This window comes from Actinotalea subterranea, from assembly GCF_008364845.1.
GTDB lineage: Bacteria > Actinomycetota > Actinomycetes > Actinomycetales > Cellulomonadaceae > Actinotalea > Actinotalea subterranea.
Genome location: NZ_VTTP01000001.1, coordinates 86,827 through 200,616, shown reverse-complemented (window position 1 = coordinate 200,616; position 113,790 = coordinate 86,827). Strand labels below are relative to the sequence as shown.

General features: G+C 73.9%; 99 protein-coding genes and 6 tRNA genes (1 of these 105 only partly in view). 54 read left to right on the top strand and 51 right to left on the bottom strand.

Going from position 1 to position 113,790, the window contains the following annotated elements; translation table 11 throughout:
* From FZ988_RS00915 to FZ988_RS18380, 4 genes are all read left to right on the top strand, one after another.
* Nucleotides 1–275 carry the 3' end of a hypothetical protein gene (locus FZ988_RS00915; RefSeq protein ID WP_149202127.1) on the top strand. The gene continues 601 nt to the left of window position 1, outside the view, so 275 of the gene's 876 nt are visible here — the last part of the coding sequence; its start codon lies beyond the left edge, outside the window; the stop codon is at nt 273–275.
* Nucleotides 276–537: 262 nt separating this feature from the next.
* Nucleotides 538–927 (top strand): DUF3039 domain-containing protein, encoded by a 390-nt coding sequence (locus FZ988_RS00910; protein WP_149202126.1) that lies wholly within the window; start codon nt 538–540, stop codon nt 925–927.
* Nucleotides 928–989: 62 nt separating this feature from the next.
* A complete protein-coding gene (locus tag FZ988_RS00905) occupies nt 990–2,750 on the top strand; it encodes a DEAD/DEAH box helicase (protein WP_246169146.1) in 1,761 nt (586 codons plus the stop codon).
* Between the two features lie 305 nt (nt 2,751–3,055).
* On the top strand, nt 3,056–3,211 hold the full coding sequence (locus FZ988_RS18380) for a hypothetical protein (protein ID WP_188078920.1): 156 nt from the start codon (nt 3,056–3,058) through the stop codon (nt 3,209–3,211).
* Between the two features lie 78 nt (nt 3,212–3,289).
* On the opposite strand, the gene FZ988_RS00900 is transcribed toward FZ988_RS18380, so the two are convergent.
* Entirely contained in the window at nt 3,290–4,720 is a 1,431-nt protein-coding gene (locus tag FZ988_RS00900) for a nicotinate phosphoribosyltransferase (protein WP_149202124.1), read from the bottom strand.
* 93 nt (nt 4,721–4,813) lie between these two features.
* Here FZ988_RS00900 and clpS point away from each other — a divergent pair, with 93 nt between their 5' ends.
* The 7 genes from clpS to FZ988_RS00865 all read left to right on the top strand — a co-directional run bounded on the left by clpS (nt 4,814) and on the right by FZ988_RS00865 (nt 10,706).
* Nucleotides 4,814–5,149 carry an ATP-dependent Clp protease adapter ClpS gene (gene clpS, locus FZ988_RS00895; protein ID WP_149202123.1) on the top strand — a complete coding sequence of 112 codons (336 nt, stop codon included), beginning with the start codon at nt 4,814–4,816 and terminating at the stop codon, nt 5,147–5,149.
* Complete coding sequence (locus FZ988_RS00890) at nt 5,146–5,793, top strand: DUF2017 family protein (RefSeq protein WP_246169063.1); 648 nt, start codon at nt 5,146–5,148, stop codon at nt 5,791–5,793. The genes clpS and FZ988_RS00890 overlap by 4 nt, the downstream gene beginning before the upstream one ends.
* An 80-nt stretch (nt 5,794–5,873) precedes the next feature.
* Nucleotides 5,874–6,689, top strand: coding sequence for a glutamate racemase (murI, locus tag FZ988_RS00885; RefSeq protein ID WP_149202122.1), 816 nt, complete (start codon nt 5,874–5,876; stop codon nt 6,687–6,689).
* A 7-nt stretch (nt 6,690–6,696) separates the two neighbouring features.
* On the top strand, nt 6,697–7,500 hold the full coding sequence (locus tag FZ988_RS00880) for an MBL fold metallo-hydrolase (protein ID WP_149202121.1): 804 nt from the start codon (nt 6,697–6,699) through the stop codon (nt 7,498–7,500).
* Between the two features lie 94 nt (nt 7,501–7,594).
* Nucleotides 7,595–8,353, top strand: coding sequence for a ribonuclease PH (gene rph, locus FZ988_RS00875; RefSeq protein WP_149202120.1), 759 nt, complete (start codon nt 7,595–7,597; stop codon nt 8,351–8,353).
* Nucleotides 8,350–8,988: an RdgB/HAM1 family non-canonical purine NTP pyrophosphatase gene (rdgB, locus tag FZ988_RS00870; protein WP_149202119.1), complete on the top strand. Its 639-nt coding sequence runs from the start codon at nt 8,350–8,352 to the stop codon at nt 8,986–8,988. Before rph ends, rdgB begins: the two co-directional genes overlap by 4 nt.
* A gap of 71 nt (nt 8,989–9,059) precedes the next feature.
* Nucleotides 9,060–10,706 carry an ABC-F family ATP-binding cassette domain-containing protein gene (locus tag FZ988_RS00865; RefSeq protein ID WP_149202118.1) on the top strand — a complete coding sequence of 549 codons (1,647 nt, stop codon included), beginning with the start codon at nt 9,060–9,062 and terminating at the stop codon, nt 10,704–10,706.
* A 78-nt stretch (nt 10,707–10,784) separates the two neighbouring features.
* Here the strand turns inward: FZ988_RS00865 and FZ988_RS00860 are convergent, their stop codons facing one another.
* Nucleotides 10,785–11,336 carry an NUDIX hydrolase family protein gene (locus FZ988_RS00860; protein WP_149202117.1) on the bottom strand — a complete coding sequence of 184 codons (552 nt, stop codon included), beginning with the start codon at nt 11,334–11,336 and terminating at the stop codon, nt 10,785–10,787.
* 161 nt (nt 11,337–11,497) lie between these two features.
* On the opposite strand from FZ988_RS00860, the gene trxA reads away from it, so the two are divergent.
* Nucleotides 11,498–11,923 (top strand): thioredoxin, encoded by a 426-nt coding sequence (trxA, locus tag FZ988_RS00855; RefSeq protein WP_149202116.1) that lies wholly within the window; start codon nt 11,498–11,500, stop codon nt 11,921–11,923.
* A gap of 75 nt (nt 11,924–11,998) precedes the next feature.
* Here the strand turns inward: trxA and FZ988_RS00850 are convergent.
* Nucleotides 11,999–12,081 (bottom strand) — tRNA-Leu (locus FZ988_RS00850).
* Nucleotides 12,082–12,337: 256 nt separating this feature from the next.
* Between FZ988_RS00850 and FZ988_RS00845 the strand changes: the two genes are divergently transcribed.
* A complete protein-coding gene (locus FZ988_RS00845; protein WP_149202115.1) occupies nt 12,338–12,871 on the top strand; it encodes a CarD family transcriptional regulator in 534 nt (177 codons plus the stop codon).
* Nucleotides 12,872–12,941: 70 nt separating this feature from the next.
* Here FZ988_RS00845 and FZ988_RS00840 read toward each other — a convergent pair whose 3' ends face one another.
* On the bottom strand, nt 12,942–13,409 hold the full coding sequence (locus FZ988_RS00840) for a peroxiredoxin (RefSeq protein ID WP_149202114.1): 468 nt from the start codon (nt 13,407–13,409) through the stop codon (nt 12,942–12,944).
* Nucleotides 13,410–13,541: 132 nt separating this feature from the next.
* On the opposite strand from FZ988_RS00840, the gene FZ988_RS00835 reads away from it, so the two are divergent.
* The 3 genes from FZ988_RS00835 (at nt 13,542) to FZ988_RS00825 (ending at nt 14,492) form a co-directional block, all read left to right on the top strand.
* On the top strand, nt 13,542–13,838 hold the full coding sequence (locus FZ988_RS00835) for a GroES family chaperonin (RefSeq protein WP_149202509.1): 297 nt from the start codon (nt 13,542–13,544) through the stop codon (nt 13,836–13,838).
* A gap of 136 nt (nt 13,839–13,974) precedes the next feature.
* Nucleotides 13,975–14,259 (top strand): hypothetical protein, encoded by a 285-nt coding sequence (locus FZ988_RS00830; protein ID WP_149202113.1) that lies wholly within the window; start codon nt 13,975–13,977, stop codon nt 14,257–14,259.
* Between the two features lie 160 nt (nt 14,260–14,419).
* Nucleotides 14,420–14,492, top strand: a tRNA-Lys gene (locus FZ988_RS00825).
* A gap of 87 nt (nt 14,493–14,579) precedes the next feature.
* On the opposite strand, the gene FZ988_RS00820 is transcribed toward FZ988_RS00825, so the two are convergent.
* Entirely contained in the window at nt 14,580–14,960 is a 381-nt protein-coding gene (locus FZ988_RS00820) for an STAS domain-containing protein (RefSeq protein WP_188078919.1), read from the bottom strand.
* Nucleotides 14,961–15,209: 249 nt separating this feature from the next.
* Here FZ988_RS00820 and FZ988_RS00815 point away from each other — a divergent pair, with 249 nt between their 5' ends.
* Together FZ988_RS00815 and FZ988_RS00810 are read left to right on the top strand one after the other, a co-directional pair.
* Nucleotides 15,210–16,139 carry an ATP-grasp domain-containing protein gene (locus FZ988_RS00815; protein WP_149202111.1) on the top strand — a complete coding sequence of 310 codons (930 nt, stop codon included), beginning with the start codon at nt 15,210–15,212 and terminating at the stop codon, nt 16,137–16,139.
* A 78-nt stretch (nt 16,140–16,217) separates the two neighbouring features.
* Nucleotides 16,218–16,293 (top strand) — tRNA-His (locus FZ988_RS00810).
* A gap of 112 nt (nt 16,294–16,405) precedes the next feature.
* On the opposite strand, the gene orn is transcribed toward FZ988_RS00810, so the two are convergent.
* From orn to FZ988_RS00795, 3 genes are all read right to left on the bottom strand, one after another.
* Entirely contained in the window at nt 16,406–17,047 is a 642-nt protein-coding gene (gene orn / locus FZ988_RS00805; protein WP_149202110.1) for an oligoribonuclease, read from the bottom strand.
* 104 nt (nt 17,048–17,151) lie between these two features.
* Nucleotides 17,152–17,397, bottom strand: a complete 246-nt coding sequence (locus tag FZ988_RS00800; protein WP_149202109.1) for a hypothetical protein — start codon at nt 17,395–17,397, stop codon at nt 17,152–17,154.
* Nucleotides 17,398–17,518: 121 nt separating this feature from the next.
* The gene (locus tag FZ988_RS00795) at nt 17,519–17,815 is read right to left on the bottom strand and encodes a hypothetical protein (RefSeq protein WP_188078918.1); all 297 of its coding nucleotides are present in this window, start codon (nt 17,813–17,815) and stop codon (nt 17,519–17,521) included.
* A gap of 175 nt (nt 17,816–17,990) precedes the next feature.
* On the opposite strand from FZ988_RS00795, the gene FZ988_RS00790 reads away from it, so the two are divergent.
* Nucleotides 17,991–18,809: a phosphatase PAP2 family protein gene (locus FZ988_RS00790; protein ID WP_149202107.1), complete on the top strand. Its 819-nt coding sequence runs from the start codon at nt 17,991–17,993 to the stop codon at nt 18,807–18,809.
* Between the two features lie 7 nt (nt 18,810–18,816).
* Here the strand turns inward: FZ988_RS00790 and FZ988_RS00785 are convergent, their stop codons facing one another.
* The 7 genes from FZ988_RS00785 to FZ988_RS00755 form a co-directional block, all read right to left on the bottom strand.
* Entirely contained in the window at nt 18,817–21,102 is a 2,286-nt protein-coding gene (locus tag FZ988_RS00785) for a glycoside hydrolase family 31 protein (protein ID WP_149202106.1), read from the bottom strand.
* On the bottom strand, nt 21,099–22,262 hold the full coding sequence (locus FZ988_RS00780; protein ID WP_149202105.1) for a glycoside hydrolase family 15 protein: 1,164 nt from the start codon (nt 22,260–22,262) through the stop codon (nt 21,099–21,101). The genes FZ988_RS00785 and FZ988_RS00780 overlap by 4 nt, the downstream gene beginning before the upstream one ends.
* Before the next feature lie 95 nt (nt 22,263–22,357).
* Entirely contained in the window at nt 22,358–23,608 is a 1,251-nt protein-coding gene (locus tag FZ988_RS00775; protein ID WP_149202104.1) for an ABC transporter substrate-binding protein, read from the bottom strand.
* Nucleotides 23,609–23,694: 86 nt separating this feature from the next.
* Entirely contained in the window at nt 23,695–24,519 is an 825-nt protein-coding gene (locus tag FZ988_RS00770) for a carbohydrate ABC transporter permease (protein ID WP_149202103.1), read from the bottom strand.
* Nucleotides 24,512–25,474 carry a carbohydrate ABC transporter permease gene (locus FZ988_RS00765; RefSeq protein WP_149202102.1) on the bottom strand — a complete coding sequence of 321 codons (963 nt, stop codon included), beginning with the start codon at nt 25,472–25,474 and terminating at the stop codon, nt 24,512–24,514. Before FZ988_RS00765 ends, FZ988_RS00770 begins: the two co-directional genes overlap by 8 nt.
* A complete protein-coding gene (locus tag FZ988_RS00760) occupies nt 25,471–26,688 on the bottom strand; it encodes an ROK family transcriptional regulator (RefSeq protein ID WP_149202101.1) in 1,218 nt (405 codons plus the stop codon). Before FZ988_RS00760 ends, FZ988_RS00765 begins: the two co-directional genes overlap by 4 nt.
* A 489-nt stretch (nt 26,689–27,177) precedes the next feature.
* Nucleotides 27,178–27,250 (bottom strand) — tRNA-Arg (locus FZ988_RS00755).
* A gap of 167 nt (nt 27,251–27,417) precedes the next feature.
* Between FZ988_RS00755 and FZ988_RS00750 the strand changes: the two genes are divergently transcribed.
* The 7 genes from FZ988_RS00750 (at nt 27,418) to FZ988_RS00720 (ending at nt 37,603) form a co-directional block, all read left to right on the top strand.
* Nucleotides 27,418–29,112 (top strand): GTPase, encoded by a 1,695-nt coding sequence (locus FZ988_RS00750; RefSeq protein WP_149202100.1) that lies wholly within the window; start codon nt 27,418–27,420, stop codon nt 29,110–29,112.
* Entirely contained in the window at nt 29,109–30,785 is a 1,677-nt protein-coding gene (locus FZ988_RS00745; RefSeq protein ID WP_149202099.1) for a GTPase, read from the top strand. Before FZ988_RS00750 ends, FZ988_RS00745 begins: the two co-directional genes overlap by 4 nt.
* Nucleotides 30,786–30,870: 85 nt before the next feature.
* On the top strand, nt 30,871–31,485 hold the full coding sequence (locus tag FZ988_RS00740) for a single-stranded DNA-binding protein (protein WP_149202098.1): 615 nt from the start codon (nt 30,871–30,873) through the stop codon (nt 31,483–31,485).
* Between the two features lie 110 nt (nt 31,486–31,595).
* On the top strand, nt 31,596–33,278 hold the full coding sequence (gene ettA / locus FZ988_RS00735; RefSeq protein WP_149202097.1) for an energy-dependent translational throttle protein EttA: 1,683 nt from the start codon (nt 31,596–31,598) through the stop codon (nt 33,276–33,278).
* Nucleotides 33,279–33,528: 250 nt separating this feature from the next.
* Nucleotides 33,529–35,361 (top strand): P-loop NTPase family protein, encoded by a 1,833-nt coding sequence (locus tag FZ988_RS00730; RefSeq protein WP_149202096.1) that lies wholly within the window; start codon nt 33,529–33,531, stop codon nt 35,359–35,361.
* Complete coding sequence (locus FZ988_RS00725; protein ID WP_149202095.1) at nt 35,349–37,112, top strand: GTPase; 1,764 nt, start codon at nt 35,349–35,351, stop codon at nt 37,110–37,112. Before FZ988_RS00730 ends, FZ988_RS00725 begins: the two co-directional genes overlap by 13 nt.
* Nucleotides 37,109–37,603, top strand: coding sequence for an acyl-CoA thioesterase (locus tag FZ988_RS00720; protein WP_149202094.1), 495 nt, complete (start codon nt 37,109–37,111; stop codon nt 37,601–37,603). The genes FZ988_RS00725 and FZ988_RS00720 overlap by 4 nt, the downstream gene beginning before the upstream one ends.
* Before the next feature lie 22 nt (nt 37,604–37,625).
* On the opposite strand, the gene FZ988_RS00715 is transcribed toward FZ988_RS00720, so the two are convergent.
* On the bottom strand, nt 37,626–39,128 hold the full coding sequence (locus FZ988_RS00715) for an SDR family oxidoreductase (protein ID WP_149202093.1): 1,503 nt from the start codon (nt 39,126–39,128) through the stop codon (nt 37,626–37,628).
* 161 nt (nt 39,129–39,289) lie between these two features.
* Here FZ988_RS00715 and FZ988_RS00710 point away from each other — a divergent pair, with 161 nt between their 5' ends.
* Entirely contained in the window at nt 39,290–40,723 is a 1,434-nt protein-coding gene (locus FZ988_RS00710) for a sugar porter family MFS transporter (protein WP_149202092.1), read from the top strand.
* Nucleotides 40,724–40,807: 84 nt separating this feature from the next.
* Here FZ988_RS00710 and FZ988_RS00705 read toward each other — a convergent pair whose 3' ends face one another.
* The 3 genes from FZ988_RS00705 to FZ988_RS00695 all read right to left on the bottom strand — a co-directional run bounded on the left by FZ988_RS00705 (nt 40,808) and on the right by FZ988_RS00695 (nt 43,297).
* Nucleotides 40,808–41,785, bottom strand: a complete 978-nt coding sequence (locus FZ988_RS00705) for a DNA topoisomerase IB (RefSeq protein ID WP_149202091.1) — start codon at nt 41,783–41,785, stop codon at nt 40,808–40,810.
* A gap of 168 nt (nt 41,786–41,953) precedes the next feature.
* Complete coding sequence (locus FZ988_RS00700; protein WP_149202090.1) at nt 41,954–42,826, bottom strand: acyl-CoA thioesterase; 873 nt, start codon at nt 42,824–42,826, stop codon at nt 41,954–41,956.
* Nucleotides 42,827–42,895: 69 nt separating this feature from the next.
* On the bottom strand, nt 42,896–43,297 hold the full coding sequence (locus FZ988_RS00695) for a globin (RefSeq protein ID WP_149202089.1): 402 nt from the start codon (nt 43,295–43,297) through the stop codon (nt 42,896–42,898).
* A 120-nt stretch (nt 43,298–43,417) separates the two neighbouring features.
* Between FZ988_RS00695 and FZ988_RS00690 the strand changes: the two genes are divergently transcribed.
* The gene (locus FZ988_RS00690) at nt 43,418–43,681 is read left to right on the top strand and encodes an HPr family phosphocarrier protein (RefSeq protein ID WP_149202088.1); all 264 of its coding nucleotides are present in this window, start codon (nt 43,418–43,420) and stop codon (nt 43,679–43,681) included.
* 89 nt (nt 43,682–43,770) lie between these two features.
* Here FZ988_RS00690 and ptsP read toward each other — a convergent pair whose 3' ends face one another.
* Together ptsP and FZ988_RS00680 are read right to left on the bottom strand one after the other, a co-directional pair.
* The gene (gene ptsP / locus FZ988_RS00685; protein ID WP_149202087.1) at nt 43,771–45,492 is read right to left on the bottom strand and encodes a phosphoenolpyruvate--protein phosphotransferase; all 1,722 of its coding nucleotides are present in this window, start codon (nt 45,490–45,492) and stop codon (nt 43,771–43,773) included.
* 82 nt (nt 45,493–45,574) lie between these two features.
* A complete protein-coding gene (locus tag FZ988_RS00680) occupies nt 45,575–47,038 on the bottom strand; it encodes a PTS transporter subunit EIIC (protein ID WP_149202086.1) in 1,464 nt (487 codons plus the stop codon).
* A gap of 280 nt (nt 47,039–47,318) precedes the next feature.
* Here FZ988_RS00680 and FZ988_RS00675 point away from each other — a divergent pair, with 280 nt between their 5' ends.
* Genes FZ988_RS00675 through FZ988_RS00655 form a run of 5 tightly spaced genes read left to right on the top strand, consistent with a single transcriptional unit; the run spans nt 47,319 to nt 49,977 of the window.
* Nucleotides 47,319–48,176: a GntR family transcriptional regulator gene (locus tag FZ988_RS00675; RefSeq protein ID WP_246169062.1), complete on the top strand. Its 858-nt coding sequence runs from the start codon at nt 47,319–47,321 to the stop codon at nt 48,174–48,176.
* Between the two features lie 24 nt (nt 48,177–48,200).
* Nucleotides 48,201–48,479 carry a PTS sugar transporter subunit IIB gene (locus FZ988_RS00670; protein WP_149202085.1) on the top strand — a complete coding sequence of 93 codons (279 nt, stop codon included), beginning with the start codon at nt 48,201–48,203 and terminating at the stop codon, nt 48,477–48,479.
* A gap of 51 nt (nt 48,480–48,530) precedes the next feature.
* Entirely contained in the window at nt 48,531–48,761 is a 231-nt protein-coding gene (locus FZ988_RS00665; RefSeq protein ID WP_149202084.1) for a PTS sugar transporter subunit IIB, read from the top strand.
* Complete coding sequence (locus tag FZ988_RS00660) at nt 48,761–49,225, top strand: PTS sugar transporter subunit IIA (protein ID WP_149202083.1); 465 nt, start codon at nt 48,761–48,763, stop codon at nt 49,223–49,225. The genes FZ988_RS00665 and FZ988_RS00660 overlap by 1 nt, the downstream gene beginning before the upstream one ends.
* Nucleotides 49,216–49,977: an HAD family hydrolase gene (locus FZ988_RS00655; RefSeq protein WP_149202082.1), complete on the top strand. Its 762-nt coding sequence runs from the start codon at nt 49,216–49,218 to the stop codon at nt 49,975–49,977. The genes FZ988_RS00660 and FZ988_RS00655 overlap by 10 nt, the downstream gene beginning before the upstream one ends.
* Here FZ988_RS00655 and FZ988_RS00650 read toward each other — a convergent pair.
* Together FZ988_RS00650 and FZ988_RS00645 are read right to left on the bottom strand one after the other, a co-directional pair.
* Complete coding sequence (locus FZ988_RS00650) at nt 49,959–50,960, bottom strand: mechanosensitive ion channel family protein (RefSeq protein ID WP_149202081.1); 1,002 nt, start codon at nt 50,958–50,960, stop codon at nt 49,959–49,961. The two genes, FZ988_RS00655 and FZ988_RS00650, sit on opposite strands and share 19 nt — an antisense overlap.
* Nucleotides 50,961–50,974: 14 nt before the next feature.
* Nucleotides 50,975–53,137, bottom strand: coding sequence for a prolyl oligopeptidase family serine peptidase (locus FZ988_RS00645; protein WP_149202080.1), 2,163 nt, complete (start codon nt 53,135–53,137; stop codon nt 50,975–50,977).
* Here FZ988_RS00645 and malQ point away from each other — a divergent pair.
* Nucleotides 53,136–55,331 (top strand): 4-alpha-glucanotransferase, encoded by a 2,196-nt coding sequence (gene malQ, locus FZ988_RS00640; protein WP_149202079.1) that lies wholly within the window; start codon nt 53,136–53,138, stop codon nt 55,329–55,331. The genes FZ988_RS00645 and malQ overlap by 2 nt on opposite strands.
* A 123-nt stretch (nt 55,332–55,454) precedes the next feature.
* Here malQ and pepN read toward each other — a convergent pair whose 3' ends face one another.
* Nucleotides 55,455–58,040, bottom strand: a complete 2,586-nt coding sequence (gene pepN / locus FZ988_RS00635; protein WP_149202078.1) for an aminopeptidase N — start codon at nt 58,038–58,040, stop codon at nt 55,455–55,457.
* 247 nt (nt 58,041–58,287) lie between these two features.
* Between pepN and FZ988_RS00630 the strand changes: the two genes are divergently transcribed.
* Nucleotides 58,288–58,881 carry a hypothetical protein gene (locus FZ988_RS00630; RefSeq protein WP_149202077.1) on the top strand — a complete coding sequence of 198 codons (594 nt, stop codon included), beginning with the start codon at nt 58,288–58,290 and terminating at the stop codon, nt 58,879–58,881.
* Nucleotides 58,882–58,903: 22 nt separating this feature from the next.
* Here the strand turns inward: FZ988_RS00630 and FZ988_RS00625 are convergent, their stop codons facing one another.
* Nucleotides 58,904–60,910, bottom strand: a complete 2,007-nt coding sequence (locus FZ988_RS00625) for a M13 family metallopeptidase (RefSeq protein WP_149202076.1) — start codon at nt 60,908–60,910, stop codon at nt 58,904–58,906.
* A gap of 88 nt (nt 60,911–60,998) precedes the next feature.
* On the opposite strand from FZ988_RS00625, the gene FZ988_RS00620 reads away from it, so the two are divergent.
* Nucleotides 60,999–61,448 (top strand): ribose-5-phosphate isomerase, encoded by a 450-nt coding sequence (locus tag FZ988_RS00620; protein WP_149202075.1) that lies wholly within the window; start codon nt 60,999–61,001, stop codon nt 61,446–61,448.
* Nucleotides 61,449–61,506: 58 nt separating this feature from the next.
* Here the strand turns inward: FZ988_RS00620 and FZ988_RS00615 are convergent, their stop codons facing one another.
* Entirely contained in the window at nt 61,507–62,751 is a 1,245-nt protein-coding gene (locus tag FZ988_RS00615; protein WP_149202074.1) for a GNAT family N-acetyltransferase, read from the bottom strand.
* 98 nt (nt 62,752–62,849) lie between these two features.
* Between FZ988_RS00615 and FZ988_RS00610 the strand changes: the two genes are divergently transcribed.
* Nucleotides 62,850–63,968, top strand: coding sequence for a PP2C family protein-serine/threonine phosphatase (locus FZ988_RS00610; protein WP_149202073.1), 1,119 nt, complete (start codon nt 62,850–62,852; stop codon nt 63,966–63,968).
* Between the two features lie 6 nt (nt 63,969–63,974).
* Nucleotides 63,975–64,307: an MGMT family protein gene (locus FZ988_RS00605; protein WP_149202072.1), complete on the top strand. Its 333-nt coding sequence runs from the start codon at nt 63,975–63,977 to the stop codon at nt 64,305–64,307.
* Between the two features lie 3 nt (nt 64,308–64,310).
* Here the strand turns inward: FZ988_RS00605 and FZ988_RS00600 are convergent, their stop codons facing one another.
* From FZ988_RS00600 to cysK, 8 genes are all read right to left on the bottom strand, one after another.
* Nucleotides 64,311–64,862: a CoA-binding protein gene (locus FZ988_RS00600; RefSeq protein WP_149202071.1), complete on the bottom strand. Its 552-nt coding sequence runs from the start codon at nt 64,860–64,862 to the stop codon at nt 64,311–64,313.
* Entirely contained in the window at nt 64,859–66,244 is a 1,386-nt protein-coding gene (locus FZ988_RS00595) for an O-acetylhomoserine aminocarboxypropyltransferase/cysteine synthase family protein (RefSeq protein WP_149202507.1), read from the bottom strand. Before FZ988_RS00595 ends, FZ988_RS00600 begins: the two co-directional genes overlap by 4 nt.
* Before the next feature lie 65 nt (nt 66,245–66,309).
* On the bottom strand, nt 66,310–68,379 hold the full coding sequence (gene acs, locus FZ988_RS00590) for an acetate--CoA ligase (RefSeq protein ID WP_425457919.1): 2,070 nt from the start codon (nt 68,377–68,379) through the stop codon (nt 66,310–66,312).
* On the bottom strand, nt 68,373–69,338 hold the full coding sequence (locus tag FZ988_RS00585) for an ABC transporter permease (RefSeq protein WP_149202070.1): 966 nt from the start codon (nt 69,336–69,338) through the stop codon (nt 68,373–68,375). The genes acs and FZ988_RS00585 overlap by 7 nt, the downstream gene beginning before the upstream one ends.
* Nucleotides 69,339–69,409: 71 nt before the next feature.
* Nucleotides 69,410–70,456 (bottom strand): aliphatic sulfonate ABC transporter substrate-binding protein, encoded by a 1,047-nt coding sequence (locus FZ988_RS00580; RefSeq protein ID WP_149202069.1) that lies wholly within the window; start codon nt 70,454–70,456, stop codon nt 69,410–69,412.
* 97 nt (nt 70,457–70,553) lie between these two features.
* The gene (locus FZ988_RS00575) at nt 70,554–71,408 is read right to left on the bottom strand and encodes an ABC transporter ATP-binding protein (RefSeq protein ID WP_149202068.1); all 855 of its coding nucleotides are present in this window, start codon (nt 71,406–71,408) and stop codon (nt 70,554–70,556) included.
* 422 nt (nt 71,409–71,830) lie between these two features.
* Nucleotides 71,831–72,415, bottom strand: coding sequence for a serine O-acetyltransferase EpsC (gene epsC / locus FZ988_RS00570; RefSeq protein WP_149202067.1), 585 nt, complete (start codon nt 72,413–72,415; stop codon nt 71,831–71,833).
* 2 nt (nt 72,416–72,417) lie between these two features.
* Nucleotides 72,418–73,353, bottom strand: a complete 936-nt coding sequence (gene cysK, locus FZ988_RS00565) for a cysteine synthase A (RefSeq protein WP_149202066.1) — start codon at nt 73,351–73,353, stop codon at nt 72,418–72,420.
* Nucleotides 73,354–73,884: 531 nt separating this feature from the next.
* Here cysK and FZ988_RS00560 point away from each other — a divergent pair.
* Nucleotides 73,885–75,249, top strand: a complete 1,365-nt coding sequence (locus FZ988_RS00560; RefSeq protein WP_223144998.1) for a sensor histidine kinase — start codon at nt 73,885–73,887, stop codon at nt 75,247–75,249.
* Nucleotides 75,246–75,923 (top strand): response regulator, encoded by a 678-nt coding sequence (locus FZ988_RS00555; protein ID WP_149202064.1) that lies wholly within the window; start codon nt 75,246–75,248, stop codon nt 75,921–75,923. The genes FZ988_RS00560 and FZ988_RS00555 overlap by 4 nt, the downstream gene beginning before the upstream one ends.
* Before the next feature lie 66 nt (nt 75,924–75,989).
* Here the strand turns inward: FZ988_RS00555 and FZ988_RS00550 are convergent, their stop codons facing one another.
* Nucleotides 75,990–76,943 (bottom strand): type II CAAX endopeptidase family protein, encoded by a 954-nt coding sequence (locus FZ988_RS00550; RefSeq protein ID WP_149202063.1) that lies wholly within the window; start codon nt 76,941–76,943, stop codon nt 75,990–75,992.
* Nucleotides 76,944–77,194: 251 nt separating this feature from the next.
* Here FZ988_RS00550 and FZ988_RS00545 point away from each other — a divergent pair, with 251 nt between their 5' ends.
* Both FZ988_RS00545 and FZ988_RS00540 read left to right on the top strand, forming a co-directional pair.
* Nucleotides 77,195–77,941 carry an ABC transporter ATP-binding protein gene (locus tag FZ988_RS00545; protein ID WP_149202062.1) on the top strand — a complete coding sequence of 249 codons (747 nt, stop codon included), beginning with the start codon at nt 77,195–77,197 and terminating at the stop codon, nt 77,939–77,941.
* Nucleotides 77,942–77,945: 4 nt separating this feature from the next.
* The gene (locus FZ988_RS00540) at nt 77,946–79,841 is read left to right on the top strand and encodes an ABC transporter permease (RefSeq protein WP_149202061.1); all 1,896 of its coding nucleotides are present in this window, start codon (nt 77,946–77,948) and stop codon (nt 79,839–79,841) included.
* A gap of 65 nt (nt 79,842–79,906) precedes the next feature.
* Here the strand turns inward: FZ988_RS00540 and FZ988_RS00535 are convergent.
* The 7 genes from FZ988_RS00535 to FZ988_RS00505 form a co-directional block, all read right to left on the bottom strand.
* A tRNA-Gly gene (locus tag FZ988_RS00535) sits at nt 79,907–79,977 on the bottom strand.
* 142 nt (nt 79,978–80,119) lie between these two features.
* Nucleotides 80,120–80,746 (bottom strand): TetR/AcrR family transcriptional regulator, encoded by a 627-nt coding sequence (locus FZ988_RS00530; RefSeq protein WP_149202060.1) that lies wholly within the window; start codon nt 80,744–80,746, stop codon nt 80,120–80,122.
* 57 nt (nt 80,747–80,803) lie between these two features.
* Nucleotides 80,804–82,951 (bottom strand): YhgE/Pip domain-containing protein, encoded by a 2,148-nt coding sequence (locus tag FZ988_RS00525; RefSeq protein ID WP_149202059.1) that lies wholly within the window; start codon nt 82,949–82,951, stop codon nt 80,804–80,806.
* 16 nt (nt 82,952–82,967) lie between these two features.
* Nucleotides 82,968–83,741, bottom strand: coding sequence for an AAA family ATPase (locus FZ988_RS00520; RefSeq protein ID WP_149202058.1), 774 nt, complete (start codon nt 83,739–83,741; stop codon nt 82,968–82,970).
* Nucleotides 83,742–83,923: 182 nt separating this feature from the next.
* Nucleotides 83,924–85,312: a UDP-glucose dehydrogenase family protein gene (locus FZ988_RS00515; RefSeq protein ID WP_149202057.1), complete on the bottom strand. Its 1,389-nt coding sequence runs from the start codon at nt 85,310–85,312 to the stop codon at nt 83,924–83,926.
* 53 nt (nt 85,313–85,365) lie between these two features.
* A complete protein-coding gene (locus FZ988_RS00510; protein WP_188078917.1) occupies nt 85,366–87,285 on the bottom strand; it encodes a glycoside hydrolase family 26 protein in 1,920 nt (639 codons plus the stop codon).
* Complete coding sequence (locus FZ988_RS00505) at nt 87,278–88,912, bottom strand: glycosyltransferase (protein WP_149202056.1); 1,635 nt, start codon at nt 88,910–88,912, stop codon at nt 87,278–87,280. The genes FZ988_RS00510 and FZ988_RS00505 overlap by 8 nt, the downstream gene beginning before the upstream one ends.
* Nucleotides 88,913–89,391: 479 nt before the next feature.
* Here FZ988_RS00505 and FZ988_RS00500 point away from each other — a divergent pair.
* The 6 genes from FZ988_RS00500 to FZ988_RS00475 all read left to right on the top strand — a co-directional run bounded on the left by FZ988_RS00500 (nt 89,392) and on the right by FZ988_RS00475 (nt 95,482).
* Nucleotides 89,392–89,465: transfer RNA gene (locus FZ988_RS00500), tRNA-Pro, on the top strand.
* A gap of 203 nt (nt 89,466–89,668) precedes the next feature.
* Nucleotides 89,669–91,072 carry a trigger factor gene (gene tig / locus FZ988_RS00495; RefSeq protein WP_188078916.1) on the top strand — a complete coding sequence of 468 codons (1,404 nt, stop codon included), beginning with the start codon at nt 89,669–89,671 and terminating at the stop codon, nt 91,070–91,072.
* Nucleotides 91,073–91,373: 301 nt separating this feature from the next.
* Complete coding sequence (locus FZ988_RS00490; RefSeq protein ID WP_149202504.1) at nt 91,374–91,997, top strand: ATP-dependent Clp protease proteolytic subunit; 624 nt, start codon at nt 91,374–91,376, stop codon at nt 91,995–91,997.
* 41 nt (nt 91,998–92,038) lie between these two features.
* A complete protein-coding gene (locus tag FZ988_RS00485) occupies nt 92,039–92,734 on the top strand; it encodes an ATP-dependent Clp protease proteolytic subunit (protein ID WP_149202055.1) in 696 nt (231 codons plus the stop codon).
* Between the two features lie 143 nt (nt 92,735–92,877).
* Nucleotides 92,878–94,161 (top strand): ATP-dependent Clp protease ATP-binding subunit ClpX, encoded by a 1,284-nt coding sequence (gene clpX, locus FZ988_RS00480; RefSeq protein WP_149202054.1) that lies wholly within the window; start codon nt 92,878–92,880, stop codon nt 94,159–94,161.
* Nucleotides 94,162–94,279: 118 nt separating this feature from the next.
* Complete coding sequence (locus FZ988_RS00475) at nt 94,280–95,482, top strand: baeRF2 domain-containing protein (RefSeq protein WP_149202053.1); 1,203 nt, start codon at nt 94,280–94,282, stop codon at nt 95,480–95,482.
* 58 nt (nt 95,483–95,540) lie between these two features.
* Here the strand turns inward: FZ988_RS00475 and FZ988_RS00470 are convergent, their stop codons facing one another.
* The 5 genes from FZ988_RS00470 to valS all read right to left on the bottom strand — a co-directional run bounded on the left by FZ988_RS00470 (nt 95,541) and on the right by valS (nt 102,749).
* The gene (locus FZ988_RS00470) at nt 95,541–97,340 is read right to left on the bottom strand and encodes an AMP-dependent synthetase/ligase (RefSeq protein WP_149202052.1); all 1,800 of its coding nucleotides are present in this window, start codon (nt 97,338–97,340) and stop codon (nt 95,541–95,543) included.
* Nucleotides 97,341–97,452: 112 nt separating this feature from the next.
* On the bottom strand, nt 97,453–98,277 hold the full coding sequence (locus tag FZ988_RS00465; RefSeq protein WP_149202051.1) for an amino acid ABC transporter ATP-binding protein: 825 nt from the start codon (nt 98,275–98,277) through the stop codon (nt 97,453–97,455).
* The gene (locus tag FZ988_RS00460; protein WP_149202050.1) at nt 98,274–99,110 is read right to left on the bottom strand and encodes an amino acid ABC transporter permease; all 837 of its coding nucleotides are present in this window, start codon (nt 99,108–99,110) and stop codon (nt 98,274–98,276) included. The genes FZ988_RS00465 and FZ988_RS00460 overlap by 4 nt, the downstream gene beginning before the upstream one ends.
* Nucleotides 99,110–99,907 carry a transporter substrate-binding domain-containing protein gene (locus FZ988_RS00455; RefSeq protein ID WP_149202049.1) on the bottom strand — a complete coding sequence of 266 codons (798 nt, stop codon included), beginning with the start codon at nt 99,905–99,907 and terminating at the stop codon, nt 99,110–99,112. Before FZ988_RS00455 ends, FZ988_RS00460 begins: the two co-directional genes overlap by 1 nt.
* Nucleotides 99,908–100,025: 118 nt before the next feature.
* The gene (gene valS / locus FZ988_RS00450; RefSeq protein WP_149202048.1) at nt 100,026–102,749 is read right to left on the bottom strand and encodes a valine--tRNA ligase; all 2,724 of its coding nucleotides are present in this window, start codon (nt 102,747–102,749) and stop codon (nt 100,026–100,028) included.
* Between the two features lie 339 nt (nt 102,750–103,088).
* Between valS and FZ988_RS00445 the strand changes: the two genes are divergently transcribed.
* From FZ988_RS00445 to FZ988_RS00420, 6 genes are all read left to right on the top strand, one after another.
* Nucleotides 103,089–103,676, top strand: a complete 588-nt coding sequence (locus FZ988_RS00445; protein ID WP_149202047.1) for a hypothetical protein — start codon at nt 103,089–103,091, stop codon at nt 103,674–103,676.
* A 41-nt stretch (nt 103,677–103,717) separates the two neighbouring features.
* The gene (locus FZ988_RS00440) at nt 103,718–104,290 is read left to right on the top strand and encodes a hypothetical protein (protein WP_149202046.1); all 573 of its coding nucleotides are present in this window, start codon (nt 103,718–103,720) and stop codon (nt 104,288–104,290) included.
* A gap of 286 nt (nt 104,291–104,576) precedes the next feature.
* Nucleotides 104,577–105,374, top strand: a complete 798-nt coding sequence (locus tag FZ988_RS00435; protein WP_149202045.1) for an ABC transporter ATP-binding protein — start codon at nt 104,577–104,579, stop codon at nt 105,372–105,374.
* Entirely contained in the window at nt 105,374–107,950 is a 2,577-nt protein-coding gene (locus FZ988_RS00430; protein WP_149202044.1) for an ABC transporter permease, read from the top strand. The genes FZ988_RS00435 and FZ988_RS00430 overlap by 1 nt, the downstream gene beginning before the upstream one ends.
* A 180-nt stretch (nt 107,951–108,130) precedes the next feature.
* Complete coding sequence (locus FZ988_RS00425; RefSeq protein WP_149202043.1) at nt 108,131–109,132, top strand: TIGR03557 family F420-dependent LLM class oxidoreductase; 1,002 nt, start codon at nt 108,131–108,133, stop codon at nt 109,130–109,132.
* Complete coding sequence (locus tag FZ988_RS00420; RefSeq protein WP_149202042.1) at nt 109,129–109,926, top strand: coenzyme F420-0:L-glutamate ligase; 798 nt, start codon at nt 109,129–109,131, stop codon at nt 109,924–109,926. The genes FZ988_RS00425 and FZ988_RS00420 overlap by 4 nt, the downstream gene beginning before the upstream one ends.
* A 19-nt stretch (nt 109,927–109,945) precedes the next feature.
* Here FZ988_RS00420 and FZ988_RS00415 read toward each other — a convergent pair whose 3' ends face one another.
* The 4 genes from FZ988_RS00415 to FZ988_RS00400 all read right to left on the bottom strand — a co-directional run bounded on the left by FZ988_RS00415 (nt 109,946) and on the right by FZ988_RS00400 (nt 113,546).
* Nucleotides 109,946–110,527: an HhH-GPD-type base excision DNA repair protein gene (locus FZ988_RS00415; RefSeq protein ID WP_149202041.1), complete on the bottom strand. Its 582-nt coding sequence runs from the start codon at nt 110,525–110,527 to the stop codon at nt 109,946–109,948.
* 61 nt (nt 110,528–110,588) lie between these two features.
* Nucleotides 110,589–111,368: a putative F420-0 ABC transporter ATP-binding protein gene (locus FZ988_RS00410; protein WP_149202040.1), complete on the bottom strand. Its 780-nt coding sequence runs from the start codon at nt 111,366–111,368 to the stop codon at nt 110,589–110,591.
* Between the two features lie 10 nt (nt 111,369–111,378).
* Nucleotides 111,379–112,473 (bottom strand): putative F420-0 ABC transporter permease subunit, encoded by a 1,095-nt coding sequence (locus FZ988_RS00405; protein WP_149202039.1) that lies wholly within the window; start codon nt 112,471–112,473, stop codon nt 111,379–111,381.
* The gene (locus tag FZ988_RS00400; RefSeq protein WP_246169058.1) at nt 112,470–113,546 is read right to left on the bottom strand and encodes a putative F420-0 ABC transporter substrate-binding protein; all 1,077 of its coding nucleotides are present in this window, start codon (nt 113,544–113,546) and stop codon (nt 112,470–112,472) included. The genes FZ988_RS00405 and FZ988_RS00400 overlap by 4 nt, the downstream gene beginning before the upstream one ends.
* Between the last annotated feature and the right edge of the window lie 244 nt (nt 113,547–113,790).

The window sequence follows — 113,790 nt, the reverse complement described above, 5'->3', positions numbered from 1 at the left end:
GGCGACAGGACGCGCTAGAGGAAGCAGGGTGGATGGTCCTGCGCGTCACCTGGTCCGACCTGCGGGATCCCGACGCACTCGTGCGTCGCGTCCGGTCCGCGTGCCGCCGCGCGGCGCAGCGGCAGGGGGCTGAGTCGCTCCCCAAGCCCGGATCCCGTCCGTCCCGTCGCCCGGGCCCCTCCGAATCCCGGGACGTCGGCCTTTCGCCCGTCGCCCGGACCCGTGAGGGTCCGCGGGACCTCGGCCGTCCGTCCGTTGCCCGGACCCGCCCGTGACCCAGTCCACCGGTCCCGCCCTCCGCCTGTCGCTGAGGTCGACATCTCGCGTCGAGGTCGACACGCTGGAGTGTCGACCTCGACGCGGAATGTCGACCTCGATGATCGGGCGGCGTGCCGGGCGTGCCGGGCGTGCCGGGCGTGCCGGCGTGCCGGGCGTGCCGGGTGGCTGGGCCGACGGTGCCGGGCCGGTGGCGGGGCAGAGCGGTAAGGCTCGGGGTGCGCCGCGGGAGCGTCGGTGGGGCGACGTAGACTCGTCGGCATGAGCGAGCCGATGCCCCCAGCGACCGGTCCGGACGATCCGTACGGGTCTCCAGGTGGCGCGGGGACCTCGACGAGCGTCATCGAGCGCACCGAGCTCCGGGAGGAGATCGAGCCCGGCGACCACGAGCGGTTCGCGCACTACGTGCGCAAGGAGAAGATCCTCAGCTCGGCCCTCTCGGGCACCCCCGTCGTCGCGCTGTGCGGCAAGGTGTGGGTGCCGGGTCGAGACCCGAACAAGTTCCCCGTGTGCCCCATCTGCAAGGAGATCTACGACGGGCTGCGTGAGCCGCAGGACGGCGACGGGGCCAACGGCTCCGGAGGATCCGGCGGGCCCGGTGGCCCGGGCGGTCCCGGCGCCGGTGGTCCCGGCAGCACCGGCGGACGGTGAGCCCGCACAGCAACGCGGCACGGCAGTCGTTCACCCCGGAGGTCACCGGGGCGCACTCCGCTGTGCACGCGCCATCCCCTGCTGCCGCATCGCACCTCCCGCCGGCCTTCCCGGGGCGTGCGCCGTGGGGTACCGCCAACAAGCTGCGCGCCTGGCAGGCGGCCGCGCTCGCGACCTACGACGCACGTGAACCGCGGGACTTCCTGGCCGTCGCGACACCGGGCGCGGGCAAGACGACCTTCGCGCTGCGTGTCGCGACGGACCTGCTCGAGCGGGGCATCGTGCGGCGCGTCACGGTCGTCGCCCCCACCGAGCACCTCAAGCGCCAGTGGGCCGACGCGGCGGCACGGGTCGGGGTCCACCTCGACCCGAACTTCCGCAACAGCCAGGGCCGCCACGGCGCGGGCTTCCACGGCGTCGCACTGACCTACGCGCAGGTCGCGACCAAGCCCGCCCTGCACGCGGCTCGGACGACCGCGGCGCCCACCCTCGTCATCCTCGACGAGGTCCACCACGGAGGCGACGCGCTGTCCTGGGGCGACGCCGTGCGTGAGGCGTTCAGCGGCGCGACCCGCCGCCTCGCGCTCACGGGCACGCCATTCCGCTCCGACACGGCCCCGATCCCGTTCGTCACGTACGCGCCCGACCAGCACGGGATCCGTCGCTCGCTCGCCGACTACACGTACGGGTACGGCGACGCGCTCCGCGACGGCGTCGTGCGGCCCGTGATCTTCCTGTCCTACAGCGGTCACATGCGCTGGCGCACGCGCGCCGGCGACGAGGTCAGTGCCCGCCTCGGTGAGGCCATGACCAAGGACCTGACCGCGCAGGCGTGGCGCACGGCGCTCGACCCACAGGGCGAGTGGATCCCGTCGGTCCTCGCCGCGGCCGACCGGCGCCTGTCCGAGGTGCGCCGCTCGGTACCGGACGCGGGTGGGCTGGTGATCGCGACCGACCAGGCCGACGCGCGCGCCTACGCCGGGCACCTGCGCCGCATCACCGGGGAGTCGGCCACGATCGTGCTGTCCGACGACGACGGCGCCTCCGACCGCATCGAGTCGTTCTCGGCGGGCGACTCACGCTGGATGGTCGCCGTCCGCATGGTCTCCGAGGGCGTCGACGTACCGCGGCTCGCCGTCGGTGTGTACGCGACGTCGACCGCGACGCCCCTGTTCTTCGCGCAGGCGGTCGGGCGCTTCGTCCGGGTCCGACGCCGCGGCGAGACCGCCTCCGTGTTCCTCCCGAGCGTCCCGCAGCTCCTCGAGCTCGCCGCGACGCTCGAGCTCGAGCGCGACCACGCGCTCGACCGCCCCGCGACGGACGAGGCCGAGTACGACCCCGAGGCAGGGCTCCTCGCCGACGCGAACCGAAGCGCCGACGGGCCGGACGCCGTCGGGTCCGACGGCGTCGCAGGGACCTTCCAGGCCCTCGACGCGCAGGCCACGTTCGACCGCGTGCTGTTCGACGGCGGCGAGTTCGGCACGGGTGCGGAGGTCGGCTCCGACGAGGAGCAGGACTTCCTCGGGCTCCCCGGCCTGCTCGACGCCGATCAGGTCACGCTCCTGCTCCGCCAGCGCCAGGCCGACCAGGTGTCCAACCGGGCGGCGCGCGCCCCTGCCGTCGACCACCGCAAGCTCACGGAGCTGCGCAAGGAGCTCAACGCGCTCGTCGGCGCGTGGTCGCGACGCAGCGGGCAGCCGCACGGAACCGTCCACACGGAGCTGCGGCGTCGCTGCGGGGGACCCGAGGTCGCCCTCGCGAGCGCGGAACAGCTCGAGGCGCGTGCCGCGATGCTCCGCAACTGGTTCGTCGGACGGCGCTGACGCGCCACCGCACAGCGCTGACGTGGCCCATCGCCGTGCGCTGACGTGCCCCATCGCACGGCGCTGACGCACGCCACCGCACAGCGCCAACGGCCCCACCGCATGGCGCTGACGCGCCCCGCCGCACAGCGCTGACGCGCCCCGCCGCACGGCGCTGACCAGCCCTTCGGCATCCTCGCTTACCAGATCAGGGCCCTGTGCGCCCGTTCTCGCTCCGGATGCGCGCACCCACGAGTGCTGCCACCGTTGAGCACAAGAGACACCGTCCGGTACCCCTCCGGACGGCGCATCGGAAGGAGCCCTACATGCCTACCTGGCTGATCATCCTGCTTGTCGGCGTCGTCCTGCTGATCCTCGGCGTCGCCGTCGAGGCCGCCAAGTTCCTCATCTGGCTCGGCATCATCGTGCTCGTCGTGAGCCTCATCCTGGGCCTCGTCGGCCGCGGCAAGGCCCGCGTGTAGCGGCACCACCCCGGCGTACCGACGCCCGGGACCTGCGGACAGCTCCGCGGGCCCCGGGCGTCGTGCTGTCCGACCCCCTCAGGCCTCGAGCGCCAGCCAGGTCGTCGGGACCGCCGGGTCGCCAGCGGACAGCCGCCGCGCACCGCGAGGCAGCTCGGCGCGTGAGGCGTGGTGCCGCTCCGCCGCACGCTGGACGCCGGTGCTCCCGGTCCACCGGGTGTCGACGGCGCCGCCGACGACGAGCGGGACGTGCAGGGGCCGCAGGTCCGTGTCCGTGGGCGACCACCCGGCGACGGCCTCGTCGGCGCCGTGCACGACGACCTCCTCGACGACCCGGCCGTCGGGACCGTAGCGGCGGGCCGCCGTCTTGCGTCCGCCGCTGGTGCTCTTCTTCGCCGAGGCCTTCGCGACGGGGGCGAGCACGCCGTCGGCTCCCTCACGGGCGACGATCTTGTAGACCATGCCGCAGGTGGGTGCCCCTGAGCCGGTCACGACGGAGGTCCCGACGCCGTAGGAGTCGACGGGGGCGACCGCGAGGGCCGCGATCGCGTGCTCGTCGAGGTCGGAGCTCACGACGATCTTGGTCTCCGTGGCGCCCAGCTCGTCGAGCAGGGCCCGCACGTCGTGCGCGAGAGATGTCAGGTCGCCGGAGTCGAGACGGACCGCGCCGAGGCCCGTGCCGGCGGCGGCCACGGCGTTGCGGACGCCCTGGAGCGTGTCGTAGGTGTCCACGAGGAGCGTCGTGCCGGTGCCCTGCGCGGCGAGCTGGGAGGCGAAGGCGGACTCCTCGTCGTCGTGGAGGAGCGTGAAGGCGTGGGCCACGGTCCCGATCGTCGGCACGCCGTAGCGGCGTCCGGCCTCGAGGTTCGACGTGCCGGTGAAGCCCGCGACGACCGCGGCGCGCGACGCGGCGACGGCGGCCTCCTCGTGGGCGCGGCGCGAGCCCATCTCCAGGCACGGGCGGTCCACGGCGGCGCTCGTCATGCGTGACGCGGCGGACGCGACGGCGGAGTCGTAGTTCAGGACGGAGAGCGCCAGGGTCTCGAGGAGCACGGCCTCGGCGAACGTGCCCTCGACGACGAGCACGGGGGAGCTCGGGAAGAAGCACTCGCCCTCGGCGTACCCGGTGATGGACCCGCTGAACCGGTAGCGCTCGAGGAAGTCGATGGTCGCGCGGTCCACGACCTGGTGCCGCGACAGGTAGGAGAGCTCCTCGTCGCCGAACCGGAAGTCGGCCAACGCCTCGAGGAGGCGTCCGGTGCCCGCCAGGACCCCGTAGCGCCGGCCGGCCGGCAGCCGCCGCGTGAACACCTCGAACACGCAGTGGCGGTGGGCGGTTCCGTCCGCGAGGGAGGCCTGGAGCATGGTCAGCTCGTAGCGGTCGGTCAGGAGCGCCGTCGAGCCCTGCCGGCTCCATGACGACCGCGGCGCGTCGGGGGTGACCGGCTCGCCGGGGGCGGACGGGGAGGACGTGGGTGCCGCCGACGGCGAGGGCAGCTCTGCGCTCATGGTCACCACCGTAAGGGTGAACGGACGCGGGCAGGGTGCGGGGTCCGCGGATCGGCGTACCGGTGCTCGTGCGTGCCCTCCTAGAGTGGTGGGGTGCCTCCGTCGACCGTCGTCGTGCCCGCGCCCGACGTGTCGGCCGTGCCCGTCCAGACGCCGCGCACCACGGTGGACGCGCAGGAGGAGGGGGCGACGGCGCCCGGCTGGGTCACGATCGTGTGGAACGACCCCGTCAACCTCATGAGCTACGTCACCTACGTGTTCCGCAGCTACTTCGGCTACCCGCAGGACCGTGCGGAGACGCTGATGCGGCAGGTGCACGAGGACGGGCGTGCCACGGTCTCCCGCGGCAACCTCGAGCAGATGGAGATCGATGTGCAGGCGATGCACGGCTTCGGGTTGTGGGCGACCGTGCAGGTCGCGGGCGAGTGAGCGACGAGCCGGTGTGGTCGTTCAGCCGGGCCGGTGACGGTCCGGGGTACGTCGCGCGTCTCGACGGCGCCGGGCGGGCCGTCCTCCTCGACGTGATCGACGAGGTGCTGCGTCTGCTCGGCGACCCGCTGACGTCGCCGGACGCGACGGACGCCGAGCGGTGGTCGGCGCTGACGATCCCGGGCCCGCCCCTCGAGGTGCCCCAAGACCCGGCCGTGCGCCGGCTCCTGCCCGACGCGTCGCCGGACGCCGACGTCGCGGCCGAGTTCCGTCGCCTCACCGAGGACGACCTGCGCGCGACCAAGGCGGCGGGCCTGCGTGCCCTGCGTGCGGCGGTCGACGCCGGCCGACCCGAGGTGCTCGTCGTGCCGAGCGAGGCGGGCCGGGTCGCGGCGGCCTTGACGGACCTGCGTCTGGTCCTCTCGGAGCGGCTCGGCGTGCGCGACGACGACGACGCCGAGGCCGTGTACCGGCTCGCCGCCGAGGAGGAGCCGCCGTCACCGGCGGACTCGGTCGCGTCGATGCGGCACTTCCTCGCGGCGGTCTACGCCGTCCTGACGCTGCTGCAGGAGTCCCTCGTCGGGCTCATGCTCGAGGAGCTGCCGGGCGCGGCGCCCGGCCGGCCAGGGACTGCCCCGGCCTGACGGGTGCTGTGAGGCACGTCGCACCCTGCGCCGGTCGGACGGCGGGCTGGGCGTGGGCGGGCGCCGTTAGGCTCGGGCGCGTGAACGACGCCCCCATCGGCATCTTCGACTCGGGAGTCGGCGGGTTGACCGTGGCCCGCGCCGTCCTCGACCAGCTGCCGCACGAGTCCGTCCTGTACATCGGTGACACCGCGAACGGCCCGTACGGGCCCAAGCCCCTCGCGGCGGTCCGCGCCCACGCGCTCGAGGTCATGGACGACCTTGTCGACGCGGGCGTCAAGATGCTCGTGATCGCGTGCAACAGCGCGTCGGCGGCGGTGCTGCGGGACGCCCGCGAGCGGTACACGCAGCGGCGAGGCCTGCCCGTGGTGGAGGTGATCCTCCCGGCCGCGCGGCGAGCGGCGGCGGCGACCCGCACGGGCCGCGTGGGAGTGATCGGCACCCGGGCCACGATCGACTCCAAGGCCTACGACGACGCGTTCGCGGTCGCGGCGGACCTGCGCCTCACGTCGCAGGCGTGCCCGCGGTTCGTCGAGCTCGTGGAGGCCGGTCGCACCTCGGGGCCCGAGGTCCTCGAGGTCGCGCGCGAGTCCCTGGCGCCGATCATCGCGGCCGACGTCGACACGCTCGTCCTCGGGTGCACGCACTACCCCCTCCTCACGGGTGTCATCTCCTACGTGATGGGCGACGGCGTGACCCTCGTCTCGAGCGCCGAGGAGACGGCGAAGGACGTGTACCGGATGCTCGTGGCTCACGGCCTCGAGCGGGACGCGAGCCTCGGTGCACCCACCCACCGGTTCCTCGCGACGGGCGACGCGGACGCGTTCGCGACCCTCGCGCGCCGGTTCCTGGGCCCCGAGGTGCTCTCGGTCGAGACCGCGGCGAGCCTGAGGTGACCGCGCGATGAGGCTCACGGTCGTCGGCTGCGCGGGGTCCTTCCCGGGCCCGGACTCGGCGGCGTCGTGCTACCTCGTGCAGGCCGACGACGCGGCGGGCCGCACCTGGAACGTGCTCCTCGACCTGGGCAGCGGGGCGCTGGGTCCGCTCCAGCGCGTGTGCGACCCGGCTGCTCTGGACGCCGTCGCCCTCTCCCACCTGCACCCCGACCACATGGCCGACGTGAGCGGGCTGTACGTGTACCTGCGGTACCGGCCGGTCGTCGACGGCGTTCCCCGTCGTCGGGCACCGCTGCCCGTGCACGGCCCCTTCGGCACCGCGTCGCGTCTCGGCGAGGCTTACGGCCTCGAGCCCGGCGAGGAGCTGACGGACCAGCTCGCGGTGCACACCTGGCAGGCGGGGCGCGCGGTCCGTGTGGGCCCGCTGACGTTGACCCCGATCTCCGTCAACCACCCCGTCCCGGCCTACGGGGTGCGCGTCGAGGGGCCGGCCGAGCTGGACCCCGGCCGGACCGTCACCCTGGCGTACAGCGGGGACACGGACACGTGCGCGGGCCTCGACGAGCTGGCGCGGGGCGCAGACCTGCTGCTGTGCGAGGCGGCGTTCGTGGAGGGTCGCGACGACGCGGTCCGCGACATCCACCTCACGGGACGGCGTGCCGGCGAGGCCGCGGAGCGTGCGGGTGCGGCCCGGCTGCTCCTCACGCACGTGCCGGCGTGGAACGCCCCGGACGTCGCGCTCGCCGAGGCGCGCGAGGTGTTCGCGGGGCCGATCGACACGGCACGGCCGGGGCTCGTCGTCGCTCTCTGACGACACCACGGCGGGCCGCGCCAGGACCTGTCGCCCTCCGTGCGCGCCGCGACGAGGTCGGGCCACGTCGCTGGTTTCGCCTAGGGTTCGGGGCATGACCTCTGAGATCTCTGCGGCCGCGCTGCGCGCCGACGGCCGTCGGCCGGACGAGCTGCGCCCCGTGACCATCACCCGCAACTGGCTCGACGCGGCCGAGGGCAGCGTCCTCGTCGAGTTCGGCCGCACGCGCGTGCTGTGCGCCGCGTCCTTCACCGAGGGTGTCCCGCGCTGGAAGAAGGGCTCGGGTGCCGGCTGGGTCACCGCGGAGTACGCGATGCTCCCGCGTTCGACGAGCACGCGCTCCGACCGCGAGTCCGTCAAGGGCCGCATCGGTGGCCGCACGCACGAGATCTCGCGGCTCATCGGCCGGTCGCTGCGCGCGGTCATCGACGTGAAGGCCCTCGGGGAGAACACGATCGTGCTCGACTGCGACGTGCTCCAGGCCGACGGCGGGACCCGCACGGCGGCGATCACGGGCGCGTACGTCGCGCTCGCGGACGCGGTCGCCTGGGGCCAGCGCGAGGGCAAGATCACCGGGACCAGGCCCGTGCTGACGGACACGGTCGCGGCCGTGAGCGTCGGCATCATCGACGGCGTGCCGATGCTGGACCTGCCCTACGTCGAGGACGTGCGCGCGGAGACGGACATGAACGTGGTCGTCACGGGCAAGGGCCTGTTCGTCGAGGTCCAGGGCACGGCCGAGCAGGCGGCGTTCGACCGCCGCGAGCTCGACACGCTGCTCGACCTGGCGCTCGGTGGCACCGCCGAGCTCGCCCGGATCCAGGCGGCCGCGCTCGGGACGCCGCAGGGGTGACGTCCGTGGCCCGCCTCGTCCTCGCCACCCACAACCCGCACAAGGTCGCCGAGCTGCGGGCGATCCTCGCGCCCGTCGTCACCGGCTTGCGCCCCGAGGACGTCGTGGGCTCGGCCGACGTCGCCGCGCCCGTACCTCACGAGGACGGCGTGACGTTCGAGGAGAACGCGTTGATCAAGGCGCGGGCGCTGGCGGCCTTCACCGGGCTGCCGGCCATCGCGGACGACTCCGGGCTGTGCGTCGACGTGCTCGGCGGCGCCCCCGGGGTGTTCTCGGCACGGTGGGCCGGGCGGCACGGTGACGACGCCGCGAACCTCGCGCTCCTGCTCGAGCAGGTCGCGGACGTGCCTGACGCGCACCGGGGTGCCGGGTTCACGTGCGCCGCAGCCCTGGTCACGCCTGACGGCTACGAGCACGTCGAGACGGGCGTCATGCGCGGCACCCTCACGCGTGCGCCGCGCGGCGAGGGCGGGTTCGGCTACGACCCGATCCTCGTCCCGGACGAGCAGCCCGCGCATGCCGCGGGCCGGCTGCTGACGTCGGCCGAGCTCACGCCGCAGGAGAAGAACGCGATCTCCCACCGGGGCAAGGCCTTCCGTCTGCTCGCGCCCGTCGTCGCGGCGAGGCTCCGCTGAGCAGCACGCCGCTCGACCCCGGTCGCGCTGGCCCGGACGGACCGTCGGCGTCGGGCGGTGCCCACCTCGCCGTGCGTGACGTCGCCGTGGGGTACCCCGGTCGCGAGGTCCTCTCGGGCGTGACCTTCTCCGCGGGGCCGGGGGACCGGATCGGCCTCGTCGGTGAGAACGGCACGGGCAAGACGACGCTGCTGCGGGCACTCGCAGGGGAGATCCCCGTCCGCTCGGGGCAGGTGCGTGTGCGGGGCGACGTCGTCGCGGTCGCGCAGGAGCTCGTGGCCCCCGCCGGCGTGACGGTCCGTGACGTGGTCGACGAGGCGCTCGCGGGGGCCCGCGCCCTCGCGGCCGAGCTCGCGGCGGCCACGCACGCCGTCGACGCGCTCGCCGGGGACGCCCCGGGCGCCGAGGTCGCAGCCGCGTCGCGTCGGCTCGCCGAGGTCCTCGGGCGGGCAGAACGCCTCGGCGTGTGGGACGCGGACCGTCGGGCCGACGAGGCGCTGACGCGCTTCGGCGCGCCCCGCGACCTCGACCGGGAGCTCGCGACGCTGTCCGTCGGCGAGCGCTACCGGGTGCGCCTCGCGTGCCGGGTCGCCCAGCGTGCCGACGTTCTGCTGCTCGACGAGCCGACGAACCACCTCGACTCCGCGGGGATCGAGCACCTCACGCAGGAGCTGCGGGCCTGGCCCGGTGTCGTCGTGATCGTCACGCACGACCGCCGGCTGCTCGACGACGTGATGACGGCGATCCTCGACCTCGACCCGTCGGTCGACGGCCGTCCGACCCTGTACGGCGAGTCGAGCTACGCGACGTACCGGTTCCAGCGCGCCGCGGCGCTTCGTCGCTGGCGTGCGCGCTACGCCGCGGAGCGCAAGCGGGCCCTGGCCCTCGCCGAGCGGCTCGACGAGGCCTACGAGGGCCTCTCCGACGAGTGGCGCCCCCCGAAGGGCAGCCAGCGCCACCGCCGCGCGACGCGCGCGCGCATCCACGTGAAGGCCGCGGATCGCCTTGTCGAGCGCCTCGAGGCGCAGGCCGTCGAGGTACCCGTGCCGCCGCTGACGCTCGCGTTCCCGGACCTGCCGGCGCTCCCCGAGGGCGTGGACGGCCGGCACCCGCTCCTCGAGGTCCGCGGGGTCCACGTCCCCGGGCGCCTCGACCTGCCGGGTGTGCGCGTGGACCTGCCGGCCTGCGGGCGGCTGCTCGTGACGGGGCCCAACGGGGCCGGGAAGTCGACGCTGCTCGCCGTCCTGGCGGGTTCCCTGCCCTCGGTCCGCGGCGTCCGGCACGCCGCCCCGGGCGTCCGCTTCGGCCTCCTGGGCCAGGACGACGACGCGCGGGAGGAGCCGGCGCCCGCACCCGGTGACGAGCGCACGGGGTTCGAGGCCTACGCCGCGCACGCGCTCGCGCTGCTCGACGCCGGGCGCCTCGACCCGGCGCGCCTCGTGCCCGTCGCGGCGCTCGGTCTGCTGACCGAGGACGACCTCGACCGGCCCCTGCGTGAGCTGTCGGTGGGTCAGCGCCGTCGTTTCGAGCTCGCGAAGGCGCTGCTGGCCGCGCCGCACGTGCTCCTGCTCGACGAGCCGACCAACCACCTCTCGGTGGCGCTGGTGGACGAGCTCACCGAGGCGCTCGTGACGACGAGCGCGGCGGTCGTGGTCGCGACGCACGACCGCGCGCTGCGCCACGACCTCGCGCACTGGCCGGAGCTCGCCCTGGGCTGACCCGCCCTCGGCTGAGCATCCCCGGGCTGAGCGGACCGGTCCCGGCCGGCGCGGTGCGGACTTCGCGGACCGTCCGGGTCAGGGCAGGCGGCCGACGTACGCCATCGCCTGGCGCAGGAGGTAGCCGTGCCCGCCGGTCATCTCGACCTGCACCTGGCTCCCGCAGGCCTCCTCCGGCGTGAGCCACGCGAGGTCGAGGGCGTCCTGCTGCGGCTGGCAGTCGCCCGAGACGGGCACCACGTAGGCCATGGACACGGCGTGCTGCCGCGCGTCGTGGTACGGCGTGACACCGGGCGTCGGGAAGTACTCGGCGACGGTGAACGGCTGCGGGGCCGCAGGGATCTGGGGGAGCGCGACAGGCCCGAGGTCCTTCTCGATGTGCCGCAGGAGCGCGTCACGGATGCGCTCGTGGAACATGACCCGACCGGAGACGAGCGCGCGCGTCATCTCGCCCGCGCCGTTGACCCGCAGGAGGAGCCCGACGGCGATGACGTCCCCGCTCTCGTCGACGCGCACCGGGACGGCGTCGACGTACAGCATGGGCAGGTGCCCCCGCGCGGCGGCGAGCTCGCGCTCGGTGAGCCAGCCGTCGGGCTTCGGCTCCCGGGGGTAGTCGGCGGTGTCGGTCATGCACGCGAGCCTAAGGGTGAGCGGGGGGAGGGAATACCCGGCCCGCCGAGGCGTTGACGCACGCATGGCCCCAGGGCCGGTCCGGTGGCCGGACCGTGCGGGTCGCGGAGGGTGCAGGTGCGCCGCGCCGCCCGCGCTGACCCCGAACGAGAGGAACCAGGATGCCGACGATCGAGCTGACCGAGCAGGACTTCGAGAAGGCCGTCACGACGAACGACATCGTGCTCGTGGACTTCTGGGCCGCCTGGTGCGGTCCGTGCCGCCAGTTCGCGCCCGTGTTCGAGGAGTCGTCGGTGGAGCACCCCGACGTCGTCCACGCGAAGGTCGACACCGAGGCCGAGCAGGGCCTCGCGGCGGCGGCGAACATCACGTCCATCCCGACGCTCATGGCGTTCCGCGAGGGCGTCCTCGTGTTCGCGCAGCCGGGCGCGCTGCCCAAGCAGTCGCTCGAGCAGGTCGTGCAGGCAGTCAAGGGCCTGGACATGGACGCGGTCCGCGCGCAGATCGCGGCTCAGCGCGAGGGCGAGCCGGAGGCGCACGACCACGACCACGAGCACGACCACGCGGGTCACGGTCACCAGCACTGACGCCGCGGTGGCATGACGGCCGCGCTGCCGGGCACGCCCTGTCGGGCATCCCGCGTCGAGGTGCCGACGTCGGGGTGCGCGAGGCGGGAATCGAACCCGCACGCCCGAAGGCACCAGGACCTAAACCTGGCGCGTCTGCCTGATTTCGCCACTCGCGCTCAGGGACGAGAGTAGAGGCTCCGGGGCCGACGACCGCCTGTGAGGAACCGCACAGGCGAGCCGTCGGCCCCAGGGGTGGGACACTGGTCGGGCCGGTTCGCGGCGGACAGCACCCATCCGTATGGGCATGCCGCCTCCGCGCTCCCGCGCCGGCCACCGACCGTCCCAGGTCGGGGTCGCGCGCCGGGACGACGGCCTGCCGGGCACGCCCGGGGGCTGCCGAACGCGGTGCCGCGCCCAGAGCAGAGGCCGCACATGGAGTTCTCCGAAGGTCAGACAGTCGTCCACCCCCACCACGGCCCCACGACGGTCGTGTGCGTCTCGGACCGCAGGTTCCGGGACCGCGCACGCAGCTACGTGACCCTCCGGGTGCACGGCAGCGAGCTCGCCATCGACGTCCCCGTCGACGCAGCCGACGAGGTCGGGCTGCGCCCGGTCAGCGACGGCCGGGCGGTCGCGGCGCTGCTCGACGTGCTGCGATCGGCCACGGGCCCTCAGCAGGAGATGTGGTCACGCCGGATGAAGGAGAACACGGAGCGTCTCCGGTCCGGCGAGCTGCTCGTCATCGCCGGCGTCGTGCGTGACCTGGCCCGTCGTCAGCGCGACCACGGGATCTCAGCCGGGGAGAAGGACCTTCTCAAGCTCGCACGTCACCCACTCATCACGGAGCTCGCGCTCGCCCTCACGCTGACCCGCGAGGCCTCCGAGGCCGTGCTCGATCACGCCATCCTCGGTGACGCCGTCCTCGGTGACGCGCCCGGCGAGGCTTCCATGGCGGCGGCGTCCTGAGGGACGCGGCCACGCCTGAGCCCGCGCGGGACGGTGGCCCGACGACCGGTGGTCGTCGGGCCGTCGTGCCTCAGTCCAGCCCGAGGTCGCGGCGCAGCTTCGCCACGTGGCCCGTCGCCTTGATGTTGTAGCGCGCGAGCTCGACGGTCCCGTCGGGCGCGACCACGATCGTCGAGCGGATCACGCCCGTGACCGTCTTGCCGTACAGCTTCTTCTCGCCGTAGGCCCCGTACTCGGTCAGGACGGCCCGGTCGAGGTCCGAGGCGAGCGGGTAGGTCAGGCCCGCGGACTCGACGAACTCGGCGAGCTTCGGGACCGGGTCGGGCGAGATGCCGACGACCCGGTAGCCGGCACCCTGCAGGGCGTCCAGCGAGCTGTTGAAGTCGCAGGCCTCCGTGGTGCACCCCGGCGTCATCGCCGCGGGGAAGAAGAAGAGCACCACGTGGTCGCCGCGCATCGCGGAGAGCGTGAGGGAGCCGCCGTCGTGCGTCGGCAGCGTGAAGTCGGGGGCGAGGTCTCCGACGTCGAGGCGCGGCATGGTTCTCCTTCGGCAGGGGGCCTCCCAGCCTAGCGACCGCGGACCCGCGACCCGCCGGGTGTCGAGTACGGTCGGCGCGTGAGCCCGACAGCCCCCGTCCCCGCCGCCCCGGAGCCGCGTCCCGCCGTCCGCATGCTCAACGACCGGGTCCTGGTCAGGGTCGACTCGGAGTCCGCGGAGCGCATGTCCTCCTCGGGCATCCTCATCCCCGCGACCGCGACGATGGGCAAGCGGCTCGCCTGGGGCGCGGTCGTCGCCGTCGGGCAGCACGTGCGCCAGGTGGACCTCGGCGACAGGGTCCTCTTCGACCCGGAGGACCGCGCCGAGGTGGAGATCGGGGGCGTCGAGTACCTGCTGCTGCGTGAGCGGGACATCCACGGCGTCGCGGAGCCCGAGGCCAGCGGTGAGGGAACCGGGCTCTACCTCTGAGCGTTCGACCGTTGAGGCGTCCGACGACGCGGGCGCGGGTCCGGCACGGGGGCCGCGCGGCGCGCCAGCCGTTGCGCGCCAGGTCCGATGGTGGTGCAGTGAGACCTTCGAGCAGTGCGAGGAAGAGGTGCACGTGATGGCCCCGGAGACCACTCCCTGGCAGGACGACGACGCTCTCGTCGACCTCGAGCCCGACGCTGCCGTGACGGAAGCGGCCGAGCACGTCGAGGAGGAGGCGAGCGCCGAGGTCATGCACCTGCTCGCCGAGGGCGTCCCGCTGGCCCTCCTCGCCGACCTCGTGAGCCCCGACGGACCTGCCTCGCCCGCGATCCTCGAGGACGAGGGCCTGCCCGACGTCGCCTGGTGGGACGGCGGCGACGAGGGCCACCACGAGCGGTCCGAGCCGCAGACGGCGGGCTGACCGACAGGCCCTCGCGTTGCCGAGGGGTCGAGTCGGCGCGGCACCGAGGGCTCCTCGGCGGCCCGGGCGTGACGTGCGTCACGCCCACCGCGTCGCGTGCGTAGGCGGGTCGGATCCGGTTTCGCTTCGGCGTCGTCCCGGTGCTAATCTCGTGCACCGCGCGCCATTAGCTCAATTGGCAGAGCAGCTGACTCTTAATCAGCGGGTTCGGGGTTCGAGTCCCTGATGGCGCACAGTGAAGGCCCCTGACCAGTGGAGACACCGGTCGGGGGCCTTCGTCGTACCCGGGCACCTGGCTCGCTCCCGGCCCCCTGCGGTTCTCAGCCCTGCCCGTCGCCGGCGGCCGACGCGGGCCCGGCCGAGCTCTCGCCGTCGGCGATCGGCAGGATGCGGTCGACGCCCGTGATGGTGAGCAGCTCGCGGAGCATCCACGGCGGGTTGTGCAGCTCGACCGGGTAGCCGTTGCTCTCGGCGTCGCGTGCGAGGCGGACGAGGATCGACATGCCGGTCGAGTCGATGAACGTCACGTCGCGGGTGTCGATGACGAGGGGGAGGCCACGCTCCACGACCTCGGCGCACAGCTGCGTCGCGTCGCGTCGCACGGTCAGGTCGATCTCGCCCCAGGCACGTACCACCGAGCGGTCGGCCTCGGCCTCGAGGGACATGCCCGACTCGCCCGCCCCCGTCTTCGCTTCCTCCACGATGCCTACCTCTCCGTGCGGGACGACTGCCCCCTCCCGGCTGATCAAACCGCACCGCGGGCGGGTCGGCATCGCGGGAGGCGGCACCCGGACGTGCCCGTCACCTGGACGGGTGAGTCGGCACGGGTCCGGCGGACCCGCCATGATGCGCCCTGGGATCCCCGACCGTGATCCGCCGCGGTGGGCGTCGACCCCGCCGCTGGACGCCCGGCCCAGGTCGGGAAGGGGCTCGCCGTCTAGGGTGGTGCCGTGACTCGAATCGCGCTGGCCACCTGCACGGCCCTGCCCGACCTGGACCCCGACGACGCCCCGCTCCTGGGAGCCCTCCTGCAGCGCGGCGTCGAGGCGCAGACGGTCGTCTGGGACGACCCCGCCGTCGACTGGAGCGCGTTCGACCTCGTGGTCATCCGCTCGACGTGGGACTACGCGCAGCGTCGTGGCGAGTTCCTCGAGTGGGCGTCGCGCGTCGAGGCGGTCTCGACCCTGGCGAACCCCTACCCGGTGGTCCGGTGGAACACGGACAAGCACTACCTCGACGAGCTCGAGCGTGCGGGCGTCCCCGTGGTCCCGACGATCTGGCTCGAGCCCGAGCGGCACCTCTCCTCGCGGGCCCTGCACACGCGGTTCCCGGCGCACGGCGACTTCGTCATCAAGCCTGCCGTGTCCGCGGGCTCGGTCGACACGGGGCGCTACACGGCGATCGACGCCGGGTCACGGGGTCTGGCCATCCGCCACGCGCGGCGCCTGCTCGAGGCGGAGCGCACGGTCATGGTGCAGCGCTACCTGCGCAGCGTCGACACCGTCGGTGAGCGCGCCCACGTCTTCATCGCGGGCGAGTACTCGCACAGCGTTCTCAAGGGCGCGATGCTCGACGGGCCGGACGTCGGCGTCGACGGCGTCTACAAGGAGGAGCGCATGGAGCGCATCACGGCCTCCGAGACGGAGGTCGAGGTGGCCCGGGAGGTCATCCGCGTAGCGCGCCGGCTGCTGACCGCCTCGGCCGACGGCGTGGAGGTCCCTCCCGAGCCCTTCCTGTACGCCCGCGTGGACGTGGTGAGCGGTGACGAGGAGGAGCCTGTCCTCATGGAGCTCGAGCTCGTCGAGCCGTCCCTCTTCACGAGCCTCGGCGACGGCGCGCTGGACCGCTTCGCCGACGCGATCGTGGCGCGGGCGCGCTGACCCGAGCACCCCGGGAGACCGGGTAGACTTTCCGCCGGTCCTTGGCCGTGCCGCGAGGTGCGTGCCGAACCGGCCGTGGTGGCTATAGCTCAGTTGGTAGAGCACCTGGTTGTGGTCCAGGGGGTCGCGGGTTCAAGTCCCGTTAGCCACCCCACGAGGTCGCCGAGGCGGCCGACACGAAGAGCCGCGGGCATCGCGCCCGCGGCTCTTCGTGTCTCAGCTCGTCGCACTGATGGGCGTCCCGCCCCGCGGCGCCTGTCCTCAGCTCACGGCGCGTTGCGGCCCTGCTTGACGGAGCTCGCGAGGACCTCCGCGGCGATGCGCTTCGCGGTCGTCGAGTCCGGGCCGGGCTGCGGCACGAGCATCGCGGCGCGGTAGTAGCGCAGCTCGTCGATGCTCTCCAGGATGTCCGCGAGCGCGCGGTGGCCGCCGTTCTTCTCCGGGGAGGAGAAGTAGATGCGGGGGTACCAGCGTCGGGCGAGCTCCTTGACGGAGGACACGTCGATGACGCGGTAGTGCAGGTGGCCCACGAGCTCGGGCATGTGCCGCTCGAGGAACGCCTTGTCGGTGCCGACCGAGTTGCCCGCCAGCGGCGCCTTGCCGGCGTCGGGCACCCAGGTGCGCAGGTAGTCCAGCACCTGGGCCTGCGCCTCCTCGACGCTCACGCCGCCCGGGAGCGCCTCGAGCAGGCCGGAGGTGGTGTGCATGTTCCGGACGAAGGGGTCCATCTGCTCGAGCGCCTCGACGGGTGGTGTGATGACCACGTCGGCGCCGTCGCCGAGCACGTTGAGCTCGGAGTCGGTGACCACTGCGGCCACCTCCACGAGGACGTCGCGGTCGAGGTCGAGACCGGTCATCTCGCAGTCGATCCAGACGATGCGGTCGTTCGGGCTGCTCGCAGGGCTCACGCGGTCACTGTACGGGCTCGCGTGCACGTCGCCCGGGACGAGGGGCCGGGGTGCCGCGCCCGCGGCGGCACCAGCAGTCAGGGTCGTGGGTGACGCGGCGGCAGTCACCCGTCGCGGCGCGGAGGGGCCGGTGCGGTGCCCGCGACCCAGGCCGCGACCAGCACGACGACGGCCGCTCCGGCTGCGGCGACGGCCGCGAGCCACCACGGGTTGCCGGCCCACGAGGTGACGGCCCCGGTCGCGAGGCCGCCGATGGCCGCGAGGACCACACGGTCGCGCCAGGGGTGCGCCGGGACGTCCGCGGCGGGTGCGTCGCGCGGGAGTGCGTCGTCCGGGCCGTGCCGGCTCACCAGGCGGGGCCTGCGGCGGGGGAGGGGCCGGACATGGCGCCATGGTCGCAGAACCCGGCGGCGCCGGTGCGCGATCGCGGCGTGCGGCCCGCAGACGGGGTCACCCCGTGGCTGCCTGGCGTCAGGCGGCCACGGGGTGACGGTCGTGCAGTGCGGCGTCGGCGGCCCGGTGATCACCGGCACCCGCCGGGGCGGACCGGTGCTCACCGGCGCCCGCCCCGGCGGTCCGGGGAACGCCTGTGTCCCGCGCGGTCGCCCGGTGGACGGCCGTTGCCGACGTCGGACGGTTGCCGCGCGAGGTCGGGACGCGTGCCCCGCGCTCGCGCCGACGGAGCTGGACCTCGTGCTCGAGGGTGCGCTCCTTGAGCTGGTGCGCGCGTTCGCGCACGGACGACTCGTAGACGGTCAAGGGATGCATGGTGGTGCTCCAGGGACGTGAAGGGACTGGTTGGCAGGACGGGCCAGGTCCTTCACCGCGGTAGGACCACGGTCCCAGGCGGGTGGCTCCCCGTGCACGACATTTTCGGACACCACGGTCGTCACGCCCGACGCGTCGGCGCGCGCCCCGGGCCGGCGCCTGAGATCCTCGGTTGATGCCACGTCACGAGCCACCCGCACCCGACGGCGCACCCGTGGGCTCGATCGATCGTGCTCGCGACGAGGCCCGACGCGCGTGGTCGCGCCGTGCGTGGCTGGGTGAGCAGGTGCGTGACCGTGGACCGCAGGTCGCGATCGGCGTCGGCCTGGCGCTCGTCGTCCTCGGTGCCGCGGGCTTCGTGGGCGTGCTCGACGCGGTGCAGGAGAACGACGACCTCGCCGAGCTCGACCGGCCCGTGCTGGAGGGGCTCGCGGGTGCCCGTAGCCCCGTGCTGACCACGGTCCTGACCGCGATCACGACGGTGAGCGGCCCGCTGGTGCTCCCCGTCGTCGCGCTGGCCGCGGCGCTCGCATGGGGGCTGTGGGGACGCCAGTGGTGGCAGGCATCGCTGCTCGCGGGCTCGATGATCGCCTCGACAGTGGTCTCGCTGACCATCAAGAACCTGGTCGCGCGGCCCCGGCCGCCCGTGGACAGCCAGGCCGTCGCGGGCGTCGAGTCCACGTACTCGTTCCCCTCGGGTCACACCATCGCCACCGCGACGCTCCTGCTCGTCATCGGCTACCTCGCGTGGATCCGGCGCCCGAGTGTCCGGTCGCTCGTCCTGTGGGTCCTCGCCGTCGTGCTCGGGATCGTGGTCGTCGCGCTCAGCCGCCTCTACCTCGGCTACCACTTCGTGACCGACGTCGCCGCGTCGGTCACGCTCGCGCTCGCGGTCCTGGGTGGGGTCGTCGTGGTCGACCGACGACGGGCCGTCCGGGCGGCGCGGGTCACCGCCGCCCAGGTGGGCGACGACGACGAGCCCGCGCGGACGTGAGTCGCGCCTAGAGGCCCAGGTCCGCCCGGAGGGCCGACGCCGTCGCGCCGTCGTCGCTCGTCCGGACGTACACGGGAACGACGTCGCGTGGCACGTCGCGCTCGACCACGCGGCCGCCGTCGTGCACCTCGCCCGACCACAGGTCGGTCCATGTGCCGGCCGGGAGATAGGTGCGCCACGTCGTCGCGCCGGGCTCGGTGACGGGGTGCACCAGGAGGTCGTCGCCCAGCAGGTACTCGGCGGGCCAGTCCCACACCGCGGCGTCGTCGGGCCAGTCGAAGAAGAGGCCGCGCATGAGGGGGCGTGACGAGGCGATGGTGCCGGCGGCCTGCTCGGCGAGGTAGGGCACGAGGCGTTCGCGCAGGTGTGCGAGGCGCTTGAACTCACCCACCACTGCCGTGTCACCCGTCAGGTCGGCGACGTTCCACGGTGTGCGGTCGCGCAGCGGCGGCCGGTGGTGGTTGAACTCCGAGTGGTACTGCATGACGGGCATGAACGTGGCCGCGGCGGCGGATCGCACGTACAGCTCGGGGTCGGGTACCGGGCCGGAGAACCCACCCAGGTCCCAGCCCCAGTAGACGATGCCGCAGGACGCCGCGGTGATGCCCGCGTTGAGGGTCCAGCGGAACGCCTCCCACGTGGAGTCCTCGTCGCCCGCCCAGAACAGGCCGTGCGCCTGGGAGCCGGTGAACCCGGACCGCGAGAACGTCACAGGCGCCTTGCCGGCCGAGCGCAGCAGGTCGCCGAACGCCCGTGCGTAGTGCACCGGGTAGAGGTTGTTGCCCTCGTCGCCGCGCCGGCCGTCGGCGTAGCGCAGGTCGGCCCCCCAGGCGTGCTCGCCGCCGTCGGTCTTGAAGCCGTCGACGCCGAGGTCTTCGACGAGGTACCGGCGCTTCGCCGTCCACCAGTCGCGGGTGCGCTGCACGGAGAGGTCGGGCATGAGCGACTGCGGGAACCACCAGCCGCGGTTGCGGTACGGCGTCCCGTCGGCCTCGGTCACGCAGTGCCCGCCCTCGACCATGGCGGTGCCCTCGAGGAGCACCTGGGCGTCGTCGGGCGTCTGCGGCGGCAGGTCGTGGCGTGTCTTGAGCAGGGGGATCTGCCAGAGGATCACCTTGATGCCGCGGGCGTGGAGCGCGTCGACCATCGCCTTCGGGTCGGGCCACGCGTCGCCCCACGTGAAGTCGTCCGCGCGGAACGGCGACCCGTCGGGGCGCGGCTCGTAGGCCGCGTCCCGCCAGATCATGATCCCTTCCTCGTCGCTCCACGCCTCGATGACGACGGCGCCCACGGGGATGCCCAGCTCGGCGTGCGTCGCCATGCGCTCGGTGACCAGGGCCTGGGTGTTCCACTCGTTGCCAGACGCCCACAGCCGCAGGACCCACGCCGGCAGCTCCTCGGGGCGGCCCACCTCGGTGAGGAAGGCATCGAGGACCTCGTGCGGGGCGCCCGTGTACAGGCCCACGTCGAGCGCCTCGTCGTGCGTCCCGCCGAGGGCGACCTCGACCCGCAGCTCACTCTGGTCGGTCGCGCCGACGTCGTACCAGGAGCGACGGGACGTCCGCACGTGGAACCCCCACGGCTCGCCCCCCGAGGGCCCGGGCAGGACGTGCGCGAACGGCATGGGGAGGTAGGTGCGCCCGAACCTGCCCTGCGACTTGTACTGCTCGAACACCACGGCGTCGAGGACCCGGCCACGCTGGTCCACGGCGTCGTAGCGTTCGCCGAAGCCCACCACGTGCGCATCCGGTGCGATGCGGAGCGAGAACCGTACGCGGTGCAGCCCGTCGGCGCTCGCGAGCCAGGTCACCGAGCCCGGCACGACGCGCGGGTGCCCGTCGACGGGGATGCCGTCGACGGTGAGCGACCCGCCCTCCGGGCGCCAGGAAGCCGGGGCGACCTCGAACCAGGGCGTCTCGACGGGTGTCCCGTCGGTGGCGGTCCCGGTGAAGCGGTACCGGGCTCGCTCGTCGTCGGCGAGGCCAGGGACGTCGACCCCGTAGGCACCGGAGCTGGCGAGCTGCGCTGCCTGAGCTTCCGCGAGATGCCCCTCCCCGCCCGCGAGGGCTGCGGCGTCGGCGGTGTCGGTCGCGAGGGCGTGGGCGGGCAGGGTGGTCGCACGCGGTATGCCGTCGGCGCCGGTGACCTCCCAGGTCAGGCACACGTCGCGGACCTCGTGGGCCTCGACGCCGAGGTGGATCGGCTCTCCGACGAGGGGCAGCACAGGGGTCCGTTGGTCGGGCGAGGCCGCGTACGGGTGCTCGATGCCGGCGGGGCGGTGGCGCAGGGTCATCGGTTCTCCACGGGGGGAAGCAGGCCGAGTTCGTCGGCGAGGATCAGGTACATGCCGTGCGACCACAGCAGCGGCGTGGCGACGGGTCCCCAACGCTCGATCCACTCGGCCCGGGAGGCCGGGTGCAGCAGGTGGTCGGGCACCTGCTCGGGGAGGTCGCCCTCGGGCGTCGCGTGCGCGGCCACCCATTCGAGTCGTGCACGGGCGGAGGCGACGTCCCCCGTCGCAGCCTCGTTCCAGCCGAGCAGGCACGTCAGCAGCAGCCACTGGCCACCGCCGTAGAACACGTCGGCCGCGAAGCGGTGGACGCCCGGGGTCGCGAGGTCGGTGCGGATGGCGTCGAGGGTCCCGGTCGCGAGCGGTGACCCCGGCGCGGTGATGCCGTACGGGACGACGCAGGCGGCCAGTGAGCCGTCGACCGCGCTCGAGCCCGCCCACTTGGTCAGGTGCGGGAGCGAGGCCGTCGGTGGCTCGTCGCCGCCGGCCACGCACTCGGCGAGCATCGTGGCTCGGATCGCCGCGGCCGCGGCTGCGGCCGCCTCGGCCCTCCCCTCGTCGAGCGCGCCGGACCGGGCGATCGCCGTCAGCCCGGCGAAGTTGGCGCCGAACGTCGAGCCGTGGCGGTGGGCGACGTGCTCCTCCCACCAGTCGTAGCAGGGACGGTCCCAGAAGGCGACGAGGTAGTCCGTCGCGACGGCGAGGCCTCCGGCCCAGCGCGCGAGGTCGAGGCCGTGCCGTTCGGCGTGGGTCACCACGGACCACAGCCAGGTGCCGTAGCCGTCCGTCTGGAAGTCCCACCACGGGTCGTTGCCGTCCGCGCCGTCGAGCGTGAAGCGCGTGGGCAGCATCTCCTCGTTGCCGGGCTCGTCGCCGCGGCTCTGCCGGTCGACGAGGCCACGCACGGCATCCGCACGCGCCATCAGGATGCTCGCAGCCCAGTCGTGGAACGCGCCGGCCGACGTCACGTCGCCGTAGCGGGACATCCCCTCGGCGGTGAACGCGCCGTCCCGGTACCAGGCGTAGCCGCGGTACGCGGAGAAGGTGGGGGAGGCCGGGTAGGCGCCCGACGGCGCCTGGTGCGTGGCGATGACCTCGTGGCTGCGTCGGGCGAGGGCCACGAGACGTGCGGTCACGGGGGTCTCGGCGGTGGTGTGCGGCATGGTGCGGGGCTCCTGGGAGGGCGTGGCGCGGGTCGGTCCGGTGCGGCCGGCAGGGTGCCCGTCCGCCGACGGGCGGGCACCCTGCCGACGAGCGGTCAGCCGAGGATCGCGTCGACCTGCTCGGCCATCTGGGCGGCGGCGTCGGCGGCGCTCACGCGCCCCGCAGCCACCTCGGTGAGCAGCGCGTCGACGACGTCCTGGACCTCGGCCGCGCGCTCGCCCAGGTCAGGAGTGAGGGCGACGTTCTCGAGCGAGTCGAAGACGGCCTGCCGGTTCGCCGGGGCGCCGAGCGCGAGGTAGTCCGCGACGACCGTCTCGTCCGACGTCGGGGGCAGCTCCCACCCGGACTCGAGCCGCAGCTGCGCAGTGACGTCCGAGCCCGCGAGGAACTCGGCGAACGCCGTCGCCTCCGCCGGGTGCTCCGAGGTCGCCGAGACGGCGACGGCGTTGGAGAACATCGCCGACGCCTGCTGCGTGTTGCCGGGCTCGACGACGATGTCCCACTCGTCGGTCATGTCGGCGAAGGTGCCGAACATCCAGATGCCGCTGTGGAACATCGCGAGCTTGCCGTCGGCGAAGAGGCCGGAGTCGAAGTCCGGGGTACCCGCTCCCTGCTCGGGCGTCGGCATCACGGTGCCGGACTTCCCGGCGAGCCACTCGATGGCCTCGATGCCCCCGGGCGTGTCGAACGCGGCCTTGCCGTCGTCGCCCAGGAACGACTCACCGTTCTGCTCGAGCGCCTTGTAGAACTCGTAGTAGCTGATGGGCTGGTAGTCGCCGAAGACGCCGGCGGCCTGGTCGGTGAGGGCCTCGGCGGCCGTCTTCTCCTGCGCCCACGTCCAGTCGGCGGTCGGGTACTCGACGCCGGCGGCGTCGAACAGGGTCGTGTTGTAGAAGAGCACGACGTTCGAGAACGACGTGGGGATCGCGTACTGCGTGCCGCCGGTCTGGTACGTCTCGAGGAGGGTCGGGTCGAACGCCGCGGGGTCGTCGAGCGTGACCTCGGCCAGGACGCCGTTCGCCTGGTAGGCGCCGTACTGCCCGTACTCGATGTCGAACACGTCCGAGACGGTCCCGGCCGCGAGGTCGGTCTGGAGCGCGGTGAAGTAGTCCGCGTAGGCCATCGTCGTCACGTCGACCGTGACGCCGGGGTTCTCGTCCTCGAACGCGGCGACGATCGCGTCGAGATTCTCCTCGTTGCCGTTGTTGGAGATGAAGTTCGTGTACGTGAGCGTGACGTCCTGGGACCCACCGGCGTCGTCTCCCGTCCCGCCCGACGAGCAGGACGCGAGAGCGAGCACGGCCGCGGAGGCGGCGAGCACCATGATGGGTGACCTGCTGTTCATTGCGGTGATCTCCTTCGATCGGTGTGGGGGAGCGGGTGCCGTAAGGGCAGTGGGGAGCGAGGAACGGACGGCGCGGCGTCGTCCGGCTACTTCAGGCCCGAGGACGCGACGCCCTGGACGACGTACTTCTGGGCGAAGACGTAGAGCGCGAGCATCGGCAGGATCGAGACGACCGACCCGGCCATGACGACGTCCCACTGGGTCGTGTACTGGCCCTGCAGGGTCTGGAGCGCCACGGGAAGGGTGTGGAGCTCGGGGGAGCGCAGGATGATCAGCGGCCAGAGGAACGCGTTCCAGCTCGACATGAAGCCGAAGACGACGAGCGTCGCGACCGCGGGACGGATGTTCGGCAGGACCACCTGCGTGAAGATGCGCAGGTGCCCGGCGCCGTCGATGGTCGCGGCCTCGTCGAGCTCACGCGGCACCTGGTTCACGGCCTGGCGCAGCAGGAAGACCCCGAAGCCCGAGGCGACCGACGGGAGCAGTGCGCCGAGGTAGGTGTCGATGAGACCCAGCGCCTTCATCTCGACGAACAGGGGGACGATGAGCACCTGGAACGGGATCATCATCGTCACGAGGTAGAGCGCGAAGACTGCCCCGGAGCCCCGGAAGGGCAGGCGGCTGAACCCGTACGCGGCCATCGCGCTGGTCACGACCTGAGCGACCGTCGCGGCGACCGCGAGGCCGAGCGAGTTGAGCACCACGCGCCCGAACGGCAGGTCGGCGAAGAGCTGCTGGTAGGCGGCGATCGACGGGTCGTCCGGGAAGAGCTGCGGGGTGGCCGAGAGGCCGCTGCCGGGGCTGATCGACGTGACGACGGCCCAGACGAACGGGAAGAGCATGACGAGGGCGCCGAGCACGACGACGGCGTGCAGCGCGATCGAGCGCGGGGTGAGCAGGCGTTCACGCATAGGTGACCCACCTCCGCTGGCCACGCACCTGGATGACGGTGACGACGAGGATCACGGCGAACAGGAGCCACGAGAGCGCCGCGGCGCCCCCGGCCTCCCCGTACCGGAACGCGAGGGCGTGGACCCGGAGGACGACCGTCTCGGTCGAGCCGTCGGGCCCGCCGCCGGTCATCGCGTACACCTGGTCGAACACCTGGAAGCCGTTGATGAGCGTGATGACGACGACGAAGAAGGTCGAGGGGGAGAGCAGCGGGAGCACGATGGACCGCAGGCGCCGCCACCAGCCCGCGCCGTCGACGCGTGCGGCCTCGATGACGTCCGTCGGGATCGCCTGAAGCCCGGCGAGCAGGATGACCATGACGAACCCGAGGTCCTTCCAGGCCGAGGCCAGGATGATCGACGGCATCGCCCACGCGGGGTCGGTCCACCAGCCGGGCCCGTCGATCCCGATCAGCCCGAGGGCCCAGTTCACGACGCCGACGCTCGGGTTGAGCAGCCACCGCCACACGAGTGCGACGACGATCCAGGAGGACACGACGGGCAGGAAGTAGATGCCGCGCAGCAGCGACCGGCCCTTGAGCCTGGCGTTGAGCGCGAGCGCGAGGGCGAGGCCCCCCACGTAGACGAGCGGCATGTAGCCGACGATGTAGGCGAGCGTGTTGCCGAACGCGTTGCGGGTCGCGGGGTCGCCGAGCTGGTCGGCGAAGTTGGCGAGACCGACCCATCGCATGGGGGAGAGCAGGTTCCACTCGTGGAGGCTGATCCACGCCGCGCCGAGCATCGGGCCGATCGTGAAGGCGAGCAGCGGCAGGGCGCTGGGCAGCAGGAACAGCAGGATCCAGCCGACGCGCTTGGCCCGCGGGACGCCGCGGCCTGATCGACGGCCGGCGGGCGCCCGCTCCGGGGGGCGGGGTGCGGTGGCGGCGGTGGCGGCCGCGACGGTGGGTGCGCTCATGTGGCGTCGCCCCCCGCCACGTGCAGGCGTGCGCGGACGAGGTCGCCCTGCTCGCCGCTCACGCCCTCCGCGTCCAGCGGAGACGCGAGGACCAGCGCCGCGGCGCCGAGTGCCCAGCGGTCGTCCGCCCACGGCTCGGTCAGCACCGGGACCGTGCGCCGGCTCGGCATGAGGTGGCTGCGGAACGACTCCTCGAAGGCGCGGCGCCAGTGCGGCCAGGCGTCGATGCCCTCGCCGAGGAGCACCACGATCTCGGGGTCGACGGTGTGCACCAGGCCCGCGAGGGTCCGGCCGAAGAGCCGGCCCGCCCGGGCGAAGACCTCCCGAGCACGGTCGTCACCGGCGTCGGCCGCCGCGCGTAGGTCCCGCATGCCCTGGGCGTCGTCGAGGACGCCTGCCTCCCGGCCTTGGCGCACGAGCGCCGCCTCGCCGACGAGCGCCTCGAGGCAGCCGCGTGAGCCGCAGCGGCACAGCGGCCCGTCGGGGTCCACGGGGATGTGCCCGATCTCGCCGGCACCGCCCGAGGCACCGCGGAACACCGAGCCGTCGACGATGATGCCGCAGCCGATGCCGCGGCCGATCGTCACGACGACGTACGTCGAGTGTTCGCGTCCTGCGCCGTAGAGCGCCTCCGCGACGGCGAGGGTGTTGACGTCGTTCTCGACGAGCACGGGAACGCCGAGGGCCGCGCGCAGCACGTCGCCGACCCGGGCCTCGGACCAGCCGAGGGTGGGCGCCGAGACGACGCCGGACGCCTGCGAGTCGACCGAACCGGGGATGCCGACGCCGACGCCGAGCAGGTGGCCGCCGTGCTGGGTCACCGCCGCACCGATCTCGCGGGCGAGGAGGTCGAGGGCGTCGGGGGCGTCGGGGTCGAAGGGCCGTACCGACGACGAGGTCACGCTGCCGTCGAGCCGGGCGTCGACGATGGCGAGGTGGTCGGCGGTGACCTTCACGCCGATGGCCCCGCCCGCGGTGTGCACGAGCCCGAGGAGCCGGCCGGGGCGTCCGCCCTGGGACTTGGCGGTCTCCAGCTCGGTCACCAGGCCGCGGGCAATGAGGTCCTTGGTGATCTGGGTGATCGTGGCGGGGCTGACGCCGAGGGCGCGGGCGACGTCGGCGCGGGACGTCGGGCCGCGTGTGCCGAGCAGGCCCAGCACCGCGGAGGGGACGAGGTCCCCGCGCGAGCTGGTGGGTCGACTGGCCTGACGCATCGGACTCCTTCGTTCGTTGCTTTGTTCGGGACTAAATAAAGCACTGAACGCGGGGGCTCGGCAAGGACCGTGATCGAACCGTGATCCGGGGGGAGGGTTACCGCCTTCATGTCCATCCGGGGCCCAGCCGACCGTCCGGCTCCGGACCCGCCGGTCTGCGCCGAGCACCCGCCGGACACCGGCGCCCGGCAGACTGGGCGCATGGTCGACGCGGCAACGGCAGAGGAGGACCAGGAGCGCACGCGCGAGCTGAGCATCCTCCTCGACCGCTGGGACCCGATCGGCGTGTACACGGACCCCGGCGACGACTGCCCGGCCGGGGAGTACGCCTGCATGGTCGGGCCGCTGATGAGCATGCTCGAGCGTGGAAGTCCGGCGCCCGACATCGCCGCATGGGTGCGTCGAGAGCTGACCGAGCACTTCGGGCTGACGGTGACGCTCGGCGCCGCGGAGCTGGCAGTCGACCTGCGGACGTGGTGGGACGCAAGGCGCCCCCGGCAGGATTCGAACCTGCGACCTGCGGATTAGAAGTCCGATGCTCTATCCACTGAGCTACGGGGGCAGGGCCGGTCCAGCGTAGTGGGCCGACGTCTGGCTCGTCAGAGGTCCATGCGCCGACGCTGGTCACGATCGAGTGGGCCCCGCGTCACGCAGCCTCCGGCGCAGGCCGCTCGATCCCGTGCGGCGCGTGTGTTTGGCCTGGGCACGGCCGCACGGGAGGATTGGGTCGTGAGCTCCGACCTGGTCAACCCGCGCAGCGTGGCTGGCGGGGGCACGGGCTCCGCGGCGGCCGCACCACCCGCCGACCGGCCGCGCGCGAGCGCCTCCCTGCTCGACGCCGTCGCGGACCTGCGGCGTGACGTCGACGCGACGCGTTTCCCCCTCGAGCTGGAGGGCGTCGCGCATGCGCAGGCACGGCGCAGCCAGCTGCTCGACCAGCTCGACGACCACCTGCTCCCTCGCCTGCGTGAGCTGTCCGCCCCGGCCGTCGTCGTCGTCGCGGGCTCGACCGGCGCCGGCAAGTCGACCATCGTGAACTCGCTCCTGGGCGAGGAGGTGAGCGCCGCGGGCGTGCTGCGTCCGACGACGCGCCGCCCCGTGCTCGCCCACCACCCGGACGACGCCGAGCTGCTCGCGGAGCACCCCCTGAGTGAGGCCGTCGAGGTCGTCGCCCGCCCGGCGGTGCCGCGTGGGGTCGCACTCGTGGACGCGCCGGACCTGGACTCGCTGCTCGAGAGCAACCGCGCCATGGCCCACCGCCTCCTCGAGGCCGCCGACCTGTGGGTGTTCGTGACGACCGCGGCCCGCTACGGGGACGCCCTGCCCTGGCAGGTCCTCGACCGCGCGAGCGCACGGGGCGCCTCCATGGCGATGGTGCTCAACCGCGTCCCGTCCGACGCGCTGCTCACCGTCAGGTCCGACCTCATGCACCGCCTGCGTGAGCGCGGCATGGCAGCCGTCCCGCTCTTCCTGGTGCCCGACGTCGGGCCGCACGAGGGCCTCCTGGACCCCACGGCGGTCGCGCCGATCCGCCGCTGGCTCGCCATGGTCGCCGGGCCGGACCGTGCCCGGTCCGTGATCGCGCGCACCCAGCGCGGGGCGCTCGCCGCTCTGCGCCCCTGGGTCGACGACCTCGCGGAGGCCGTCCAGGCCCAGGTCGACGCCCGGGTCCGCCTCCAGGGCATCGCCGCCGACGCCGTCGTCGGCCCTGCCGAGCGCACCGCGCTGAGCGTCGCCGAGGGAGGGGTCGTCGACGGCCCCGTCCGCGGGACCTGGGGCTCCGTCGGCCCCGCCGGGTCCGCCTGGGGCCGGCGCTGGACCGCGCGGCGCGGAAGGACCGGGCTGGCCGCCGCGCTCACCCGCCTCGACACCGAGCTGCGCGCGGCGCTCGTCGTGACCCTCGACAGCGCCCAGGCCAGGGCGGCGCGGGCCGTCCACACGGCTCTCGCCACGAGCAAGGCGCCCGGGGCGGCGACCGTCGTCGCGGCGCTCGCCGAACGCGGGGACGCCTCCGGCGAGCACACCGCCGGACGGCCCGACGCGGCAGGCCTCGCCGGTGCGGTGGACGCGTGGGTCGCGTCGGTCGACGCAGCCGTCGAGGTGCTGCTCGGTGCCGGCGACCGCCGGGCCCAGCGACGAGCGTCGCGACTCGTCCGCGCCGTCGGCAGGCCCGGCGCCACGACCATGGTGGCCGTGGCGGCCGCCGGTCTGGGTGAGGCGCGCGACGTGCTCGCAGGCGCCCTGGGGGGCGACACCGTCGACGAGCTCCTCGCGCCGCCGACCGAGCGCCTCACCATCCTCGCCACGGAGCGGGCACGCGCGGGCCGAGCCGCCGCCTTCGACGTCCTCGACTCGGACGACCTCGCCGACGACGCCGCCTCACGGCTCCGCCTGCGCCTGGCCGTCCTCAAGGGGCTGACATGACGAGCATCCCCGGCGCCGTCATCGGCCCGCGCACGGCCGCGCTCCTCGAGCGTGTCGAACGCCTCGAGGACGCGCTCGCGCGCGGGGGAGACCGGGTGCCCGCGGGCACGGCCGACGCGGTCCGCCGCACCCTCCAGGGGGTGCGGGAACGGCTCGCGCTCGGCGTGGACCACACGGTCGTCGCGCTCGTGGGTGGCACGGGCTCGGGCAAGTCGAGCGTCTTCAACGCGCTGAGCGGCCTCGACTTCGCCGACGTGGGTGTGCGGCGTCCGACAACGTCGCAGGTCACCGCGTGCGCGTGGGCGCACGACGCCAGGCCCCTGCTCGACTGGCTCGGCGTGTCCCGCGACCGGCGCATCGAGCGGGAGAGCGAGCTCGACGGCGAGAGCCAGGCGGACCTGCGCGGCCTCGTGCTGCTCGACCTGCCTGACCACGACTCCGTCGAGCCCGAGCACCGCGCCGTCGTCGACCGCCTGCTCCCGCTCGTCGACGTCCTCGTGTGGGTCGTCGACCCGCAGAAGTACGCCGACGACGCCCTGCACACCGGGTACCTGCGGCACCTCGTGGGCCACGAGGCCGCGATGCTCGTCGTGCTCAACCAGATCGACACCGTGCCGGTGGACGCGCAGGCGAGCCTCCTGCGCGACGTGTCCCGCCTCCTGCGCGAGGACGGCCTCGTGGAGGTCGGGGTCCACAGCGTCTCGGCGCGCACCGGTGACGGCATCCCCGTGCTCCGCGGTGTGCTCGCCCGCGCCGTCGCGAGCCACGGCGTGGCGGAGGTCCGCGCGACCGCGGAGCTCGACGACGCCGCCCGCGCGCTCGGCGCCGTCGTCGGACCCCGCGAGACCACCGACGCCGATCTGCCGCGCTCCTCGGCGATCGACGGTCTCGCCGAGGCCACCGGGCTGCCCGGGACCGTCGCGTCCGTCGAGCGGGCCGTGCGCTCGGGCCGTGCCGTGTCCGCCGGGGTCGGTGCCGTCCAGCAGGACCGGGTGCGGGCGGTCCGCGGCGCGTGGCTGCACGCCGTCACACCCGATCTCCCGGCCGTGTGGAACGAGGCCCTCACCGCCGCGGTGCCCGAGGCCGAGGCACTGGCCTCGGCGGTCGACAGCAGGCTCGCCGACACACGCGTCGCCGTCCGTCCGCCGCGCGGCGCCGCCGTCGCCCGTGCCCTGGCCGCCGTCCTGGCCCTGGCCGGGCTCACGGCAGCGGGCCTCGCGATCGGCTCGTGGGCCGGCGTCGGAACCTTCACGGGCGAGGCCGTGACGCTCGCGATCGCGGCCTGCGGTGGTCTCGTCGCGGCCGTGCTGCTCCTCGTGCTCGCGCGCGGCCTGCGTCGGGCGGCCGCCCGACGGGCCGGCGCCGAGCTCGACGGACGTGCCCGCGAGGCCCTCGGGCACGTCGTCGACGAGTGCCTCGGTGCACCCACCGCGGTCGTCCTCGGAGACCACCGGGTTGTGCGCGAGGCCGCGGAGGTCAGCCCGCTGCCTGCCGCCGGCCGTGGTGACCGGCGGCACGGGTCCGCGCACGCCGTCGACGCGCCCACGGTTGCGGGGCCCGCTACCGAACCACCCGCCGTTGGCGAGCCGCCCGCCGCTGCGCCTTCCACAGACCCGGCCCCGGACGCCGGCTCCCCAGCCCCCGGGACGGACGAGCCCTCCTCCACACCCTGACGGGTCCGTCCGCGCCGGCCCCGAGCGGCCCCGCGACGCTCGTTCCCGAGGGCCGGACGAGCCGGCCTCCAGGACAGGAGGAACGATGAGCTCCAACGGGCTGATGGTGACAGTGGTCGGCTGGGCGGCATCCACGCCGCGCGAGGTCGTCGGGGACGGCGTGCCGTACACGAGCTTCCGCGTGGCCACGACGCCCCGGTGGTACGACAACCGCGTCGGCGCCTGGACCGACGGGCGCACCGAGTGGCTCACCGTCAAGGCGTTCCGGGACGTCGCGTTCAACGTCGCCGCGTCCGTGCACAAGGGCGACCCCGTCCTCGTCCACGGTCGCATGCGCTCCGAGGAGTGGGCGGGCGAGAACGGGCCGCGCTTCGGGCTCGTCCTCGAGGCGCAGGCCCTCGGCCACGACCTCACGCGCGGCCGCTCGACGTTCGCGCGGACCGTGCACGTGTCGTCCGGGCAGGGTGACGGGGAGCAGACCGGCGTCGCGCGCTCCGGGGCTGCCGACGCGGACGACCCGTGGGCGACCGACCCCGCCGGGCCGACCGACCCGGCGGACCCGGCGGACCCGTCCGGACGCGCCCGCGGCGCCGCCGGGACCGTGGCCGGGGACGACCAGGCGGTCGACGGCGCGCTCGAGGACGACGACCACGCGGACGAGGCGTCGCTCGAGCCCGTGGGCACCGGTGCCGGCGCATGACGCCGTAGGCTGACGGGTGGTCCCGCCGGGCCGGCGCCACCGCGCGCCGGCCCCGGGCTGCCGTCCGCGGCACACCGACCACCCGACGACACCCAGGAGCAGACACCCACGTGGCTGAGTTCATCTACACCATGTACAAGGCGCGCAAGGCGCACGGCGACAAGGTGATCCTCGACGACGTCACCATGAGCTTCTACCCCGGGGCGAAGATCGGCGTCGTCGGCCCCAACGGCGCCGGGAAGTCGACGATCCTGAAGATCATGGCCGGCCTCGACGAGCCGTCCAACGGCGAGGCGCGCCTCTCCCCGGGCTACACCGTCGGGATCCTGCTCCAGGAGCCGCCGCTCAACGAGGAGAAGACCGTTCTCGGCAACGTCGAGGAGGGCGTCGCCGAGATCAAGGGCAAGCTCGACCGGTTCAACGAGATCTCGGCCCTCATGGCGGAGCCCGACGCGGACTTCGACACGCTGCTCGCCGAGATGGGCGAGCTCCAGGAGGTGCTGGACCACGCCGGCGCGTGGGACCTCGACGCCCAGCTCGAGCAGGCGATGGACGCCCTGCGCTGCCCGCCGCCGGACGCCGACGTGTCGGTGCTGTCCGGTGGTGAGCGGCGTCGCGTCGCGCTGTGCAAGCTGCTCCTGGAGAAGCCCGACCTCCTGCTCCTCGACGAGCCCACGAACCACCTCGACGCCGAGAGCGTGCTGTGGCTCGAGCAGCACCTGTCCCAGTACGCCGGCGCCGTGCTCGCCGTGACCCACGACCGGTACTTCCTCGACCACGTCGCCGAGTGGATCGCCGAGGTCGACCGCGGACGCCTCTACCCGTACGAGGGCAACTACTCCACGTACCTGGAGAAGAAGCAGGCGCGGCTCGAGGTGCAGGGCAAGAAGGACGCCAAGCTCTCCAAGCGCCTCAAGGACGAGCTCGAGTGGGTGCGCTCGTCGGCGAAGGGCCGCCAGACCAAGTCGAAGGCCCGCCTCGCGCGCTACGAGGAGATGGCCGCCGAGGCGGACCGCACGCGGAAGCTGGACTTCGAGGAGATCCAGATCCCGATGGGCCCGCGCCTGGGCAGCGTGGTCATCGAGGCCAAGGACCTCACGAAGGGCTTCGACGACCGCGTGCTCATCGACGGGCTCAGCTTCACGCTGCCCCGCAACGGCATCGTCGGTGTCATCGGCCCCAACGGCGTCGGCAAGACGACGCTCTTCAAGACGATCGTCGGCCTCGAGCCGCTCGACGCCGGGTCCCTGCGTGTGGGGGAGACCGTCAAGCTCTCGTACGTCGACCAGTCCCGCGGCGGCATCGACCCGAAGAAGACCCTCTGGGAGGTCGTGTCCGACGGGCTCGACTTCATCAAGGTCGGCAACGTCGAGATGCCGTCCCGCGCGTACGTCGCTGCCTTCGGCTTCAAGGGCCCCGACCAGCAGAAGCCCGCGGGCGTCCTGTCCGGTGGCGAGCGCAACCGCCTCAACCTCGCGCTCACGCTCAAGCAGGGCGGCAACGTGCTGCTCCTCGACGAGCCCACCAACGACCTCGACGTCGAGACCCTCGGCTCGCTCGAGAACGCGCTCCTGGAGTTCCCGGGCTGCGCCGTCGTGGTCTCCCACGACCGGTGGTTCCTCGACCGGGTCGCGACCCACATCCTCGCCTACGAGGGCACCGAGGAGGACCCGTCGCGCTGGTACTGGTTCGAGGGCAACTTCGAGTCCTACGAGGCGAACAAGGTCGAGCGCCTCGGCGCCGACGCCGCCCGTCCGCACCGCGTCACGTACCGCAAGCTCACGCGCGACTGACCTCGGGCCGCGCCCGACGCACGTACGCACGCGCGGCGGGCGCCACAGCGGATACGCCCGGCAAGCACGCACGGCAAGCACGGACGGCAAGGACGCACGGCGCACACGCACCGCACCGACGACCGGTCACCCTCGGGTGGCCGGTCGTCGGCGTCTGCGCCCGTGCCCGCGCCCGTGCCCGTGCCCGTGCCGGGCATGATCGACCACGCTGCGCCAGACTGGCCGTGGACGACCACCGACGGGAGCGCGCATGAGCACCGAGCAGGACGGTGAGCGCCTCGCCGCCGCCCTCGTCGGCCTGCGCTCGGCGGTCGCCACCCTGCGGCTGCCCCTCGGCCTCCCCGGCGCGGACGCCGACCGGCGCGCAGCCGCCGCCCTCGTGGACCACCTCGACGACTACCTCGTGCCCCGCGTGCGCCAGATGGGTGCCCCGCTCCTCGCGGTCGTCGGCGGCTCGACCGGCGCGGGCAAGTCCACGCTCGTCAACAGCCTGCTCGGTGCGCGGGTCACCGCCGCGGGCGTGCTGCGGCCGACCACACGGTCACCCGTCCTGGTGCACCACCCCGACGACACGGCCTGGTTCACCACGGACCGCGTGCTCCCGCGCCTGCCCCGCGTCACGGGCACCGACGCCGAGGGCCGCGCCCTGCGCCTCGTACCCCACCCGCAGGTCCCACGCGGGCTCGCGCTCCTGGACGCGCCCGACATCGACTCGGTCGTCGTGGAGAACCGTGAGCTCGGCGAGGAGCTGCTCGGCGCCGCCGACCTCTGGGTCTTCGTCACGACGGCCGCACGGTACGCCGACGCCGTCCCGTGGGACCTGCTCGGTGCGGCAGCCCGACGTCGGGCAGCGGTCGCGATGGTCCTCAACCGCGTCGCGCCCGAGGCGACCGACGCCGTCGCGGGCCACCTGGGCGCCATGCTCACCGAGCACGGCCTCGCCGAGGCCCACCTGTTCACCGTCCCCGAGGCGACCTTGCACGACGGGCTGCTGCCCACCGTGGCGGTCGCCGACCTGTCGACGTGGCTGCGCGGGGTCGCCGGGGACGTGGTCGCGCGTGACGCGCTCGTGCGGCGGACCGTCCGCGGTGCGGTCGAGGACGTGCTCGCCCAGGCACCCGGCCTCGCGTCGGCGGCCGACGCCCAGGTCGCGCACGTCGAACGCCTGCGGTCGGTCGTGGCCACGGCGTACGACGGCGCCGCGCGCTCGCTCGAGGCCGCGACCTCCGACGGCACGATGCTGCGCGGCGAGGTGCTCGCACGGTGGCAGGAGTTCGTCGGCACGGGCGAGCTGCTGCGTGCCATCGAGGCCAAGGTCAGCACGTGGCGTGACCGCGCGTCCGCGTTCCTGCACGGCCGGCCCGCACCCGAGCCCGTCGCCGCCGCGATCGGCCACGGCCTCGTGGACCTCGTCCAGGACGCCGCCGACGGCGCCGCGGACCACGCCTACGCCTCGTGGCGCGCCGACCCGGCGGGTGCCGCGCTCGTCGACGGGCTCCGCCTCTCCCGCTCCGCGGTCGACCTGCGCGAGCGCGTCACCGCGGAGATCCGGGAGTGGCAGTCGGGTGTGCTCGACCTCGTCTCGACCGAGGGCGCCGGCCGCCGGACGACCGCCCGGGCGCTCTCCTTCGGCGTCAACGGCCTCGGCGCCGCCCTCATGGTCGCGATCTTCGCGTCCACGGGTGGCCTGACGACCGCGGAGGTCGGTGTCGCGGGCGGCACCGCTGTGCTCGCCCAGCGGCTGCTCGAGGCCGTGTTCGGCGACGACGCGGTTCGCCGCCTGACCCGCACCGCGCACGACGACCTGGTGCGCCGCATGCGCCGGCTGCTCGCCGAGGAGGCCGCACGGTTCACGACCGGCCTCGACGCGCTCGACCTGTCCGTGCGCGGCGGTGAGCAGGTGCGTGCGGCCGCGCACGCCGTCGGGCTCGCGGTGCCGGACGCCCCGGTCGTCGGACCCGCGGGCCCGGGCACCGGTGGGCCGCACGCCACCGCGGGCGCAGGCGCGCAGGCTCCCGACCGGACGACCCCCGACGAGGTCGGCGGCCTGCGTGGGTGGTGGCAGCGGCTGTGGCGACCGTGACCGTCACGGAGCGCCTGGACGCGCTCGCGCGAGCCGTCCGCGCCGGGCGGGGCGTGCTGCCGTCGAGCCTCGTCGCCGTCGCGCAGGACGTCGAGGAGCGCGCGGGCCACCGCCTGCGGCTCTCGGCCGACCACACCGTCGTCGCCCTCGGGGGCTCGACCGGGTCGGGCAAGTCCTCGCTCGTCAACGCTATCGTCGGGGCCCCGCTCGCCCAGGTCGACGTGCTGCGGCCCACCACCTCGGAGGCGCTGGCCGTGGTGCGCGGCGAGACCGGGTCGGCGGCGCTGCTCGACTGGCTCGGCGTTCGACGGCGTCACCAGCTCGGCGCCGAAGGTGCCCCCGCCGACGGCCTGATCCTGCTCGACCTCCCCGACCACGACTCGGTGCTCACGGCCCACCGGCTCGAGGCCGAGCGGCTCATGGCCCTCGTCGACCTCATGGTGTGGGTCGTGGACCCGCAGAAGTACGCCGACGCCGCCGTGCACGAGCGCTACCTGCGCGGGCTCGCCGACCATCGCGACGTCGTCCTCGTGGTGCTGAACCAGGTGGACCGCCTGAGCCCCGAGGAGCGGGCCGCGTGCCACCGGGACCTGCAGGGGCTGCTCGCCGACGACGGCCTCGGAGGCGTCCCACTGATCGACGCCTCCGCGCTCACGGGCCAGGGCATCCCCGAGCTGCGCGCCGCGCTCGACGACGCCGCCGCGCGCAGGCTCGCGGCCACGGCCCGCGTCGAGGCCGACGTCATCCACCTCGCGCGGCAGATCCTCGAGCACTGCGGCCCCGCGCCCGCCGGGGAGGGGCCGCGCCGAGGGGCGCAGGCCGAGCTGGTCGAGGCCCTCGCCGTCGCAGCCGGCGTCCCGGTGGTCGCCGAGGCGGTGCGCGCGGCGTGGTCGCTGCGCGCCTGGCGGGCGACCGGCTGGCCGCCCACGCGGTGGCTGAGCCGCTTCCGCGTCGACCCGCTGCGTCGCCTGCACCTCGCCGCGGGTGGCGGGGGTGGCACCTCACCCGGGACCGGTCGTTCCCGTGAGCGCGGGGCGGTCGACGCCGACCTGGTACGGACGTCCGTCCCGCCGCCCGGGCCCGCCGAGCACGCGCGGGCCCGCGCGGCTGTGCGGGGCTACACCGACGCCGCGACCTCGCGCGCCCCCGAGGCGTGGGTGCTCGCCGCACGGTCACGCAGCCTTGCCGACGGCGACGACGGGGCGCGTCTCCTCGACGCGCTGGACCGCGCCGTCGCCGGGACACGCGTCGTCCCCGGCCGGCGGCCGCGCTGGTGGGCCGCGACGGGTGCCCTCCAGTGGGTCCTGCTCGCCGTGATGCTCGGCGGGCTCGCGTGGCTCGGTGCGCTCGCCGGGCTCGACGCGCTACAGCTGCCCACGCCCGAGCCGCCGCGGTGGGGCGAGGTGCCCGTGCCCACGCTCGCGGCCGTCGGCGGCGCCGTCGTGGGCCTCCTCGTCGCGGGCCTCGCGCGCGTCGCCGCCCGCTGGGGGGCCGCGCGGCGAGCGCGCCGCGCGACGACCCAGCTGCGATCGACCGTCGCCGCGGTCGCCGACGAGCACGTGGTCCGGCCCGTCGACGAGGTGCTGGCCCGCTGGGCGGAGTGCCGCTCGGCAGCGGAGGCCGCGGCGACGCCAGCGCCCGCGCGTCGAGGCCGGACCGCGGGCGCCACCACGGGCGCGTCCGCCGGGTCGAGGCCTGGTGGCAGGATGCGACGCGGCCACGTCGCCCCCGACCCGGAAGGTCCCCGATGACCCGCCTGTTGGTTCCCGTCCCGCTGCGCTGGGCCGATCTCGACGCCTACGGGCACGTCAACAACGTGGCGATCATGCGGCTCCTCGAGGAGGCCCGCATCGCCGCGTTCTGGAAGCACCCGACCGCGGTCGACGAGAGCCCCTGGGAGACGGCCGTGCTCGACGCCGGGCCCACCGCGACGACGCACACGCTCGTCGCGCGCCAGGAGGTCGAGTACCTCCTGCCGCTGGGCTACCAGCGCGCACCCGTGACCGCCGAGATGTGGATCGGTCACCTGGGCGGAGCGAGCCTCGAGGTCTCCTACCAGCTCACGACCCTCGTCGACGGCCGGCGCACGGTCCACGTGCAGGCGGTCACGACGATCGTCCTGCTCGACTCGACGACCGAGCGCCCGCGCCGCATCAGCGACGAGGAACGCGCGGTGTGGGGCCCGTACGTCGAGGAACCCGTGCAGATGCGCCGCCGCGCACGCAACGGCACCGCGGTCTAGGCACCCGTCCGGTCCGCCGCAGTCAGGCGGCCGACGGGCCTTCACCCTGCGCGAGCTCCGCGGCGAGCCGCTCCGCCTCGCGCCGCATGCCCCGCTGCATCCCGCCGAACACGACGCCGTGGAAGGGCGCGACGGACCACCAGTAGAGCTGGCCGAGGAGCCCGTGCGGGTGGAACGTCGCCACCTGGCGCAGCGTCGACGTCCCCGGGTCCGCCTCCGGACGCACCGCGAGCTCGAGCCAGGCCAGCCCGGGGACCCGCATCTCGGCGCGCAGCCGCAGCATCCGGGGCGGGACGACCTCCTCGACGCGCCAGAAGTCGACGGCGTCGTCCACGAGGAGCAGCGCGGGGTGCCGACGGCCGCGCCGCAGGCCCGGGCCACCCGAGACGCGGTCGAGCAGACCGCGGACCTCCCAGGCGAGCGGCCACGAGTACCACCCGCGCTCGCCGCCCACCGTCTGGATGACGCTCCACACGACGTCGGCGGGTGCGTCGACCCGCGTGCGCCGCTCGTCCCGGTAGAGCGAGCCGCCGGCCCAGTCGGGGTCGCTCGGCAGCGGGTCGCTGGGAGCCCCCGGCACCGACGCCGAGGACCAGCGCGTCGCGACGTCGGCGTCCTGGATGCGCTGGAGGGCGAGCCGGACGGCGTCGTCGAAGCCGAGCAGACCCGTCGGCGGGTCGGGCACGTGCTCGGCGATGTCCTTCTCGTCGCACACCACCTCGTGGACCAGCGACTCGACGAGGGGGCGGGCGAGGGGACCCGGCACGGGCGTCACGAGGGACACCCAGAGGCTCGAGAGGCGCGGCGTGAGCACGGGCACACCGACGATGATGCGCCGGGGCAGGCCCGCGACGGCGGCGTAGCGCTGCATCATCTGGCGGTACGTGAGCACCTCGGGGCCGCCGATGTCGAAGGCACGGCTCACGTCGTCCGGCATGTCGGCGCTGCCCACCAGGTACCGAAGCACGTCGCGGACCGCGATCGGCTGGATGCGGTTCTCGACCCAGCGGGGCACCGTCATCGCGGGCAGCCGCTCGGTGAGGTAGCGCATCATCTCGAACGAGGCCGACCCGGAGCCGAGGATCACCGCGGCGCGCAGCACCGTCGTCGGGACGCCCGACGCGAGGAGGATCTCACCGACCTCCTTGCGGGACTCGAGGTGCGGCGAAAGGTCCTGGCCCTGCGGGAAGAGGCCACCGAGGTAGACGATGCGCCGGACGCCCGCCTCGCGCGCCGCCTGCGCGAACACGAGCGCGGTGCGCCGGTCACGCGCCTCGAAGCGACCCGTCCCGAGCGAGTGGATGAGGTAGTACGCGACGTCGACACCCTCGAGCGCCGCCCGGATCTCGTCGAGCTCGGCGGCGTCGGCACCGACCGCCTCGACCCGGTCGGCCCAGGGCCGGCCCTGCAGGCGCCCCGGGTTGCGTGCGATGGCCCGCACCCGGTACCCCGCGTCGAGGAGCTCAGGGACGAGGCGGCCGCCGACATAGCCGGTGACGCCCGTGACGGCGACGAGTCTGCTCATCACCGGAGCGTAGGCGCGGGCACGCCGCGGCGCGCGGCCGGTGCGTGCCGCAGTCCGTGCCCGTACGTCCCCGGTGTGCCGTGCGTTCCCGGGCACCCCTCCGGTGGTGGGGCCGCAGGGGTGGACGTACGGTCGAGCGGTCCACGACGAGGAGGCGCGCCATGGCTGGGACGCAGGAGACGGGTACGGGCGGGTCGGCGCCGGGGCAGGGCGCGGCTGAGGAGTACGACACCGGCCGCGCGATCCTCCTCGCGAGCGTCGCCGCCCTCGGCGGGTTCCTGTTCGGCTTCGACACCGCGGTCATCAACGGTGCCGTCTCCGCGATCCGCGACGAGTTCGCGATGGGCAGCGGCCTGACGGGCTTCGCGGTCTCCTCGGCCCTGCTCGGCTGCGTCGTCGGCGCGTGGCTCGCGGGCCGCCTCGCGGACAGGCAGGGCCGCATCCGGGTCATGCTGATCGCGTCCGTGCTGTTCACCGTCAGCGCGATCGGCTCGGGGCTCGCCCAGGGGCCGTGGGACCTCATCCTGTGGCGCGTGGTGGGAGGCCTCGGCGTCGGGGCCGCGTCCGTCATCGCTCCCGCGTACATCGCGGAGATCTCACCGGCGTCGATCCGCGGACGGCTCGGCTCGCTCCAGCAGCTCGCCATCGTCACCGGCATCTTCGTCGCCCTGCTCTCGGACTACTTCTTCGCGACCGCGGCCGGCGGTGCAGCCGAGGTGCACTGGCTCGGGCTCGAGGCGTGGCGCTGGATGTTCTTCGCCGAGGCCGTGCCGGCCGTGGCGTACGGCCTGCTGGCGCTGAGCATCCCGGAGTCGCCGCGCTACCTCGTGTCCCGGGGTGAGCACGACGACGCACGCCAGGTGCTCAGCCAGGTCCTCAAGACGGGCATCGACGAGCGCATGCGGGAGATCCGGCGCACCGTGTCCATGGACACGCGCTCCTCGTTCGCCGACCTGCGCGGCACCGCGCTCGGGCTCAGGCCGATCGTGTGGGTCGGGATCGCGCTGTCCCTGTTCCAGCAGTTCGTCGGCATCAACGTGATCTTCTACTACTCCGCGACCCTGTGGCAGAGCGTGGGCTTCAGCGAGGAGGACTCGCTCGTCCAGACCGTCATCACGTCGGTCACCAACATCGTCGTCACGATCATCGCGATCTCCGTGATCGACAAGGTGGGCCGGCGCCGGCTGCTCCTGACCGGGTCGGTCGGCATGGTCGCGAGCCTCGCGACGCTCGCGTTCGTGTTCGCGACTGCCCCTCTCGTCGACGGCGAGCCTGCGCTCTCGGACTCCGCGGGGCCCGTGGCGCTCGTCGCCGCCAACGCGTTCGTCGTGTTCTTCGGGGTCTCCTGGGGACCGGCCGTGTGGGTCCTGCTCGGGGAGATGTTCAGCAACGCGATCCGGGCGAGCGCGCTCGGCCTCGCTGCGGCGGCGCAGTGGCTCGGCAACTTCGCGATCTCGACGACGTTCCCCGCGCTCGCGGACCTGGGCCTCGGCGTCGCGTACGGCCTGTACACGGTGTTCGCCGCGCTCTCGTTCTTCTTCGTGCTCCGGCTCGTGCCCGAGACCAAGGGGCGTCAGCTCGAGGACATGGAGTAGCGACCGGCCGAGCAGCGACGGGCGCCGGCCACGCGGGGCTCGCACGCGTCGCGGGAGCTCAGGTCACGCGCCCGCCGCGGGCACTCACGTCAGGAGGGCGATGAGCGCCCTCTCCGCACCCGCTCGCGTCCGGCGCCTGCCGATGGTCCGTCCGTGCTCCCAGAGGTCGACCAGGCGCGGGTCGATGTACGACGCGCGGCACACCGCGGGGGTGTTCCCGAGCTCGTCGGCGACCTCCCGCACGACCTGGCTCACGACGCGGCTCCGGGCCCGCTCCGACGACGGCGGCGGGCCCGCCTCGGCGAGTGCGGCGGCCGCGAGGACGCTCGCGTGCCACGTCCGGAAGTCCTTGGGCCGGGCGTCGGACCCGAGGCGGTCCTTGACGTACTCCTGGATGTCCGCCGAGGTCACGTCGTGCCAGCGACCGGCGCCGTCCTGCCAGGCGAGCAGGTCGCGCAGGCGCCCGGGGCGGTCCTTGAGCTCGCGCACGAGGGCGGCGATGTCGCCGTCGTCGACGCGCGTCTCGCGGAGCTGTCCCGACTTGGCCGGGTAGCGGAAGCTCACGCCCTCGTCGTCGACGTCGACGTGCGTGCGGCGGATCGTCGCGAGGCCGAAGCTCCCGTTCGCCTTGGCGTAGGACTCTCCGCCCGCGCGGAAGTACGCCTCGTCGAGCAGCCGGAACGCGAGCGCGAGCACCTTGACCCGTGGCATGCCCGGCAGCGCGAGGTGGGTGGCGACGGTGCGCCGGGCTCCGGGAAGGCGTCGCGCCATCGCGAGCACCTGCTCGTGCTTCGCGCGGTCGCGGCGCTCGCGCCAGTGCGGGTGGTAGAGGTACTGGCGACGCCCGGCGTCGTCCGTACCCATCGCCTGGATGTGGCCGTTCTCCTGCGGGCAGATCCACACGTCGGTCCATGCGGGAGGGATGACGAGGTCCTCGCAGCGGGCGACGGCCGCGGGGTCCGTGATCCGCCGACCCTGCTCGTCGAGGTACACCGTGCCTCGGCCCTGGCGCCGCCGCGACCACCCGGCATCCTGCGTGCGGGACCGGCGCAGGCGTGGCATGCGGACAGTCTGGGGCGGCCGACGTCAGGCGGCACGTCGAACGGCGGAACCGTCGCGGTGCGGGCTGGCCGGTCCCTGCGCGGGCTGCCGGTCGCTGCGCGGGCGATCCGGTCGCTGCGCGGGCTGCCCGGTCGCTGCGCGGGCTGCCGGTCGTCGACCCGGCGGGGCTCAGTCGTCGAGCGGGAAGCGGACCATGCCCTCCTGGGCGATCGTCGCGACGAGCGCCCCGTCCTCGCGGTACACGCGCGCGGCGCCGAGGCCACGGCCGCCCTGGGCCGACGGCGCGGACTGGACGTAGAGCAGCCACTCGTCGACGCGTGCCGGTCGGTGCCACCACATCGCGTGGTCGAGGCTCGCGATCGACAGGGCCTGCGTGGACCAGCTCGCGCCGTGCCGCCGAAGGACCGGCTCGAGCATGACCTGGTCGCACGCGTAGGCGAGCAGGGCGCGGTGCAGCACCTGGTCGTCGGGCACCGGGCCGCGGGCCTTCATCCACACCATCTGCCGGTCGGTGCGCTCGCCGGCAGGCCCCGTGTAGACGGACTCCTCGACGTGGCGCAGGTCGAAGGCCGAGGCCTGCGTCCAGAACGCGGCGAGCGGGTGGTCGATAGGGCCCAGGGTCTCGAAGACGCTCGGCAGGCCCTCGGGTCGCGGAACCGTCGAGGGTGGCGTGTCCGAGTGCTCGACGCCGGGCTGCTCCACCTGGAAGGAGGTCGTCATGGCCAGGATCGGCACGCCCGCCTGGAGCGCGTGGGTGCGGCGCGCGCTGAACGACCGGCCGTCGCGCAGGCGCTCGACGGCGAACGTGATCTCCTGCTTCACGTCGCCCGGGCGCAGGAAGTACCCGTGCACGGAGTGGGGGAGCCGGTCGTGGCCGACGGTGGCCGCCGCGGCGAGCAGGGACTGCGCGAGGACCTGGCCGCCGAAGACGCGCCCGCCGGGCTTGTCGAGGCTGTCGCCCGTGAACGTGTCGGCGTCGACCGTGCGCAGCGCGAGCACGTCGAGCACGGCGCGGAGCGGGTCGGTCGTCGGGTGGGGCATCGGTCTCCTCGGGTGGGCGGCCTGCGCGGGGATCGGCGTGGGTGGTGGGTGGGCGGCGGGCCGCCCGGGTCAGTCGTCGAACGTGTTGACCATCGCGTGCGCCGCGCGTTCCAGGTAGTCCCAGAGCGTTGCGTGCTGGAGCGGCGGGAGGGCGAGCGAGTCGAGCGCGGTGCGCATGTGTGCGAGCCACCGGTCGCGCGCCGCGGGGTTGACCTTGTAGGGCGCGTGCCGCAGGCGCAGGCGTGGGTGGCCACGCTGCTCGCTGTACGTGGTGGGGCCGCCCCAGTACTGCTCGAGGAAGGTCCGCAGCCGCTCGGCGGCCGGGCCCAGGTCCTGCTCCGGGTACATGGGCCGCAGGAGGTCGTCGTCGGCCACCTGCGCGTAGAACGCCGCGACGAGCCGCTCGAAGGTCTCGGTCCCGCCGACGGCGTCGTAGAACGTGTCGCTGGGCTGGCGCTCGGCGTGGCTCACGCAGCCATTGTCGCCCACGCCCGGCGCTGCGGGAGACGTCGGGCCGGCGACCCGCTAAGGTGGTCCAGACCAGTTGGCTCGACGGTGCCCCAGGGGCCGTCCCGTATCTGCGAGGTCCCCGTGCCCGAACGCCGTGTCACCGTCGCCATCGCCGAGGGCCTGCACGCCCGCCCGGCCGCACTCTTCGTCCAGCTCGCAGGCGCCCAGCCCGCCACCGTCACCATCCGCAAGGACGACGGCGCACCGGCCCCCGCGGGCAGCATCCTCGCCGTCATGGCCCTCGGCGCGAAGGGCGGCGACGAGGTCGTGCTCGAGGCCGAGGGCGACGGGGCCGAGGCGTCGCTCGACGCGCTCGCCGATTACCTGACGACGCCCGACCACTGAGCTCGTTTGAGCACGCAGGGCACCCCGACGCTGAGCGCTCGGCCTGCCGCCCAGGCGTCTGAGCGGCCGGCCGAGCCCCCGGCGCGGCCCTACAGGCCGAGCTCGACGAGCACGGGCAGGCGGCCCCGGACGGCGTCGCGCGCACCCTGTGCCGTCTCGGCGGCGAGCGCCAGCGCGGCCAGCTCCTCGCACTCGCGACGCGTGACCGAGGCGAGCACCGCCGCGACGTCCGCGAGCGCCCGGGGCGTCATCGACAGCGACGTGACGCCAAGGCCCACCAGCACGACGGCCAGCGCCGGGTCGGCCGCGGCCTCGCCGCAGACGCCTACCGGGCGGGCCTGCTGGGCGCCGCCCCGGCAGGTCGCCGCCACCAGGTCGAGGACCGCGGGCTGCCAGGCAGTCGACAGCGGCGCGAGCTCGCCCAGCAGGCGGTCGGCCGCCATCGCGTACTGCGTCAGGTCGTTGGTGCCGATGCTCGCGAACGCCGCGCGCGCGAGGATGGGGCCCGAGCGCAGCGCCGCGGCCGGGACCTCGACCATGACGCCTGCGTGCGTCAGGCCGTGCGCCGCGCACCGGGCCACGAAGTCCTCCGTCTCCTCGACGGTCGCGACCATCGGGGCCATGACCCACACGTCGGCCTGCTCGGCGGTCGCGGCGCGTGCGATCGCGGCGAGCTGGTCGTCGAGCACCTGCGGGTCGCGACCGCTCGTGCGCAGGCCGCGCACGCCGAGCGCGGGGTTCGGCTCGTCGGCGGCGGTGAGGAAGGGCAGCGGCTTGTCCGCACCGGCGTCGAGCGTGCGGACCACCACCTTGCGGCCGGGGAACGCCGCGAGCACCGCGCGGTAGGCGGTCGTCTGCTCGTCGACGGACGGGGCCTCGGTGCGGTCCAGGAAGCAGAACTCCGTGCGGAACAGGCCGATGCCCTCCGCGCCCGCGGAGGCCGCGGCGACCGCGTCCTCGGGTCCGCCGACGTTCGCGAGCAGCGGGACGCGGACGCCGTCCGCCGTGCGGCCCTCGCCGTCGAACGTGCGGGCGCGTCCTGCGAGGGCCCGGGCACGCTCGACCTGCTCGGGGGAGGGGTCGCGCGTGACGGTGCCCGCCCCGCCGTCGACCAGCACGACGTCCGACGCCGTGAGCGCGGCCGCACCCGGCGCGGCGACCACGGCGGGGATGCCGAGGCTGCGCGCGAGGATCGCAGTGTGCGACGTGGGGCCGCCCTGGAGCGTCACGATCGCGGTGACGCGCGTCGGGTCCAGGGTCGCGGTGTCCGCCGGGGCCAGGTCGCCGGCGACCAGCACGAAGGGGTGGTCGAGGTCCGGCACGCCGGGCGCCGGGTGGCCCGTCAGGTGCGCGACGACCCGGTCGCGCACGTCCGCGACGTCGCGTGTGCGCTCGCCGAGGTACCCGCCCAGGGCCGAGAGCTGGTCGATGACGGTCCCCGCGGCCTGCCAGACCGCGCGGGCGGGTCCCGTGCCCGCCCGCACGAGCGTCTCGGCGCCCGCGAGCAGGGTCGGGTCGGTGGCCATCATCGCGGTGGTGCGCAGCACCGTGGCCGCCTCGGCGGCGGCGGGCGCCATGCCCGCCGGCGCGGCCTCCGTCCCGCGCGGGGCCTCGAGGCGCGCGGCTCGCGCCTCCAGGTCGGCGGCCACCGCTGCCGCCGCGGCCCGCACCCGGGCGACCGCGTCGTCCGCGGTCTCGGCCCCGAGCGTCGAGGTCGCATCCGGCTCGGCCACCGCCGGTGGCATCCACGCCACGGGCCCGACGCCGAGCCCCGGGCTGACGCCCACTCCGATGAGCACGTCCTGCTGCATGGCTGTCCCGTCCGGTCACGGCGCCGCCCGGGTCGTGGAGGGACCCGGGCGGCGCGCTGGTGCTGTGGTGAGGTGGTGCAGGTCAGGCGGTGGGCCTGCCGGTGCCCGGGTCCGTGGGCACGTCAGGTGCGGCGCCTGCGGTGGCCAGGGCGGGCTCGTCCTCGGGCTGGTCGACGAGGACGTTGTTCGCGTCCGCTGCGCTGCCCTCGTCCTCGCGGCCCGGTGTCTTGAGGTTGAACCTCGCGATCACGAACCGGAAGAGGAAGTAGTAGATGACCGCGTACCCGAGGCCGATGAGGATCAGGAGCAGCGGCTTCTCGGCGATCGTGAAGTTCAGCAGGTAGTCGATCGCCCCTGCGCTGAACCCGAACCCGCTGCGGATGTCGAGCGCGTTGACGAGCGCGAGGCTCGTCCCGGTGAGCACGGCGTGGATCGCGTACAGCGGGTAGGCGACGTACACGAACGCGAACTCGAGCGGCTCGGTCACACCGGTCACGAACGCGACCAGGGCGGCGGACATCATGATGCCGCCGACGACCTTGCGCTTGGACGGCTTCGCCGCGTGCGTGATGGCGAGGGCCGCGGCCGGGAGCGCGAACATCATGATCGGGAAGAACCCGGCCTGGAAGGTGCCCGCGGTGGGGTCGCCGTTGAGGAAGCGCGGGATGTCGCCGTAGACGGTCACGCCGTCGGCGTTGGTGAACTCGCCGAACTGGAACCACGGCAGGGAGTTGAGCAGGTGGTGCAGGCCGATCGGGACCAGGAGGCGGTTCGCGGTGCCGTAGACGAAGCCGCCGAGGACCGTGGAGCCCGTGACCCACTCGCCGACCGCCGTCAGACCGGCGTTGAACGCGGGGTAGATCAGCGCGCCGACGACGGCGATGAGGATCGCGGCGCCGGCCGTGACGATCGGGACGAAGCGGCGCCCGCCGAAGAAGGCCAGGTACGCGGGGAGCTTGATCCGGTAGAACCGCTGGAAGAGCAGTGCCGTGACCAGGCCGATCACGATGCCGCCGAGCACGCCGTAGTTGATGAGCTGCTGCGACGGCGCGCCGAGCGCCTCCGTCACGGCGTGCAGGACGAGGCTGTTGTAGTCGCCGCTCGACGCGGCGTCGAGGGCTGCGGGGTCGGCCGACCCCAGGACGCTGTCCGCCGTCACCTCGTCGGGCTTGCCGAGCACGTTGGGTGACAGGGCCGTCGAGACACCCTTGAAGACGAGGTAGCCGATGACGGCTGCCAGGCCGGTCGAACCGTCGGACTTGCGTGCGTAGCCGACGGCGATGCCGACCGCGAAGAGCAGCGGGAGGTTGGCGAAGAGCGCGTCGCCCGCCGAGGCCAGGACTGCGGCGACCGGCAGGAGCCAGTCGCCCCACGCACCGGCGAGGCCGTCGGCCCCGAGCATGTCCGGCTGGCCGAGGCGCAGCAGGAGTGCGGCGGCGGGCAGGGAGGCGATGGGCAGCATGAGCGAACGGCCCATGCGTTGGAGCTGGGCGAACCCGGGGATGCTTCTCTTCTCGCGGACCTGGTTGGCGGTCGTTGCGGTCATGCGGTGCACTCCTCGTCGTGTGCGGCGCCTCGCCGGCGGGTACCGGCGGGCTGCTGGGTCGGGACCGGCGCGGGGACTCGGGTCGGTCCCGCCGGGGTGTGGGAGGGGCCGCCTGAACTTGGTGCGCTAGATGTCTGGACCAGTTGCGGACCACCATGATGGAATGGCCCAGCCGGTGTCAAGGGACACCGGCGATCGGCATGGAGATCGGCATGGTTCCCCACGTTCCGGTACGTACCGGGCAGCGGACGACGACGTCAGGAAGGCGGGTGCGGCCACGGTGCGTCCCTCCGTCCTGAAGTACGTCCGGGTCCGCGACTACCTGCGCTCGCTGGTGACCCACGAGCTCGACGTGGGCGACGCCATCCCGTCCGAGCGCGTGCTGTGCGACAGGTTCGCCGTGTCCCGGATGACCGTGCGCCAGGCCGTCGACGCGCTCGTCGTCGAGGGTCTCCTCGTGCGCGAGCAGGGCCGCGGCACCTTCGTGGCGCCCACCAAGCTCGACCTCGAGGTCCGCCTCGCCTCGTTCGGCGAGGAGATGCGCCGCCGCGGCATGGAGCCGTCCTCGACCGTCCTCGCCGCCGAGGAGGTCGCCGCGTCGCACGACGTCGCCGACGCCCTCGACCTCGTGGCCGGCGAGCGCGTGCACTACCTGCACCGGGTGCGGCACGCCGCCGGGCAGCCCATGGCGCTCGAGCAGACCTGGGTCCCCACGAGCCTCGTGCCGGGCCTCCTCGCGGACGGTGCACCCGAGAGCATCTACGGCGAGCTGCGCCGTCGCGGCCTCGAGCCCGACTGGGGCGAGGACACCGTCGCCGCGTCCGAGGTCGACGCGCAGGACGCCGAGCTGCTGGGCCTGCGCCCCGGCGCGGCGGTGCTCCGCATCACGCGCCGCACGTTCGCCGGCGACGTGGCCTGCGCCTACTCGCGCTCGTCCTACCGCGCCGACCGCTACGTGCTGTGGGTCCCGCTGCGCGCGCCGCGCCGGGCGCTCACCCCGCGTGGGGACGTGTCGGCCGGGGCGGTCGCCGACCAGGCGCCCGCCGATGAGGGGCACGCCCTCGAGCCCGAGGGCCCCGACGGGCCGGACCACCGGCTCCCACCAGGGGCGCAGACCGAGGTGGCAGGTGCACGATGAGGACCACGACCCGAGCAGGACGACATGACGAAGGCCGGTGAGCACGTGACGGGAGAGGCCACAGGTCGCCCGGGCGACCAGGCGACCCGCATCCTCGCCGCGCTCGGCGGGGTCGCGAACATCGTCGAGATCGAGCCGTGCACCACGCGGCTGCGGTCCGAGGTGCGTGACGCGAGCCGCGTCGACGTCGCGGCCCTGCGGGCAGCGGGCGCGCACGGCGTGATGGTCGCGGGCAAGGTCGTCCAGGTCGTCGTCGGACCCGCCGTCGACGTCCTGGCGAGCGATCTCGAAGAGCTGATGTGACTACTGTTGACGCGCGGCATCCGGGCCGTCGTCGGGCACGAGGAGGACCCCATGAGCAAGGCTGAGCAGATCCTGGCTGCCCTCGGCGGTGACGGGAACATCGTCGACCTGGAGCCGTGCATCACGCGGCTCCGTGTCGAGCTGGAGGACCCGTCGCTCGTCGACGAGGCCGCCCTCAAGGCCACCGGCGCGTTCGGCGTCGTGCGGTCCGGCAAGGTCGTGCAGGTCGTCGTCGGGCCGGAGGCGGACACGCTCGCCTCGGACATCGAGGACCTGCGCTGATGCCGCAGCTCCTCACGGTGCTGGCGCCCGTCGCCGGCACCGCGCTCGCCCTCGCCGACGTGCCAGACCCGGTCTTCGCCGGTGCGATCGTGGGCCCCGGCCTGGGCATCGACCCCCCGCGGGACGGGACGGTCGACGTCGTCGCCCCGATCGACGGGACCATCGTCAAGCTCCACCCGCACGCGTTCGTGATCCAGGCCGACGAGGCGCGCGCGGTGCTCGTGCACCTCGGCCTGGACACCGTCCAGCTCCAGGGCGAGGGCTTCACGCTGCACGTCGCGGAGGGTGACCGCGTCCAGGGCGGCGCGCGCGTGGTGACGTGGGACCCCGCCGCGGTCGAGGCGGGCGGCCGGTCGCCGATCTGCCCCGTGGTCGCGCTCCAGGGTGACGCGGCGGCGGTCCGCGGCCTGGCCGAGCCCGGCCAGAAGGTCGAGGCGGGCCAGCCCTTCCTCGAGTGGGACTGACCCCGGCCTCGGCGCCGGGCGCCCCGGGAGCCGCCGGGCCGGTCGACGTCCCGGACGTCCTCGCGTCCGCGCTGCGTCGGCCGGGCGCGGGGCTCCTGCTCGACCTCGACGGGACGCTCGTCGACAGCGAGCCCATGCACCGGGCCGCGTTCGAGGAGTACTTCGCCGCACGCGGCTGGGACGTGCCCGACGACGTGGTGCGCGCGTTCGCCGGCCGGCGGGCCGAGGAGGTCTTCCCGGTCCTCGACGGGCCCTGGCGGGGCGAGGACCCGGCCGTGCTCACGGCCGCCGTCATCGCGACCCTGCGGGGCTCAGGGCTGCCTCCGCTCCCGGTGCCCGGCGCGGTGGCCCTGCTGCGGGCGTGCCGGGACGTCGGGCTGCCGGTCGCGGTCGTGACCTCGGCGAGCCGCGAGTGGGCCGCGGCCGTCGTCGAGGCGCTCGGCGCTCCCGACCTGCCCATGGTCACGGCTGAGGACTGCACGCGCGGCAAGCCCGACGCCGAGCCCTACCGGCGCGGCGCTGCCGCCCTCCGCCTCGACCCGGGCGTGCTCGTCGCCGTCGAGGACGCGCCCGCAGGGCTCGCCTCGGCCGACGCCGCGGGGATCGGTCTCCTGGTGGGCGTCACGACGAGCCACGGGCCGCGCGAGCTGCACCGGGCGCACCTCACGGTGCCGGACCTGCGTCCCCTGGCCGCGTGCGTCGGGGCCCGGGCTGTCGCCGGGCCGGGTGACGCTCAGGCCGAGGTGCCCTGACCGGTCGGCCCCGGCCGCTCGACGAGGACCTCGCGCCGCGGCAGCGCGAGCGGCACGCCCTGGCCGGTGAACACGTCCTTGATGCGGGCACGCAGCGCGCGCTGGACCTCCCACTGCTTCGACGGGGCGGTCTTGATCATCGCCCTGAGCATCACCGACTCGCCCGTGAGGTCCTCGAACGCCGTGACCTCGGGCTCGCCCAGCAGGAGGCCGGCCACGTCCTCGTCGCGGCTGACGTCCGCCGCTGCGCCCTGCAGCAGGCCGAGCACGCGCTCGACGTCCTCGTCCGGGCCGACCCGCACCTCGACGAGCGCGCGCGACCACCCCTGGGTCTTGTTCCCGACGCGCAGGATCTCCCCGTTGCGCACGTACCAGAGCGTGCCCTGCATGTCCCGGACCTGCGTGACGCGCAGGCCGACGGCCTCGACGGACCCGGACGCCTCACCCAGGTCCACGACGTCGCCCACGCCGTACTGGTCCTCGACGAGCATGAAGATGCCCGAGAGGAAGTCCTTCACGAGCGTCTGCGCGCCGAACCCCAGCGCGACACCCACGACCCCGGCGGACGCGAGCACCGGGCCCAGGTCCCAGCGGTTGATGTTCGCGACCGCCGTGAGCACACCGATCCCGACCGCGAAGGCGGCCGTGGACCTCAGGACCGAGCCCATGGTCTCGGCACGCTGGACCCGCCGCGCGACCATCAGCGGGCTCGAGTCGGCGACGACGGACCCGACCCGGCTGCTCGTCAGGAGGCGGCGGGCGTGCCGGCGCACGACCGTGCCACCCTCGACGACCGACCGCACGGCGCGGGTGATCGCCCAGCGCACGACGGCCAGGACGACCAGCCCGACGACGACGGCCACGACGCTCTGCAGCGGCGCGCCCAGGAGCCAGTCGAACCAGCGGGCGGAGGCCTCGAGGGCGTCCGTCTCGGCGGTCATGGGGAGCCGGGCGGCCAGGGGGAGCAGGGCGAGGTGGGGCACCCGGGCAGGGTAGTTCAGGCGAGCCCCGTCTGACGTTGCACGAAGGCGAGCTGCTCGGCGCCCAGCGCGACCGTGCGGCTCAGCGCGCGAGCGCCGTGGCCGACGTCCCGTTCCCGGCGCAGGAGCACGGGCGCCACGTCGGGCGCCGCGGACGTCGCGTCCTGGAGGGCCGCGCACATCTTGCGCGCGTGCATCGGGTCGACGCGCGTGTCGCCGTCGAACACCGTGAAGAGCACGGCGGGGTACGCCGGGCGTGCCGGCGCGTCGGCGAGCACGCGGTGGTAGGGCGAGTAGCCCAGGAGCCACGCGAGCTCGGCCGGCTCGTCGGCGTCGCCGTACTCCTCGGTCCACGTCACCCCGAGGCCCGAGCCCTGGTAGCGCACCATGTCGAGCAGGGGTGCGCTGCACACCGCCGCGGCCATGAGGTCAGGGCGCTGGCTCACGGCCGCACCGACCAGGAGGCCGCCGTTCGAGCCACCCCACACGGCGAGGCGCGCGGGCGTCGTCCAGCCCTGCTCGACGAGGTGCTCGGCGGCCGCGTGGAAGTCGTCGAAGACGTTCTGCTTGTGCTGGCGCATGCCCGCCCTGTGCCACTCCTCGCCCTCCTCGCCGCCACCGCGCAGGTTCGCGACGGCGTACACGCCCCCGGCCTCGACCCACGCGAGGGCGGTGGCCGAGTACGCGGGCTCGAGGCTCACCTGGAAGCCGCCGTAGCCGTAGAGGATGGTCGGCGCCGGGGACAGGGGCAGGCCGTCCGGGCCGAGGGCGTCGGCGCGGGCGACGACGGTCATGCGCACGGGGGTGCCGTCGAGCCCGTCATAGGTCACCTGGCGGGCGCGCACGTCAGGCACGTGTGCCGGGACGCCTGGCGGCGACGCCCAGAGGTCGACCGCACCCGTCCGCGCGTCCCAGCGGTGCACGGCGGCGGGCGTCGTGGTGTCGGTCCAGCCGAACCAGATCTCGCGGCCGCCGGCCGGCCGGCGTGTGAGCCCGGGCACCGTCCCGGGGCCGGGCAGCGGCACACGGCCACGGTCGCCGGGCAGCTGCGCGCCCGAGGCCGGGTCGTGGACCGTCACCTCGCTCACGGCGTGCCGGCGCCACAGGGCGACGAGCTCGGTCGGCACGGGTGGCCCGGGCTCGTCGCCGTCCGAGTCCCCGTCGTCGAGCAGGACGACGTCGTGCAGGACGGCCTGCGGGTCCTGCGGGAGCAGCGTCCGCCAGTGCTCGACGCCGGGCCGGGAAGGGTCCGTGACCGCGAGCCGCCCGCGCGGTGCGTCGAGGTCGGTGAGGACGTACAGGCGCCCGTCGCGTCCGACCCACGCGTGCGTCTGCGCGTCGAGCCCGACGGCGACCGGCACGAGGTCGGGCCGACTGGCCGGCGACGCGTGGAGGTCCGCGACCCACACGTCGTTGCGCGGCGCGGTGCCGGCCGCGGCGCTCACGACCAGCCAGCGGCCGTCACGGGACACCGCGACCCCGTAGTACGTGGTGCGGTCGCGGTCCGCGCCGAACACCTCGACGTCGGTGGCCGGGTCCGTCCCCACACGGTGCAGCCACACCCGGCGGTGGTACTGCTCCTCGCCGGACGGGACGAGCTCGGGGGCGAGCCGCCGTACGTAGTAGAAGGCCTCGCCGCCGGGGAGCCAGGCGACGGGCGAGTACCGCGCGCGGTCGACCGGCCCGTCGACGACCTCGCCGGTCCGCACGTCCAGGACGCGCAGGACGCTCTCCTCCGTGCCACCGGCGGACACCTGGTACGCGACCAGGTCGCCCTCGACGCTGGGCTGCCACGCGTCGAGCGTCGTCGCACCGCTCGGGTCGAGCTCCATGGGGTCGATGAGCGTGCGGCGGTCGCCCGACGCCTCGACGACGGTCACGACGGCATGCTCGGCCGCGCCCGACCGTAGGGACTCGAACCTGCGTGCACCGCGCCACACGGGTGAGCCGACCCAGCCGACGGCGAGCAGCTCGGTCAGGCGTGCCCGGAACACGTCCTCCCGGGCGCGATGGTCGGTGTCGCGGTACGCGTCGAGCAGCGCGTCCTGAGCCGCCGACCACGCGCGCGTCGCGTCGTGCGAGGGGTCCTCGAGGCCGCGGTACGGGTCCGGGACGCGGTGCCCGTGGAGGTCGTCGACGATCGCGGCTCGCGCCGCCTGGGGATAGGGCCCGAGGAACATGGGCGAAGGCTACGGTGTCCTCCGGGCAGCCCGCTGCCGCCTCTGGCAGGATCAGACGGTGCCCCAGTCCGACGTCCCCACCGGTTCCCTTCCCGAGCAGCTCCTCGCGCTCGCCGAGCGTCACGGGGTCGTCCCCGACTTCTGGGACTTCGGCGGCGGTCACCGCTACGTGCGCGAGTCGACCATCATCTCGGTGCTGCGTGCCCTGGGGGTCGACGCGTCGACCCCCGAGCGCGTCGAGGTCGCCCTCGAGGACGCCGAGGACGAGCCGTGGCGGCGCATGCTGCCGCCCGTCGTCGTGCTGCGTCGCGGCTCTGCGCTGCACGTCCCGGTGCACGTGCGGGACGGGGCGTCCCTCGAGGCGCACCTCGAGCTGGACCCCGAGGCCGGCGGGGGCACGCGGCACCTGGAGCAGGTCGACGTGTACGTCGCGCCCCGCACGGTCGACGGCCGGCTCGTGGGTCGCGCGACCCTCGAGGTCCCCGACGACCTCCCGCTGGGGTGGCACTCGCTGGTCGCCGAGAGCGACGGGGTCGACGCGCGGTGCGCCGTCGTCGTGACGCCCGAGCGCCTCGAGCTGGGCCACGGGCTCGAGGACCGCCGTGCGTGGGGCTTCATGGCCCAGCTGTACTCGGTGCGGTCCCGTCAGTCGTGGGGCATCGGTGACCTCGCCGACCTGCGCGACCTGTCGTGGCTCGCGGCCCGTCGGTGCGGCGCCGACTTCTTCATGATCAACCCGTTGCACGCGGCCGAGCCCGTACCGCCGCTCTCGCCGTCGCCGTACCTGCCCACGAGCAGGCGGTTCGTCAACCCCGTCTACCTGCGTGTCGAGGACGTCCTCGAGACCGCCTACCTGCCGGTCGCGGAGCGGTCGCTCGTCGAGTGGCAGGCCGAGGTCGCGCGGCCCCTGAGCACCGAGCCGGGCCCGATCGACCGGGACACCGTGTGGGCCGCGAAGAAGGTCGCGCTCGAGGTCGTCTTCGCCGTGCCGCGCTCCGTCGGCCGCGAGGCGGCGTTCGCGGCGTTCCGCGCCGAGCAGGGCCAGGGGCTCGAGGACTTCGCGACCTGGTGCGCGCTCGCCGAGCACTTCGAGGGCGCGCCGTGGCCCGCCGAGGCGGACGACCGAGGGTCGGAGCTCGTGCGGCGCCTGCGCACCGAGCTCGCGGAGCGCATCACGTTCCACTGCTGGCTGCAGTGGGTCGCCGACGAGCAGCTCGCGACCGCGCAGCGTGCTGCGCTCGACGGCGGGATGCGGCTCGGCATCATGCACGACCTCGCGGTCGGCGTGCACCCCGAGGGTGCGGACGCGTGGTCGATGCGCGACGTGCTCGCCCAGGCGGTGTCCGTGGGTGCGCCGCCGGACATGTACAACCAGCAGGGCCAGGACTGGTCGCAGCCGCCGTGGCGCCCGGACGGTCTCGCCCGCGCCGCGTACCGGCCCTACCGGGACATGCTGCGCACCGTGCTGCGTCACGCCGGCGCCATCCGGATCGACCACATCATCGGCCTGTTCCGCCTCTGGTGGATCCCCGAGGGCTCCGGCGCGCAGGACGGCGCGTACGTGCGCTACGACCACGAGGCCCTGATCGGGATCCTGTGCCTCGAGGCGCACCGCGCGGGCGCTGTCGTGATCGGCGAGGACCTGGGCGTCTTCGAGCCGTGGGTCCGCGACTACCTCACGGACCGCGGCATCCTCGGCACGTCGGTCCTGTGGTTCGAGCGCAAGGACGACGCCCCGCTGCCGCCCGAGCGGTACCGGCGTCTCGCGCTCGCGACGGTCACGACGCACGACCTGCCGCCCACCGCGGGGTACCTCGCGGGGGAGCACGTGGACCTGCGCGACCGGCTCGGCCTGCTCAGCGAGCCCGTCGAGCAGGTGCGCGCGGCCGCGCAGGCCGAGCGGGCGCAGATGCTCGCGCTGCTCGCGCAGCGCGGGCTCGTCGGCGCGGACCCGTCCGAACGTCAGCTCGTCGAGGCGATGCACCGCCTCGTCCTCGCGTCGCCGGCGGTGCTCGTCGGCGTCGGGCTCGTGGACGCCGTCGGTGAGCGGCGCGCCCAGAACCAGCCGGGCACCGACCAGGAGTACCCGAACTGGAAGGTGCCGCTCGCGGACTCCGCGCAGCGGCTCGTCCTCGTGGACGACCTGTTCGACAACCCGCGCCTGCGCTCCCTCGTGGCGGCGCTGCGCGGCTGACGCCCGCCGCGTCCGGCCCGCCCACGGCGGCCCGCCCGCCCACGGCGGCCGGCGGGGGCCGACGGCGTCGTCCGACCGGCCGGCCCCTCGCACCCGCGACGGGACCGGCCGGTCGGCGTGCCGTCAGTCCTTGGCGCGGTCGCGTGCCTGCGCGTCGATCGCGCGGCGGACGCCGTCACGCTCCTCGACCACGAGGCGCCGCATGGCGGGGTGACGGTCACCGAGCTGCTCGAGCCAGGCGTCCGTGCGCGCGAGGACGTCGAGGCCCGTGCCCGCGAGGAGCGTCGGGTAGAGCCCCACGACGATGTTCTGGGCCATCTCGTTGGTACGCGAGGACCAGACCCGCTCGAGCGCGTCGAAGTACCGGTCCACGAACGGCTCGAGCAGGGCGCGGTCGTGCACGCGGTTGAACCCGCCGATGGTCGACGTCTGCAGCGCGTTCGCGAGGTCCGCGCTGTCGACGACGGCCGCCCACGCGGCCTCCTTGGCCTGCGGGGTCGGCAGGGCCGCACGCGCGGCCGCCGCAGCGCGCTCGCCGGTCGCCGTGGCGTCGCTGGCGAGCTGCTGGGCGATGCGGGCCTCGTCGGCCCGACCGCCCGCGGCGAGGCTCGCGAGGAGCTCCCACCGCAGGTCCGTGTCGACGGTCAGGCCGTCGAACGGCATCGTCCCCGCGAGCAGGCCCTCGACCGCGTCGAGCTGCTCGGCCGTGGCCGCACGTGCGGCGAACGCCTTGACGAGCTGGAGCTGGGTGTCGCTGCCCGCCGCCGCCGCGCGTGCGAGGGCGAGGAGACGGTCGCCCGCGTCCGCCGACGTCGCCGCGTGGTGCTCCGGCGCGACGTAGAGGTCGATGCTCATGGCGAGCTGCCGCAGGAGGACCTGCACCACCGAGGAGTCCGTCTCGTGCGCGACGTTCGCGAGCACGAGCTCCACGAAGTCGCGGGCCGCCAGCTCCCCGTCGCGCGTCATGTCCCACGCCGCGCCCAGCACGAGGGTCCGGGGCAGGGAGTCCGTGAACGAGTGCAGGTGCTCGGTCGCGACCGCGAGGGACGCCGGGTCGAGGCGGATCTTCGCGTACGCGAGGTCGTCGTCGTTCACGAGGATCAGCGCGGGGCGCTCCCGGCCGACCATCTCGGGCACGTACGTCGAGGCGCCGTCGACATCGAGCTCGATGCGGACGGTGCGCTCCAGGCGCACCTCGCCGTCGGGCCCGTCCACGAGGTCGTAGCCCCCGATCGCGAGGCGGTGCGGGCGCTGCACGGGGTGGTCCTTGGGGGTCTCCTGACGCACCGAGAACGTGGTGACGACGCCGTGGCTGTCGAGCTCGACGACGGGCCGCAGCAGCGTGACGCCGGCCTTCTCGAGCCAGAGGGCGGACCACGGCGACAGGTCGCGGCCGCTCGTCGCCTCGAGCTCGACGAGCAGGTCGCGCAGCTCCGTGTTGCCCCAGGCGTGCTTGGCGAAGTAGGCGCGCACCCCGGCGAGGAACTGGTCCTGGCCGACCCAGGCGACGAGCTGCTTGAGCACGGACGCGCCCTTGGCGTACGTGATGCCGTCGAAGTTGACCTCGACGTCCTCGAGGTCGCGGATGTCGGCGACGATCGGGTGGGTCGAGGGGAGCTGGTCCTGGCGGTACGCCCACGACTTCTCCATCGAGGAGAACGTGGTCCACGCCTGGGTCCACTGCGTCGCCTGCGCGGTCGCGAGCGTCGAGGCGAACTCCGCGAAGGACTCGTTGAGCCACAGGTCGTCCCACCAGCGCATCGTCACGAGGTCGCCGAACCACATGTGGGCGAGCTCGTGGAGGATCGTCAGCGCGCGGCGCTCGACCGTCGCGTCGGGCACCTTGGAGCGGAACACGTAGTTCTCGAGGAACGTCACGGCGCCCGCGTTCTCCATGGCGCCGGCGTTGAACTCGGGCACGAACACCTGGTCGTACTTGGCGAACGGGTACGGCATGCCGAAGGCGTCCTCGTAGAACGCGAAGCCCGCGCGCGTGACGTCGAGGATGTTGTCGGCGTCCAGGTACTGCGCGAGCGACGCGCGGCACAGCACGCCGAGCGGGATCGTGCGGCCGTCGCTGCTCGTGAGCTCGCCCGTCTCGCGGTGGTACGGACCGGCGATGACGGCGGTGATGTAGCTCGAGATGCGGGGCGTCGGCTCGAACGACCAGCGGGCGACGGGGGTGCCGTCCGGGCCGCCGAGCAGGAGCGGCTCGGGCGTGGGGGAGTTGGAGATCACGGTCCAGTGCGCGGGGGCGGTCACCGCGAACGCGAAGGTCGCCTTGAGGTCGGGCTGCTCGAAGACGGCGAAGACGCGACGCGAGTCCGCGACCTCGAACTGCGAGTACAGGTACACCTCGGAGTCGACGGGGTCGACGAAGCGGTGCAGGCCCTCGCCCGTGTTCATGTAGGCGCAGTCGGCGACCACGCGCAGCTCGTTGGACTCCTCGAGCGCGTCGAGCGTGATGCGTGAGTCCGCGAACACCTCGTCGACGTCGAGCACGCGCCCGTTGAGCACGACCTCGTGCACGGTCGGCGCGATCAGGTCGACGAACGTGCTGGCGCCCGGGCGCGCCGTGAACCGGACGACCGTCGTGGAGGCGAACGTCTGCGGTCCCGTCGTCAGGTCCAGCGCGACGTCGTAGGACTGGACGTCCACCACCGACGCGCGGTCGCGCGCCTCGGTGCGGGTCAGGTTCTCAGCGGGCACTGTGGTGCTCCTCGGATGTCGTCGATGGGTTTCCCGGCGATCCTCCCACGCCCCTGCCCCGCGGCGGCCCCGGACCGGGACGCGCTCGCGTCACCCGTTCGGCCGTGCCATGCTGCCGTGTTGACCGAGGCCCGACGCCCGAGGCCCCCGGCGCACGCGAGCGTGCGCGGGCCGCCGCGCCGGGCGAGCACCGACCGGACCGCCTGCGCCGATCACGACGCGCGGCGGGAGAGGACGACGACTCCCGATGGCCGACCGCCCGGCACCCCCCGCTCCCGGCGGAGCGACGGGCCGCTCCGGCCTGAGCCCTGGCATGACGACGTTCCTCGTGGTCGACGTCATCCTCGTCGTGACGTTCCTCGTGCTGCTCGTCATGACCCTCGGCAACCGCGGCACGGGCGACGGCCAGGCCGCGGGCGGGCCGACGACGACGAGCCCGACGGCCGAGGAGTCGCCCGAGCAGAGCGCCCCGCCGGACCCCGAGGAGTCGCAGTCCCTGCCCGCGTTCGTGCTGCCCAGCGGCAACATCCACTGCACGATGACGCAGGACACGGCGACGTGCACGATCCTCGAGTTCAGCTACCCGGCGCCGGAGCCGCCCCAGGGGTGCACGGGCACGGCCGGCAACGTCCTGACCGTGAGCGCCGACGGCGACGCGGGCTTCGCGTGCGTCGAGGCGCCCGTGGGGCCCCCGGCCGAGGGCACCCCGGTGCTCGACTACGGCGAGGGCAGCTCGGTCGGGGAGATGACCTGCCTGAGCTCCCGCAACGGCGTCTTCTGCCGCCACGACCCGAGCGGCAAGGGCTTCTCCCTGGCGCGTGCCGGGACGCAGCTCTTCTGACGCCCCGGCCGGCCGGCGGCCCTCACCAGATGCGGACGCGGTCCTGGGGCGCGAGGTACAGCGCGTCGCCCGGCTCGACGCCGAAGGCCTCGTAGAACTCGTCGATGTTGCGCAGGGTCCCGTTGCAGCGGAACTCGTCGGGCGAGTGGGGGTCCGTCGCGAGGCGTCGGACGAGCTCCTCGTCGCGGATCTTCGAGCGCCAGACCTGCGCGAACCCGAGGAGCACGCGCTGCACGCCCGTCAGGCCGTCGAGCACGGGCGCCTGCGCGAGCGGCCGGCCGAGCGCGATGCGGTACGCCTTGAGGGCGATCGAGAGCCCGCCGAGGTCGCCGATGTTCTCGCCGATCGTCAGCGCGCCGTTGACGTGGTGCGAGCCGTCGAGCTGCGCGGGGGAGAAGGCCGAGAACTGCTCGACCAGGGCCGCCGTGCGCCGGTCGAACTCGGCACGGTCCGCGTCGGTCCACCAGTCCGCGAGGGCGCCGGTGCCGTCGTACTTCGAGCCCTGGTCGTCGAAGCCGTGCCCGATCTCGTGGCCGATGACCGCGCCGATGCCCCCGTAGCTCATCGCGTCGTCGGCCTCGGGGTCGAAGAACGGGGGCCGCAGGATCGCGGCGGGGAAGACGATCTCGTTCATGCCGGGGTTGTAGTACGCGTTCACGGTCTGCGGGGTCATGAACCACTCGTCGCGGTCCACGGGCCGCCCGATCTTGGCGAGCTCGCGGTCCTGCTCGTAGGCGTAGGAGCGGCGCACGTTGCCGACCAGGTCGTCGGGCTGCACCTCGAGGCCCTCGTAGGACTTCCAGCGGTCCGGGTAGCCGATCTTCGGGGTGAACGCCTCGAGCTTCGCGAGCGCCTTGGCACGCGTCTCCTCACCCATCCAGTCGAGACCCGAGATCGACTCCCGGTACGCGGCGACGAGGTTCGCCACGAGCTCGACCATGCGCTCCTTGTGCGAGGCGGGGAAGTGACGCTCCACGTAGACCTGACCCACGGCCTCGCCGAGCGCGCCCTGCACGAGCGACACGCCACGCTTCCATCGCTCGCGCACCTCCGTCGCCCCCGAGAGCACCCGTCCGTAGAAGTCGAAGTTCGCCTGCACGACGGCGTCGCTCAGGTAGGGCGCCCGTGCCGTGACCAGGTGGTAGCGGAGCCAGGTCTGCCACTGCGCGACGGGCGCGTCCTGCCACAGCGAGGCGAGGCCGACGACGAAGTCGGGCTCGCGGACGACGAGGTGGTCGAGGGCGCCGTCCGGTGCCCCGAGCGCGGCCGCCCACGCGCGCCAGTCGAGCTGCGGGGCGCGCTCGGCGAGCTCGGCAAGGGTCATCGGGTTGTAGGTGAGCTCCGCGTCGCGGTCCCGCACGACGTCCCAGTGGGAGCGCGCGAGCGCCGTCTCGAGCTCGAGGACGTCGTCCGCGCCCCGGGCGGCCGCGGCCTCGTCGAGCCCCGTGAGCACGAGCATGCGGGCCACGTGCGTGCGGTAGCTCTCGCGCACCGGCGCGTACTGGTCCTCGCGGTAGTACGCCTCGTCGGGCAGCCCGAGGCCGCTCTGCGCGAGGTTCACGACGTACCGCTCGGTGTCCTTCTCGTCGTTGTCGACCCAGAACGCCGTGGCCCCGGCGCCGCCGGTGCGCTGAAGCGCACCGAGCACCGTCACGAGCGCGGCAGGGGTCGTCGCGGCGTCGATCGCGGCGAGCTCGTCGCGGATCGGGTCGAGCCCCGCGCGCTCCACGGCGTCGACGTCCATGAAGCTCGCGTAGAGGGCGCCGACCTGCGCCGCCGGGGTGCCCGCGCCGCCGGCGGCCCGCGCCTGCTCGCCGAGCTCCTCGATGATCGCGCGGACCTGCGCCTCGGCCTCGTCGTGGAGCATGCGGAACGCCCCGTCGGCCGCACGGTCGGCAGGGATCTCGTGCTGCGCGATCCACCGCCCGTTGACGTGGCGGTACATGTCGTCCTGGGGGCGGACGGCGGAGTCGAGCGCGTCGAGGTCGATGCCGCTGCGCGCGGCCGTGCGGTCGTCAGGCGTGGTCATCGCCCCAGGTTAGGCGAGCGGCCGGTGTGCGGTCCGCACGGTGTCGTACGGTGCCGCACGCCGGGGTGCGGCCTGGCAGGATGGCGGCATGCGCATCCACATCGCAGCCGACCACGCCGGGTACGAGCTCAAGGTGCACCTCGTCGAGCACCTGCGGGCCGCGGGGCACGACGTCGTGGACCACGGTGCCCACGAGTACGACGCGCAGGACGACTACCCGTCGTTCTGCTTCTCGGCCGGCGAGGCGGTCGTCGCCGAGCCGGGCACCCTCGGCATCGTCATCGGGGGCTCGGGCAACGGCGAGCAGATCGCCGCGAACAAGGTCGCCGGTGTGCGTGCGGCACTCGCCTGGAGCACCGAGACCGCACGCCTGGGCCGCGCCCACAACGACGCGAACGTCGTCGCGCTGGGCGCACGGCAGCACTCGGTGGACGAGTCGACCGAGATCGTCGAGGCGTTCCTCGCGGAGCCGTTCAGCGGGGACGCGCGGCACCAGCGCCGGATCGACCAGCTCGCGGCCTACGAGGCCGCGCGCTGACCGACCCGGCGTCGCGGTGCACGACCGCCCAGGGGTCCTGGGCGGTCCTGGGTAGCTGTCAGAACACCCAGCCCGCCACGGGCGCCTGGGGCCAGCCGAACGCGGTCGACGCGCGGTGCAGCGCGCCCGTCGTGCGCTCGGCCACCAGACCCGCGCCCGCCAGGGCGGTGAGCGACCGCCCACCCAGGTAGGCGGCGCCGAGCTCGCGCACGTCGACCGTCAGGTCCGCCGCGTCATCCGTCGCCCGGACCTCGGCGCCCGCGGGCCCACCGACGAGGCGCCACCGCCCGGCGTTGGCCGGGAGCGCGGCGTCGGTCACCTCGAGCACGACGTCCACGTCCGCCGCGTACCTGCGCGCGGCGAGCGCGGCGGGCACGTCGAGCAGGCGGACCCACACGTTGTCGCCCATGCGGGGCTCGGCCGCGCGCAGGTCCACGAGCAGGTGGGTGATCGGGTCGTCGAGGGGCAGCATGCCCGCCTCGACCGTCGCCATGAGGTCGAGGTCGATCAGGACGCCCCACAGCGCGCGCGAGACGGCCGCGTCGGGCGCGACGAGCTCACGCACCTGGACGGTGCCGCGCGGGCCGGGGATCTCCCACGCCTCCTTGCGCCGGAACAGCGCGTAGCCGACCGTCGTGCCGTCGCGCTCGGCGAGGGCGACACGCAGGGACTCGGCGCCGCCCCGGTAGATCTCGGGGTCGGCGAGGCGGGCCGTGCGCAGCTCGGCGGAGTCACGCGTCACCCAGCCTGGACGCTCGACGCTGCCGTGCAGCGCCGCGATGACGGGCCCGTGGCGCTCGGCGTCGAGGCGCTCGAGCCGGATGCGGACGTCCGCGCTGCCCGCGACGTCCCGGAGCGCGGCGCCGCGCGGGATCTTCAGGTGCAGGTCCGTCGCGGCGAGCCCGTAGCCGAACCGCCCGTAGATCGCGGGCTCGGCCGCGAAGAGCGCCGAGACCGCCTCGCCGCGCGCGAGGCTGCGGGCGAAGTGCTCGCTGATCATCGACGTGAGCAGGCCGCGGCGCCGGTGGCCCGGGTGCACGCCCACCCACGTCAGGCCCGAGACGCGGGTCCGGGCGCCCGGGACAGGGAACGTCGAGAACGGGTAGGACGAGTGGCACGCGACGAGCTCGCCGTCGGCGGTCTCGATGCCGCGTGTGCGGTCCCACGTCAGGGACGACGGGACCTCGAGCGCCTTCTCGTCGCTCGTGGAGGTCGGGAAGGCCCACGAGTCGACGACCTGGAGCTCGGGGCGTCGCGTCTCGGGCACGTCGACGGGGCGGTACCCGTCAGGAAGGGAGGTCATGGCGCCATCGTGCCCTGCCCGCGGTTCGCAGGCCGAGCGCATTTCGCCCGATCTGGGACCGCATGGCCTGGGTCACACCCTCTCGGTAGCCTCAGCGCGTGACCACCGCCGTGCGGGTGCCCCGCCGGACGCGTCAGACGCGGCCCGGAGCGCCCCGACGCATGCGCTGGCTGCGCCTGCCTCGTCGGCGGCGCCTGGTGAACCGGCAGGTCGCGGCGACGACGCTCCTCGTGGCGTCGGCGCTGGTCGTCACGACAGGGATCGTCGTGGAGCCCGTCTGGGTGTCGCCCGCCGCGCTGCTGTTCATCATCCTGCTCGGCGTCTTCGTCCTACGCCTGCCCGGCATGATCCTGCTCGCTGCGACGGTGCTCGGGCTCATGGCGGCGATCGCGCTCGGTGACCGTGCGGAGCTGGAGCCGGGGCTGCTCGTCGTCCAGGTCCTCGGCGCGCTCTCGGGCGTGCTCTTCGTGCGGAACCGGAGCCGGCTCGGCCTGCAGGGCGCCGCGAGCGACCTCATGCTCGTCGACCTGCGCGACCGGCTCGTCGCGCACGGGCGCATCCCGCCCCTGCCGGAGCGCTGGCGGGTGGACAGCCTCGTGCGGTCGGCGTACGCGGAGGCGTTCTCGGGGGACTTCGTGGTCGCCTCGCGCAGCCAGCAGGGCCTTCTCCTGGAGATCGTGCTCGTCGACGTCTCCGGCAAGGGTCAGGAGGCTGGCGTGCGGTCCCTGCTCCTGTCGGGCGCGTTCGGCGGGCTGCTGGGCGCGATGCCCCGGGAGTCGTTCCTCGTCGCCGCGAACAACTACCTGCTCGCGCAGAACTGGTCGGAGGGCTTCGCGACGGCCGTGCACCTCACCGTGCGCCTCGACACCGGCCAGTTCTGGGTCTCGACCGCCGGCCACCCGCCCGCCCTGCACATGCACGCGGGCTCGGGCCGGATCGAGATGATCGACACGACGGGCGGGCCCGCGCTCGGCGTCGTGAACGCGCCGGTGTTCGGCGTGCACACGGGCCAGCTCGAGGCGGGCGACACGATCATGATGTACACGGACGGCCTCGTCGAGGCGCCCGGCGCCGACGTCGACCTCGGCATCGACCGCCTCATGGGCGAGGCGGAGCGCGTCATCTCGACCCGGACGGGAGGCGCCGACGCGGTCGTCGCCGGGGTCCGGGCGGGCGAGGGCGACGACCGCGCGCTGATCCTCGTGCACCGCGACTGAGCGCCCGTGGACGACGACTACCTCGAGGCGGTGCTGGACCTCGTGGCGACGATCCCGCCGGGACGCGTCATGACGTACGGCACCATCGCCGAGGTCCTCGCCGACCGCCTCGGACGCGGCGGCCCGCGCCAGGTCGGCCAGGTGCTCGCGCGGGCGGGCTCGGGCGTCCCGTGGTGGCGGGTCGTCAACGCGTCCGGGCACCCGCCCGTCGCGCACCGCGAGCGGGCGCTCGCGGCCCTGCGCCAGGAGGGCTGCCCGCTGTCCGACGACGGCGCGGCGGACGACACGGGGGCGCGCGTGGTCCTGCGGCGCGCGGTGTGGTGGCCCGACGAGGGGTGAGGCTCAGGCCAGCGACCTCCGTGAGCTGATCACGCCCGTGTCGAAGCCCGCGAGGTGCAGCCCGCCGTGGAACCGCGCGTGCTCGATCTTGAGGCAGCGGTCCATCACGACGGCCAGACCGGCGGCCTCGGCGGTGCGCGCGACGTCATCGTGCCACGAGCCGAGCTGGAGCCACAGCGCGGGCGAGCCCACGGCCAGGGTGTCCTGCAGGACCGCGGGGAGGTCGTCGTGCCGGCGGAACACGTCGACGAGGTCCGGCACCACCGGTAGCGCCTCGAGGGACGGGTACACGGGCCGGCCGAGGATCTCGGTCGCGCGCGGGTTGACGAAGTACACGTCGTACGGCGACGACGACAGCAGGTAGGTCGCCACGAAGTAGCTGGCGCGCGACGGGTTGGCGGACGCACCGACGATCGCGACCGACCTCGTGCGACGCAGGAGGGCGAGCCGGCGCCCGGCGTCGGGGCCCACCCAGGTCCGGGCGGCGCCCGCGGGCGCGGGTGCCGGGAGCGCGCACGCGGCGCCGGCGGCGGGCTGCGGGTCGAGGGTGCTCATGCGGTGGCCTCCGTCGCGCTCGCGCCCGTCGCGGCGACGGCCGGTCGACGGGTGTCGCTCGAGGCCGCCGGCCGCGGCCCGACGGCGGCCGTGATGGCCTGGTCGAGGTCCCACAGGATGTCCTCGACGTCCTCGAGGCCCACGCTGATCCGGACCAGGTCCTCCGGGACGCCGGCCGCCGCGAGCTGCTCGGGCGAGAGCTGCTGGTGCGTCGTCGACGCGGGGTGGATGACGAGGGTGCGCGCGTCGCCGACGTTCGCGAGGTGGCTCGCGAGCTGCAAGGACTCGATGAAGCGCCGCCCGGCCTCGCGGCCCGGGACGTCACCCGACCCGCGGAGCCCGAACGCGAACACCGCGCCGGGCCCGGCGGGCAGGTAGCGACGCGCCCGCTCGTGGTGCGCGTGCCCGGGCAGGCCCGCCCAGCTGACGTAGCCCACGCGGGGGTCCGCGTCGAGCCACTCGGCGACGGTCCTGGCGTTGGCGAGGTGCGCGTCGAGGCGCTGGGGTAGGGTCTCGACACCCTGGAGCAGGGTGAAGGCGGACTGCGCGGACAACGCCGGCCCGATGTCGCGGAGCTGCTCGGACCGCAGCTTGGTCAGGAAGCCGTACTCCCCGAAGTTCTCCCACCAGCTGACGCCGCCGTAGGACGGCACGGGCTCGGTCATCTGCGGGAACTTGCCGTTGCCCCAGTCGAAGCGCCCGCTCTCCACGACGACGCCGCCGAGAGTCGTGCCGTGCCCGCCGAGGAACTTGGTGACGGAGTGGATGACGATGTCGGCGCCGTGCTCGATGGGCCGGCACAGGTACGGGGTCGCGAGGGTCGCGTCGATGACGAGCGGGACCCCGGCCGCGTGGGCGACCTCGGCGAGGCCCGCGATGTCCGTGATCTCGCCGGACGGGTTCGCGACGACCTCGGCGTAGACGACCTTGGTCTCGGGCCGGATCGCGGCGGCGTAGTCGGCCGGGTCGGTGCCCGCCACGAACGTCGTCGCGACGCCGAAGCGGCGCAGCGTCACGTCGAGCTGCGTGACGGTGCCGCCGTACAGCGACGCCGCGGCGACCACGTGGTCGCCGGCGCCCACGAGCGCGGCGAAGGTGATGAACTCCGCGGACATGCCGGACGCCGTCGCGACCGCGCCGATGCCGCCCTCGAGCGAGGCGAGCCGCTCCTCCAGAGCGGCGACCGTGGGGTTGCCGATGCGCGAGTAGATGTTGCCGTACTTCTGCAGGGCGAAGAGGTTCGCGGCGTCGGCGGTGTCGGTGAACACGAAGCTCGTGGTCTGGTAGATCGGCACCGCTCGGGCGCCCGTCGTCGCGTCCGGGACGCCGCCCGCGTGCAGGGCGCGCGTGCGGAAGCCCCAGCGCCGGTCGCCCGTGCTCACGGGCCTGCCGTCGGTCGCACCGGTGCCTGCGGTGGTGGTGTTGCTCGCGGTCGTGGATGGATCGGTCACTGGACGGGCCCCTTCGTGTGGTCCTGGCGGGCGGCCAGCACGGCCTGGATCCGGTGCAGGACGGACGCGTCCTGCAGCGAGGTGACGTCGCCCAGGGTGCCCCCGGCGACGAGGTCGGCGAGCAGCCGTCTCATGATCTTCCCGGAGCGGGTCTTCGGGAGGTCGGGCACGACGACGACATCGCGCGGCTTGGCGATCGGGCCGATCTGCTGGGCGACGTGGGCGCGCAGCGTCTGCGTCAGCTCGAGCGCGTGGCGCACCCAGCCGGCCGGGTCGTCGGGGTGGGCGTCGGCGCGCGCGGGGATCACGAACGCGGCGATCGCCTGGCCCGTCGTCGCGTCGTGCACGCCGGTGACGCCGGCCTCGCCGACGAGCGGGTGCGCGACGAGCGCGGACTCGATCTCGATCGTGGACAGGCGGTGGCCGGAGACGTTGATGACGTCGTCGACGCGGCCAAGGAGCCAGAGGTCGCCGTCGGCGTCGCGCCGCGCGCCGTCTCCCGCGAAGAAGTAGCCGCGGTCGGCGAACCGCGACCAGTAGGCGTCGCGGTAGCGACGGGGGTCGCCCCACACGGTGCGGGCCATGGCGGGCCAGGTGCGGTCGATCACCAGGAGGCCCCCCGAGCCCGGTGGCACGTCGTCGCCCTGCTCGTCGACGACCCTCGCGGAGATGCCCGGCAGCGGGCGAGTGGCGGAGCCGGGCTTGAGCGTCGTCACGCCGGGCAGGGGCGCGATCATCGTCGCGCCGGTCTCCGACTGCCACCACGTGTCGACGACGGGTGCGCGGCCGCCCCCGACGCGCTCGTGGAACCACATCCATGCCTCGGGGTTGATGGACTCCCCGACGGTGCCGAGCAGGCGCAGGCTCGACAGGTCGTGGGACGCGGGCGGGCCGTCCGGGAACCACGTCATGAACGTGCGGATGAGGGTCGGCGCCGTGTAGTACGTCGTGACGCCGTAGCGCTCGATGATCTCCCAGTGCCGCCCGGGGTGCGGCGTGCCGGGCGTCCCCTCGTAGATGACCTGCGTGAGGCCGTTCGAGAGCGGCCCGTAGATCTCGTAGGTGTGGGCGGTGACCCAGGCGAGGTCGGCCGTGCACCAGTGCACGTCGTCGTCGCGTGCGTCGAAGTGCGCCCAGTGCGTCCACGACGCCTGCGTCAGGTACCCACCGCTCGTGTGCACGAGGCCCTTGGGGCGGCCGGTCGTGCCCGACGTGTAGATGATGAACAGCGGGGTCTCGGCGTCGAACGCCTCGGCCTCGTGCTCGTCGTCGGCCGTGTCGACGACGTCGTGCCACCACACGTCCCTGCCCGCGGTCCACGGCACCGGCGTCTGCTCACCCGTGCGGCGCACGACGAGGACGTGCTCGACGTGGTCGAGCCCCTCGACCGCCGCGTCGGCGGTCGCCTTGGTGGGGACCGCGGCGCCGCGCCGGAACTGGCCGTCGGAGGTGACGAGGAGCTTCGCGCCCGTGTCCTGGACCCGGAAGCGCACGGCCTCGGCGGAGAACCCGCCGAAGACCAGCGAGTGGATCGCGCCGATGCGCGCGATCGCCAGGGTGATGATGACCGTCTCGGCCAGCACCGGCAGGTAGACGACCACGCGGTCGCCCTTGCCGATGCCGAGCCCGGTGAGGGCGTTGGCGGCACGGCACACCTCGCGCTGGAGGTCGGCGTACGTGTAGGTCCGGCGGTCCCCGGGCTCGCCCTCGAAGTGCAGCGCGGGCTTGTCGCCGCGCCCGGCGGCCACGTGCCGGTCGACGCAGTTCACCGCGACGTTGAGGCGGCCCCCGACGAACCACTGCGCGGCCGGGACCGTGAGCTCGCCCAGGGCCTCGGGGTCGGGGACGGCAGGCGACCACGTGTGGGCCGTGTGCCAGGGCTCGGCCCAGTCCAGGCGCTCGGCGGCCCGCTCCCAGAACGCGACGTGGTCGGCGTCGGCCTCGGCGAGCAGCCGTGCGTGGTCCGCGGGGCCGACGTTCGCGGTGCGTGCGAGGTGCTCGGGTGCGTGGAAGGTGCGGTCCTCGGTCAGGAGGTGCGCGATCGTGTGCTCTCGGACGTCTACCACCGGCGCAGCAGCCTCTTCTCGGCGACGCCGATGAGGGCGTCGGTCAGCTTGCCCAGGACGGCGAGCGTCACGAGCGACAGCAGGATGCGGTCGACCCGGCCGTTGTTGGCCGAGTCGGTGAGGATGAAGCCGAGGCCCATCGACGACGCGATGAGCTCCGCGGCCACCAGGAAGAGCCAGGCCTGGGCCATGCCGAGGCGCAGCCCCGAGATGACCGACGGCGTGGCGGCGGGGAGCTGGACGCGCAGCAGCAGCGACGCGCCCCGCAGGCCGTACGCGCGCCCGGCCTCGACGAGCTGCGGGTCGACGTGGCGCAGGGCGGACGCCACGGTCGTGTACACGGGGAAGAACGCCCCGATCGCGACGAGCACCACCTTCGAGTCCTCGTTGATGCCGAGCCACAGGACGAGCAGCGGGACCCATCCGAGCGAGGGGACCGCGCGCACCGCGCCGATCGTCCCCGACAGGAGCGAGTCGGCGAGCCGGGACAGCCCCACCAGCGCGCCGACGGTGAGGCCTGCGGCGGAGCCGGCGAGGAACCCGATGAGCACGCGCTGCACGGAGATCTGGACGTGGGTCGCGAGGTTCGGGCCCTTGTCCCATGTCGCGAGCTCGACCGCAGCGTCGAGCACGGCACCGGGCGACGGCAGCTCGTACGAGGCGAACGTGCCGGTCACCGCGGTCGCCAGGTGCCACAGGGCGAGGAGCCCCACCGGGACCACGAGCGCGAGGGCGAGGTTGCGCCGCCGGCCGCGGCCCCGGGGCGACTCGACCACGGCGGTGCCGAGCTGGCTCGCCGCTATCAGCGTCGGGCCTGGTGCCGGGGCCCCGACCTCCGACCCCTCAAGGGCCGACGGCGCGTCGGGCCCGGTGCGCGGGCGGTCCGCGGCGGCACTTCCGCCGGGCGCCGTGGCACGGCGGACGGTGGCTCCGCGCGCCGGTGCGACGAGGTCGCTCATGGTGACTCCTTGCTCGGTGCTCGTCGGGTGCCCCGGGCCCACGCGTGCGCGCGGGCCCGGGGCGGGGTGCCTCAGTCGGCGATGGGCGCGGGGTCCGCGTTCTCGGCGAACTCGGTGTGGAACAGCCCGTCGAGGGCCGTGTCGATGTCCGCCTGCGAGGAGACGTCACCCGAGTCCACGAAGATCGGCCCGACGACGGACAGGACGTCGCGCTGCTCGTCGCCCGGGACGACGTCGAGGTCGATGACGGTGCGCTCGAGGATGACCTTCTGCGCGATGGCGAGGTCGATCCCCGCGGTGTCGGCGAGGATCTGGGCCGTCTCCTCGGGGTTCTCGATCGCCCACGCCCGGGCCTTCTCGTACGCGTCGAGGACGACCTGGGCGAGGTCGGGGTTCGCCGTGATGAAGTCCTGCGTGGCGTTGAGGAACCCGTACGTGTTGAAGTCGATGTTGCGGTAGATCAGGCGGGAGCCTGCGGTCGCCTCGCTCGCGGCCATGAGCGGGTCGAGGCCGGACCAGGCGTCGACCGCACCCGACTCGAGGGCGGCCTTGCCGTCCGCGTGCTGGAGGTTCTGCACCTCGACGTCGCCGAGGGCGACGCCGTGCTCCTCGAGCGACTGGAGGAGGAAGAAGTACGGGTCGGTGCCCTTGGTCGCGGCGACGGACCGGCCCGCGAGCTGCTCGACCGACGTGATGTCCGAGCCTGCGGGAACCACGATCGCGGCCCACTCGGGCTGCGTGTAGATCCCGATGGTCTGGATGGGCGAGCCGTTGGCCTTCGCGAGGAGGGCGGCGGAGCCCGCGGTCGACCCGACGTCGATCGCGCCGGCCCGCAGCGCCTCGTTGGCCTTGTTCGAGCCGGCCGACTGGACCCACGTGACCGTCACGTCGTCGAGCGTCGCCTCGAGCCAGCCCTGCTCCTTGATGATCAGGCTCAGCGGGTTGTAGGTCGCGTAGTCGAGGGTCAGGGTGTCGTCGCTCCAGCCCTCGGCGTCGGCGGACACGGCCGGCTCCGGCGCGTCCTCGACGACCGAGGACCCCTCGCCCGCCGCGCAGGCGCTGAGCATCAGGGCGGCGGCGGTCGTCGCGGTGACGGACAGTGCGGTGCGGATTCTCATGGGTTCTCCTGGGCAGGCGGGGAGGCCGGTCGGCCGCCCCGGGGGGTGGGTGGTGGAGCGCAGGGATGGTGGCGGCGGTCGCCGCGGGGTGGACGCGTCAGATCGAGTGGTGCTGGTCCGGGTCGTGCGCCTCGTGGTGGGTCGGCACGCCGAGCCCGTCGAGCAGCTGGGCGCGCAGCAGCGCGAGGCCCGCGTCGCCGCGGTCGCGCGGGCGCCGTCCGGGGACCGTCACGACGCTGCGCACGCCCGCGGGCGCGCCTGGCGGCGCACCGGCGGGGCGACCGAGCAGCACGACGCGGTCGGCCAGGTACAGGGCCTCGTCGACGTCGTGCGTGACGAGCAGGACCGTGGTCGGCTCGGCGGCGTGGACGTCCAGGAGCAGGTCCTGCATGCGCAGCCTGGTCAGGGCGTCGAGCGCCCCGAAGGGCTCGTCGAGGACGAGGACGCCGGGGTTCCGGGCGAGGGCGCGGGCGAGCGCGGCGCGTTGCGCCATGCCGCCCGACACCTGGCGTGGCCGGTAGCCCGCGCAGTCGGCGAGGCCGACGAGGTCGAGGAGCTCCGCCACACGCCGGTCGCCGGTCGCCCGGTCGGTGCCGCGGGGGAGCCCGAGCGCGACGTTCTGGGTGAGCGTGCGCCAGGGGAGCAGCCGTGGCTCCTGGAAGGCGACCGCGCACCGGGCGTCGACCCCGTCGACCGGGCGACCGTCGATGAGGATCCGGCCCGTGGTGGGTGCGTCGAGGCCGCTGACCTGGCGCAGCAGGGTCGACTTGCCGCAGCCGGACGCGCCGATGAGGGCGACGATGTCGCCCGCGGCGATCTCGAGGTCGACGTCGGCGAGCACGGCGCGGGGCTGTGCCGAGCGGTCGCGTGAGGCGAAGGTGCGCCCCACGCCTTGCACGGAGACCGGGTGTGCGGGGTGGGTGCGGACAGCGGTGGGCGTGGTGAGCGTCATGGGTCCTCGTCGGTCCAGCCTCGCGCGGCCGGGCGCCGGCCCTCGACGGGGCGGCGCGGTGCGGGCGCGGGGGAGCGGTGGGTCGGGCCGGGGTTCAGCGCTGGCGACCGAGGTCCGCCGTCGGACCGGAGCGGGCCGGCTCCGGGGGAGTCAGCGCGTCAGGCGCCAGCGCGTGGCATGCACGGACAGCAGCCACAGGAGGAGGGCATCATCGGCAGCGCCATCGACACGTCGTGGTGACGGTGCATGGCGCGGCCTCCTCTCCTCGGCGTCTCGCGGTGCGAGACAATGATTCCCGGTCCTTGGGACCTTTGACCCGAGAGTAGGGGCGCTCCACCCGTAGGGCAAGGCTGCGCCGCTCCCGTGCCACATGCCGAGACGTCGGGCGGGCTCCGCGCGTCGGCGCGCGGGCCTGGGCCCGGTCAGATGTAGATCGCGGGGTCCTCGACGAGCTCGGCAGCGGGGGAGGGCTGGGGTCGCGTGCGGACCGTAGCCGGCACGCCGACCGCGACGGAGCCGGCCGGGACGTCCTTGACGACGACGGCGTTCGCGCCGATCTGGGCGCCGTCACCGATCCACACGGGCCCGAGGATCTTCGCGCCCGCCCCGACGACCACGTGGTCGCCGAGGGTCGGGTGGCGCTTGCCACGGCGCATCGCCTTGCCGCCGAGGGTCGCGCCGTGGAACAGCACGACGTCGTCCCCGACGACGGCCGTCTCGCCGATCACCACGCCCATGCCGTGGTCGATGAAGAGCCGGCGCCCGATCTGGGCGCCCGGGTGGATCTCGATGCCCGTGGCGGACCTGGCGAGCTGGGAGAACAGACGCGCGGGCAGACGCAGGCCCGGCTCACGCCACATCCGGTGGGCCACCCGGTAGGCCCACACGGCGTGGACCCCCGGGTAGCCCAGGGCGACCTCGAGCAGGCTGCGCGCGGCAGGGTCGCGCCGTCGTGCGGCGTCGAGGTCCTCGCGCAGGACCCGCAGGAATCGCCAGAGGTGCTCCATGGTCAGTCCATCAGGTCCGAGTAGAGGACCGAGGACAGGTAGCGCTCGCCGAACGACGGCACGATGACGACGACGAGCTTGCCGGCGTTCTCCGGACGGTGAGCCACCTGCACGGCCGCGTGGATGGCCGCACCGGACGAGATGCCGACGAGGAGGCCCTCGCGCCGGGCGGTGTCGCGCGCGACACGGATCGCGGTGTCGGCGTCGACGTCGATGACCTCGTCGTAGACGGACGTGTCGAGGATCTCCGGGACGAAGTTCGCGCCGATCCCCTGGATCTTGTGGGGTCCGGGCTGGCCGCCGTTGAGGATCGGCGACTCGGCGGGCTCGACGGCGATGACCTGCACGCCGGGCTTGCGCTCCTTGAGGACCTGCCCGACTCCCGTGATCGTGCCGCCGGTGCCGATGCCGGCCACCACGATGTCGACGCCGCCGTCGGTGTCCGCCCAGATCTCCTCGGCCGTCGTGGCCCGGTGGATCGCGGGGTTCGCCTCGTTCGCGAACTGCCGGGCGAGAACCGCGCCGGGGCGCTCGGCGGCGATCTGCTCGGCCCGCGTGACCGCGCCCTTCATGCCCTCGGAACCGGGCGTCAGCACGAGCTCCGCGCCGAACGCGCGGAGCAGCGCGCGCCGCTCCTTCGACATCGTCTCGGGCATCGTCAGCACCACGTCGTACCCGCGGGCCGCGCCGACCATGGCGAGCGCGATGCCCGTGTTGCCGCTCGTGGCCTCGACGATCGTGCCGCCGGGCGGGAGCTCGCCCGACGCCTCGGCCGCGTCGACGATCGCGACACCGATGCGGTCCTTGACGGAGCTCGCGGGGTTGTAGAACTCGAGCTTTGCGGCGACGGTCGCCCCGGCGCCCTCGGTCACGCGGTTGAGGCGGACCAGCGGGGTGTTGCCGATGAGCTGGGTGACGTCGTCGTAGATGCGGGCCATGGTGGTTCCTCGTCGTCTCGTGGGGCCCGTGGGGGGCCGGGCGATCATGGGGTCAACGGTGCACGCGCCCGGTCCATTCCGCACCCGGCCGGCGCACCGTGGACCGGGTCGCTGCGGCGGGTGGCACGGAGGGTGCCGCGGTCGGGTGCCGCGCCGTGGACGCGTCGCCGTGACCGGTGCTCGGGCGTGCCGCGAGGGCGTGTGCTGGGGAGCGGGTCGTGCGTGGGTCGACGAGCGCTGGCGACGTCGCGATGCGGCGGTCCGGGAGGACTCAGGCCAGCGCTCTACAGACAGCGGTGCGCGGGACGACAGCAGGGCGCTGCGTGGGGGTGCGCGGCGGCGGTGGCGGGCGAGGCGCTGCGCATCGCTCATCCTTCCGCTCGGTGTCCGGTAGCGCGACGGTAGCCGGTTCCACCGGGCGTCGGCAATCGCGCCCCGCCCCGTCCGGGCACGCGGCGCGGTGGGCCGTGCGCCGTCGGACCTACGATGGCGCTGCACGTGTGGCGACGGGGACAGGGGGACAGGGGGACAGTGCCAGCCGATCCGCGCTCGCTCCTGCGGCCGACCCGCGCCGAGGCGGCCGCCTCCGGGGTGTTCGGCGTCCTCGCTCTCACCGGGCTCCTGTCGATCCCTCTCCTGGCCGCCTCGGACGAGGACGCGGTCGGTCCGCTGCCCGCGGCATGGAGCGTCGGCTGGTGGGTCGTGGTGGTCGTCCTCGTGGCCCAGGCCGTCGCGCTGCTGTGGGTGCGGCGCGCCCCGCGGGTCGCCGCCACGACGGCGGCCGCCCTGCCGTGGCTCGTCGCGGCGCTCGCACCCAGCCCCCTGTTCGGCCTGACCACCGGGGCGGTCCTCGTCGCCGTGTTCGCCGTGGCGCTGCTGCCGCCCCTGCGCAGGCTCGTGCCGGTCCTGGCGCTCGCGGCCGTCCTCGTCGCGGGTGCCCAGACGGTGAACGACGTGCGCAGCGGCGCCTCGCCGCTCGGGCCGGCACTGGGCGTCGCGCTCGTCCAGGCGCTCGGCGTGGTCGGTGTGCCGCTGCCCGTCGCGCTCACGGTCGCGGCCCGCCGGGAGGCGCGCGAGGCACGCGACAAGGAGGTGCGGGCGCTCCAGCGCGAGCACGTGGCGCTCGTCGACGCCACGGTCTCGCGTGAGCGCGCTGCGATGTCCCGTGAGCTGCACGACATCGCCGCGCACCACATGTCCGGGATCGCCCTCATGGCGTCGGCGATCGTGCACCAGGTCGACACGGACCCGGCGGAGGCCAAGCGCTCGGCGCAGCAGGTGCGCGCGCAGAGCACGGCTGTGCTCGACGACCTGCGGCGGCTCGTGGGCCTCCTGCGTGAGGGAGCCGGGGCCGGCCGGGCGGTGGAGTCGCTCGCCTCCGTACGTGACCTCGTGGCGGCACGCCGGGCGGCGGGCGCCGACGTCCGGCTCGTGGTGCACGGCGCCGGCCACGCGCCGGACCGCGACGGGGCACCCGTGGGGGCGGGGCCCTCCCCGTCCGGCGCAGGCGCCGAGGCGGACGCCGACGCCGGGACCCACGAGCAGGGTGCCGGCGTCGGGCCGCTCGCCCAGCTCGTCGTGTACCGGATGGTCCAGGAGTCCCTCGCCAACGCGGCCGTCCACGCGCCGGGCGCGCCCTGCGTCGTCGAGGTCGACGACCGTGACGACGACCGCCTGGTCGTCGTCGTGCGGAACGCGCGCGGGCACGGCGTGGACCCCGGCCCGGGCGGCGGGTTCGGGCTCGTCGGCATGCACGAGCGGGCCGAGCTCGTGGGAGGCCGGCTGCGCTACGGCCCGACGCCCGACGGCGGCTGGGAGGTCCGCCTCCGGGTCCCGCGGGACGGCAGCGGACCGGCCGAGACGTCGTCGCCCGCACCACCGGAGGAGCCCGGATGATCCGCGTACTCATCGCCGACGACCAGCCGCTGGTCCGCGCGGGCCTGTCCGCCCTGCTCGGCGCGGAGCCGGACATCGAGGTGGTCGGTGTCGCGTCCGACGGGTCGCAGGCACTCGTGATGGCGCGCGAGCTGCGGCCCGACGTCGCGTGCCTCGACATCCGGATGCCCGGCCGCGACGGCATCTCCGTCGCCCGAGAGCTGTGCGGCCCGGACGCTGACCCCGCGATCCCGGTGCTCGTCCTGACGACGTTCGACCTCGACGACTACGTCTTCGGTGCCCTCGAGGCCGGGGCGTCGGGCTTCCTGCTCAAGGACGCCGAGCCGGAGGCGATCACGCACGCCGTCCGGCAGGTCGCCGCAGGCCACGGCACGATCGACCAGTCGCTCACGCGCCGCGTCCTGCGCGAGTTCGTGCAGCGCCGCAGCCTTCAGCCCGTGGTGGCGCAGCGCGGCGACGGCGTGCTGACCCCGCGCGAGCGGGACATCCTGCTCCTCCTCGCCCAGGGCATGTCGAACGAGGAGATCGCGGCGGACCTGGTCGTGGAGGTCTCGACCGTCAAGTCGCACCTCGCGCGGATGCTGCCGAAGCTCGGCGTCCGGTCGCGGCTCCAGGCGGTCGTGTGGGCCTACCAGAACGGCATCGTCGCGGTGCCCGACCGCGAACGCGGCTGAGCGACGGCCCCGCGGGGTCGTCGGGCCGTCGCAGCCGTGACGGCGCGCGAGGCCCGACCTTCGGGCCTACGCCGCATCCCGCGGGAGCGGCGTCGCGGGGACGTACCCGAGCGTCCCGCGGGTGCGGACGAGAAGGACGGCCGCCGCGACCACGGAGGCCGCCGCCATCGCCGGCATCGCGACGTCCGCGCCCATCGAGGGGAACATCTCGATCCACAGGACGGAGGCGAAGTTGTTGACGCTGACGTGCATGAGCATCGACAGCGGCAGGCTCTCACCCGTGCGGTTGAAGACCCACGACATCACGACGTTGAACGAGACACAGAAGACCGTGAACGCCACGGGGTGCGTCCAGTGCGCATCGGGGTAGCCGCCCCAGTCGCTGAGGAACAGGGGCATGTGCCACAGCGCCCACACGGGGCCGAGCACCATCGCGGCACGCAGCCCGCCGAGCCTGCGCTGCAGGCGCGGCAGCGCGAAGTCCCGCCAGCCGGGCTCCTCGGCCAGACCCGTCGTGACCATCTGCGCCAGGAGCAGCGGGAGGTACAGGCCGAGCGCCATCAGGGACGGTGCCTGGATCTCGCCGCCCGAGAAGACGAACCCGGTCAGGATCATCGCGGCGGGGACGCCGAGCAGCGTCACGGCGTACCAGCGTGGGCGCACCCGCCAGCGCCAGAGGCGCCCGACCCAGCGGCGCAGCCCCTCGCGGCCGTCGGCGACCAGCGTCACGAAGAACGCGGAGGCGATCGGGCCCAGGTACGCGCCCGGCAGCACACCGGCGATCTGACCGGAGCCCATGACGTCGGGGAAGCGGAAGTCCCAGACGCCCAGGCCGTTGAGCGACAGGATGTAGGGCAGCCAGGCGAGCCAGCTCATCGCGTTGGCGAGGACGAAGAAGCTCAGGAGCGGGTGCCGGCGGACCAGGCCCAGCGGGCCTGTCGCGCGGGCCCCCGGACCGTTCGCGGCCTCGGGGCCGGCCGGGCGGCCTGGCCCGTTCGGGAGCGTGTCGATGACCGTCATGAGGGGTCCTCTCGTCGTGTCCGGGTGGCGGAACGAGCCACACGACGACGCTAGGAACGCGACACCTGGGGCATCGAGCCCCGAAGGATCGAAGCCGGCGGGACCCGTCGAAAGGTGCAGGGGGTCCGCCGCGAGGCTGCACCTGCACCCAAAGGCGCAACCTCGCGCCTTGCTCCGAAGGCGGCTGGAGCGCCTGCCCCGCCCTTCCTAGCGTCGAGCACGGACGACATCACCTCGACGAAGGAACCCCCATGTCACCCACCACCACGGCCGTCGACACGGCCGTCCACCTCGCCCAGCTCTACAAGACCTACCCCAACGGGCCCGAGGTCGTGACCGCCCTGGCGGGCGTCTCGCTCGACATCCCGCCGGGCTCCTTCACGGCCGTCATGGGTCCGTCCGGCTCGGGCAAGTCGACGTTCCTCAACTGCGCCTCGGGTCTCGACACGCCGACCAGCGGGCGCGTGGTCCTCGGCGGCACGGACCTGACCGCGCTCGCGCCCGACGACGTCACGCGGTTCCGCAGGAGGCACGTCGGGTTCGTGTTCCAGGCCTACAACCTCGTCGGACACCTCACCGTCGCGGAGAACATCGGGCTGCCCCTGCTGCTCGACGCGCGCCGACCGGACCCGGTGTGGCAGGACGCGCTCGTCGCCGCCGTCGGCCTGACGGGGCTCGAGCAGCGGCTCCCGAGCGAGCTGTCCGGCGGCCAGGCGCAGCGCGTCGCGATCGCCCGCGCGCTCGTCGCCCGCCCGACCGTGGTCTTCGCGGACGAGCCGACCGGGGCGCTCGACCGCCGCACGGGCGACCAGGTGCTCGACGTGCTGCGGACCACCGCGAAGAGCCTGGGTCAGACGCTCGTCGTCGTGACGCACGACCCGCACGTCGCCGCCGCCGCGGACCGGGTCCTCTTCCTCGCGGACGGACGCCTCGCGGGTGAGATGGTCGCGCCCACGACCGCGCAGATCGCCGCCCGCCTCGTCGAGCTCGGGAGCTAGGGCCATGTGGTCGTTCGCCAGGTCCGCCCTGCGCACTTACCGCGCCTCGTTCGCCGGGAGCCTCGTGATCGTCGCGCTCGCCTCGGCGCTCCTGACCGCCACCGGCGTCTGGCTCGAGTCCGGAGCGCGCGGGGACGCGTCGGGCAAGCCCTTGACGCTGCTCACCACGGCGGCCTCCTCCTTCGCCGGGACGACCGTCCTCGTCGTCGTGCTCGTGGTCGCGTCGACGTTCTCCGCGGCGCTGCGCCCACGCCACGCCCAGTTCGCCCTGCTGCGTGCCGTGGGAGCCACCGCCCCGCAGGTGCGCGCGATGGTCACGGCCGAGGTCCTGGCGGTGTTCGCGATCGCGGCACCGTTCGGGGTCGTGCCCGGGCTCCTCGCTGCAGGGCTGATGACCCCGCTGCTCGAGCGCAGCGGCATCGTGCCGCCCGGGCACGTCCTGACGCTCTCGCCGTGGCCGGTGCTCGGCACGCTCCTGCTGCTCGTCCCGACGGGCCTGCTCGCCGCCCGGGTCTCGGCGCGCTCGGTGGCGAGGATGAGCCCGACGGCTGCCGTGCGGCGCAGCGCCGTTGAGCCTGCCGGCATCGGCCCCGTCCGGCGCGCGAGCGCGGTGGGCCTCCTCGTCGCGGGCCTCCTCGTCGCGGGCACGCCGTTCGTCCTGCCTGGGGCGCTCGGCAGCGCCGTGGGCGCGGTCTCGGCCTTCCTGCTCATCACGGCCGCGGCGCTCGCGGGACCCGTCGTCGTCGCCTGGGCGGCCCGGCGCTCGGTGGCCGCGACGCGCACGGCGAGCAGCGGCGCGACGATGCTCGCCCTCGTGAACGCGCGGGGCTTCTCGCGCCGGCTCACGGCGGCCATCACGCCGCTCGCGCTCTTCCTCACGCTCGGTGTGGTGCAGACCGGGATGACGGTGGCCCTCACCCGGGCGGCTGTCGGCGAGCTGAGCGACGGCATCCGCGCCGACCTCGTGGTCACGTCGCCCGACGGCGTGACACCCGCGGAGGAGGCGGCCGTCGCGGCGACGGCGGGTGTCGGCGTCGTGGTCCCGCTCTCGACGGCGGCCGCGGAGGTCAAGGTCGACGACCAGGACGAGGAGATGCCGCTGCTCGACGGCCTCGCCTGGGAGGCCACGGGCCTGCGCGTCCTCGGCGCCGACGCGGCCCGGCTGCTCGACCCCGGTGTGGTCGACGGCTCGCTCGACGACCTCGCCGCGCCGGGCACGATCGCCGTGAGCTCCGTGGCGGTCTTCGGCACCGGCAAGGGCGTGGGCTCCACCGTGGACCTGCGCTTCGACGGCGGCGCGCAGACCAGTGCCGAGATCGTCGCGGTGTACGAGCGCGGCCTCGGCTTCGGGGACTACCTCGTGGACGCGCGGGGCCTGCCCGCCGACGTCCGGGCAGCGCGTGCGGACACCCTGCTCGTCGGTCTGGCGGACGGTGACGCCGCGGCGGCCGCCTCTGCGCTCGCGGCTCTGGGCCTCGAGTCCACCGACGCCGCGGGGTACGCCCGGGACGCGGCGTCCTCGGCGTCGTCCCAGGAGCTGTCGAACGTGCTGGTGCTCCTGCTCGTGCTCTTCGTCGCGATCGCGGCGGCCAACACGCTCGTGATGCTCACGGGCGCCCGGCGGAGCGAGTTCGCCCTGCTGCGGCGCACGGGGGCGACGCAGGCGCAGGTGCGGACGATGGTCACGGTCGAGTCGGCGTTCGTCGCCGTCGCGGCGCTCGTCGTGGGCGTGGCCGCCGCGCTCCCCGCGCTCGTCGGGGTCGGGTACGGCCTGGGCAGCGGGATCTCCCTGGCGGTGGCCTGGCCCGCGGCGGGGGTGCTCGCCCTGACGGTGGTCGGCATCGCCTTCGTGGCGACCGTGGGCAGCGCCTGGCGGACGAGGGCCGCTGTCGCCGGGTAGCGGGCCGGAGCGGGGGCCGCGGGCGACCGGATGAACCTTCGGGTACACGCGCGGTTCGGCAGGGGAGCGGGTGACGAGAATCGAACTCGCGTAGCCAGTTTGGAAGACTGGGGCTCTACCATTGAGCTACACCCGCGCGGTCCCGCCGCAGGCTCTCCCTGAGCAGGTCAGGGCGGTCCAGGACGGGACGGCGGACCCAGGGTAACGGGTCCGCGGCAGCGATCTCACGTCGGACGGTCGGGGTGGCCGCCAAGCCTGCCCCGACCGTCCGGTCGTCGCTACGCCGGGAGCCCGTCGAGGAACGTCGACAGCACCGCCTCACGGACGTCGTCGGCGGTCCGGTGCGGCTGGAACGCCAGCCACTCGAGCCCCGCCACGAGCGTCCCGCCGAAGACGGTCGCGGCGGTCAGCGACGGGTCCCGCCCGGGCCAGCTCGCCGCGACCACCTCGGCGAGCACGGTGAACGACTCGTTGCGGACCTGCCGGATGGGCTCCTGCCAGTCCCGGCCGGTGCGGAACACCTCGGCGACGATGACCTTCGCGAAGTCGGGGTGCGCCTGGATCTGCACCAGGAGCTCCGAGACGAGCGCGGACATCGCCTCGCGCCCCTCACGGCCCTCCCGGGCGGTCCGCAGCGCGACCGTCAGGCGTTGCACGCCCTCGACGATGACCGCCTCGAACAGCGCGGCCTTGGACCCGAAGTTGTAGAACACGCTGCCCTTGGCCACGCGGGCCTCCGCGGCGATCTCGTCGACGGACGTCGCCGAGAAGCCGCGGTTCGCGATGAGCGTGACGGCCGCGTCGATGATCGCCGCACGCGTGTCGCGGGCCGGGGCGCCCGCACCTGGCCGGGAGGGGCGGCGGTCCTCGCCGGCGGGGGGCAGCCCGGGCGCGCTCGCGGTCATGAGGGTCACTGTCTCAGATCCGGGGGATCCCGTGGATCCTGGTGGGGGGCCACGGGCTCAGATGGACAGGGCCGGGTGCAGGCGTGCCATGGTCCACGTCCGCAGCCGCCCGGCGCGCCACGTCGTCACGGCGAGCGACCCGACGAGGACGGCGGCCAGGACGGCGACCGAGAGCCACAGCCGCCCGTCGGCGCCCCCGGTGATGAGCTGCCGCAGCCCGGTGACGGCGTAGGACATCGGCAGCATCGGGTTCACGACCCGGAAGAACAGGGGCGTCGTCTCGACCGGGTACGTGCCGCCCGACGACGCGAGCTGGAGCATCAGGAGCGCGAGGATCGCGATCTTGCCCGCGGCCGGGCCCAGGAGGGCGAGCAGCATCTGCTGGAGCGCCATGAACGCCGCGACCACGAGGAGCGTGAACGCGACGGTCCCGGCCGCCGACGTCATCTCCAGGCCGACCCCGAGGTGGATCACGGCGAGCATCACGACGACCTGGCCGACGCCGATCGCCAGTGCGGGCAGGAGCCCCGCGAGCGTCACGCGCAGGCCGTGCACCGGGGTGGCGAGGGCGCGCGTGGGCATCGGCCGCAGCAGGAGCCACGTGATGAGCGAGCCGACGAACAGCGCGAGCGGGATGAAGAAGGGCGCGAACCCCTCGCCGAAGTGCTCGGCCTCGGCCACGGCGCTCGTGCTGAGGTCGACCGGTGCGCTGATCACCTCGGCACGCTGCGTGCGCAGCTCGGTCGAGTCGTCAGGGATCTGGGCGGTGCCCTCGGCGAGGCCGTCCGCGAGCTGCTGCGTGCCCTCGGTGAGCTGGTCGCTCCCGGTCGCGACCTGGGACGCCCCGTCGGCGAGGGTCGTCGTGCCGGTCGCCAGGTCGGCGGCGCCGTCGGCGAGGGCCTGCGCTCCCGTCGACGCCTCGGCGGCGCCCGTCGCGAGCGTGCGTGCACCGGTGTCGAGGCTCGTGGCCCCGGTCGAGAGCTGACCGACGCCGTCGGACAGGGTCGCGGCGCCCGTGGCGAGCTCGTGGCTCTTCGTGTCGAGCGTGCCGAGGCCCGTGCTGAGCGCACCCGCTCCGGCGCTGAGGTCGCGAGCGCCCTGCTGGAGGGCCGTGAGCTGGACGTTCATCGTGCTCAGCGCCTCCGGGGTCGACGGCAGCCCGGCGGCCGCCTGGCCGATCGCGGACGCCGTCGCGCCGGCGTCCGCCGGGGTCACCGTGCCGCCCTGCGCGATCGTGGCGAGCTGGTGGGCCGCCGTCGTCATCGCGGTCTGCAGGGTCGGGAGCTTCCCGGCGAGGCCGGTCACGGTGGTGACGGTCTGGTCGACGCCCGCGCTGACCTGGGCGGCTCCGGCGGCGAGCTGCTGGGACGAGGTCGCGGCGGTGTGGGCGCCGTCGGCCAGCTGCGTCGCGCCCGCCGACACCTGCGTGGCGCCCGTGGCGGCGGAGGCAGCGCCGGTCGAGAGCGTGCTTGCGCCGGCGGAGAGCTGCTGGGCACCGGTGGCGAGCCGGCTGCTCCCGGTGGCGAGCTGGGCCGAGCCGTCGGCGACCTGCGCGGCCCCGCTCGCTGCCGTCCCGGCCCCGTCGGCCACCTGGTGCGTGCCCGCGGACAGGTCGCCGCTCGCGGTCCGCAGGGTCAGGGCGCCGTCGGACGCCTGGGCGAACCCGTCGCGTGCCGAGCCGAGCCCGACGAGGACGGTGTCGACGGCCTGCTCGCCGATGCTCGTGGACACCGCTGCCTGGACCTGGGCCATCGCCGAGCGCCCGAGGGTCGTGGCGAGGAACGAGTTGGCGTCGTTGTACGTGACGTCGAGCCGGGCGGGCGTGGGGTCGTCCCCACCGGCGGAGCTGATGTCGCTCGAGAAGTCCGCGGGGATGGTGACCGCGAAGTAGTAGGTCCCGTCCCGGACGCCCTGCTCGGCGTCGGCCGCGTCGGTGACCCGCCAGTCGAGGTCTCCCGAGTCGACGAGCCGGTCGGTGACGTCCTGCCCGGCGGTCAGGGGCTCGTCGTCCACCGTGGCGCCGGTGTCCGCGTTCACCAGGGCGACGGGCAGCTTGTCGAGGTTGCCGGTGGGGTCCCAGAAGGCCCAGAGGTACAGCGCTCCGTAGAGCAGGGGGACGAGGATCATCGCGCCGACGGCGAGGCGGGGGAGCAGGCCGCGGCTGAACCGGCGCAGCTCGGTGCCGGTGGAGGTCAGGGAGAGCATCAGGGGTTCCCGGGGTTCAGGCGGCCGGGACCGCGTGCGGCCCGGTGGCGAGGTTGATCTGTGCAGGGGCGAGCGGCCAGGACATGCGGCTGACCTCGTCGAGGGAGGCGACGGACGCGACGACGGTCGTGCCGGTCGCGGCGATCGCGGCGAGGCGGTCCCAGACGATCTGCCGACGCGCGGAGTCGTGCACCTGGTCGACGTCGTCGACGGCGAGCAGCTCCGGCTCCTGGAGCATCGCGAGCAGGATCCGCAGGAGCATCGCGTCGACCTCGTCGAGATCCCAGATCAGGGTGTCCACCCGCGGGATCGGCCGGTCGCCGAAGACGGGTGCGGCGAGCGCGGTGAACGTCCGCTGACCGACGCTCGGGGTACGCCGGTACCACGGTGCGAGCCAGGCGAGGCGCTCGCGCACGACCTCCTGCACCGTCACGCCCTCGTCGAGGTCGTCGATGCCCGCGAACCCGGCGATGGCTGCTCGCCGCTGCACCGCCGTGCGCCGCGCGGGGAGGGCCTCGCCGAGGACGGTGAGGCGCGAGGGCGCATCGGCGACCATCCGGCCGACGAGCGTGAGCAGCAGGCTCGAGCGGCCGCCGCCCTGCGGGCCCTGGATGACGGCGAGCGCGCCCTCGGCGATCTCGAGGTCCACAGGCCCGTAGACCAGGCCGCGGCGTGTGCGCAGCGTCAGGGCGCGTGCCTCGACGGCGAGCGGGAGGCGCGCCGAGGGCGGGCTGCCGGGGGATGCGAGAGGTGCCTCGGTGCGGGTGGGGGCGGGAGCGACGGCGGACATGGGGCTCGGTTCTCTAGTACTGACCGGTCAGTACAAAGATGCGCTGTCATGGGACGACTGTCAAGTCGCACCCGTGCGTCGCCCCTCGTCCCCGCGCCTGCCGTGTGCCCCCGCCTCGCCCGCGTCCCAGCCCGTCTCACGCAGGGGTCACGCCGGGCCTCACGCGGCTCTGCCCCCGGGCTTCACGCGGCCGGCCGCCCCAACCCCCTGAACTCCCAACCCGCCGCGCGCCACCGCCCGGCGTCGAGCTTTCCCCGCGCGTCGATCACGCGGGCGCGGTGCGTGAGCGCGGCGAGCCGCGCCGGGTCGCTCTCGACGAAGGCGGCCCACTCCGTCAGGACGAGCACGACGTCCGCCCCCTCGACGGCCTCCTCGGGTGACGTCGCGTAGCCGAGCGTCGGGAAGGTGCTGCGGGCGGTGTCCGACGCCTTGGGGTCGAACACCGTGACCTGCGCACCGCGCAGGTGCAGCGCGGCCGCGACGTTGAGCGCGGGGGAGTCCCGCACGTCGTCCGTGTCCGGCTTGAACGCCGCCCCCAGGACCCCGACCCGCCGGTTCAGCACCGAGCCGCCGCACGCCTCGAGCGCGAGGTCGACCACGCGCTCACGCTGGCCCATGTTGATCTCGTCGACCTGCTGGAGGAGCTGGGCCGCGCGGTGCGCACCGAGCTCCCCGGCGCGGTGCATGAGCGCCCGGATGTCCTTGGGCAGGCAGCCGCCGCCGAACCCGAGGCCCGCGTCGAGGAACTGGCGGCCGATCCTCGGGTCGTGCCCCAGGGCGTCAGCGAGGACCGTGACGTCGGCCCCCGCCGCCTCGCACACGCCCGCGATCGCGTTGATGAAGGAGATCTTGGTCGCGAGGAAGGCGTTCGCGCTGACCTTGACGAGCTCGGCCGTGGGCAGGTCGCACGTGACGACCGGCGTGCCCTCGGCGATGGGCCGCGCGTACAGCGTGCGCAGGAGCGCCTCCGCGCGCGGGCTCGTCCCGCCGAGCACGATGCGGTCGGGGTGCAGCGTGTCCGTGACGGCCTTGCCCTCGCGCAGGAACTCCGGGTTCCACACGAGCTCGGCTGAGATGCCCGGGGGCACGTTCTCGGCGACGAGCGCGCGCAGCCGTTCCGCGGTGCCCACGGGCACGGTCGACTTGCCGACGACGAGCGCGTCCGAACGCAGGTGACGCACGACCGACACGACAGCGGCCTCGACGTACCGCAGGTCGGCCGCGTGGCTCGTCTTCATCTGCGGGGTCCCGACGCAGATGAAGTGGATGTCGGCCGAGGCCGCGGCCTCCGCGACGTCCGAGGTGAACCGCAGGCGACCCGCCTCGACCTGCTCGGTCAGGAGCTCGTCGAGCCCGGGCTCGTAGAAGGGCACCTTGCCCAGGCTCAGGGCCCTGAGCTTGGCCTCGTCGGTGTCGAACCCGACCACGGCGAACCCGAGCGCAGCCATCGCGGCGGCGTGGGTCGCGCCGAGGTAGCCCGTGCCGATCACGCTCACGCGTGGCGGGGCGGCGTCGTCGGCGCCGGGGTCCTCGGCAGGCCTGGTGCGGACTGTCAACGGCTGAGCGGTCATCGGAACCTCCAGGTGGTCGGTCGTGGAGCGGGACGGGCGCGGGCGTCGGCGGTTCACGGGCTGCTCCCCGGGGTCGGCTCGGGCTCCGGGGCCGGTGGCGGCGTCGTCCCCGACGGCGTGGGCGTGGGGGTCGGTGACGGCTCGGGCGTCCCGGACGGCGTGGGTGTGGGCGTGGCTGTCGCCGTCGGGCTCGGCGTGCTCTCGCCGGCGTCGGGCCCCGCGCGGTCCGGTGAGGGGTCGACGAACGCCGGCTCCTCGGCGGGCGGGGCGGTGCTGGTCGGCCCGGGCGTCGGCTGGACCTCGGTGGCGGATGCCGTCGTCGCGGGCCCGAACCCGGTCGCCGGGTCGTCCATCCCTGCCACGAAGGCCTCGAGGGAGTCGCGCCGCGAGGTGATGCGCCAGTCGTTCGTGACGCGCTCCCCGCCGCTGATGGTCGTGACGGTGTGGTGGAACCACGCGAACCCCACGACGTCGTCGTACTCCGGCTCAGCGAGGGAGTCGAAGAGGCTCGTGACCCACGCGGGCTTCTTGCCGCCGACCTCCGACGCGCCGATCTCGGCGAGCAGGATCGGCTTGCCAGGTGCGACCTCGCGCAGCTGGTCCAGGGACCGGTCGAACGTGTACTGGAAGGTCGGGGTCTGGTCGGCGCGGTACGGGGGCCGGTAGTAGCCGGAGAGCCCGACCCAGTCCACGTACTCGTCGCCCGGGTAGAGGCTGCTCATGTACCAGGACGAGTTCTTCGCGTAGGCGGGCAGGGAGTTGACGATGTTCGGCGCCCAGACCCACAGGACGTACTCGCCCGCGCCCTCGGCCTCGAAGATGTCGTGCACGTGGCGCCACATCGTGACGAAGTCGCCCTTGCGGTTCCCGTTGAGGGGGTTGCCGCCCCACGCCCGCTCGCCCCACGGGTACCAGCTGCCGTTCATCTCGTGGTCGAGGCGGATCGCCAGTGGCAGGCCGAGCGCGACGATGTCCCGCGCGTACTGGCGCAGGTACTCGTCGTACCGGCCGGGCACGCCGTTCTCGGGGTCGCCGATGATGACCGGCAGCGAGTAGTCGGGGTCCTCCGCCTGGTCGTTGCCCGCCTTCATAGGGCGCGACTCCCAGGTCAGGAGGGGCATCATGCCGCGCTCCCACGACCGTGTGACGGCGTCCGGACGGAAGTCGCCGTCCCAGCCCTGGAAGTACCCGGCGATCGTCGGCCGGTGGCCGACCTTGGCGACGACGTCGTCCAGCTCGGCCCAGCTGAACGGGGACTGCGGCGTGTAGAGGCCGAACTGCCGCTCGCTCGGGTCGACGAGCTCCGCGAGGGTGGGTGCCGTGGGCTTCGTGGGTGGCTGCGGGGCCGGTGGCTTGGCCTGCTCCGCGGCGGCGTCGGCGCGCCTCTGCGCGGCGGCGGCCGCCTGGCGCGCGGCCTCGGCCTCGGCCTCCGCCTCCTCGGCGCGGCTCTGGGCGGACGAGACCTGGCCCTGCGCGGTGGCGGCCTGCCCGCGTGCTGTCGCGGCGTCGCGCTCGGCAGCGGCACGGGCCCGGCCACGCGCGGCAGCCGCCTCCCGCTCCGCTGCCGCCTTGGCCTGGGACTCCGCGTCGGCCGCCGCGCGCTCGGCCTCCGCCTTGGCCTGCCCGCTCGCCTGGCCCGCGGCCCGCTCGGCGGCTGCCTTCTCCTGAGCGGCCTTGAGGTCCGCGAGCTCCGTCTCCCGGGCGTCGAGCCGGCCCTGCACGCGGGCGAGCTCGTCGGCCAGGCGCTGCTCCTCGGCGCTGACGGTCGGTGAGGTCGCGGCCTCGGCGCTGTCGGGCCCCGAGGGCGACGTCCAGACGGCGACGGTGACGACGAGCAGGAGGCTCGCGACGACGGCGGTGCCGAGCTTGGCCCGCGGTGACAGGCCCGATGCGGTCCACCAGTGGGTGGCGGGGCTGTGCGTGTGCTCCTGGGACGTCGGGCTGGTCGGCGACGTCGGGCTGTTCTCAGACATAGAGGAGTGCCTCCAGGGAGAGGATCGCGAGTCCGATCAGGTACGGGACGGCGGCGAGCGGGTTGAACCGGCGAGCGCTCGTCGGGGCGGTGCGTGCCACTGGTTCCCGGGCCACGCGTCGGGTGCGGGTCGCGACCGCCTGCGTACCGGTCGCGAGGCTCGGCGACCCGGCCACGACGACCCGCGCGTCGGGAGCCGTCGGCCGTACCCCCGGGGTGGCCGGGGCACCTGGGCCGCCTGGGGCACCGGGGGCACGGTCCACGACGTCTACCGGGCCCGGGCCGTGCAGGTGCTCGAGCTCGGAGAGCAGGGCCGAGCTCGAGCGGCCGTCGACCGGGCGCTGCGTCAGGGCCTCGACGTCGGGTGCGGCATCACCCGGGCCGCCGCTGTACGCCCCCGCACGCGTGCCCCAGCCGCTGACGTGCCCCATGCGGAAGAACCCGATGAGGCGCACGGGCATGAGGAAGAACGTGGACACGACGATGAACACGGGGAGCCGGAAGAAGTCGGACGGGACCTCCTGGAGGTGCCGGATCTGGCGGATCGCCATGCTGAGCACCGAGGACGTGATCATGAGAGCGACGACCCACACCCAGCCGACCTGCTCGCCGTACGTCGCGAGGATCGCCTCGTAGAAGTTGACGCCCGTGCCCGTCACGGCGCGGTAGCCCCAGCCCAGGATCGTGCCCACGAGCAGGAAGGGCAGGACGATGTCGGCGAGGAAGAACAGCGCGAGCCACGGCGCGTGCCCGAGCATCCACGGGAGCATCCGCAGGGTGTTGTACTGGCTTCCCCGCGCCCAGCGCAGCTGCTGCTTGAACAGCTTCTTGATCTGCAGCGGGGCGTCCGTGTAGACGAGGCTCGTGTGCTGGTAGACGGTCCGGTAGCCCTCCTTGAGCGTCAGGTTCGTCAGGGTGCGGTCGTCGGACACCTCGAGGAACACGCCGAGGAACCTCTCGGTCATGAACCGGTCCATGACGCGGACGAGGATGTTGCGGCGGAACGCGATGGTGCGGCCCGGCAGGCAGCCGATCTGGCCCAGGACGCTCTGCGCGGGCATCGAGTACAGGGCGCGCGAGTTCTCGAGCCAGTCGGCCCACCGCGTGATCCAGCTGCGCGTGGGCTCCAGGATCCGTTGGCGCGTCGTCACGCCGCCGACGCGGTCGTCCGCGAACGGCTTGACGAGCTCCTCGAGCACGCGGGGCGTCCAGACCGTGTCCGAGTCCACCAGGACCGTGATGTCGTAGCGCGACATGAGCGTGCCGATCCGCACGGCGTTGCGCTTGCCGGGGACCGGGGTGTGGGTCCACCGCACGAGCGGGGCGAACTCGTCGCACACGCGCTCGAGCACGGTGTTCCGGGCACCGTTGATGACCACGATGATCTCGTCGGGGTGCTGCTCGACCATCCGCGCGAGGACGTCCCGGAAGAGGTCCTCGGGCTCGTCGACCACGGGGACGACGACGCTCGTGGTCGTGCGGTGGGGGAGCATGTACGGGCGGTAGCGCCGCGACAGGACGACCTTGAGCGCCCACAGGGCCCACACGAGGGCCGAGAAGGCGGCGAAGAGGTAGTACTCCGAGCTGTCCTGGAGCATGTGGCGGAGCTGGAGCAGGAAGATGAACATGGCGCACCTCGGGCTCGGTCGGCAGGGGTGGCTGCGGCGGCGTCCTTGGCGAGGCAGGGATGGCGGCCGTGCGATCGGCAGCGCGTGGTCCGGGCGGTCGACGACCGTTCTGGATCCCGGAGACGTCCCCCACCGCTGGGCCCCGCGGTGGTTGCGACACATCGTGTTCGGCCCGTCACGGGACCACAAGGGGTCCTGTCAAGGATGAACGTGACTCGGGGCCGCGCGCCGTCCGCCAGGATGGGACATACCGGGACGAATGGGCCCACCGTTCACACGGACGGAGCACAGAATTAACACCACGATGTGAGATCGACCATGGGGTCGACGCCGGAGCCGGCCGCACGCCGGGACGTCGAGCGGGGTGGCGGTGGCCCCGGGTCGGGCGGCGCCGCCCGACCGCTACCCTGGAGGTCGCTCACGACTCGTCCGCCCCGGTGGACGAGGAGAGCGTCCCGGTGCCGGGTGCACCGGGGGCACGGGATGTGGCGCAGCTTGGTAGCGCGTCCGCTTTGGGAGCGGAAGGTCGTCGGTTCGAATCCGTCCATCCCGACCGAGCGGCAGGGTGCCGGAGCAGGTTGCTGCGAGCGGGACGCACGCCGCCCGGCGGGTACGCGTGCGTGCCGTAGGATCGACGGGCCGCGCCGGTGGGCTCCAGCCTGCCCGGCCGCGCCAGATCCCCGGGGCCGTGCGGCCCCGAGCCACAGACCTCCGGACCTCACCGGGGGCGGACCCGAGCCGTTGGAGACCACTGCTGTGAAGAGCGCCGTCGAGACCCTGGACGCCACCACGGTCAAGCTGACCGTCGAGGTGACGTCCGAGGAGCTGAAGCCGAGCATCGAGCACGCCTACCAGCACATCGGCTCGCAGGTGCAGGTGCCCGGCTTCCGCAAGGGCAAGGTCCCGGCGCGCATCATCGACCAGCGCGTCGGGCGTGCCGCGGTCATCGAGCACGCCGTGAACGACGGGATGGCCGGGTTCTACCGCCAGGCCGTCGCCGAGGCGGACATCCGCCCGCTCGGCCAGCCCGAGATCGAGGTCACCGCGGTCCCCGCGCTGACCGAGCCCGACGGCGGCCTGAGCTTCACGGCGCAGGTCGAGATCCGGCCCGAGGTCACGCTGCCCGACCTGACGGACGTGACGATCACGGTCGACGACGTCACCGTGACGGGCGCCGACGTCGACGCGCGCCTCGACGCGCTGCGCGAGCGGTTCGGCACCCTCGTCGGGGTCGACCGCCCCGCGGCCGAGGGCGACTACGTGGTGCTCGACCTGCGTGCGGCCGTCGGTGACGACGAGGTCGACGCGGTCAACGGCATCTCCTACCAGATCGGCTCGGGCAACATGCTCGAGGGCCTCGACGAGGCGCTCACTGGCCTCTCCGCCGGTGAGACCACGACGTTCGAGACCGCCCTCGCGGGCGGCGAGCACGCCGGCGAGAACGCGCTCGTGACCGTCACGGCCACCACGGTCAAGGTCCGCGAGCTGCCCGACGCCGACGACGAGTTCGCCCAGCTGGCGAGCGAGTTCGACACCATCGACGAGCTGCGTGAGGACCTCACCTCGCAGGCGGCCAAGGCCAAGGCGTCGAACCAGGCCGTCCAGGCGCGTGACCTGCTCCTCGAGCGGCTCCAGGACGGGCTCGACATCCCCGTGCCCACCGGTGTCGTGGAGGCCGAGGTGCACCGTCATCTCGAGTCCGAGGGTCGCCTCGAGGACGAGGAGCACCGCGCCGAGGTCCAGACGCAGGCCCGTGAGGCGCTCGCGACCCAGATCCTGCTCGACACCCTCGCGGAGAGCCTCAAGGTCCGCGTCTCCCAGAACGAGCTCCTCGAGTACCTCGTGAGCGCGTCCCGCCAGTACGGGATGGACCCCAACACGTTCATCAAGACCGTGGACGAGCAGGGCCAGATCCCCGCGATGATCGCCGAGGTCGGCCGTTCCAAGGCCGTCGCCGTCGCCCTGCGCCAGGTGAGCGTCGTGGACGGCTCGGGTGCGGTCGTCGACCTGTCCGAGTACATCGGGACCGACGACGAGGACGAGCAGGACGCCGTCGCTGCCGCCCAGGCCCTCGTCGAGGAGACGCTGGCCGAGGCGGACGCCGCCGACGAGGTCGCCGTCGAGGACGCGGCCGACGAGGACGCCAAGCCCGAGGTCTGACCCCCGCGGGCGCGTCGGGCCCGCTGCCCGGGAGCGCCGGCACGACCCGCTCGACCTGACGACCGCACGATCCCGAGGGCCCCTGCCGCACGCGGCACGGGGCCCTCGGCGTCGCCGGGCGCCGCGTCGAGCGCGAGCAGGCGCCCCGGGCCCCGGCCGTGCGCCGTCAGCGAAAAGGGCCCGGTGCGGGACGTGGCGGCGCACCCCCGCGCGTTAGGGTCACTGCACACCGTGCACGACGTGAGGACCCGCATCCACCACGCGGGTCAGGGCACGAAGGACGAGGAGAGCCGTGAACGAGATGAGCCAGCTGCAGCCGCGTGACGCGCGGGGCGAGGGACCCAACCTGGGTCTGAACGACCACATCTACAACCGGCTGCTCCGTGAGCGGATCATCTGGCTGGGCTCCGAGGTGCGCGACGACAACGCGAACGCCATCTGCGGGCAGCTGATGCTCCTCGCCGCGGAGGACCCGGACAAGGACATCTTCCTCTACATCAACTCGCCCGGCGGCTCGATCACCGCGGGCATGGCGATCTACGACACCATGCAGTACATCCAGCCGGACGTCGCCACCGTCGCCATGGGCATGGCTGCCTCGATGGGCCAGTTCCTGCTGTCCTCGGGCGCCAAGGGCAAGCGCTACATCACGCCCCACGCCCGGGTCCTCATGCACCAGCCCTCGGGCGGCATCGGGGGCACCGCGACGGACGTGCGCATCAACGCCGAGCTCATCCTGCACATGAAGAAGGTGCTGGCCGAGCTGACCGCCGAGCAGACGGGCAAGTCCGTCGAGCAGATCAACATCGACGCCGACCGTGACCGGTGGTTCACGGCCGAGGAGGCCCTGGAGTACGGGTTCGTCGACCACGTCGTGACCCACTCCGGGTCGGTCAGCGGCGGCGGCGGGACGACCGGCTCCTGAGCCGGCCCCCAGCCACGCCCACCACACATCGAGGAGCATCCGTGAGCACCGAGCACCAGTTCATCTCCCGCGCCGCGGCACTCGCCGGCGGCTTCGGCGGCACCGCGGGGAGCACGCCGTCGTCGCGGTACGTGCTGCCCCAGTTCGAGGAGCGCACCGCCTACGGCTTCAAGCGCCAGGACCCGTACACCAAGCTGTTCGAGGACCGCATCATCTTCCTCGGCGTGCAGGTCGACGACGCGTCGGCGGACGACATCATGGCCCAGCTCCTGGTCCTCGAGAGCCAGGACCCGGACCGCGACATCATCCTGTACATCAACTCGCCCGGCGGCTCGTTCACGGCCATGACGGCGATCTACGACACGATGCAGTACATCAAGCCGCAGATCCAGACGGTCTGCCTGGGCCAGGCGGCCTCGGCCGCGGCCGTCCTGCTGGCGGCGGGCACGCAGGGCAAGCGCCTCGCGCTGCCGAACGCGCGCGTGCTCATCCACCAGCCCGCGATGGAGGGCGGTGGCTACGCGCAGGCCTCCGACATCGAGATCCACGCGAACGAGCTGATCCGCATGCGGGAGTGGCTCGAGGCGACGATCGCGCACCACACCGGGCGTGACGTCGAGCAGGTCCGGCTCGACATCGAGCGGGACAAGATCCTCTCGGCGCAGCAGGCGCTCGACTACGGGCTCGTCGACCAGGTGCTGGCGAGCCGCAAGGCCGCCGTCGTCCCGACGTCCTAGACGCTCAGGTTCCCGCTCGGACGGTCGATCGGGAGGGTGGGACACGCCGCCGGGCCCGCAGGCTGACAGGGGGCCCGGCGTGGTGTGCAATGGTTGTCTGAGGTCATGGGTGCCACGAGGCGCCCGGCAGGGAGGAGATCGCAGTGGCACGCATCGGGGATGGCGCCGACCTGCTCAAGTGCTCCTTCTGCGGCAAGAGCCAGAAGCAGGTCAAGAAGCTGATCGCCGGCCCTGGCGTCTACATCTGCGACGAGTGCATCGACCTCTGCAACGAGATCATCGAGGAGGAGCTCGCCGAGGCGACCGAGGTCGGCATGGTCGAGCTCCCCAAGCCCCGCGAGATCTTCGACTTCCTCGAGCAGTACATCATCGGCCAGGAGCCCGCCAAGCGGTCGCTCGCCGTCGCCGTCTACAACCACTACAAGCGCATCCAGGCCGGTGAGCTCGCACGCTCCGGACCGGAGGCCGAGCAGGTCGAGCTCGCGAAGTCGAACATCCTGCTCATCGGGCCCACGGGCTGCGGCAAGACGTACCTCGCGCAGACCCTCGCGAAGATGCTCAACGTGCCGTTCGCGATCGCGGACGCGACCGCGCTGACGGAGGCCGGGTACGTCGGCGAGGACGTCGAGAACATCCTGCTCAAGCTCATCCAGGCCGCGGACTACGACGTCAAGAAGGCCGAGACGGGCATCATCTACATCGACGAGGTCGACAAGATCGCCCGCAAGAGCGAGAACCCGTCGATCACGCGCGACGTCTCCGGCGAGGGCGTCCAGCAGGCGCTCCTGAAGATCCTCGAGGGCACGACGGCGTCGGTGCCCCCGCAGGGCGGACGCAAGCACCCGCACCAGGAGTTCATCCAGATCGACACGACCAACGTGCTGTTCATCGTCGCGGGCGCGTTCGCCGGGCTCGACGAGATCATCACGTCACGCGCGGGGCGCAGGGGCATCGGGTTCGGCGCACCGCTGCACTCGGCCGACGACACGGACGTCTTCGGCGACGTCATGCCCGAGGACCTGCTGAAGTTCGGCCTCATCCCCGAGTTCATCGGCCGCGTGCCGGTCATCACGACCGTCTCGCCGCTCGACCAGCAGGCACTCGTCCGGATCCTCACGGAGCCGCGCAACGCCCTCGTCAAGCAGTACCAGCGGATGTTCGAGATCGACGGGGTCGAGCTCGAGTTCACGCCGGACGCCGTGGAGGCCATCGCGGACCAGGCGCTGCTGCGCGGGACGGGCGCGCGAGGCCTGCGCGCGATCCTCGAAGAGGTGCTTCAGCAGGTCATGTTCGACGTGCCGAGCCGCGACGACATCGCCCGCGTGGTGGTCACGCGCGGCACGGTCCTCGAGAACGTCAACCCGACGATCGTGCCGCGTGAGCCGGCGCCGTCGAGCAAGCGGACACCGCGCGAGAAGTCGGCCTGATCCGGCGGCCGAAAAGGCCGCGCCGGGCTGGCGCCGCGAGCCGTTCTGAGGAACGGTGTGAAGGGAACGACGAGCCGGCGACGACGCCGGCCTGGACGATCCGATCGCGAGGTGCTCGATGAAGCTCGACTCCCTGAAGCCCCTGATCCACCACGACGGGCCGCTCACCACGGTGTGCCTCGACGCCACCCGCGGGGACGAGGCCGGCGGCGACCGCGAGGTCCGCAGCAGGTGGAACGGGATGCGACGGACGCTCGAGCATCTGGGCAGCCCACCGCAGACGCTGGACGCTCTGCAGGAGGCGGTGCTGCGCCCCACGCACGTGCCGGGGCCCCACGGCCGCTACCTCGTCGCCTCGGGGGACCGCATCCTCTTCGACCGGGTGCTGCCGCAGCCGCCGATCCGTGACGAGGCGTTCCACGACGGCGTGCCGTCGCTCGCCCCGGCCGCCATGGCTGCCGACGACTCCGTCAGGTACCTGCTCGTCGAGATCAACCGGCTCGGCGCGGACCTCGTCTGGTCGGGCCCCGAGGCCGACGACGCGACGACGGTCGTGGACCACGTCGAGGGCGGTCACGACGTCGTCCACAAGTTCGGCGGCGGAGGGTGGGCGCACCGGCGCTTCCAGATGCGCGTGCAGGACTCGTGGGAGCGCAACGCCGACGCCGTCGCGGCCGAGGTGGACAAGCTGGTCGCCGAGCACCGCCCGGAGCTGCTGCTCGTCACGGGCGACGTGCGCGCCGTCGCGCTCCTGCGGGAGGACCTGGGCCAGCAGGCGAGCGAGATCCTCGTCGAGGTCCCCGGTGGCTCGCGCGCGGACGGTGTCAAGGAGGACGCGTTCGCGCAGAACCTGCACGACGTCCTCGAGGCGTTCCGGGCGCGCCGACGGGAGGCGGTCGTCGCGCGGCTGCGGGAGGCCCTGGGGCGCGGCGACGGCGGTGTCACGTCCCTCGCGGACCTCGTGGAGGTGCTCCGGAAGGGGCAGGTCGACGAGGTGGTCATCGTCCGCGACGCGGCGGGAGCGAGTGTCGCGCGCCTGAGCGAGCGCACGCTGTGGGTGGGGCCCGACCCCCTGCACCTCGGCATGCGGCGTGAGGACGTGACGGACCTCGGCGTGCCGGCTGCTGACGTGCGAGAGCTCCGGGCCGATGTGGCGGTGCTCCGGGCGGCCATCGGGCAGGACGCGGGCCTGACGTACGGCGAGGAGGGCAGCGTCGACCTCATGGACGGGATCGGGGCGCTCCTGCGCTGGTCCGACGCTGCGACGCCCCACGAGACCGCGCCGGCCTACACGGCCGACACGCACCGCCGGCACCACTGAGCAGCAGCGGACGTCGCGGGGCACCCGGCCTGGTGCCGGGTGCCCCGCGACGTCGTGCTCAGCGCGTGTAGAGCGCCTCGATCTCGTCGGCGAAGTCCCGGATGACCGCACCACGCTTGACCTTGAGGGACGGCGTCAGGTAGCCGTTCGCCTCCGTGAAGTCGAGGTCGAGCACCCGGAGCTTGCGGATCGACTCCGCGCGGGAGACGGCCTCGTTGGTGCGCTCCGCGGCACGGTCGAGCGCGGCCAGCACCGCGTGGCTCTTCGACGCGGCAGCCGCGTCCATGGGCGGCAGGTTGTGGGTGGCCAGCCAGCCGGGCAGCATCTCTGCGTCGAGCGTCACGAGGGCCCCGACGAAGGGCCGACCGTCGCCGACGACGACGACCTGGCTGACGAGCGGGTGGCCGCGCAGCCGGTCCTCGAGGAGCGCGGGCACCACGTTCTTGCCGCCGGCCGTGACGATGATCTCCTTCTTGCGGCCGGTGATCGTCAGGTAGCCGTCGTCGTCGAGCACGCCGAGGTCGCCCGTGCGGAACCAGCCGTCGACGAGGGCCTCCGCGGTCGCCGCGGGGTTGCCGTGGTAGCCCCGGAAGACGTGCGGGCCGGAGATCTCGATCTCGCCGTCGGTGGCGATGCGGACGGACGTGCCGGGGAACGGGGGACCGACGGTGCCGATCTTCGAGCGCGCGGGCATGTTGACGGCCGTGGGCGCGGTCGTCTCCGTCAGCCCGTAGCCCTCGAGGACGTGCAGCCCGACACCGCGGAAGAAGTGCCCGAGCCGCTCACCGAGGGGTGCGCCGCCCGAGATGGCGTACTCGGTCGCGCCGCCGAGCGCGGCGCGGAGCTTGTGCAGCACGAGGCGGTCCGCGAGGGCGTGCTGGGCCTTGAGCGCCGCGGACGGTCCCTGCGGCGTCTCGAGCGCACGCGAGTACACGATCGAGGTCTTCGCGGCCCACCTGAACAGCTTGAGCTTGGCGCCGCCGCCGGCCTTCTGCTCGGACGAGTTGTAGACCTTCTCGAACACGCGCGGCACCGACAGGATGTACGTCGGCCTGAACGAGCCGAGGTCCGCGAGCAGGTTCTTGGTGTCGGGTGTGTGACCCAGGACGCCCCCGGACGGGATGCACATGACCTGGATGTACCGCGCGAAGACGTGCGCGAGCGGCATGAAGAGCAGGGTGCGCGACGTCGGCTTCGCGACCACGTCAGCGAGCCCGGCGATGCCCTCGAGCGCGAGGGTCACGAAGTTGCCGTGCGTGAGCTCGACGCCCTTCGGGCTCCCGGTCGTCCCTGACGTGTAGATGATCGTGGCCAGGTCGGCCATCCCGGCCGAGGTGCTGCGGCGCTCGACCTCCGCGTCGTCGATCGCGGCGCCGTCGCGCACGAGCGTCTCGATGGCACCGTCGTCGATGACGAGCACGTCACCGAGGGCGTCGAGCGAGGACCGCACGGACTCCGTGGCGGCGGCGTGCGCGACGGTCTCCACGAGCGCGAGGCGCACCCCGGCGTCGGACAGGATCCAGCGGATCTGCTCCGCGGACGACGTCTCGTAGACGGGTACCGGCACGGCGCCCGCGGCCCAGGCCGCGAAGTCGAGCAGCGTCCACTCGTAGCGCGTGCGGCTCATGATGGCCACGCGATCGCCGGGCTCGATGCCGCGCGCGACGAGCCCGCGGGCGACGGCGGTGACCTGGTCGGCGAAGCTGCGCGTGCTCACCGGCGTCCAGGTGCCGCCGAGCCCGGTCTTGCGCTCGATGAGCGTCCCGTCGGGTGCGCTCTCGAGGCGCGCGGCGAGCAGGCCGGGGATGGACATCGCGGGGTCGACGCTGATCAGGCTGGGGGAGGTGGCTTCCTGCACGGTTACTCCTGGTGGGGGAGCCGACCGCGGGCGGGGCCGACCGGCCGACGATAGCGCGCGGCTCCGGGCGCGCAGGGGCCGCAGGGCCCGGACGTGCCGGGCCCCGCGGCTCTCAGGCGGTGTGGCGGTGCGTCGGGTCCAGGACCCGGGCCAGGAAGGACCGGGTGCGCTCGTGCTGCGGTGCGCCGACGACCTGGTCGGGCGCGCCCTGCTCGACGACGACGCCGTCGTCCATGAAGATCACGCGGTCGGCGACCTCGCGGGCGAACGCCATCTCGTGGGTCACGACGAGCATGGTCATGCCGTCGTCGGCCAGGTCCCGCATGACCGCGAGGACGTCGCCGACGAGCTCCGGGTCGAGGGCCGACGTCGGCTCGTCGAAGAGCATGAGCGCGGGGTCCATGCTCAGCGCCCGCGCGATCGCGACGCGCTGCTGCTGACCGCCCGAGAGCTGGCCGGGGGAGGAGGCGGCGCGATCGGCGAGGCCGACGTGGTCGAGGTTCTTGCGCGCGATGGCCTCGGCCTCCTCGCGCGAGCGGCCCAGCACGGTGCGCTGCGCGAGCGTGCAGTTGTCGAGCACGGACAGGTGCGGGAACAGGTTGAACTGCTGGAACACCATGCCGACGTGCGTGCGGACCGCGTCGATGTCGACGTCCGGGTCCGTCACGTCGGTGCCGAGGACGCGGATGGTGCCCGCGGTGGGCTGCTCGAGGAGGTTCACGCAGCGCAGGAGGGTCGACTTGCCCGAGCCCGAGGGCCCGATGACACAGACGACCTCGCCCTGCGCGACCCCGAGGTCGATGCCCTTGAGCACCTCGCGCTCGCCGAAGGACTTGTGCAGCCCGACGATCTCGACGACCGCACCCGGCTGGGACGTGCCGGGCTCGGACGTACCTGGCGTGGGCGTGCTGGTGCCCGGCGTGCTGGCGGCGCTCATACGTGTCCCTTGTAGCCGGTCGTGCGCTCGAGCCACCGGGTCAGGGAGCTGAGCGGGATGGTGATGAGCAGGTACACGAGCCCGACGACGAGGATCGACGTCATCCCGCCGCTCGCCTCGCTCAGCGCGTTGCGGCCGAGCTTGGTGAGCTCGTAGTCGGTCGTGAGCAGCCCGAGGGCGAACACCAGCGACGTGTCCTTGGTGAGGAGCACGATCTCGTTCGTCAGCGGTGGGAGCACGATCTTGAACGCCTGCGGGATGACGACCCGCAGCGTCGTCGAGCGCGCGGACATGCCCAGCGAGCGCGCGGCCTCGACCTGCCCGCGGGGCACCGCCTGGATGCCGGCGCGCAGCGTCTCGGCGATGTACGCGGCCGAGACGACGCCCAGGGCGAGCCCGATCTGCAGGATCACGGAGTCGAACCGCACCTGGAACGCCGCGGGGATCGCGTACCCGAAGGCGAAGACCACGAGAAGGGCGGGAATCCCCCGGAAGAACTCGACGTAGGCGGTCGCGATGATCCGGTAGACCCGCACGGTCGAGAGCTTCATGAGCGCGAGCAGGAGGCCGAGGCTCAGGCCGACGGCGAACGCAGCGAGCGTGTAGAGGACGGTGTTGAGCGCGGCGCGGGGCAGGTCCGGTGCGATCGCGCTGATCGCGTCGGGGTTCGCGAAGGTCGTGCCCATGCGACCCCAGTCGGTGGTCGCGACGAGGAGCACGAGGACGGCGGCGAGCAGCCCGTACTGGACGCGGCGTGAGATCTCCTGCCGACGGCGCGGGCTCAGCCGGGCCCGGCCCGCGCCGAGCGCGGACCGGGCGTCGGTCGTCGACATCAGTCCTCGGTCGGCGCCGTGCCGATGTACTGCGTGTAGAGGTCGTCGTACGTGCCGTCCTCGCGGATGCGCTCGAGCGTGGCGTTCACGGCGTCGAGGAGCGCCGTGTTGCCCGTCTTCACACCGAGGCCGTACTGCTCGCCCGTGGTGAAGGTCGTGCCGATCTCGAGCGAGTCGTCGACGAACGGGCCGAGCACCGCGATGTCGTTGATCGCGGCGTCGATCTGGCCCGAGCGGAGCGCCTCGACCTGGAGGCCGAGGTCCTCGAACTGGACCGTGGACAGACCCTCGTCGGTCGCCCACGTCTCACCGGTGGTGGCGGCCTGCACCCCGACCTTGAGGCCCTCGAGCGCCTCGGCGGAGTCGAGGCCCGAGCCGGCGGGGACGAGGAGACCCTGGTCCGCGTCGAAGTACGGGTCGGAGAAGTCCATCTTCTCCTCGCGCTCGTCGGTGATCGTGATGCCGGAGGCGACGATGTCGCAGTTCCCGGACTCGAGGTCCTGGCCGGACTGGATGCCCTCGAAGGGCGTCACGAGCGTCGCGAGCTCGGCGTCCAGGTCCGCGGCGACCTCGCCGACGATCGCGATGTCGAGGCCGACGATCTCGCCGTCCTCCTCGTACTCGAAGGGCTCGTACGGCGGGTTGGTGCACAGCGTGAGCGTGCCCTCGTCGATGAGCTGCACGGCGTCGCCGGACGCCGTCTCCTCGGACGCGGTGGAGCTGCACGCGCCCACGGCGAGGACGACACCCGCCGTGGCAGCCAGGGCGAGCGCGCGGCGTGGGGTCAGGGTAGGCATGAGGGGTCCTCTCGACGTTCGTCCGTGCTGCAAGAATATACGCAACGGACGATAGGTATGCACCACGTTCGGGTGTGGAAGATCACGTCCTCGCCGCGGGACGTGCTGGGGTCGGTCCTCAGACCTGCTGCGGGGGCTCCAGCTCGGCGCCGCGGGCCTGAGCCACTTCGGCGTCGTCCGCCCCGACGAGCGTCAGCGTCGCCGCCCGACCCGCCGCACGCACGTCGTCCAGCGCGGCCTCGACGAGCGCGAGCTGCCCCGCGGGCACCACGAGCTCGGCACGCGTGATGACCGTGCGCATCGAGACCTTCGCCTCCGACTTGACCTTGCGGAGCGCGGCGAGCGCACGGCCCGCCGCGCCGAGCATGGCCGGGTCGACCGGCTCGATCGGGTCGCCTGAGGCGCCCGCCGCCTCGACCAGCGGCGCCGAGGCGGGCCACGGCGCGCGGTGCACCGAGCCCGTGCGCCACCACGACCACACCTCCTCCGTGGCGAACGGCAGCACCGGCGCGAGCAGGCGCAGGAGCGTGTCCAGGGCCAGGCGCAGGGCCGTCCGCGCCGACTGCGTCTGGGCCGACGGGGTCTCGTCGCCCGAGCCGTAGGCGCGGTCCTTGACGAGCTCCAGGTAGTCGTCGCAGAACGTCCAGAAGAACGTCTCGGTCAGCTCAAGTGCACGCGTGTGGTCGTAGGCCTCGAGCGCCGCGGTGGCCTTGTCGACCACGTCGGCCAGGCCCGCGAGCATCGCGCGGTCGAGGGCCACGGTGACCGTGGCGGGGTCGATCGGCGCGTCGAGCTCGCCGTCGCCACCGAACGTCAGCGCGAACTTGCTCGCGTTGAGCACCTTGATCGCGAGCCGTCGGCCGATCTTCATCTGGCCGACCTCGAAGGCCGCGTCGGTGCCGAGCCGGGCGGAGGCGGCCCAGTACCGGACCGCGTCGGAGCCGTGCTCCTCGAGCAGGCCCATGGGCGTCACGACGTTGCCCTTGGACTTCGACATCTTCTTGCGGTCGGGGTCGAGGATCCAGCCCGAGATCGCGGCGTGCTTCCAGGGCAGCGAGCCGTGCTCGAGGTGCGAGCGCACGACCGTCGAGAACAGCCACGTGCGGATGATGTCCTGGCCCTGGGGCCGCACGTCCATCGGGAACACGCGCTCGAACAGGTCCGGGTCCGTCTCCCACCCACCGGCGATCTGCGGGGTCAGCGACGACGTGGCCCACGTGTCCATGACGTCCGCCTCGCCGACGAACCCGCCGGGCACCCCGCGCTGCTCGGCGGTGTAGCCGGCGGGCACGTCGCTGCTCGGGTCGACGGGCAGGAGCGCCTCGTCCGGGACGATCGGGTGCTCGTGGTCGACCGCGCCGTCGGCGTCCACGGGGTACCACAGGGGGATCGAGACGCCGAAGAACCGCTGACGCGAGATGAGCCAGTCGCCGTTGAGGCCACCGACCCAGTTCTCGTAGCGCACGCGCATGAAGTCGGGGTGGAACTCGAGCTCCTGGCCACGAGCGAGCAGCTCCTCGCGCAGGCCCTCGCCCCGGCCCTCGGCACGGCCACCGTTGCGGATGTACCACTGGCGCGACGTGACGATCTCGAGCGGCTTGTCGCCCTTCTCGAAGAAGTTCGCCATGCGCTGCGTGGCCGTCGGCTCGCCGTCGAGGTCCCCGGTGTCGCGCAGCGCGTCGACGACGGCCTGACGTGCGGAGAACGTCGTCTTGCCGGCGAGCTCGGCGTAGTAGCCCCGGCCCGTCGCGGTCTCGATCCACTCCGGCGTCTCGCGTGCGAGGCGGCCGTCGCGCTGGATCACGGAGCGGGTGGGGAGCTGGAGCTCACGCCACCACTGCACGTCCGTGAGGTCGCCGAACGTGCAGCACATCGCGATGCCGGCGCCCTTGTCCGGCTCGGCGGCCGGGTGCGCGAGGACGGGCACCTCCACGCCGAAGAGCGGCGAGCGCACCGTGGTGCCGAACAGGTGCTGGTACCGCTCGTCGTCGGGGTGCGCGATGAGCGCCACGACCGCCGGGATGAGCTCGGGGCGCGTCGTCTCGATGTGGATCGGCGTGCCGTCCGCGGTGCTGTGGAACGCGACGCGGTGGAAGTGGCCCGGGTAGTCACGCGCCTCGAGCTCGGCCTGCGCGACCGCCGTCTGGAACGTCACGTCCCACAGCCCGGGGGCCTCGGCCTGGTAGGCCTCGCCGCGCGCGAGGTTGCGCAGGAACGCCTTCTGCGCAACGGCGCGGGCCGGCTCGCCGATGGTCTGGTAGTTGTGCGACCAGTCGACCGACAGCCCCAGGCGGCGCCACAGCGCCTCGAACTGACGCTCGTCCTCGACCGTGAGCCGCTCGCACAGCTCGACGAAGTTGCGGCGCGAGATCGGCACCTGGTCCGCGGCCTTGACGCTCTTGCCCTCGCCGCCCTCGTGGGGAGGCGTGAAGGCGGGGACGTAGGGGAGGGACGGGTCGCAGCGCACGCCGTAGTAGTTCTGCACGCGGCGCTCCGTGGGCAGGCCGTTGTCGTCCCAGCCCATCGGGTAGAACACCTCGCGGCCGCGCATGCGCCAGAAGCGCGCGACGACGTCCGTGTGCGTGTAGGAGAACACGTGGCCCACGTGGAGCGAGCCGGAGACGGTCGGGGGCGGGGTGTCGATCGAGAACACCTGGTCACGCGTCGCGGTGCGGTCGAACGCGTAGGTGCCCTGCTCCGCCCACGCACCGTCCCAGCGCTCCTCGAGGCCGTCGAGGCTGACCTTGTCCGGTACCCGCGCGGCGCCCGGTACGGCCGACGTCGACGGGGCGGAGCCGGTCGACGGTGCGGTGCTGGGCTGCGTGCCGGGTGCGGTGGTCATGGCGGAGATTGTTCCAGACGTCAGGGCCCTCACCCGCGGGTCGCGGCTCGGGGGCCCGTCCGTCTCCGCCGTCGCGGCCCGACCGCTAGCCTCACGCCCAGGACGCCCCTCAGGGGGTACGGGCAGGGGGGGCTCATGAACCAGGTGCACGTGGTCGAGGGCGGGTTGGCGCGCCTCGCACGCGGAGCGCGGGACGTCGCGGACGACCTCGACCGGCGACGACGCGCTCCAGGTCTACGAGCCCGGCAGCGGGTTGACGGTCACCGTCTCGGAGCACGACATCGTTCGCGGCGACGTGGATCTCGGTGGCTGGGATCGCCCGTGGGCGGTGGTCACGCCATGACCTGCCGGGCAGCTCTCGCCGTCGTCGTCGTCGCAGCTGCCGGGTCCGTCCTGCTCACAGGATGCACCGGTGGCTCGGCAGAGGGCGAACCAACCCGTGTCGACCTCGAGCGCGCCGATGTGCTGCGCGCCGACCCGTGGCTGGCACCCACGTTCGTCGAGACCACCCGGTACGCCTACGGCACGAACGGGCAGTATGAGCCTGGTACGGCACACGTCGTGCGGCCGCTTGCCGGCACGGCGGCGCAGGCCGTCACGCTGGAGCTCGAGGCGGCCGCGGCGGCGGGGTGGTGGCCGTCGTACGTGCGTTGCCCGGGCGTGGAGAGCCCGGCCGACCGAACGGTCGACCATCACCCCGACTCGACGCTCGTGGCAGTCGTGGTCCGTGAGCTCGGTGACGGTTCCCTTGCGCAGGCGGTCATCGGGGCTGCCGACCAGGTCGAGGTCGTCGCGACGGTCCCCAACCACGCCGTGCCGACGCCCGACCCACCACGCGAGGTGGAAGCCGAAGAGGCGGCGTGCCTGAGCAAGGACGGTTCCGGGCCCTCGACGCTCGGCGACCCGACCGATCTGACCGGCTGGTGATCGTGAACAGCGTCCGCAGGAGCCGGACCATCGTCATTGCCATGGCCCTGAGCGCCGCGACCCTGTCCGGGTGCAGCGCCGGCGCGACGTCTGACTGGGATGCCGTGGACGAGCGTCGCCAAGCGGAGGTGGCTGCGGTCGAATGGCTCGGGGCGGACGGGGACTGGGACCTGCGTGCGCCCGCATCACAGTGGAGCAGGTCGGAGCCCGCCGCCGGAGTGTGGGAGCGACCGTCCGTCGAGCGCGTCGGTGACGTACCGGGCCCCGCGTGGCGGCTCGCTGCCGACGAGGTCCGGGCGGCCGTCGACACAGGCTGGCGGCCGGCGTTCGTCCGTTGCGGACCCGACGCGGCGATGGTCGACCTCGTGAGCACGCTCGACGACGGAAGCAGCGTGACGGCGCGGGTCGAGGCGCAGACCGGAACCGACGTCGGCTGGACCGTGCGCGTCACGGCGGTGGCGCTCCATCACAGCGACGCCGACCCGGGACCTGTGCGGCCCGGTTCGGGCGACGTCGACCTGGGCTGCCTCGACGGTGCCGCCGCAGCGATCACCTGGTCCGGTACCCCCGCTCTGCTCAACCCCATGGGCGGCCCGGCGCTCACCGACGGCTGAACTGCCGCTGCCTTTCGACGTCGTGGACAGCAGCAGGGCTGCGCGGGCGTGGGCGCATCCGCACCTCGTGGCAGGCGGCACGCGGGTCCATGCTGGTCCTGGACGCGCGACGCGGTCGTGACGTCGTCTGATCATGGCCCTGACCTGGGACCAGGGTCCGGGGTCCCGGCGCTCAGGGTGGTCGTCCCACGATCTCAGGGGTCGGTGAGGGGTGTCCCCGATCCCTGGGCCGCCCGCCGTCCGAGATCCTCTGCTGTAACCACATGACGACAGGAGCGAACGACCGATGCGTGCACTGGCAGCAGACCTCACCGGAGCGGGGCACATCGCCTCGGCCCGGGGCCTCGTGAAGGTCTACGGGAAGGGCGAGACAGCTGTGCGCGCCCTGGACGGTGTCGACGTCGACTTCGCCCGCGGCGAGCTCACCGCGATCATGGGCCCCTCCGGGTCCGGCAAGTCGACCCTCATGCACTGCATGGCCGGCCTCGACACGCCCACCTCGGGCACCGTCCTCGTGGGCGGTGAGGACGTCGGACGGATGAACCAGCGCGCGCTGACGAAGCTGCGCCGCACGCGCCTGGGCTTCGTCTTCCAGGCGTTCAACCTCATCCCGACGCTCACCGCCGAGGAGAACATCACCCTCCCGCTCGACATCGCCCGCGCGTCGGTGGACCGCGAGTGGTTCGACCTGGTGGTCGACGCCGTGGGCCTGCGCGACCGGCTCGACCACCGGCCCAACGAGCTCTCGGGCGGCCAGCAGCAGCGCGTCGCATGTGCGCGTGCGCTCGTCTCGCGCCCGGCCGTGGTGTTCGCGGACGAGCCGACCGGCAACCTCGACTCGCGCTCGTCGGGCGAGGTCCTCGGGTTCCTGCGCCGCTCGGTGGACGACCTGGCGCAGTCCGTCGTCATGGTCACGCACGACCCGACGGCCGCGTCCTACGCGCACCGGGTGCTGTTCCTTGCGGACGGGCGCCTCGTCGGCGAGCTCGAGGCGCCCACGCCCGAGACGGTCCTCGAGGCCCTGCGCGCGTACTCGCCCGCGGGCCGCCCGGCCGGCCAGCACGCTGCGCAGGTGCGCGCCTGATGGGACGCGTCGCCCTCCGGGGGATCCGGGCCCACCTGGTCCGGTTCCTCCTCTCCGTGCTCGCCGTCGCCCTCGGGGTGGCCTTCGTCGCGGGCACCTTCTCCTTGCGGACCATGCTGTCCTCGACGTTCAACAGCATCGTGGAGACCACGATGCTCGGTGACGCGTACGCGCGCGGCGCCCTCGAGGACGGCGCCGAAGGCCCGTCCGTCGCCGAGGGTGGTGACGTGGGCGGGGCGCGCGAGCGGATCCCGCTGACCCTCGTCGAGGAGCTCGAGGCCGTCGACGGCGTCGCCACCGTGGTGCCGGACATCGCCGGGCAGGTCGTGCTCGTCGGTGCGGACGGCACAGCCGTCATCAACACGCAGGCGCCCAGCTTCGGGATGGCCTACGACCCGGACGACCCGACGATGGTCCTGTCCGACGGGCGCGCACCCGCCACCGCGGGCGAGGTCGCGCTCGAGACCGTGACCATGGAGTCCGCGGGCCTCGCGATCGGCGACAGCACCACGGTCATCGTCGGTGGGGCGCTCGTGCCGGTCGAGGTCGTCGGCGAGATCTCCGGCAGCGGTCCGCTCGCCGGCGCGACCATCACGACGTTCGACGAGCAGACCGCGCTCGAGGTGTTCGCCCCGGACGGCAAGACGGCGACGATCGCCGTCTACGCCGAGGACGGGGTCGACCAGGCCGAGCTCGTGGACGCGATCGAGTCCGTCGCGGCCGCCGACGACGCCGAGGTCCTCACGGGCGACCTCATGCGTGAGGAGGCGAGCGCCTCGATCGAGGAGGCCCTCGGGTTCGTCGAGACGTTCCTCCTGGTGTTCGCCGCGATCTCGCTGTTCGTCGGCGCGTTCATCATCGCGAACACGTTCACGATGTCGGTGCGTCAGCGCATGCGTGAGCTCGCGCTCCTGCGGGCCGTCGGGGCGTCGCCCACGCAGGTGTTCGCCTCGGTGCTCATCCAGGCGGCCGTCGTCGGCGTGCTCGGCTCCCTCGCGGGTGTCGCGGGCGGGCTCGGGCTCGTGTCGCTGCTGCGCGTGGTGTTCGAGCAGATGGGCATGGACCTGACGGGCAGCATCCCGCTCGACGGGTTCACCGTCGTGGTCTCGGTGCTCATCGGCACGGTCGTCTCCGTCGTGGCTGCGGCCCTCCCGGCGCGGCGCGCGGCCCTCGTGCCCCCCGTCGAGGCCATGCGGGACGACGTCGCGGACGTCGAGCACTCCCTGCGCACGCGCGCCGTCGTCGGACTGCTCCTGCTCGTCCTGGGCGGCGCCACCGTGGCGTTCACTGCGCTCGCGCCCGACTCCATCACCTGGGTGGCGGACAACGCCGGCGTGATGCTGGGTGTCGGTGCGGGTGCCGTCGTCATCGGCATGCTGGCGATCGCGCCGGTCATCGCCCGGACGACGCTGAGGATCATGGCGGCGCCCTTCGTCGCCGGGCTCAAGCCCATCGGCACGCTGGCCAGGGGCAACGTGACGCGGAACCCGCGTCGCACCGCGAGCACGGCGGGTGCACTGATGATCGGCATGGCACTCGTGGGCGCGGCGTCGGTCCTGGCGGCGTCGACGCAGGCCTCGACGGCAACGATCGTGGAGGACGAGTTCACGGGCGACCTCATCGTCCAGTCGGCGACGTACGCGATCCCGCAGGAGGCGATCGACACGATGGCCGACGTCGACGGCGTGGGTTCGGCCGACGCCATCGCGTTCGCCTCCGTGCGCATCGCCGCCGAGGGCGAGGAGCCGGCGTCGGACTACGTGATCGGCGTCGAGACGGTCGCGTTCGACCGGGCGCTCAACGTCACGGTCGTCGACGGCGACCTCGCGTCGCTCGACTCGGGGGAGGCGGCAGTCAAGCGCGCCGACGCCGAGAACCGCGACTGGCAGGTGGGTGACGAGCTCACCGTCTCGCTGGACGGCGCGTCCGTGACGGTGCCGATCGGGGCGATCATCGACACGCGCGCGCTCGGCTCGCCCGTGATCCTGCCGATGGACGTGTACGAGCGCGTGGTCCCGGCCACCGCGAGCACGGTCGACACGGTGATCATCGAGGCGGCCGACGGCGTCGCGGTCGCGGACCTGCAGGCCGACCTCACCGAGACCGTCAAGCCGTACGTGATCCTGTCCGTCATGGACCAGGAGGCGTTCGCCTCGACGCTCGCCGACCAGGTCGACCAGGTCCTGACCATCCTCTACGCGCTGCTCGGGCTGTCGATCGTCATCGCGGTGCTCGGCATCGTCAACACGCTCGCGCTGTCCGTCATCGAGCGGACGCGGGAGATCGGGCTCCTGCGTGCCGTGGGGCTCGGCCGGCTCCAGCTCGCGGGGACCGTCACGATCGAGTCCGTGCTCACGGCGGTGTTCGGGACCGTCACGGGTGTCCTCGTGGGCGTCGGCCTGGCGTCGGCCCTGCCGGCGGTGTACGCGGACGAGGGCCTCACCGCGCTCGTCATCCCGTGGGCGAGCCTCGGGTGGATGCTCGCGCTCGCGGTCGTCGTCGGGATGCTCGCCGCCGTCTGGCCGGCCGTGCGCGCCGCGCGCCTGCCGGTGCTGGAGGCCGTCTCCTACGAGTGAGGGCTCCCGGGCGCGGAGGGCGCCCGGGCGAACGGGGGGCCGTCGCACCCGCCGGTACGTCCCACGGGACGTGCCGCGGGGGCGGCGGCCCCGACACGTGGGCGTCACACGGGGTCGGTAGTGTCGGAGGCCGGCGGACGCGACGTGCCGCCGTAGGACGACGGGTGCGAGGTGGCGGGTGTGGCAGGTCTGACGGTCGGGTACGCGGCGGCGCTGGAGCAGTTCCCTCCGGGTGAGGTGCTGGACCTCGCGGTGCTCGCCGAGCAGCACGGGTTCTCGGGCGTCATGGCCGCCGACCACTTCCAGCCGTGGGTCCCGGCGCAGGGCGAGGCCTCGTTCGTGTGGAACGTCCTGACCGCCCTGGGCGAGCGCACGCGCGGCGACCTGGGACCAGGTGTGACCGCACCGACGTTCCGCTGGCACCCCGCGATGGTCGCCCAGGCGTCGGCGACCCTCGCGGCGATGTACCCCGGGCGGCACTGGCTCGGCCTCGGCTCGGGGGAGGCGCTCAACGAGCACGTCCTGGGCACGTACTGGCCCGAGGCGCCCGAGCGGATCAACCGCATGTTCGAGGCGATCGACATCATCACCAAGCTCTTCACGGCCTCGGCCGCAGGCAAGGACGTCAAGCACTCCGGGCCGTTCTACAAGATGGAGTCCACGCGCCTGTGGACCATGCCGGAGGTGGCGCCCGAGATCCTGGTCGCGACCGCTGGCCCGGTCACGGCCAAGCGCGCCGGCCGGCACGCGGACGGCCTCATCACCGTGGGGGCACCGCTCGAGAAGATCGCGGGGCTCTTCGGCAAGTTCGACGAGGGTGCGCGCGACGCAGGCAAGGACCCCTCCACGATGCCCCGCCTCCTCCAGGTGCACCTGTCCTGGGCGGAGACAGACGAGCAGGCGATGGCCAACGCGCTCGACCAGTGGCCCAACGGCGGCATGAAGTTCCCCAAGGGCGACATCCGCTCCCCGCACGACTTCGAGCAGATGGCCAAGCTCGTGCGCCCCGAGGACTTCGCCGGCCGCATGGTCGTCTCCGCCGACCCGGACGTGCACCGCGCCGAGCTGCAGAAGTACGTCGACCTCGGCTTTGACCGCATCTACCTGCACAACGTCGGCCGCAACCAGCGCGAGTGGATCGAGGTCTTCGGCCGGGACGTCCTGCCGCACCTGTCGCGGTGACGCGGGGCGGCGAGCGCCTCGAGGCGTGGGCCCCGGACGGCATCGGCGAGGTCCGGCCGGGAGACGACCTGGCGCGCCTCGTGGGCGACGCGCTCGTCGGGGAGGGCCTTGCCGACGGCGACGTCGTCGTCGTGACGAGCAAGGTCGTGTCCAAGGCCGAGGGGCGCATCGTCCGTGCGGACGACCGTGAGCAGGCGATCACGGACGAGACCGTGCGGGTCGTCGCCACGCGCACGCATGCCGCCGGGACGCTGCGCATCGTCGAGAACCGGCTCGGCCTCGTCATGGCCGCGGCGGGTGTCGACGCGAGCAACACGCCGCTGGGGACCGTCCTGCTGCTGCCCCGGGACCCGGACGCGTCGGCGCGTGAGCTCCGGGCGGCGCTCGTCGCGCGCCTCGGCGTCCGCCTCGGGGTCGTCGTCACCGACACGGCCGGGCGTGCCTGGCGCCAGGGCCTGACGGACATCGCGATCGGCGCCGCGGGGCTGCGGGTGCTCGAGGACCTGCGGGGCTCGACCGACGCGCACGGGCGCCGGCTGGACGTGACCGTCACCGCGGTCGCCGACGAGATCGCCTCGACCGCCGAGCTCGTCACCGGCAAGACCGCGGGCCGGCCCGTCGCCGTGGTGCGCGGCCTCGGCCGGTACGTCCTGGCCCCTGACGACGACGGGCCCGGCGCGCGCGCCCTCGTCAGGCCCGCGTCCGAGGACATGTTCCGCGAGGGCAGCGCCGAGGCCTACGCGCGCGGTCGCGCAGACGCACTCGGGGAGGGTCCGGCCGCACCCGGCGGGTGAGCGCGCCCGGCCGGGCCCGTCAGCGCATCGCCTTGGCGGCCGCCTTCGCCGCCTTCTTCGTCTCACGCACCTGGTGCAGACTCGCCTCGTCGGTCACGTCCGCGATGGATCGTCGCGCGCCCTCGTCCCCGTAGGCGCCCGCCACCTCGCGCCACCCGTCGGGGGTCACCCCGCGCTGCTTGCCGAGCAGCGCGAGGAAGATCCGAGCCTTCTGGTCGCCGAACCCGGGCAGGGCCTTGAGCCTGCGGAGCACCTCACGCGCGTCCGGGTCCCCGTCCGACCACAGGCGTGCGACGTCACCGGCGTAGTCGTCGACGACGACCCGTGCGACCGCCTGGATGCGGCCCGCCATCGAGCCGGGGTAGCGGTGCACGGCGGGCGGCGTCGCGCACAGGGCGGCGAACTCCTCCGGATCGGCGTCGGCGACGAGCGCCGGGTCGAGCCGGCCCCCCATGCGCTGGGCGATCTTGTGGGGACCCACGAACGCGGTCTCCATCGCCACCTGCTGGTCCAGGAGCATGCCCAGCAGCAGCGCGAACGGGTCGGCCTCGAGCAGTGCGTCGGCCTCCGGGTCGCCGGTGAGCCAGAGCGTGGGTGCCATGCCGTCATCGTGCCAGGCCGCGCGGCGGGCTTCGAGAGCGCTGGCGCGAGCGGGTGGCCGGTCAGTAGGTGGCCGGGGCGAACGTGAGCACCGGCCGGCCCGTCTCGGGGTGCTCCAGCACGTGGCAGCGCACGCGGTACACGGGTTCGATCACCTCGGGACGCAGCACCTCCTCGACCGAGCCCGTCGCGACGACCCGGCCCTCCTCGAGCAGGACGACGTGGTCGCAGGCGGCGGCCGCGAGGTTCAGGTCGTGCAGCGCCGCGAGGACCGTCACGCCGCGCGCGGTGAGCCGGCGGACCACGCCCAGGGTGTCGAGCTGGGCGTGCACGTCGAGGTGGTTGGTCGGCTCGTCGAGCAGCAGGAGCTCGGGCTCCTGGGCCAGGGCGCGTGCGAGGTGGACGCGCTGGCGCTCGCCGCCGGACAGCGTCGCCAGGACGCGGTCGGCGAACGGCGCGACGCCAGCCTCGGCCAGTGCCGCGTCCGCGATCTCCTCGTCGCGCGGGGTGACGCCGCCCCAGCGGGAGCCGTGCGGCGTGCGCCCCAGCAGCACCGCCTCGCGGACGGTCAGGCTCACCTCGGCGACGGACTCCTGCTCGACGAGCGCGACGCGCCTGGCCCGGTCGCGCCGGGAGAGCCGCACCAGGTCCACGTCGTCGAGCAGCGCACGCCCGGCCTCGGGCACCAGGACGCCGGCGACGAGCCGCAGCAGGGTCGACTTGCCGGCACCGTTGGGCCCGAGCAGGCCGGTCAGGGCGTCACGCGGGGGTGTGCAGTCGACCCCGCCGAGGATCACGCGCCCGCCCACCGACCAGGCGAGGTGGTCCAGCTCCAGGCTCACCGGATCCCCCTCATGCGAGGTCCCGGCTTCCGGACCTGCGGCGCCACAGCAGGAGCGCGAACACCGGGGCGCCGAGGAACGCCGTCACGATGCCGACCGGGAGCTCGCGGGGCTCGAAGAGCGAGCGCGCCGCGGTGTCCGCCCAGATGAGGAACGTCGCGCCGACGAGCGCGGACATAGGCAGCAGCCGGCGGTGCCCTGCACCGACGAGGAGCCGCACCGCGTGCGGCAGGATCAGGCCGACGAACCCGATCGACCCGCTGACCGCGACGAGCGCACCGGTGAGCAGCGCGACCACGGTGAGCAGCGTCCACCGGGTCCGGCTCACGTCGATGCCGAGCGCGGACGCCGCCGTGTCGCCGAACGCGAACGCGTCGAGGGTGCGGCCGCTCACGGTGAGCAGCGTGCCCAGCACGAGGACGGCCCCGCCGGAGATCGCGACCGCGTCCCACCCGGCCCCGGCGAGGGAGCCCATGAGCCACGCGAGGATCTCGCGGTAGGAGTCACCCGTCGAGGACCAGAAGATGACGAACGAGGTCCCGGCGGACGCGAGCTGCGCGACGGCGAGGCCCGCGAGCACGGTGCGGGCGGGCGTGATCGTCCCCAGCGAGCCCGCGAGGCCGAGCGCCGCCGCGAGGGCCAGCACCGCTCCCGCGAACGCCGCCACGGGAAGCAGCACGCCCACGCCCAGGACGAGGACCGCGACCGCGCCGAGCGAGGCACCAGAGGACAGCCCCAGCAGGTACGGGTCGGCCAGCGGGTTGCGGGTCAGGCTCTGCATCACGGCGCCGGCAACCGCGAGACCCGCGCCCACGGCGGCGGCCGTCAGGACCCGCGGCAGGCGCAGGTCCCACACGATGCCGTCCAGCAGCGGGCCCAGCGGCGCCTGTGCCTGCGTGCCCGACAGGAGCGCACCGAGGTGGGACCCCACCGAGCGCCACACGTCACCGGGTGCGATCCCCGCGGGCCCGACGGTGACCGAGAACGTGGCCGAGGCGAGCAGCACCGCGAACGCCAGCGCGACCCAGGCCGGTGCGAGCCGCGCCGAGGTGCGCCGACCCGCCGCACCCGCCGGTGCGGGCAGGGGAGCGCGGGCCGTCGTCAACGGAGGTCGAGCGCCGCGAGCTGCTCGGACAGGTCCACCGCGGCCGGGACGTTGCGCACGCCCGCCTCGGTCGCCGCGAACGGCACCACGAGGTAGCGCTCCTCGAGCACCGCGGTCAGGTTCGCTGTCGCCGGGCTCGCGGCGAGCCGCTCCTTCTTCTGCTCGGCGCTGTTCCAGGTCGCGTCGACGAGGACGATCACGTCCGGGTCGTCCTGCGCGACCTGCTCCCAGCTGAAGGACGCCCACGTGTCCTGCACGCCGGCGGCGATGTTGGTCAGGCCGATCGCGTCGAGGATCATCTGCGGCGCCCCGATCCCGGCACCGACGTAGGGGACGTCGTCGCCGGACGAGTACCACAGGGCCGTGAGCCCTCGCTCGTCGGGGGTCACGGCGTCGAGCGCGGCGCGCTGCTCGGCGACGAGGTCGGCGGCGGCGCGCTGCGCGTCGAGCACCGTCGCGATCTGGGTGATCTCGTCGAAGACGGTGTCGAAGGTCAGGCGGTCGGGCTGGTAGGCCGGGTCCTTGCAGGCCGACGGCGCCACGTACGTGCCGACGCCGAGGCCGTCAAGGGTCGCGCGGTCGCCCGCGCCCTCGGCGGTCAGGTTCGACTCCCACCCGGCGTACACGAGATCCGGCTCGGCCTCGAGGACCACCTCGGCGGCGGGCACCTTCTCCGAGAGGACGGGCAGGTCGGCCGCCGACGCGTACTCCTGCGGCAGGGGCCCGTCGGCGAACGCCGTCCCGACGAGGCGGTCCTCGAGCCCGAGTGCGAGCAGGGTCTCCGTCGCGCTCGACTTGATGGTCACGACGCGCTCGGGAGCTGCGTCGAACGTCACGGGGAAGCCGCAGTTGTCGATCGTGACGGGGTACTGCGTCGCTCCGACGGCTCCGCCGCCGGCCGTCGCGGTGGGCGTCGGCGTCGGGCCCTCGGTGCCACCGTCCGCTGCCTCGACGGGGCCGGCGCACGCGGCGAGCAGCAGGACGAGCAGGGGCGCCAGGCGGGCGCGGGAGCGCGGCGAGCGCCCTGCCGGGGCGGACGTGCGGGGGCGTGCGGGGGCTGGGGTCGCGGGCACGGGGTCTCCAGGGAGGGCGGGGGTGGAGGGGGCCGGTCCAGCTGCCGACCGAGGGACCGCGGCCCAGTGCCAGGCCGGTGACGAGGTCATGCGAGACCTCGGGTCCGCGCCCACCCTAGTCGAGCCCGGGGCGGTGCTACGGCGTCGGACCGTGCCCTGGCACGGGTGGCACGGGTGGCACGGGTGGCACGGGTGGCACGGGTGGCACGGGTGGCACGGGTGGCACGGGTGGCACGGGTGGCAC

Excerpts from the sequence above, each read along its gene's own strand:
- FZ988_RS00910 (WP_149202126.1), top strand. The coding sequence starts at position 538 with ATGAGCGAGCCGATGCCCCCAGCGACCGGTCCGGACGATCCGTACGGG.
- FZ988_RS18380 (WP_188078920.1), top strand. The coding sequence starts at position 3,056 with ATGCCTACCTGGCTGATCATCCTGCTTGTCGGCGTCGTCCTGCTGATC.
- FZ988_RS00900 (WP_149202124.1), bottom strand. The coding sequence starts at position 4,720 with ATGAGCGCAGAGCTGCCCTCGCCGTCGGCGGCACCCACGTCCTCCCCG.
- FZ988_RS00880 (WP_149202121.1), top strand. The coding sequence starts at position 6,697 with ATGAGGCTCACGGTCGTCGGCTGCGCGGGGTCCTTCCCGGGCCCGGAC.
- rph (WP_149202120.1), top strand. The coding sequence starts at position 7,595 with ATGACCTCTGAGATCTCTGCGGCCGCGCTGCGCGCCGACGGCCGTCGG.
- FZ988_RS00860 (WP_149202117.1), bottom strand. The coding sequence starts at position 11,336 with ATGACCGACACCGCCGACTACCCCCGGGAGCCGAAGCCCGACGGCTGG.
- trxA (WP_149202116.1), top strand. The coding sequence starts at position 11,498 with ATGCCGACGATCGAGCTGACCGAGCAGGACTTCGAGAAGGCCGTCACG.
- FZ988_RS00845 (WP_149202115.1), top strand. The coding sequence starts at position 12,338 with ATGGAGTTCTCCGAAGGTCAGACAGTCGTCCACCCCCACCACGGCCCC.
- FZ988_RS00840 (WP_149202114.1), bottom strand. The coding sequence starts at position 13,409 with ATGCCGCGCCTCGACGTCGGAGACCTCGCCCCCGACTTCACGCTGCCG.
- FZ988_RS00835 (WP_149202509.1), top strand. The coding sequence starts at position 13,542 with ATGCTCAACGACCGGGTCCTGGTCAGGGTCGACTCGGAGTCCGCGGAG.
- FZ988_RS00830 (WP_149202113.1), top strand. The coding sequence starts at position 13,975 with ATGGCCCCGGAGACCACTCCCTGGCAGGACGACGACGCTCTCGTCGAC.
- FZ988_RS00795 (WP_188078918.1), bottom strand. The coding sequence starts at position 17,815 with ATGCATCCCTTGACCGTCTACGAGTCGTCCGTGCGCGAACGCGCGCAC.
- FZ988_RS00790 (WP_149202107.1), top strand. The coding sequence starts at position 17,991 with ATGCCACGTCACGAGCCACCCGCACCCGACGGCGCACCCGTGGGCTCG.
- FZ988_RS00785 (WP_149202106.1), bottom strand. The coding sequence starts at position 21,102 with ATGACCCTGCGCCACCGCCCCGCCGGCATCGAGCACCCGTACGCGGCC.
- FZ988_RS00780 (WP_149202105.1), bottom strand. The coding sequence starts at position 22,262 with ATGCCGCACACCACCGCCGAGACCCCCGTGACCGCACGTCTCGTGGCC.
- FZ988_RS00775 (WP_149202104.1), bottom strand. The coding sequence starts at position 23,608 with ATGAACAGCAGGTCACCCATCATGGTGCTCGCCGCCTCCGCGGCCGTG.
- FZ988_RS00770 (WP_149202103.1), bottom strand. The coding sequence starts at position 24,519 with ATGCGTGAACGCCTGCTCACCCCGCGCTCGATCGCGCTGCACGCCGTC.
- FZ988_RS00765 (WP_149202102.1), bottom strand. The coding sequence starts at position 25,474 with ATGAGCGCACCCACCGTCGCGGCCGCCACCGCCGCCACCGCACCCCGC.
- FZ988_RS00760 (WP_149202101.1), bottom strand. The coding sequence starts at position 26,688 with ATGCGTCAGGCCAGTCGACCCACCAGCTCGCGCGGGGACCTCGTCCCC.
- FZ988_RS00745 (WP_149202099.1), top strand. The coding sequence starts at position 29,109 with ATGACGAGCATCCCCGGCGCCGTCATCGGCCCGCGCACGGCCGCGCTC.
- FZ988_RS00740 (WP_149202098.1), top strand. The coding sequence starts at position 30,871 with ATGAGCTCCAACGGGCTGATGGTGACAGTGGTCGGCTGGGCGGCATCC.
- FZ988_RS00730 (WP_149202096.1), top strand. The coding sequence starts at position 33,529 with ATGAGCACCGAGCAGGACGGTGAGCGCCTCGCCGCCGCCCTCGTCGGC.
- FZ988_RS00720 (WP_149202094.1), top strand. The coding sequence starts at position 37,109 with ATGACCCGCCTGTTGGTTCCCGTCCCGCTGCGCTGGGCCGATCTCGAC.
- FZ988_RS00715 (WP_149202093.1), bottom strand. The coding sequence starts at position 39,128 with ATGAGCAGACTCGTCGCCGTCACGGGCGTCACCGGCTATGTCGGCGGC.
- FZ988_RS00710 (WP_149202092.1), top strand. The coding sequence starts at position 39,290 with ATGGCTGGGACGCAGGAGACGGGTACGGGCGGGTCGGCGCCGGGGCAG.
- FZ988_RS00705 (WP_149202091.1), bottom strand. The coding sequence starts at position 41,785 with ATGCCACGCCTGCGCCGGTCCCGCACGCAGGATGCCGGGTGGTCGCGG.
- FZ988_RS00700 (WP_149202090.1), bottom strand. The coding sequence starts at position 42,826 with ATGCCCCACCCGACGACCGACCCGCTCCGCGCCGTGCTCGACGTGCTC.
- ptsP (WP_149202087.1), bottom strand. The coding sequence starts at position 45,492 with ATGCAGCAGGACGTGCTCATCGGAGTGGGCGTCAGCCCGGGGCTCGGC.
- FZ988_RS00680 (WP_149202086.1), bottom strand. The coding sequence starts at position 47,038 with ATGACCGCAACGACCGCCAACCAGGTCCGCGAGAAGAGAAGCATCCCC.
- FZ988_RS00670 (WP_149202085.1), top strand. The coding sequence starts at position 48,201 with ATGACGAAGGCCGGTGAGCACGTGACGGGAGAGGCCACAGGTCGCCCG.
- FZ988_RS00665 (WP_149202084.1), top strand. The coding sequence starts at position 48,531 with ATGAGCAAGGCTGAGCAGATCCTGGCTGCCCTCGGCGGTGACGGGAAC.
- FZ988_RS00660 (WP_149202083.1), top strand. The coding sequence starts at position 48,761 with ATGCCGCAGCTCCTCACGGTGCTGGCGCCCGTCGCCGGCACCGCGCTC.
- malQ (WP_149202079.1), top strand. The coding sequence starts at position 53,136 with ATGGGCGAAGGCTACGGTGTCCTCCGGGCAGCCCGCTGCCGCCTCTGG.
- FZ988_RS00645 (WP_149202080.1), bottom strand. The coding sequence starts at position 53,137 with ATGTTCCTCGGGCCCTATCCCCAGGCGGCGCGAGCCGCGATCGTCGAC.
- FZ988_RS00630 (WP_149202077.1), top strand. The coding sequence starts at position 58,288 with ATGGCCGACCGCCCGGCACCCCCCGCTCCCGGCGGAGCGACGGGCCGC.
- FZ988_RS00625 (WP_149202076.1), bottom strand. The coding sequence starts at position 60,910 with ATGACCACGCCTGACGACCGCACGGCCGCGCGCAGCGGCATCGACCTC.
- FZ988_RS00620 (WP_149202075.1), top strand. The coding sequence starts at position 60,999 with ATGCGCATCCACATCGCAGCCGACCACGCCGGGTACGAGCTCAAGGTG.
- FZ988_RS00615 (WP_149202074.1), bottom strand. The coding sequence starts at position 62,751 with ATGACCTCCCTTCCTGACGGGTACCGCCCCGTCGACGTGCCCGAGACG.
- FZ988_RS00600 (WP_149202071.1), bottom strand. The coding sequence starts at position 64,862 with ATGAGCACCCTCGACCCGCAGCCCGCCGCCGGCGCCGCGTGCGCGCTC.
- FZ988_RS00585 (WP_149202070.1), bottom strand. The coding sequence starts at position 69,338 with ATGAGCGACCTCGTCGCACCGGCGCGCGGAGCCACCGTCCGCCGTGCC.
- FZ988_RS00580 (WP_149202069.1), bottom strand. The coding sequence starts at position 70,456 with ATGAGAATCCGCACCGCACTGTCCGTCACCGCGACGACCGCCGCCGCC.
- FZ988_RS00575 (WP_149202068.1), bottom strand. The coding sequence starts at position 71,408 with ATGACGCTCACCACGCCCACCGCTGTCCGCACCCACCCCGCACACCCG.
- epsC (WP_149202067.1), bottom strand. The coding sequence starts at position 72,415 with ATGGAGCACCTCTGGCGATTCCTGCGGGTCCTGCGCGAGGACCTCGAC.
- cysK (WP_149202066.1), bottom strand. The coding sequence starts at position 73,353 with ATGGCCCGCATCTACGACGACGTCACCCAGCTCATCGGCAACACCCCG.
- FZ988_RS00555 (WP_149202064.1), top strand. The coding sequence starts at position 75,246 with ATGATCCGCGTACTCATCGCCGACGACCAGCCGCTGGTCCGCGCGGGC.
- FZ988_RS00550 (WP_149202063.1), bottom strand. The coding sequence starts at position 76,943 with ATGACGGTCATCGACACGCTCCCGAACGGGCCAGGCCGCCCGGCCGGC.
- FZ988_RS00545 (WP_149202062.1), top strand. The coding sequence starts at position 77,195 with ATGTCACCCACCACCACGGCCGTCGACACGGCCGTCCACCTCGCCCAG.
- FZ988_RS00540 (WP_149202061.1), top strand. The coding sequence starts at position 77,946 with ATGTGGTCGTTCGCCAGGTCCGCCCTGCGCACTTACCGCGCCTCGTTC.
- FZ988_RS00530 (WP_149202060.1), bottom strand. The coding sequence starts at position 80,746 with ATGACCGCGAGCGCGCCCGGGCTGCCCCCCGCCGGCGAGGACCGCCGC.
- FZ988_RS00525 (WP_149202059.1), bottom strand. The coding sequence starts at position 82,951 with ATGCTCTCCCTGACCTCCACCGGCACCGAGCTGCGCCGGTTCAGCCGC.
- FZ988_RS00520 (WP_149202058.1), bottom strand. The coding sequence starts at position 83,741 with ATGTCCGCCGTCGCTCCCGCCCCCACCCGCACCGAGGCACCTCTCGCA.
- FZ988_RS00515 (WP_149202057.1), bottom strand. The coding sequence starts at position 85,312 with ATGACCGCTCAGCCGTTGACAGTCCGCACCAGGCCTGCCGAGGACCCC.
- FZ988_RS00510 (WP_188078917.1), bottom strand. The coding sequence starts at position 87,285 with ATGTCTGAGAACAGCCCGACGTCGCCGACCAGCCCGACGTCCCAGGAG.
- FZ988_RS00505 (WP_149202056.1), bottom strand. The coding sequence starts at position 88,912 with ATGTTCATCTTCCTGCTCCAGCTCCGCCACATGCTCCAGGACAGCTCG.
- FZ988_RS00490 (WP_149202504.1), top strand. The coding sequence starts at position 91,374 with ATGAGCCAGCTGCAGCCGCGTGACGCGCGGGGCGAGGGACCCAACCTG.
- FZ988_RS00475 (WP_149202053.1), top strand. The coding sequence starts at position 94,280 with ATGAAGCTCGACTCCCTGAAGCCCCTGATCCACCACGACGGGCCGCTC.
- FZ988_RS00465 (WP_149202051.1), bottom strand. The coding sequence starts at position 98,277 with ATGAGCGCCGCCAGCACGCCGGGCACCAGCACGCCCACGCCAGGTACG.
- FZ988_RS00460 (WP_149202050.1), bottom strand. The coding sequence starts at position 99,110 with ATGTCGACGACCGACGCCCGGTCCGCGCTCGGCGCGGGCCGGGCCCGG.
- FZ988_RS00455 (WP_149202049.1), bottom strand. The coding sequence starts at position 99,907 with ATGCCTACCCTGACCCCACGCCGCGCGCTCGCCCTGGCTGCCACGGCG.
- valS (WP_149202048.1), bottom strand. The coding sequence starts at position 102,749 with ATGACCACCGCACCCGGCACGCAGCCCAGCACCGCACCGTCGACCGGC.
- FZ988_RS00445 (WP_149202047.1), top strand. The coding sequence starts at position 103,089 with ATGACCTGCCGGGCAGCTCTCGCCGTCGTCGTCGTCGCAGCTGCCGGG.
- FZ988_RS00440 (WP_149202046.1), top strand. The coding sequence starts at position 103,718 with ATGGCCCTGAGCGCCGCGACCCTGTCCGGGTGCAGCGCCGGCGCGACG.
- FZ988_RS00435 (WP_149202045.1), top strand. The coding sequence starts at position 104,577 with ATGCGTGCACTGGCAGCAGACCTCACCGGAGCGGGGCACATCGCCTCG.
- FZ988_RS00430 (WP_149202044.1), top strand. The coding sequence starts at position 105,374 with ATGGGACGCGTCGCCCTCCGGGGGATCCGGGCCCACCTGGTCCGGTTC.
- FZ988_RS00415 (WP_149202041.1), bottom strand. The coding sequence starts at position 110,527 with ATGGCACCCACGCTCTGGCTCACCGGCGACCCGGAGGCCGACGCACTG.